The following is a 113,759-nucleotide window of genomic DNA, read 5'->3' as shown; positions in this document are numbered from 1 at the left end:
ACCGGCACCACCACCAGCTGCGCCACCCGCAGCGCAGGCCGCAGGTCGCTGTCCGCCTTGGGCGGGGTGTCAACAATGACGAAATCGAAATCGGCTGTCATCTTGCGCACTTCGTAGGAGATGCCCCAGGCCGAGGACGTCGCGAATTCCATGCCTTCGGTTTTTTCGGGATAGTTCTCCACGCGGGTCATGAACCACCGGCCAAGGCTGCCCTGCGGATCGAGATCGACAAAGGCCACGCGCTTGCCCAGCGCCTGCAGCCCGACGCCGAGATTGACCGCCGTGGTAGTCTTGCCGGAGCCGCCCTTTTGCTGTGCGACTGTGATAACCTGGCCTGCCATGACACACCCTCCCGTTGAACACAGGCACTTTGCACTTGCAGCATGGGAGAATCCAGCCTGAAAGCATGGGCTGCGATCCGGCATGGCCGCTTTCAGAGCAATTTGTGTCAAAGGCCGCGCACTTCGCGCAGCTTAACCCGCTCTTAACCGAGATGAACACATGATCGCGCGATCCCCGAGGTAATCCGCCCATGCGTCTGCTCCTGCTTGCCCTGCTCTGGACCCTGTGCACCGGCACCGTTCAGGCCGGGGCTTGGCCACGCGAGAAGGGACACGGATTCCTCAGCAGCGCCGTGCGCCTGTCCTGGCCACAGAACATCGACCACTGGACTTCGCTGAGCCCGACACAGCAGTATTACACCGCCTATCTCGAATACGGTCTGACCGACCGTGTAACGCTTGGTTTCGATTTCGGGCGGTCCGTCTCCGGCAGCGGCAAGACCGTCGGTTTCCTGCAATGGCCTCTGCGCAACAAGGACAAGGGCCCCAAGATCGCCTTCGCCCTCGGCCTCGGCCGCATCGGGGAACAGACGGTGCTCCGCCCCGGCGTGTCCCTGGGCTGGGGGCTGAAGAAAGGCTGGCTGACCATGGACGCGTTGGCGGAATTTCAGACCAACACCGGTTTGGCCGATTACAAGATGGACATCACCTGGGGGCGCAATCTTGCCAAGGACCGCAAGCTGATCGTGCAAATCCAGACCGGCCAGCCCGCCGACGATCCCGGCTTTGTCCGGCTGGCACCCTCCTTCGTCACCCCATTGGGCAAACGCGGGGTCATGATCGAAACCGGCGCGACCTATGGCCTGACCGGGGACACATCCATGGGACTGAAATTCGGCATCTGGAAGAATTTCTGAAATTGCGTCAGGATCACGGCCATGACCTCTCCGATCCGCCCCACCAATGAAGAAGCCCGCGGCCTTGCGCGCGATCTTATCCATTCCGCTCGGTTCGGCGCGCTCGCCGTGCTCGATCCTGAAACCGCCGCCCCGCTGATCAGCCGCATCGCCGTGGTACCGGGGCCGGACGGGCTGCCGCTGGCGCTTGTCTCTGATCTCGCGGGGCACACGCAAGCGCTCAAGGCCAATCCGATTTGCTCGCTGATGGTCGGCGAGCCGCAGGACCGGGGCGATCCGCTCACCCATCCGCGACTGAGCATTGAGGGTCGCGCGATGTTCATCCGCCACGGCGACCCACGGCACGCAGAGCTCGCCGCGCATTACCTGCAGCTGCAGCCCAAGGCCAAACTCTACATCGGCTTTGCCGATTTCGCCTTGATGCGGATCGTGCCGACCAGCGCGTTCCTGAACGGCGGATTTGGCAAGGCCTTCCGGCTCACACCGGAAGATCTCGGCACGACGTAAACCGGGCCCACCACGAAAGGGCAGGCCCGACATGACCGGCGGGCAGCCGGCCTCAGTCCCGCGACGGGATCACTTATCCATGCGCACCCGCAGCGTCACGTCGCCGAGCATCGGCTCGGGCCAGGTCACATGCACCTTGTCGAGATTGCCGCCCTGCTGCGCCACCGCATAAGGATTGTGGTACTTTGAGACACCGTTTGCATCGCGCGGACGCGACCGAACAACAAGGCTCTCGACTTCCAACGCCCGACCACCAAAGGGGAGACGGTTGTCCGTATCGACTTGCCAAACCTGTGCGTGACTGTTCTGGCTGTGCGTGACCAACAGCGGGTTCTCGGCACCGGATGTCACGTTGTGATAGGTGTTGCCGGTGAAATAGACGTTCTTCATGTTCGCCAGGTTGAGGTTGGCAAAGGACGTGTCGACACGCTCGACCCGGTCGATCCCGGCATTCACACAGCGGAACGTGTTGCCCGACACGTTCATACCATTGATGTAGTGGCCGGTGCCGTACGGTTTGACGACGATAGACGTGAACCATGACGCAACTTCTGAGGACAGCATCACGTTGTTGGTGATCGACAGCCCCGCAAAGCCAAAGCCCCCGGAAAAGTCCGGCTCCGGCTCGCGTTCGTTGGTCCACTCGATAAAGCAGTTGTCGATGTAGTTGCCGGTGATCTGGCAGTTGCAGGCACGCAGCGCGATGATGATGCCCGCGGTGCGAACGCCGCTTGGGTTGCTGTCCCCCTGGAAGAAATGGTTGCCGGAGATGATCGTATGCGCACCGCTGATCACAGCGAAATGGCGGAACTGCGAGGCCCGGCAATTGCGGATCTTTACGTCATTGGCGTTGGTGTTGATCGCCACGGATTGACGGCTCTGCGCCCATGTGCCGCCCTCGTGCGAGATGAACTGGCAATGATCGATCAGCAAACCCTGACAACCGTCTCCAGGCGAGGTAATGCCCCGATCAAGCGGGCGGTTGAACACGCAGTTGCGGATCACGTTGATCGTGCCCAGCGGCGCCAGCATCACACCGGACGCACGCTCGCTGCACTGGAACTCCACGCCTTCGATCTCGAACACGTTCAAGCGGTCAAACCCGCTGAAATCGAGGATATATTTGAACCGCGTGAAGGTATAGTTCTGCGTGCCCACCGCATCGGAGAGCGGCTGTGACAGCTGCACCTCCTGCGCGCTCACATCGACAGAGCGGACATAGATCTCTCGGCCAACCCCTGCCCCCTGCACAAGGCTGCCAGGCTTGATATTGGCGATATTGGCGACATTGGTCAGCTTCCAGCCGTTGTTGGCCGAATAGGTCGCCGTGCTCGTCACCGTCTCCGAATTCCAGGCGCTGTTTTCTTCGGCGCGCAGCTGGCCATTCCGCAGAACCCGGCGCTGCGCATAGGTCGTACGGTTCGGAACGGCGGCCTGCACATCAATCGGACCGTTGATCGAAATCCGGCGACCGCCAAGGTCGAGGCTCTCGTGGTCGGAGTTGTTCATCAGCGACTGAATCGCCTTCTTCAGAGCCATCTCTTCATCCCCGCCAAAAGCGTCGATATAGGTTGGCAGCTCGAAATCCTTGGTCAACGACAGGATCGCGTCGGTCGGCATGCTCAACTTGCCTTCGAATTCGATCCGGTTGGTGATCTCGACGGAGGAATTGAGCCGGAACGTGCCTGCCGGGACAAAGATCTTGCGCCCGTTTGCATCGGCATCGGCGGCCACAAAGGCGGCAGTGTCATCGGTGCTGCCGTTGCCGATTGCACCATAATCGCGCACGTCCACGACATTGATCATGTCGCGCAGGAAGGCTTCGGTGAGATCCTCGATGACGATATCGTCGATGCGGAACACACCGCCGCTGGCGCCGGTCAGATCAATCCCGAAATGGCCATAGGTGGCCGTCGGCCCCCAGGCCATGTCCACGCCGCCGCGTACGCCGGTCCCGACGATGGCAGTGGCCTCGACAACCTCACCATAGGTGGTCAGCGCCGTGCTCGGGCCGGTGGTGGTAACACCACCGACCTGATTTCCATTGTCATCGCCCGGCCAGCCCGCGATGCGCACATTGGCAAGCGATCCGGCCATGGCCTTGATCCGCACGGTGATCTTCAGATAGCAGCCGGGGTAAATCGGCGTCTGCCCCATATAGCGCAGCTTTTGTGTGCTGTCGGTTTTCTGAATTTCGAGACATCCGGCAAAATCCGCATCCGCAGGCACAAAGGCGGCGGTCGGCAGATTGTTGTAGGTTGCCGAGCCGGGGGTGCCATCCCCCCGGGAAAACAGCCCCAGGTTTCCAGCTGCAAAGGCCGGGGGCATAAAGACCACACCGTCGGTAATCGCTTTGTTCATCGGGTTCCCTTTCCACGCGAGAGGCAGTGTCGCCTCGGTCGGGAAGAGAAATACTTGCGCCAACGTTAACGCCCTTTTGCACCACCGTACGGTGCCCGCCGCGACAGCCCCATCGGTCGCAGTGGTTGGGCCATGTCGCATTTTCACAACGGGAAAAAGCCGACGCCGCTCCCTGTCGTTCGAGGCGCACCGCCAAGAGCCGAACGCCTCCTTCTTCGATCCGCCCGAGCAGACCTGTCACAGAACTCCGGTGAATCCGAAACGGCTCAGGCACTGACGTCCGGCGCAGGCAGGATCTGAACCCCGTCTATGCGCCAGCCATCCTCGTACTCGCCCATTCGATAGTCGAGCACATGGGTTCGCCCATCGCTGTCCTGCACGATTACCTTCTGCCACAGGGCGCCGCTGATCTCGCGCAGTTCGCCAAATCGCAAATCCTGCGGACGATGCACCATCGGATATCCGTTTTGCACCATCGCCCCAAAATTTTCGGGTGTGCGGAACATGCTCTGAATCCCAGGGCCGGCAAATTCGAAGGCCGCACCGAAGTCATCGAGAAGAAAAGCGTCGATCTGACTTTGGATCGTGCCTTCGATGGCGGCATCCGGCGCCAACCCCTCCTGCGCCAGTCCCGGACCCGTCAAGAGCATCGCAAGAACCGAACCATATATCAGACGTCGCATTCACCTTCCTCCCGATCGCAGCCGATCTTTGGAAAGTAGAACGTCTCGTATTCGGGTCAAAAGCGCCAGATTTGATTGGCACTCTGTAAAGGCTCTGGGTGTACAAACAGGCAGCCGCGCCCAATGGAATGCTGCTCAGGACAAAAAGAAGGAACGAACAATGCCCAGGGCCTATCCGACCTATCCTTATATCGAACCTCTCTCCGCCGACATGACAGAGGAGGAAATTGTTCAATTAATCAATGATATGATGTCTCAGAATCCCGGCCTGTCCTTGCGCGACGGCGGTCCGTTGGACAAACTCTGCCGCGCCCTGAACGTCGACGTCGAATATTCGGAGATGCCGAACGAGATTCTCCTGGACGTGCCGCTGGACCGGCGTCCGGTGATCTGGCTGCCGAAAATGGGACGCACGCGGCAGGACCGCATGACGCTTGCGACCGGTCTTGGTCACTGGCTGCTGCATATTCCCAAGACCCGTGAAATGCATCCCAATGTCGGCATTCAGGCATTGTATCACCCAACCGACAAGGTTGCCCTGCGCGAAGCGCGCATCTTCGCCTTTGATCTGTTGATGCCGCAGGAAACCTTCACCACCCTCTGGTATGAAGGCAAGGCCCAGCTCGTCTCCGAAACGCTGAACGTGCCAACGCAGGCGGTCTACGACCGTGCCCAATGGCTTGACCTGACCAAGGCCAGCGCACCGGCGCCGCAGTCCAGAAAAGAGGATCACGATCCTTTTGTAGCCCCGGCACCGAGCAAGCCAAAGGAAGCGGCGCCGCCCATGCCCTCCGTCGGAGGATACGCGCGACGCATCGGCTCCTGATCGCGGTCAGCCGAGTTTGCCAGCCAGCCCCGCTTCGATCAGGGACACGGTCTCGCTGACACCATAAAGCGCTATGAAACCGCCAAAGCGCGGCCCTTGGCTCTGACCAAGCAGGACCTCGTAGAGCGCCTTGAACCAGTCGCGCAGCGGCTCGAACCCGTGTTCCTTGCCGACGGCAAACACGAGGCTCTGCAATGATTCGTCGTCCGCTTCGCCGTCATAGGCCTTCAGACGCGCCGCGAGATCGTCCATGGCCGCCCGTTCCATATCACTGGGCGCGCGGAAGGTCTTGTTCGGCTTGACGAAATCCTCGTAGTACTTGACGGCATAGCCCGCCGCCGCATCCAGATCCGGATGGGTGTCCGGCGTCGCGTCCGGTGCATACCGACGAATAAAGCCCCACATGGCATCCTTGTCCCCGGCCCCGGCCGCACTTGCCAGGTTGAGCAGCATGGAGAACGGCACCACCATCCGGCTCTCCGGCACATCGCCATTGTGGATGTGATACACCGGATTGTTCAGCTGTGCTTTCACGTCCTGGCCATGATAGGCACGCAGCTGCTGATGATACTCGTCCATCGCCTTGGGAATCACGTCAAAATACAGCCGCTTCGCCGTCTTCGGTTTTTGGTACATGAAGTATGACAGCGACTCCGTCGACGCATAGGTCAACCATTCGTCGATCGAAATCCCGTTGCCGGACGACTTCGAAATCTTCTGGCCTGTGTCGTCGAGGAACAGCTCATAGGTGAAATGCTCCGGCGGCCGCATACCCAGAACCCGGCAAATGCCGTCATAGATCGGCGTATTGGTCGAGTGATCCTTGCCATACATTTCGAAATCGACGCCCAGCGCGGCCCAGCGTGCGCCAAAATCCGGCTTCCACTGCAGCTTCACGTTGCCGCCGGTCACCGGCAGCGTCCACTCTCGCCCGTCTTCGTCGTCAAAGGTGATCTCGCCTTTCGCCGCATCGACGTGTTTCATCGGAACGTACAGAACCCGCCCGGTCTCCGGATGGATCGGCAGGAAGATCGAATAGGTCTGCCGCCGCTCTTCACGCAGACTTTTCAACATGATTGCCATGACGTCATCATATTTCTCAGCCGCGCGCAGCAGCACCTCGTCGAACTGCCCCGAGCGATAGAACTCCGTCGCGGAATAGAACTCATACTCGAACCCGAAGGTGTCGAGGAAACGGCGCAACATGGCGTTGTTGTGATGGCCAAAGCTCTCATGCGTGCCGAATGGATCGGGTACGGAGGTCAGCGGCATCTGCAAATGCGCATGCAGCATCTCCTGCTCGGGCACATTGCCCGGCACCTTGCGCATGCCGTCCAGATCGTCGGAAAAACAGATCAGCCGCGTCGGGATGTCGGACATCGCCTCGAAGGCGCGCCGGATCATCGTCGTGCGCAGAACCTCGCCGAAAGTGCCGATATGCGGCAGGCCCGACGGGCCATAGCCGGTCTCGAAAAGCACGTAACCCTTTTCAGGCGGCGCCTTTTCATAGCGTTTCAGAATCCGGCGCGCCTCTTCAAAGGGCCAGGCTTTCGAGCTCATCGCCGCTTCGCGAATCTCGGACATCTGAAACACTCCATTTGGGATATCAGCGCGCTTCCTATTGCCCCGGAGCCTTGGCGTCAATAAATTGCGCTGCAACGCCGCACTCGCCCGAAAGGCACCCCATGAACGACATCTCGCATCCTCTGAGCCCGCAGGACGCCCTCGTTACCTTGATGATCGCCGTCTCCGCGTCGGATGAAAACGTGCGGACAGCCGAGCTCGTCAAGATCGAGAGCGCGGTGGACAATCTGCCGATCTTTGCCGACTACGACGCGGACCGCATCCGCGACATGTCCAGCATCGTCTTTGACCTCTTCGAGCAAGAAGACGGGCTCGACGCGCTCTTTGGCCTGATCCGCGACAACCTGCCCAAGCATCTCTTCGAGACCGCCTATGCATTGGCCTGCGACGTCGCCGCTGCCGATGGCACCCTGCGCGAGGCCGAACTGCGGCTGCTCGAAGAGATCCGTTACGAGCTCGACCTCGACCGCCTGCATGCCGCCGCCATCGAGCGCGGGGCAAGGGCGCGTCACCTGGCCGGCTAACCCGCGCAGCCTCCCCTCTCTCTACTCTGTGTCAAATCTGCGGGAAAAAGCCCCCTGCGGTCGGGTTTCCCTGACTGCCCGGTAACTGTCTGTATTGTAGAGTATTTGCAGACATTTAACGTCAGAAGAAGCCAAGTGAGAAATTCGGGGGTCAAAATGAAACAACGCATTCTTGCCGTGGTCGGCATCATTATGCTGAGCCTGCTGCCGGTGCTCGGAGCGGCGGCACCGCTCATCGCCAAGGTCGATGTCTCCGCTCAGACGATGACCGTTCTTTACAACGGAGAGGTGGCCTACCGCTGGCCGGTCTCCACCGCGCGCAAAGGCAAGTGGACGCCGCGCGGCACATGGTCCGCGAAGTGGCTGTCGAAACACCACAAATCCAGCCTTTACAACAACGCGCCCATGCCCTTCGCGATTTTCTTCAACGGCAATTATGCGATCCACGGCACCAATCAGGTCAGCCGCCTCGGCAGCCCGGCCTCCGCTGGTTGCGTCCGGCTGCATCCGGATCACGCGGCACGTTTGTTCGAACTGACACAGCGCGTCGGCAAACAGAACATGCGCGTCGTCATTCAGAACTGACTTACCCGGCGCGGCGGTCGGCACGCCGTCCCCGCGCCGTCATGCACCGTAAAGCACGCTCCAGCGTTCGATCAACGCCTGCTGCAGGGCCTTCGCCCGCGCGTTCCACGACGCGCCGCCCGGCGGTCGCTCCCGTTCATTCCTGTCGAGCTTGGCCCGTTCGGTCTGGTTTGCTGCAAAAATCGCAAAGACAAGCTCGGTCCCATCCGGCAAATCAACATAGCCTGCAAGACCGCTGACGAAATTCAACGTCCCTGTCTTGGCATGCACCTTGATCGGGTGATCCTTGACCAACCGGCGCTGTTCATCCCGGAAATAAAACGGTTTGAGCAAGGCCTTCAGCCCGCTGGTCTGGCGCAAACGGCGCAGCGCTTCCATCATGTCCGGCGCGCTGATCCGGCTGTCCTCCCCCAGCCCCGAATGGTCCACGAACGCCATGCTGTCCAGGCCAAATCTCTCGCGCCCCCAGGCATTCATGACATCGGCGGAGCTTTTGAGATCCTGCGGAAAAGTCCCGGTTTTCTTGACCGTTGCGGACAGGCCCACGCTTTCGGCCGTGAGGTTTGTCGACCAAGTCAGCATATCCCGAAGGATCACACGCAGCGGTTCGCTCTCATGCCGCGCGAGTGTCTCGCCCTCAGGCAGCGCTTCAATGACAATCGGCGCGTTGAGAACGATGCCATGCGCACGGGCGAAGGTCTGGAAAACCTCGCCGGCGTAGATTTCCGGCTTTCGCACAGGCAACCAGCGCGCGCCGCCATCGCCCAGCGCGCCCTTGGCCACGCTCCATTCATCGCGCCCGCCCCGGTCGTTGTAGGTGTAGACCGGCAGGCTCCGCGCCTCCACCGCCATATGCGCAAACTGCACAGCCGGACGATGGGATTCGCTCCGCCCGTCCATAGTCACCGTGTAGCCCCCGCCCGACCGGCGCCACTCGAAATGCACACGGTTGTAATTCAAGTTCAGACCGGAAACCGCCGGACTGTAGCCCACATGCTCGGGCTGGTCCGGGTCGATATGCGCGACGTGTGGCAACGCCCCGCCCCAGACCTTGAAGCCCCCTTTGACCGCACGGATGCCCGCGCCCTTGAGTTCTGCAGCCAGAGCCGCCAGCGAATCGGTGTCAAGAGTGGGATCACCCCCGCCCGCCAGGATCAGATCGCCCTGCACCACGCCGTCGGTAACACCACCTGTCGCGATCACCCGCGTGATGAAATGGTGGCCCGGTCCGAGAACGTCCAGTGCATAGGCAGCAGTCAGCGCTTTGGCCACGCTGGCGGGCGGTTGGCGCAACGACGGTTTGTGCTCCTCAAGGATGCCGCCTGTCTTCACGTCGGCTACGCAAAACGCCACGTCACCGCCGAGTTTCGCGAGCGCGATCAACTCATCGGCAGACGCTTGGATTTGCTTGCGGAATTCTGTACCTCGCGCGATTGGGCGAAGCGAGCTGTTCGGGGCGTTGGCGACGGCTGACCCGGCCGCCATGCTGGCCACCGATGCCAAAGAAATCCTCAGAAATCTGCGTCTCGAAAAATCTTTCGTCATGCCCTGATCTAAGCTGAACCCGGCCACCTGAGCAAGCGTTCAGCCTGAAAGTGCCGTTCACATTTTCCTGCGTTTCGGCCAATGGCCCACACCGATTCGCAAAGCCCTGTCAGCGCTGCCATCCGCCGCTGGCCCGGATCGCAGATGAACTATGGGGCTTCATCGGAATGTTAATGAAACACCAGCACGGCGCCGCGGAACTGCCCAGCAAGCGCGACGAGTGTGCAGGTAGCCGCGCGCTTTGATAAACTTCTGCTGCCACGGAGTTGCAGGCGGGCAGTCGCGCGGTCGGGCGCGCGAGGACGCCAACCGGAACACGGTCCATCAACGTTTTCCAGTCTTGCCACAGATGCAGGCTGGCGAGGTTGTCCGCGCCCATCAGCCAAACAAAGCGTACGCCCGGCCAATGCCCCTGCATCAGCGCCAGCGTGCGCGCCGTATACCGGGATCCAACCCGCCTTTCGAAATCGCTGACAAGGATTCTCGGATGATCGACCAGCGCCCGCGCCACGGCAATGCGCCGGTCTATCGGTGCTGGGGCGTCGCGCTTGAGGGGGTTGCCTGGACTGACAAGCCAGACCACGCGATCGAGCCCGAACCGCTTGAGTGCCTCACGCGACAGGTGCAGATGACCGACATGCGGCGGATCAAACGATCCGCCCAGGACACCAACGCGCATTCCGGGTCGCAGGACCATACCGTCTTTCCAGCGCATCACGTCCCTCTCCCGTCACGCGCGCCACACCGTTGTGACACTTGACCCGGGCATAGTCCGTAAAAAAGCGCGCATCAAGAAAAGGCGCCCGACAACGGGGCGCCTTTGAGGGGACGGTCGACTCTGGGTCCGGCCAATCGGGCCATCCCGCAGGGCAAATCAGAATTCGTCCCAGATATCGACAGAACTGTTAGACTTGAGAGGCTTGGCAAGCTTGGGACGCGGCGCATCCGTGCCTGTCGCTTTGAGGACCACTGGTTCGGTCGGCAGAACCGAAACCGTATCAAGCGCATCCCATCCAAGATCACTCGTATCCGCATGAGGTGAGGCCGCTGGATGGGCGCTCTTGGTTGCGACAGTCGGCGCAGTCACTTGAGGTTGATCATCCTCGCCGATCACGAAGCGCGCGACCAGGGACCGAAGGTCGCCGGCCTTCGACTGCAACGCCCGACCCGCAGCGGCACTTTCGCCAACCATCGCGGCATTCTGCTGCGTAACCTCGTCAAGCATGGTGATGCCATTGTTGATCTCTGTCAGACCCGTCGCCTGCTCCGAAGCTCCGGCGGCAATGTCCCTCACCCGCCCGGATACCTGGATCACCTCCTGCAGAATTCGTTCGATCGATCCGCCCATATCGGACACCAGACGCACGCCATTGCTCACGCTGTCATTGGAATTCACGATCAGGTTGCGGATCTCGGCAGCGCTGTCCGAGGATCGCTGCGCCAAGGCACGCACTTCGGATGCAACAACCGCAAAACCACGACCGACCTCGCCCGCGCGCGCTGCTTCGACACCGGCATTGAGCGCCAGCAAATTGGTCTGGAAGGCGATGTCTTCCATCACCTGGATAATCTGGCTGATCTGTTTGGATGAGGTCTCGATTGCCCCCATCGCCTCGACAGCCCGGCTACGGACCTCCTCGCCATGCTCCGCCTGCTGGCGCGCGGCGGCGATGGCGGTGACGATCTCTTTCGCACCGCCAGCAGTCGAATTGACGCTCTTGGTGATTTCTTCCATAGCCGCCGCAGTTTCTTCCAGCGTTGCAGCCTGGTTTTCCGTGCGCTGCGAAAGGTTGTCCGCCCCCTCGCTCAGGATCTGCGCATCCTCGTCGATCGCTTCGGCGTTCAAACGCAATTCCCCGATAACAAGCGCGAGGGAGTCGACCGTGTTATTGAAATTCACCCGCAGCCGGTCATAGTTCGCGCCGAGATCTTCGGCGATCTGACACTGCAACTGGCCTTTGGCAAGCGCGCTGAGACCGCCACTGATCACATCCATGACGTGCGACTGATGTTTGGCCTCGCGCTCGCGCTCCGCCGTCGCCGCGTCCGCGCTGGCAAGCCCGACCTTGAAATGATCAAGCGCCCTTGCGATATCGCCGATTTCGTCGCCGGTTTCAGCTTCGGCCACCGGGCTGTCATAGTCACGTGCGGCGATACGTTTGACGCTATCGGACAGACCGGTGATGCGCCGGGTCAAGAGCCGGGCAATCCCGAAAGCCAGAAGAACAACGACAAGGGCAACAACAACGATCTGGACCACCGTTGTGATGAACAACGAATTCTCGACGGCAAGGAGTTCATCGACGTCCTGTTCGAAGACCACGTGCCACGTCTCATTTCCGGTCGTGAGGTTTGCGCTCCAGATCCCGACTGGCTGTCCATCAAGGCCAAGCCCGCGATAATCACGCAATACGACATCATCCTTGACGGCCGCAAGGTAATCGCGCTCCGGCAACATGTCGAGCGTGCGATGACCGTCTTCGAACCGCGAATCCGACAGGGCCATGCCCTGATCGTCGATGATGTAGATCTGCCCGGTCTCGCCCAGAATATCGCCCTGCGCGAGAAGCTCGCTCAACCAAAGCGTATTCATCTGCAAAGCCACGACGCCCATGACTACCCCATCCGAGCTGTAGATCGGGGCGGCCACGAAGCGTGCGGCCAGGCCGCCGCTCGGCGCGTAGGCCGAGAAACTCGAAAACACACTTTCGCCTTCCGGCAGCTTCATGGCGTCGCGAAACGCCTGAGCCAACCCGCTGTCGGCGTAAGGGCCGGTCAACAGGTTCGTGGCAAAATCAACTTCCTTGAAGACCGAGTAGACCAGATCGCCATCCGGCTTGATCAGGAACAGATCGTGGTAGCCGCGTTGATTCTGAAAGTTCCGCAACGATCCGTGGAAACGGCTGTGCAATCCGCTCCAGGCTGAACCATCATCCGCCTTTGACAAATCGTCTTTCTTCCCTGTCGGGTTCGGATTGTCTTCGATGTAGACGCGTTGCAGGTACGTTTTCGGATCTTCTCCCGCCGCCAGCAGGAACTCCCACGCCCGAACAAATCCGGTCAAGGCGTCGCGCACCGACGGATCGGAGGCCAACCCTTTCGCGTCAAGGCTGGCGCTGCCCTGCCACTGCTCGGCCCCGCGAACCGCGTTTTCCGTCACCGCACGGAACGACGTGTCGCGCCGTTCGCTCAGAGCATTGCTTGACTGGACATAGCTGAAGATTGACGCCGCCACGGTAAGCAGGATCGTGGGCACAGCCAGAATAATGGGCAATTTCCATGCAAGTTTCATGCGTTGCCATGGGTTGCGTGCCGTCGGGTTGGCTAACTGCTGATTCATCAAAGGCTCTCCGCTACGGATCTCAAAGGTACGGCGCACAGCCGGTACACTTCGCAAACTCATGAACCGCAGTTCTTTAGATCGAATTAAGGTGCCAGCGCTTTTCCGACCCGCCGGGCCTCACGACCTTCCGGAGTTATCTCTATAAATCAGATGCTTGAAGCAGACCCCCTCGTCTCGCCCCATCCAAAATCTAAATCTTTAGCTACTGGAGGAGCTGAAAGGTGCCCCCGATTGCACCGAGACGCACAACAGGATACTTCCCTCATCCAAACCTCACGAATGCAAGCGGAGCGGATCATGGCCTCTTACCAGTATGTCTATCACATGGACGGCGTCTCCAAGACCTATCCCGGCGGCAAAAAGTGCTTTGAAAACATCCGCCTGAGCTTCCTGCCAGGGGTCAAGATCGGCGTCGTCGGTGTCAACGGCGCGGGCAAGTCCACGCTGATGCGGATCATGGCGGGAATCGACAAGGACTTCTCCGGCGAGGCCTGGGCCGCCGAAGGCGCCCGCGTCGGCTATCTGCCGCAGGAGCCGCAACTCGACGAGTCGCTCTCCGTGCGCGACAACGTCATGCTCGGCGTCGCCGAGAAGAAAGCCAAGCTCGACAAATACAATGAGCTGGCGATGAACTACTCCGATGAAACCGCCGATGAAATGGCGCAGCTTCAAGACGAGATCGACAGCCAGAACCTCTGGGATCTCGACAGCCAGATCGACGTCGCCATGGAAGCGCTCCGCTGCCCGCCGGACGACGCCAATGTCGCCACGCTTTCGGGTGGGGAAAAGCGCCGCGTCGCCCTGTGCAAACTGCTGCTCGAAGCGCCCGAGATGCTGCTGCTGGACGAGCCGACCAACCACCTCGACGCCGAAACCATCGCCTGGCTGCAAAACCACCTGATCGAATACAAGGGCACGATCCTGATCATCACCCACGATCGCTACTTCCTTGACGACATTACCGGCTGGATCCTGGAAATCGACCGGGGCCGCGGCATTCCGTATGAGGGCAACTATTCGGCATGGCTGGAGCAGAAGGCCAAGCGGCTGGAGCAGGAAGCCCGCGAGGACAAGGCCAAGCAAAAGACCCTCGAACGCGAACTCGAATGGATGCGGCAGGGCGCCAAGGCGCGTCAGGCCAAGTCCAAGGCCCGGATCAGCGCCTACAACGACCTCGCCAACCAGTCCGAGCGCGAGAAGCTCGCCCGGGCCCAGATCATCATCCCCAATGGCCAACGCCTCGGCCAGAAGGTGATCGAGATCGAGCACCTGAAAAAGGCGATGGGCGACAAGCTCCTGATCGAAGACCTCAGCTTCTCCTTGCCGCCGGGCGGCATCGTCGGCGTCATCGGACCCAACGGCGCGGGCAAATCCACCCTGTTCAAGATGCTGACAGACAACGAAAAACCGGACGAAGGCACCATCGAATACGGCGATACCGTGCAGCTGGCCTACGTCGATCAGTCCCGCGATGATCTCGAAGCCAATGCCACCGTCTGGGAAGCCATCTCCGGCGGCGCCGAGTTGATCAAGCTGGGCGATGCGGAGATGAACAGCCGCGCCTACTGCTCCGCCTTCAACTTCAAGGGCGGCGACCAGCAGAAGAAAGTCGGCTCCCTCTCAGGCGGCGAACGCAACCGCGTGCACATGGCGCGCCTCCTGAAGGAGGGCGGCAACGTCCTTCTGCTCGATGAGCCGACCAACGATCTTGACGTGGAGACCCTCCGCGCGCTCGAAGATGCCCTCGTCGATTTCGCGGGCTGCGCTGTGGTCATCTCGCACGATCGTTTCTTTCTCGACCGGATCTGCACGCACATTCTCGCCTTCGAAGGCGATGCGCATGTGGAGTGGTTCGAAGGCGGATTTACCGAGTACGAAGAGGACAAGAAACGCCGCCTCGGCGCCGATGCGCTGGAGCCCAAGCGCATGAAGCACAAGAAGTTCACGCGCTGATCTTTTGATAACCGGGCCGGGGGGCGACCCTCCCGGCCCCAATCGCCCCCGGCGCCGTCAAGGGCTCATGGTCCGAATGTCCTGACCGTCTCCTCACCGGAACAACTCCGGCGGGCCTCGACATGCCCTGCACGCGCGAGAATACCGTCGGACAAGCTCACCTCGCTGACGCCCGTCAACGCCCCGAAGATGTGGTAAGAATACCGCACCATCCCCATGCAGATGCCTCCCGTTTCCAACGCCCCTTCGAACGGGAACGGTCTGGGGGCGATCGTCAGCTTGGCCAGGAAACCGGTCCTGAAGGGCGCATCCTCCACAGCGCAGCGGGTTGCCTTGTCTTCATAGCATCGCATTTTCGTGCAGACCTGCATAACCTCCGCAGGCCCACCCAAAATCGTTCGGGACAAGACAATCTGGTCGGAACACGCCTTGGTATCTTTTGCCACCGGACGGACCCAGCGCTCCGTCTGCTTCGGATCATCGGGCGGGAGCCTGGAAAGCACGGCCATGATGCCCGTGGCGCGGTCACCTTTCGGCGAAATCGCGATACGCGACACCAGATCTTCGACCACCACCTCCGCCACAAGCCAATCGGCTTCAACGATCTCGATGGATTGCCCGGACACCGCCTCTGCATATCGTTGCATGAGGACTTCCTCATCCGCGTCCCGGAGTGCCGTCTCCAGGCCAATCAGATCCCGCACTGAAACGGCGCGCACCACGCCATCGACCGGAACGAACACCGCCTGTCCCAGCGACCAGAGAAAATCGTCCGTACCGTATTCGAACTCCCCGGCCTGCCCCAGGGGCTTCACTTCTGCGCCGATTTCCAGATCCGACAGCGTTATCCGCAATTGCTCGATCGTCTCTTCCGCAGAGCGCGCATCATTGATTTCAATGGATTGCGCGGGAAGTCGGCTTCCAAAGGCGATGACCGCAAGCGCGCCCAGAATCACAAGCACCCAAAAGATCGTCTTTCCGGTCCAAAATCCACGCGGCTCTTCGGATGACATGCACACTCTCCCTCAGCTTGCTCGAGCTCATCCTAAAACTCGGCTTGGAATTGTGGCGAGTCTTTTCTCTTGCGTCTCTCTTGCGTCGTTCTTTCGGCCTGCCGCGGCGTCAGGGGCCGAATGCTCTGTCCGTCGGTCGTGGCGCGGGACAGCGTCAAAGCCGCGCATGCCTAAGGGCAGCGGCACGCAAACCTCGACCGAAGAACGCCCTGCCCGCCGAAACAGCGAAGACCCGCACAAAAGCCGTCTCATTTTCTGGCCAGGGACGCGCTGTGATTGAAAAGTTGCTCCAAGAGGTATTGAAACGAATCGCGTTCGCTGGCATATGAACACCTGCTACGTTACCACGATCGCCTACCCTGTCTCCCTACCCGGCGACAGAGCTCGATTCTGCTCTGACCTACGCCGGGCCGCTGCACCTCCGCGAGCGGCAATAAACTAGGAGACACGGATATGGCCACTGGCACCGTGAAATGGTTCAACACCACTAAAGGCTACGGCTTCATCGCACCCGACAATGGCGGCAAGGACATTTTTGTTCATATCTCCGCAGTTGAGCGTTCGGGTCTGACCGGCCTCGCCGACAACCAGAAAGTTCAGTATGAGCTGCAGTCCGGCCGTGACGGCCGCGAAAGCGCTTCGGATCTCGAACTGCTCTGATCGACGCAGGGCATCAATCGCCCGCAACGATCCAAAGCATCTGGAAGCGCCCCCAACGGGGCGCTTTTTTTTTGCCTTGCCTGCAAGGTCAGAGGATAAGCGCGACCGGCAGCCACATGCCGATCCCGAAGACCGTGTGCGCGATCAGCCCCATGATCCGCCCCTTCCAAGGCGTATCGGTCTTCGACAAGGCGTTGCCCAGCCCCATGCCCGGTTGCAGCAGGAACCATCCCGCCGCAATGGTCACCAGGGCAAACAGCCAAAGCGGCAGGAAGTTCGGATGCGCCAGCCACCCGCCTCCCGCCAGCAGGACGAACAGCACACCATAGACCACGCCCACCCCGTAGTGAAAGACCCAGCCGATGGCCGTCTCACCGCGCACCGGCTCCGCCGCGCCGATATCGTCGTGAAAGACCGTCCCCCGCGGCAGATGCGCAACCCAGCGGCCCACGTTGCCCCAGTTCGGCATCCCCTGCCCAAGAAGCCGGTTCAGCAGCAGGGCCCAAAGGTCCATTGCCACCGTTCCGACAAGCCCCATGACCAGTCCAATCCAAATCAAGCCCATGTCGCGTCCCCTGTGTTCCCTGCGCACCCTGCCCCGAACAACGGTGGGACACAACGCCGCCACAGGGGCGAAATTTACCAATTCTGCCGTAACGTCAGCGACAACCGGTCAACAGAGCGCGCCGCGGATCGGAGTTTTGTACCATTTGGCGCGAGAATCGTACCATTTCCCGCTCAGAGGGCCGAACCGCGCGTTTCGCATTCTCGGAATTTTGTACCATTTCAGGCCGATTTCGTACCGAATTCCCCTGTGATCTGCCTGCAGAACCGGGGTTAACGGACCGGGCGCCACGATCATTCCGCTTGCACAAATCTGCGCTGCGGCGTTTTCTGCGCGCAAGGAGGAGCTCATGCTACGCACTATACCCGCCATTCTGTCACCCGACCTGCTTCACACGCTCCGCGCTATGGGGCACGGCGACGAAATCGTCATCGGTGATGCAAATTTCCCTGCAACATCAATGTGCTCGCGCGTTCACCGTCTCGACGGAATCAGCGCGACAGACGTGCTTGAGGCAGTTTTGACGCTCATGCCACTCGACAGTTTCGTGCCCGACCCGGCCCTGACCATGCAAGTCGTAGGAGAGCCGGACGCCGTCCCGGAGATTGTTGCGCAATTTCAGCGCATTATCGACAAAACGGCAGACACCCCGGCGCAGATTTCAACGCTTGAGCGCTTCGATTTCTACGATCGGGCCAAGGGCTGCTTCGCCGCGATCCAGTCCGGAGAGGGCCGCCTCTATGGCAATATCATCCTGAAAAAGGGTGTGATTCCGCCAGGTTAACTCGCCCACTCGCCCTGGCGGAAGACCGGCACCCGGCTTCCGTCAGGCTTGATCCCGTCGATATCCGTCTGCGCACCGCCGATCATCCAGTCCACATGGATCAAGGACGCGTTGCCGCCCCGCGCCTTCACCTCGTCTCCGCTCAAGCTCGCGCCATCCAGAAAACACTTGGAATAACATTGGCCTAGCGCAATATGGCAGGCGGCATTCTCATCATAGAGCGTGTTGTAGAACAGCAATCCGGACTGAGAAATCGGCGAGGAGTGCGGCACCAAAGCCACCTCGCCCAGCCGCCGCGCGCCCTCGTCCGTGTCCAGCAGCTTGAGCAGCACCTGCTCGCCCTTCGCCGCCCGCGCCTCCGTGATCTTGCCGCCCTCAAAGCGCACTTCGATCTCATCAATCAAACTTCCCTGATGTGACAAGGGTTTAGTTGAGCGAACATAGCCGTCGACCTTCGCTGCATGCGGCGTGGTAAAGACCTCTTCGGTGGGCATGTTCGGGTTGCAGACCACACCATTCTGCGCCTGCGACGCGCCGCCCATCCACTCATGCCCTTCTGCCAGACCGACGGTCAGATCGGTGCCCGGACCGGTGAAGTGCAATGCCTCAAAACGCTGCGTATTCAACCACTTGGTGCGCTCGGAGAGGGCCGCGTTATGGGCCTTCCACTCCGCCACGGGATCGTCACCCTGCACCCGCGACGCGGCAAAGATCGCATCCGCCAGCTTCGCCACGGCCTCCTCCTCGGACAGCTCGGGAAAGACCCGCCTGGCCCAGGACGCCGTGGGATAGCTCAGGATGCTCCAATTCATCTTGAAGTTAGCAATGTGTTCGAGCGCCGGACGGTAGGCAATCGAATTGGCCTTCCCCGCCCGCGCCACCTTCTCCGGATCTTCCTCCGCAAGCAGCATCGGATCATCGCCCACGATCGCCATCCGCGCCGCGCCATTGGCAAAACCGGCCGCCATACCATCCAGAAGCCAATTCGGCGCCCTGTCGAAGCTGTCATCGTGGGCGTTGCGATACCGCGCCAGCGTGATCTCTTCATCCGAGAACATCGGCGTGACCACCCCCGCACCAGCGCGGTAGGCGGCCGCCGTGATCCGCCGGACCAGAGGCAGGGCCGTGATCGGCGCAGTTAGGATAAGATCCTGACCTTTCTGCAGATTCAAGCCTACGGAAACGGCCACCTCGGCGAGGCGATCAAGGGCGCGGGGGTCGATGAGATCTTGTGTCATGGATCCATGCTGGCACCAGATTTCACAAATGAAAAGGCCGAAAACGGCGGGACAGATCGACAGCCTCCAGAAAGGAAATTAAGCTGTCGCAATGACATGCACGAAAACGATGGCGGCGGCAGCAAACCCATGGATCCGAAGGGCAAAGCGGCGATGACGCGGGCGCGACCCGAGGCGCCCCGCGCGCCGCATTTCATTGTCACGATCTATGGCGACGTGGTCGAGCCGCGTGGCGGCACCGTCTGGATGGGCACCTTGATCGAAGCCTGCGCGGAACATGGCATCAGCGAAAGCCTTGTCCGGACGGCCGTGTCGCGGCTTGTCGGCGCTGGTCAACTGGACGGGGTGCGGATCGGACGAAAGAGCTATTATCGACTTTCGGACGCGGCGCAGACGGGGTTCGCGGCGGCCTCTCGCATCCTCTTCGACCCGCCGCCGCCTCCGGATCGGTGGCTGATTGCCATGCCGGGGAGCGCCTTGGGATCGGACCTTCGGTTTCCCTGGGTTCGGATCGGATCTGGCGTTGCTCTCGCGCCGGAATGGCAGGATCTCATGGCACCGGATGGGGCCGTGTTCGAAGCGCGATCCTTGTGTGGGGACATCGCGGCGCTGGCGTCGCAGCATTGGGCACTCAACGACGTGGCCGCGGCCTATCACCTTGTTTTGGAACGCTTTGGCAACACTCCCGACCCGGATAGCATGTCTGGGCGCGAGGCACTGTCCCTGCGTTTGCGACTCGTGGACGACTACCGCCGCGCCGCCCTGTCAGACCCAAGGCTGCCGCGCAGCGCCCTGCCCGCCGACTGGCCTGCGGAGGCGGCGCGCGCGCTCTTTGTCCGCATCTACTGCGCGCTGTCGCCCGTCGCCGATCACTGTGTCTCGTCGCTCTTTCGCGATCAGAACGGCCCCCTCCCCGAGACGACGCCGGCAACGGTGCACCGGCTCGGGCGGCTCCAAATCGAGTGCGGCGCGACCTGACCGGACGATTAAACATCACACGGAAAGTCAATTTTTGTTTTACATGTGATGTTTGCTGCGTTAGAAATTCCCCGACCGCCCGGTCAGGAAACAGATTCGGGCGCCGGGAGGAGATTACGAATGACTGACGCGTTTATCTGTGATGGTCTGCGCACGCCAATTGGCCGCTACGGTGGCGCCCTGTCCGCGGTCCGTGCCGACGACCTCGCTGCGATCCCCCTGGCCGCGCTGAAGGATCGGAACCCGGGTGTCGATTGGGACGCTGTGGATGACGTCATCCTTGGCTGTGCCAATCAGGCAGGAGAGGACAATCGCAACGTCGCACGCATGGCCACGCTCCTCGCCGGGCTTCCGGTCAGTATTCCGGGCACCACGGTCAACCGCCTTTGCGGTTCTGGCATGGATGCCATCGGGCTTGCCGCCCGCACCATCCGTGCCGGTGATGGCGATCTGCTGTTGGCGGGAGGCGTCGAAAGCATGTCACGCGCGCCATTCGTGATGGCAAAGGCGACCGCCGCCTTCTCCCGCAACGCGGAAATCTACGATACGACCATCGGCTGGCGTTTCAAGAACCCAAAGATGGACAAGGCGTTCGGCACGCATTCGATGCCGGAAACGGCGGACAATGTGGCCGAGGACTACGGCATTTCCCGCGCCGATCAGGACGCTTTCGCCCTCGAATCCCAGCGCCGCTGGGACGCGGCACACAAGGCCGGGCACTTTGCCGAGGAAATCACCCCGGTGACGATCCCGCAGCGCAAGGGCGATGCGATTATCGTCGACACCGATGAACACCCCCGCCCCGACACCACACCGGAGCAGATCGCAAAGCTGCGCGGCGTCAACGGCCCGGACCTCACCGTGACGGCCGCAAATGCCTCGGGTGTGAATGATGGCGCCTGCGATGTGATCGTTGCCTCCGAAGCCTCTGCTATCGCCAATAAACTCATCCCCCAGGCCCGCGTGGTGGCTATGGCCGCCGCCGGGGTCGAACCGCGCGTCATGGGCATCGGCCCGGTTCCCGCCACGCGCAAGGTGCTCGCCCGCGCCGGACTCACACTCGGCCAGATGGATGTGATAGAGTTGAACGAAGCCTTCGCCGCGCAGGGCCTCGCCGTACTCCGCGGGCTTGGCCTGCCCGATGATGCGCCCCATGTAAACGCCTGTGGTGGAGCCATCGCCCTTGGCCATCCGCTTGGCATGTCGGGCGCGCGACTTGTGCTCACTGCGACGCGGCAACTGCACCGCACCGGCGGCCGCTATGCGCTTTGCACCATGTGCGTCGGTGTCGGTCAGGGGATCGCGATGATCCTCGAACGCGTCTGACGCCCCCAATACTTCAGGAAAGGACCGACCATGTACGCCCAGATGATCCAGTCCGAGAAATCCAACGAAACGCCCGAAGAGCTTGCCGCCTTTCAGGCCCGCATTGATCGCGGCGAGCGGATCGAGCCCAAGGAATGGATGCCCGAAGGCTATCGCAAGACGCTGATCCGTCAGATCGGCCAGCATGCGCATTCCGAGATCGTCGGCCAGCTGCCCGAGGGCAATTGGGTCACCCGCGCGCCCACGCTGGAGCGCAAGGCGATCCTTCTCGCCAAGGTGCAGGACGAGGCGGGCCATGGTCTCTACCTCTATTCCGCCTGTGAAACGCTCGGCATCTCGCGTGATGAGCTGTTCGAAAAGCTCCATTCGGGCGCGATGAAATACTCCTCCATCTTCAACTATCCCACGCTGACATGGGCCGATATGGGTGCGGTTGGCTGGCTGGTGGATGGCGCGGCGATCATGAACCAGGTGCCGCTTCAGCGGACATCCTATGGCCCCTATGCCCGCGCCATGGTGCGCATCTGCAAGGAAGAGAGCTTCCATCAGCGGCAGGGCTATTCGATCATGATGAAGATGGCGCAGGGCACCGACGCGCAGCGGGAGATGGCGCAGGATGCGCTCAACCGCTTCTGGTATCCGTCGCTGATGATGTTCGGCCCTTCGGACACGGAGTCCGTGCATTCCGAACAGAACATGGCCTGGAAGATCAAGATCAACTCGAACGACGAACTGCGCCAGCGCTTTGTCAATGAAACTGTGCCACAGGCGCATTACCTCGGCCTGACCATCCCGGACGAGCACCTGACATGGAACGAAGAAAAAGACGGTTGGGACTTCTCCGAACCGGACTGGTCCGAGTTCTTTGAGGTTCTCAAGGGCAATGGCCCCTGCAACGAAGAACGCCTCGGTGCCCGCCGCAAGGCCTGGGACGACGGCGCATGGTTCCGGGACGGTCTGAGCGCCTATGCCGAGAAATCCGCGGCCCGCCGCGCCACGACCGCCACAGCCGCGGAATAGGGGAGAGAGTCCAATGACCAAGAAAGAATGGCCGCTCTGGGAGATTTTCATCCGGGGTCAGCACGGGCTGAACCACCGTCACGTTGGTTCTCTGCACGCCCCCGATGCGGAAATGGCGATCAACCACGCCCGGGACGTCTACACCCGCCGCAAGGAGGGCGTGTCGATCTGGGTCGTGCCCTCGGCACAGATCACCGCCTCTGCTCCATCGGAGAAAGGCCCGCTGTTCGATCCGGCGGAGTCAAAAGTCTACCGCCACCCGACCTTCTTCGACATTCCAGATGAAGTGGGGCACATGTGATGTCCGCCGTTATGGAAGCGCCCGAAGCCGATGAAGCGCTGAGACCTGCTTTCTTTGACTGGCTGTGCCGTATGGGTGACAACACGCTGGTGCTTGGCCACCGCACCTCTGAATGGTGCGGCCACGGTCCGGTTCTGGAAGAGGACATCGCGCTTGCCAATACCGCGCTGGACCTGATCGGCCACACGCAGATGTGGCTGGGGCTCGCTGCGGATATCGAAGGCAAAGGTCGCTCCGCCGACGATCTCGCGTATCTGCGCGACGCGATGCACTTTCGCAATGTGAAGCTGGTGGAGCTTCCGAAGGGCGACATCGGCCAGACGATCATGCGTGAATTCCTGTTCGACGCCTTTCATTTCGAACTTTTGACCGCGCTGAAAGCCAGCAAAAGCTCCCGCGTCGCCGAGATCGCCGCAAAGGCGCTCAAGGAAGTCTCCTACCATCTCGATCGCGCCTCCGATCTGGTGGTCCGCCTTGGCGATGGCACCGAGGAAAGCCACGCCCGGATGCAGGCCGCGCTGGACTATCTGTGGCCCTACACCGGCGAAATGTTCACCGCCGATGCGACAGACGAAGCCATGGCTGCGGCAGGCGTCGCGCCCGCACTGGCGGATATGCGTAGCGCCTGGGAAGCGACGGTGTCGGAGGTGCTCGATGAGGCAACGCTTGTCCGTCCGGAGCGCCGCTTTGACGTGCATACCGGCGGCAAGCAAGGTCGGCACACTGAGCACCTTGGCTATATCCTGTCGGAGATGCAGTTTCTCCAGCGGGCCTATCCGGGGGCCACATGGTAACCGCGGCCCTGCCCTCGACGGATCAGGTCTGGGACTGGCTGGCCGAGGTGCCGGACCCTGAAATTCCCGTGGTTTCGGTGACGGAACTGGGCATCATTCGGGAGGTCGCCTGGCAGGGCGACACCCTCCATGTCGCCGTCACGCCGACCTATTCCGGCTGTCCCGCGACGGCGGTGATCGACTTGATGGTCGAGGAAAAGCTGCGCGAAAAGGGCATACTGCATGTCGCCCTTGAACGCCGCATCTCTCCGCCCTGGACCACCGACTGGATCACCCAGAACGCGCGCGACAAGCTCAAGGCCTACGGTATCGCCCCCCCTGTCGACGGCACCGCCAGCGATGGGCGCATGGGCCGGGCTGCCCGCCTCTCGGGCTCGAACCTGAGCATTGAATGCCCCCGCTGCGGATCGTCGGAGACCGAAAAGGTCAGCCAGTACGGCTCGACCCCGTGCAAGGCCGCCTACGTCTGCCGCGACTGTCTTGAGCCCTTCGATTATTTCAAATGTCACTGATGAGCCTCAGCATCAGGCAACAGGAGGTCTGACATGCCCCGCTTTCACACCCTTGACGTCACCGATGTCCAACGCGAGACCCGCGATGCCGTCGTGGTCACGCTTAGACCGCACGATCCGGCCGAATTCGGCTTCACCCAAGGGCAGTACCTTACCTTCCGCCGCGCCTTTGACGGCGAGGAGCTGCGCCGCTCCTACTCGATCTGCGCCGGGCTGGACGAGGGCCTGCTCAAGGTTGGCATCAAACGGGTCGAGGGCGGAGCATTTTCGACCTGGGCCAATGAAAGTCTGAAGCCCGGCGACACCGTCGAAGCCATGCCGCCGCAGGGCCGGTTTTTCACGGTGCTCGAACCGGACACGGCCAAGAACTATCTCGGGTTTGCCGGCGGCTCCGGCATTACGCCGCTTCTATCGATCATCAAGACCACGCTGGCGCGCGAGCCGCTGTCCACCTTCACGCTGGTGTACGCCAACCGGCAGGTCACTTCGATCATGTTCCGCGAGGAGCTTGAGGACATCAAGAACACCTATCTCGGGCGGTTTTCGGTCCTGCATATCCTCGAAACCGAAGGCGATATCGACCTTTTCACCGGACGGGTCGATGCCGAGAAAATGGAGATGCTGTTCCGGCTTTGGATCGACGCCGAGAGCATAGACACGGCCTTTATCTGTGGCCCTGAGCCGATGATGCTGACCATCGCCGACAGCCTGCGCGCTCATGGTCTGGACGACGATCAGATCAAGTTCGAGCTGTTCGCTTCGTCTCAACCGGGCAGAGCGAAGAAGAAAACCGTCTCCAAGGGCGTGGCGGCGCAGGGCGGCGAATGCGCTGTGTCCATCACCCTCGACGGGGTGACTCGCAATTTCACCATGCCAAAGGACGGCACGGTCATCGTCGATGCCGCGCTCGATAACGACATGGACGCGCCCTATTCGTGCAAGGCGGGGGTCTGTTCGACCTGTCGGGCGAAAGTGCTCGAAGGCGAGGTTGAAATGGAGATCAACCACGCCCTAGAAGACTACGAAGTCCGCGCCGGCTACGTGCTGTCGTGTCAGTGCATCCCACTCTCGGACAAGGTGGTGCTGACCTACGACGAATGATCGCGGCCGAGGACGGGGCAGATCACACTGCCCCGGTCACCCGCCAGATGATGTCGCCGACATCATCGGCCATCAGCAGCGATTTGCCATCCGGCCCGATTGTCACGCCAACCGGTCGTCCGTAGGCCAGCTTTTCGTCCTCGGACAGGAAGCCGGACAGAATGTCCCGCGCCGGACCGCTCGGCTTGCCGTTCTCGAAGGGTACGAAAATCAGCTTGTAGCCGCTGAGGATCGAGCGGTTCCAGGATCCGTGCTGCCCGATCACCATGCCATCGCCGAAGCCTGGCAAGGTGCCCGCCGGCATCCAGCAAAGCCCAAGCGATGCCGTGTGCCCACCGAGCGCAAAATCCGGCGTGATCGCCTTGGCGACCATTTGCGGGTCCTGCGGCACACGGTCATCCACGGTCTTGCCCCAGTAACAGTAAGGCCAGCCGTAAAAGCCACCCTCCTCGACCGACGTCAGATAATCCGGCGGCGTCTCATCCCCGAGGCCGTCGCGTTCGTTCACCGCGGTCCAGAGCTTGCAGGTCACCGGCTCCCACGCCATGCCAACCGCATTGCGCAACCCGGAGGCAAAGATCCGTGCCTCGCCGCTCGCCACGTCCAACTCCCAGATCGCCGCGCGGCCCTCTTCGACCTCCATCCCCTGATCGGCAATATTCGAAAGCGATCCGACACCGGCATAGATCTTGCTCTCGTCGGGCGAGACGAGCAGGCTGCGGGTCCAATGGCCGTGTGGTTTGAAATCCACCAGTTTCTCGCCCTCGCCGCTTAGCGCCGTCGCGCCGGGCGCGTAGTCAAAGACGCGGATCCCATCCGTGTTGCCCAGGTAAAAGCGATTTCCGATCAGCGCCATGCCGAATGGCTGGTTTTGGTTCTCGACAAAGACCTCACGAATTTCGGCCGTCCCGTCGCCGTCGGCGTCCCGCCACAAGGTCACGCGGTTCGCGCTCTTGCCGATGGCCTTGACGCGGCGCATCGTGGCCTGCGCGGCGTGATCCATCAGGGTCTTTGGCGGCCCGGGCTGCTCCTTGGATTCCGCCACAAGCACATCCCCGTTGGGAAGCACCTCGATCCAGCGGGGATGATCAAGGCCGGAGGCAAAGGCATTGACTGTCAGACCCGGCGCACAGATCGGCAACCGGCCGTTTTTCCAGCCTTCTGCCGCTGGCATTTTCAGCGTCATGATCCCCTGTTTGCGCGCTTCGGGGATCTCCGGCTTGTCGCCGAACGCCTGATGCTTCGGCGAACCCATGCGCCGCATGTAGGCGACGGAGCCCCCCACGAGAGCGGTGGCTTTTGCGAGAATATTCATGTCAGTTTTTCCTGTGTTTTCGCTTCATCCTACCGGAGATGAGACCGCCACGACACCCTCCATCTTGCAGGGCGCATGAGGGCCACGCCGCCGCAGGACCGCGATTGGCTCCCGGCCGCGCACGACGCGGGACAGGCACCTGATCCGACAAGCCGCCGTTCGGCGAGGCGGGCGGCTTTCAGGCGCGCCTGCCCCGGCTCCCGTGAGCTTTGCGGCTATACAGAGTGACCCAGATGGCGGCCCCAACGACAAGACACGCCCCGCAGAGAAATGCGACCGTCGGGCGCTCATCAAACACGAAAAACCCGACCGAGACGGAGAACACCAGGCTCAGGTAGCTTAGAACCGAAAGAAACCCTGCGGTCCCGTGGTACTGCGCGCGAAGGTAGCAAACCTGCGCCGTCTGCGCAAAAAGCCCCACCAGCAGCAGCGGCACCAGATGTCCCGGCTGGACCGGCGTCCAAAAGGCCAGCGCGACTGGGGCCGAAAAGATGGTCAGACCTGCTGTGTAGAATGTCATCATCACGATCACTGGCGCCGCACGCAGTCGACGGGTCGCAATCACGGTTCCGGCCCCGGAAAACACCACCACCGCCATTGCGGCAAGACCGAGGTTCCAGGGCACCGCGCCGGGCTGAACCGCGATCAAAACGCCGCAAAGTGCCAGACCGGCGGCGATCCACTGTCGGCCCGTGATCGTCTCGCGCAGCAACAAACCGGCCAGAACCATCGTCATCAAGGGCCGGGTGAACCCAAGGGCCGAAACCGTGGCAAAGGGAATGCGCGATATGGCAAAAAAGCTGGCCGACAGGGTGATCACGGCCATCAGGACCCGCAGGAGATGCAACCCCAGAGTCTCTACCTGCCGGAACAGGGCCCGCTCCCGTACAATCAACGGCGCGATCAGCACGAGACCGGTCAGGGCGCGCAAGAAGACGATCTGCGAGGCGGGGTAATCCGCCCCGAGCCACTTCACGATCGAGAGCGCCCAGATGTTGAGCGACATATCCGCCAGCAGCCAGCCGCCGCCGCGCAGATTGTCACGCGGGGCGTCTTCGCTCATCGGCGCGGAGCGATCAGGTTCGCCATCAACCGGAATGCTCCGGGCACAAGGTGCTCCATCTGGTGGTGCAGGATCAAAGATGTGTGCACGTGCCGCCCTTTTCCAATATCCGCAACCAGAAGCGCGCCGCGATGCGGGGACTCCTCAGGATCGGACATTTCCAGAAGCGGTGTGTACGCCGGATCCCAGGACCTGGCAAAGTACAGCCCGCGCTCCTTGACCCACCCCTGCCAATCCTCCGGCCCGATCCTGTTCGGCACGCTCAGGATGTCGTGCTCACCAAGATGGCGCACCGCAGCGGTCTCATCGGTCACACGCCAGCGCAGGGACGGCTGGCCGATTTCGAGCCGCCGGGGCGGTATGGTGTCAGGGTCCCAATTGTCCCACGGCCGATGGTAGAGCGTCACAAGCGTGCCGCCGTCTTCGGTCCAGCGGTGCAATCGCGGCATGACAGCGGCAAGACCGGGCCGGAACCGCATGGCGAATATGCCGATGATGATCGTGTCGAACCGGGCCAGCACCGCGTCGCTGGACAGATCGTCGGGGCCAACGGTTTCGACCGTCGCGCCAATGGCCCGCAGCCAATGATCCACACGATCATTGCCCGCACCGACATAGCCCACCCGAACTTCCGGCACCGCTGCGTGCAGCGCGCGCAGGCTGATGTCAGCCGCACGGTGGGTGGCGGTTTTTTGCACATGAGCGTGGTCGATCTGGCGCACCACAGCAGCGGCGCAGCCTCCAACCTGCACCGGGATATGGTACAGCCCGGCTGTCGCATCCTGTGGCAGCGTAATCCGGCGGAGCTCGCCTTCGGATGTGACCGTCCAGCCCTCCGGAGCATCAAGCTGCGCCTCCGCGCCGCCCGGGCGTACGTCCCGGATCGTCACCTCTGCTGTCCGCTCCGCGCCTGCCAGGTTGATCAACGCCTTGTCCGGCGACACCGCCACCGCGTGCGATGGCAGAATGACCGGCACTTGCTCGAACGGAACCCGCGTCACGATCTCAGTATCCAGCGTCCGGATGGTCAGCTGGACCGCTGGCGCGCCCGGCGCGGCGGGGTCGTAGAACGCAGGATAGGGGTCGCTGGGCACGGCGTCCTCAGCGACGGTCAAGACGCCATCGGCCTCACGCAAACCCTCCGGCAAGACAAGCGATACAGAGACCTCCGCACGACCAGGATCCAGCTCGACCGTCAGGGGCGCGCTCGATCCGGCATGCAGGAAACTCTGCGCAACCCGGGCATGCACCTCGACGCCCACAGCGATCCGCAAGACATGGGAAAGCTGGCACTCCTTGGCCTCCAAACGGTGGGCGATCTCGTCCCGCGCGTCCGCAGGACAGCCCGCCACGGCGGCGCGCACCGCCTTGAGCGCGGCAAGTGCGCCTTCGGCAACCTTTGAGTAGTCAGGAAACGCCGCAATGGCGGCGTCGATCCCGGCCTGTGCAGCGATCAGATGGTCTGCAATCGGTCCGGCCGCATCCAGCGCCGCGAGATCCCCCAGCGTGGCTGGCAATCCAGCCGTCAGGGCGACATCCGGGCCGCGAACATGGGTTTCGGCAAGATGCAGCTTCCAGTCGGCGCGCGAGCCGGGCGGCACCCAACGGCCCATGCCCTGCGTGCGGTGAAAGGCCCGGGATTGCTGACCGATGCGGCTCCAGCTCCAGCCACTGACCGGATCACCGCCAGACCCGTCGATGGTCAGTGTCGCGGGCGGGGGCGGCTCGGCATCATCATAGGCCTGACCTGCGCCCGAGGTCGCGGGGAGGTAGAGTTTTCGCACCTGCCACGGCGGCAGATTGCAGGGAAACCGCGGATCGGCTGCCGCCGCCATCACCTCATGCGCCGCCTGCGTCATGGCGCGGTGGTGTCCGTGCTGGCCCGGGACATCAAGAAAGGTCGGACACAGGATGTCCGGCCGCTCGCTCCGAACGATCTCGACAAAGCGGGCGAGGGTCCGTTCGCGCCCCCACTTCCCAAGCGTTTCCACACCGCTCTTCGAAAACCCGAAGTCCGTGATCGGGTCGTCCGGCGTTTCGGAATGCCAATACATCCGCATACCAAGGACATCGCAGGCCCGTTCCATCTCGCGGGTTCGCAGCGCGCCAAGATCGGCTCCCGCTTCGGTGCCGATGTCGTTCTGGCCGCCCTCGCCCCGCGTCGAACAGGCGTAGGAGAGGTTAATGCCATCCCGAAAGGTCAGAGCGGCCAGCATTCCGGACATTTCGTCATCCGGATGAGCGCCGGATTGCATGAACCGGACAACCGAGACCAGAGGGCGCAGAGCCCACCAAAGCGCCATGATCCTCGGGCGTGCGCGGTCTTCGACAATCCGGGATTGATCTGGGGTGGTCATGGCCTCTCCTGGGTCGGGTCTGCAAATCGTGGGACGAAGGCCTGATCAATCACCAGCGCCGCCGCGCCAAGCGTTGCCGTCAGACGCCCCGAGGCGCCCTTCATCAGGCGGGGATGCTGCCTGTCAGCGCGGCTCGACACGGAGCGTTCCGCCAAGGGCAGGGTTTCGGTCAGATGTTCGAGGATCGGTTGCGGCATCGCCCCGCCAAGGATCACGGTTTCGGGGTCAAACAGGTTTTCGAGCGTGGTGATCGCCGCCGCAAGCGGCTCGGTTGCGGTGTCCAGCCAGGCCATCAAGACCGGATGGCGCGCCGCGTACAGATCGGCAAGATCCTCCGTGCTCGACGCCGTCACGCCCCGCTCTTCCAGCGCGCGCTGGACGGAGAAGCGACTCACGACATTTTCCAACGGAACCGAGCGCCCCCCGCTCGGGACGGGAATGTGGCCGATTTCCCCCGCGTTGCCGAATGCACCGGTCAGCAGACGGCCATTGGCAATCACGCCAAGACCTAGGCCCCGGCCAAAGTAGATATAGGCAAAGGACTCCAAATTCTGGGCGACGCCGTTGAAGCGCTCGGCCATGGCCGAAGCGTTGGCGTCGTTCTCGACCAGCACCGGAATAGCCAGATGGTCGGCAAACCAGCTTCGCGGCGCGATCCCGTCCCAACCGGGCAGATCCGACACACTGCCGCTCAGCCCTGTGGATCCGAACGGTCCCGGCATCACGATCCCGGCGCCCAGCAGTCGCTGCGGCTCTATCGACGCGCGGACCATGATGTCCTTCCGCAAGGAGAGGAGTGCCCGCGTGACCGTATCGCGGTCCGTGGCCGGAAGCGATCGACGCTCGGAGGCCATTGTCTCGCCGCAGAGGTTGAGAACGGCCGCAAAGATCGCGTCCGGCCGGATTTCCACGCCGAGCGCAAAGGCCCCGCCCGGGTTCAGCGCATATTGCACCGGCGGATGCCCTCGGCCGGACGCGACACGTCCCTTTTCGACAATAAGTCCGTCATCGAGAAGATCCGACGTGATGTTCGAGACCGCCTGGATCGACAAACCTGCGGCACGGGCGATCTCCGCCCTGCCCATTTTTCCGGCGTTGCGCACCTGACCAAGGACCATCCGCCTGTTGTGGCTGCGCGAACGCCCTGCATTGGCGCCAAGAACGATATCTGAGAGCATGATCATGTCTTCGCTTACCGCAACAAACTTGAATACTCAATACAGTTGAGTTAACCATTGAGGACGCGGCCACGACCGCGGCAAGGACCGGCTGCAGTCGGCATCGTCAACAGGGAGAAAGACATTGACTTTCAGAGGATTGAAATCGTTCGCATTTGCTGGCGCGGCGAGCCTTGCCGCGCTTGCTGCAACCTCCGCGCAAGCCGTGGAGATCGAGTACTGGCAATATTTCTACGACGCCCGCGTGACCGCCATGGAGCAGTTGATCGAGGCGTTCGAAGCGGCAAACCCGGACATCACGGTGACGATGACGACCTTCCCCTATGCCGATTACCGCACCAAGGTCGCCGCATCGATCCCGGCCGGGGAAGGCCCCGACGTGGTTCAGCTTTTCTACGGCTGGCTCAATGATTACGTGGAGGCCGACCTGATCCAGCCGCTTCCGGCGGACACCTTCCCGGCGGCGCAGATCGACGCCGACTTCTTCCCGATGGTTCAGGCCATGAAAGACGGCGACAACTACTGGGCCCTGCCGACCGCCGTTCGCTCGCTGGCGCTGTTCTACAACGAACGACTGCTGGATGAGGCGGGCGTCGAACCGCCCGCCACGCTCGAAGAGCTGATGACTGTCGCCGCCGCGACCACAAAGGTCGACGGCGCAGGCAACCTGACACAAGTCGGTCTGACGGCGGGCATGACGGCCCAGGACCACCATTGGTGGCGTGAAGGGCTGGTGCGGCAAATGGGCGGCGAGCCTTACCTCGATGACTACAAGACGGTGAATTACGACTCCGAGGCCGGGCTCGATGCGCTCAATTTCTACACCAACCTCTTCATGGGCGAAAACCCGGTCACCGCGATCGGCTTCATGGATGAGCCGCAGGCCGCGTTCAAGGCCGGCCGCGCGGCGTTGCATATCGACGGCTCGTTCCGGATCGGCTCGCTGGCCGGCATTCGCGGCCTCAAGTGGGGCGTGACCGAACTTCCCGCAACGGCAGACGGGACGCGATCGAATTATTCGTCCTATTGGGTCAATGCGATCACCACGAAGGCTGAAGGCGAGAAATACGACGCCGCCGTGAAGTTCATGGAGTACATCACCTCCGATGAGGCGATGCAGGTCTGGCTCGATGTGGTCGGGGAGTTGCCCGCGAAACCATCGGTTGGCATGACCGATGAGAATGCAAACGACCCGGTCTTCGGCCCGTTCATCCGTGGTCTAGAATACGCCCATACCACCAAGTTCGCAGATGAATCCGGTCAGCGTCAGCTGATGGTGGAAATGATCGAGCGTATCCAGCTCGAAGACATGGACCCCGCCGAAAGCCTCGCCATCGCGGCCAAAGCCGAGCAGGCATTGCTCGACGAATACTACGCCAAGTGACCAATGCCGCTCCGGCCTTTCAGAGGCCGGGGCCAATCCTGCGCGCGAGGACAGCATGATCCGTTGGAGCAGTCTTACGATCCGGCAAAAACACATCGCCTGGGCCTGGGCGTTTCTTGCCCTGCCCGTGGTGTTTTATTCGGTGATCCGGTTCTACCCGACCGGGAATGCGATCCTGATCAGCTTCCAGGACTGGAACCTGCTGGGCACGCGCGAATGGGCGGGGTTCGACAATTACGTCAAGCTCTTCAATGATCCGGTGTTCTGGAAGGTGTTCAAGAACACATTTGTCTACCTGTTGCTGGGCACCCCGATCAGCCTCGTTCTGTCCTTCGTGATCGCCTACCACCTCGACAAGTTGCGCTTCATGCACGGCTTTCTGCGGATGCTCTATTTCCTGCCGTTCATGACAAGCGCCGTGGCGATGGCTTGGGTCTGGCGCTGGTTCTATCAACCGGTGCCGATCGGGCTGTTCAACAACATGCTGGCCAGTTTCGGCATTCCGCAGATCAATTTCCTCAATTCGACAACCAACGCGCTGCCGGCGGTCCTTGCCCCGGCGGTCTGGGCCGGGCTTGGGTTTCAGGTCATCATCTTCATGGCCGGTCTGCGGGCCATCCCCAAGAGCTATTATGAGGCGGCAAAGATCGACGGCGTCGGCTGGTGGACCGTGCTTTGGGAAATCACCATCCCGCTGCTCAAACCCACCATCGTCTTTATCGTCGTATTTTCGTCGATCGGCTTTCTGCGAATCTTTGACCATGTCTTCAACATGACGACGAACAATCCGGGCGGGCCGCTCAACTCGACGAAACCGCTTGTCCTGATGATCTACGAGAGCGCGTTTTCGAAGTTCGACATGGGCTATGCGGCGGCTCAGACCGTGGTTCTGTTCCTTGTCCTTCTGGTTGTCAGCCTCCTGCAGCTTCGCATCCTGAGGGACAAATAATGGCGATCACGGAAGAGATCCGACCGACAACCGATGCCCTTCTCAAATCAGAGGCACCAAAACGTCCGCGCAACCTGGGGCAATTTCTGCGTTGGCTGCTGCTGTTTCTCGGCGGGATCGCGATGGTCATGCCCATCGTCTACATGCTGTCGACTTCACTGAAATGGCCACATGAGGTCTACAACCTCAAGCTCATCCCCGACGAGCCGACGCTTGAAAACTACACCTATGTTCTTGAGGATGGCCGGTTCTACTGGTGGTTCCTCAATTCGATCATCATCGCCGTGATCACCACGGTCTGCAACGTCATCTTTGACAGCCTTGTCGGCTATACGCTGTGCAAGTTCCGCTTTCCCGGCCGCTACATCGTCTTTATCGCCATCCTGTCGACCCTGATGATCCCCACCGAAATGCTGGTGATCCCGTGGTATCTGATGAGCCAGCAGTTCGGCTGGCTCGACACCTATTGGGGCATCATGTTCCCCGGCCTGATGACGGCCTTCGGCACCTTCTTGATGAAGCAATTCTTCGAGACCGTCCCGGACGATTTCATCGAAGCGGCCCGGATCGACGGGCTGAACGAGTTGCAGATATGGTGGATCGTGGCGATGCCCTTGGTCAAACCGGCGCTCGCGGCGCTGGCGATCTTTGTGTTCCTGGGCAACTGGACCGCCTTTATCTGGCCGCTGATCGTCACAAGTTCGGTCGAGATGTACACGCTCCCGGTGGGCCTCTCCTCCTTCGGCGACGAGGCGGACGTGGCCTGGGAGCTGATCATGACCGGAGCGGCGATTTCCACCATCCCGACGCTGATCGTCTTCCTGGTTTTCCAGCGATTCATCATCCGGGGCGTTGTCATGGCGGGGCTGAAGGGATGAACGATCATTCGACAAAGAAAGCAGGTGACGCCGTGGCGACCCCAGAAGGCAAACGCGCAGCCCCCCACCTCCGAGACACCACCACCTTCCCGGACCCGGTCTACCGCGACACGGTGCTGGCCCCGCTGTTCGAGGGGGTAAAGGCGCATTACGCCACGCACATGGCGGCGATCAATCGCGCGCATCTGGTGATGCTGTCTGAAACCGGCATCCTCTCCGGCACCGACGCCGCGAAAATCGCCGGGGCGCTTGCCGCCATCGAGGCCGAAACCGACATCGACGCGCTGACCTATACCGGTGAATTCGAGGACTACTTCTTCGTGGTCGAGGCCGCCCTGCGCGACAGGCTTGGCGATCTCGGCGGCGCGCTGCACACTGCCCGCTCGCGCAACGACATGGATCACACGCTGTTCAAACTGGCCCTGCGGCAAAGAAGCGACACGATGCAATCGCAGATGCTGGATCTCGCGGATGCGCTGATCGCCAAGGCGCGGGCAGAGGCCGAAACGCCGATCGTCGCCTATACTCACGGCCAACCCGCCCAACCAACGACCTTCGGCCATTATCTCGCGGCGATGATCGAGGTGCTGCTGCGCGATGCCGCGCGGCTCGACGCGGCGGCCGACGCGCTGGAGCACTGCCCCATGGGGGCGGCGGCGATCACCACGTCGGGCTTCCCGATTGATCGGGAGCGGGTTGCGGATCTGCTCGGGTTCGAGGGGCCGCTGGTCAACTCCTATGGCTGCATTGCCTCGGTCGATTACGTCACCGGGCTCTACAGCGCGATCAAGCTTGTTTTCCTGCATCTGGGCCGCGTCGTTCAGGACATGGCCTTCTGGTCCAGCTTCGAGGTCGGTCAGCTTTATGTGCCCAACGCACTGGTTCAGATCAGCTCGATCATGCCGCAAAAACGCAACCCGGTGCCCATCGAACACATGCGCCATCTGGCATCGGTCACGGCGGGGCGCTGCGACATGGTCGTCAACACCATGCACAACACGCCGTTCACCGACATGAACGACAGCGAGGGCGAGGTGCAGCAGGCGGGCTATGCCGCGTTCGAAAGCGGTGGCCGGGTGCTGCACCTGCTCACGGCCTTTCTGCCTGCCTGCGGGATCAATGCCGCCAACGTGCAGCGCAACGCCGATGCCGCCTGCGTAACGATCACGGAGCTGGCCGACACACTGGTCCGCAGCGAGGCCCTGACCTTCCGGCAGGCGCATGAAATCGCGGCCAGAACGGCGCGGGCGGTGATTGCCGAACAGCGCCCGCTCGGCGACGGCCATGACGCTTTCGCCGCCGCCTTCGAGGCCGAAACCGGGCGTGCGACACGCCTGAGCGATGCGGACTTCCGGCAGGCCTGCTCGGTCGAGGCGTTCATCGCCGTGCGCAATCGCACCGGCGGTCCCGCACCGGAGGCTCTGGCGCGGGCGCTGGACACCGCGCAGGCTGCCACCGACGATCTCAGGGCCGCGCAGGACAGGCGCCGGTCGCGACACACCCGGGCCGCAAGCGATCTGCACGCCGCCTTTGCCAACTTGATGGAGCGCTGACCCGTGGCTGACTTAATTCTTCGCGATCTGGTGAAGGCCTACGACAAGACCGAAGTGCTTCACAGCATCAACCTCGCGGTTGAAGACGGCGAATTCGTCGTTTTTGTCGGGCCGTCCGGCTGTGGAAAATCCACGACATTGCGGATGATCGCCGGGCTTGAGGAGGTCACCTCCGGGGTGATCGAAATCGGCGGGACCGTGGTCAACAACCTCGAACCCAAGGATCGCGATATCGCGATGGTGTTTCAGAATTACGCGATCTATCCGCATATGAGCGTGCGAAAGAACATCGGTTTTGGCCTGAGAAGCTCGAAGGCATCCAAACCCGAAAAGGAAAAACGGATCGAGGAGGTGGCCACGCTTCTCGGCATGACCGATCTGCTGGACCGCAAGCCCAGCCAGCTTTCCGGTGGCCAGCGGCAGCGCGTCGCCATCGGGCGGGCCATGGTGCGCGATCCTGCGGTTTTCCTGTTCGACGAGCCGCTGTCGAACCTCGACGCCCAACTGCGCACCCAGATGCGTCTGGAGATCAAGAAGCTGCACCAGCGTGTCGGCTCCACGATCGTTTTCGTCACCCACGATCAGGTCGAAGCCATGACCATGGCCGACCGCATAGTCATCATGAAGGACGGTCACATCCAGCAGGTCGGCACCCCCGCCGATGTGTATCACAAACCGGCCAACACCTTTGTCGCAACATTTATCGGCGCCCCGGCGATGAACATGATCGCGGGCAAGGTCACCGGCGATGGGGCGGTTTCGCTCGCAACCGGCGGAACGCTGCACCTTGCCAAACCACTCCCCGAGGGACGGGAGATCATCATCGGCATCCGCCCCGAGGATTTCGTGGCCGGAGACCCCCGGCGCGTCCTTGAGGGACCGGTCACCGTGCGCGAGCCGCTGGGCCATGAGACGCTGATCTATGTCGGCACCTCCGAAGGCGACGTGATCGCCAAGGCCGACGGTCGCAATCCGCCCCAGATCGGCGAGGCTGTCTCTCTCGGTGCCCATCCAGACAATATCCACGTCTTCGACGCCAGGACCGGCGAGACGCTCAGATGACCGATGCAAAGGCCATTCTCTGCGTCGGGCGGCTCTATTGCGATCTTATCTTCACCGGATTGCCACGGCTGCCGACGATGGGCACCGAGGTCTACGCCGCAGGGACAGGCCTGCACGCTGGCGGGGGTGCGTACATCACCGCAGCGCATCTTTCGGCGCTCGGGAACAGGGCTGCGCTTTGCGCCACACTGCCGGTGCCGCCGTTCCGCGATATCGTGGTGAGGGACCTTGAGAATGCTGGCGTGGATGCGCACCTGTGTACCGACAGTGACCCGACCGAAGATCCGCAAATCACCGTCGCCCTTGCAGGCAGGTCCGACCGGGCCTTCGTGACACGCCGGGTCGGGCCGGCCTTCCCGCCCCTGTCGGTGCAACACATCCACGATCTTGGGGCGCGCCATATTCACATCGGGGAACTTGCGACACTGACCGGGCGCCCGGAGCTGATTGATCTGGCACGGCGCGCCGGGGTCACGCTGTCGCTCGATTGCGGGTGGGACGAGGATCTCGATATCACCCGGATCGGCGATCTGATCTCCGATGTTGACGTATTCCTGCCGAACGAGGCCGAAATGGAGATGCTGACGCGTGCCGGTGTGCACAGGTCCGTCGCGCCTCTTACCGTGATCAAGCAAGGCAAAAGCGGCGCGCTGGCGATCCGCGGCACAGAACGCATCCATGAGGGGGCCAAGGTCGTCGAGGCCATCGACACCACCGGCGCGGGCGACGCGTTCAACGCCGGTTTCCTGAGCAGCTGGCTCTCTGGCCATGATCTCCGGAACTGCCTGCGATCCGGACACCGCCGGGGTCATCTGGCCGTCTCGCAGCGGGGGGGCTTCCGTGCACCGCCTCAGCCGCCCGGCCCGGGCGCACAGGATGCGGACAAGGCCGATGCCGGACAAGAGCGCCAGATCGGCACCGCTCGCGCCCCCTCTTCCAACCATTGACACCCGAACACGGACAGACGGCACGCTGGCCGCCGTCCGCAGGAGCATGAACCATGGAAGTGATCATCCGGCCCGACCGCCTGAGCGCCGTGGACCTGACCGTCCGTCTGATCGAAAAGCGCCTGCGGGACAAGCCAGACCTGGTGCTTGGCCTCGCCACGGGTCGCACGATGGAGGCGGTCTATGCCGGACTTGTTGCCTCCGGGGTTTCCTTTGCCCGATGCCGCACCTTCAATCTTGATGAGTACATCGGGCTACCCGCGACAAATCCCAACTCCTACGCGCACTACATGCATACGCATCTGTTCAGCAAGGTCGACATCGACCCCGCCAACACGCACCTCCCCTACGGGATGGCCCCGGACCTCAAGCTGGCCGCCCGCGAGTACGAGGACCGCATCGCCGCGGCGGGCGGCATTGACCTGCAACTGCTCGGCATCGGGCAGGCCGGGCATATCGGCTTCAATGAGCCGCTCTCTGCCCTGATGTCGCGCACCCGCGATAAATCCCTGACCCCGGCAACCCGTCAGCAGAACGCCGGGATGTTCGGCGGTGATGCGCAGGCCGTACCAAGCAGAGCGCTGACCATGGGCGTCGGGACCATTCTGGAGGCGCGGGAGTTGCTGCTTCTGGCCTGCGGCGCGGCCAAGGCAGGGGTGATCGCCTCCGCCGTCGAAGGGCCGCTGACTTCGCGCGTCAGCGCCTCTGCCATCCAGCTTCATCCGAGCTGCAAAGTGGTGCTCGACGATGACGCGGCCGCTGAGCTGACGGGCCGCGAGTACTACGACTTCGTCTTTTCGAACGAGCCCGAATGGGCCGAATTCCGCGAAGAAACCGACCGGTAGCGGCGGCGGGGCCCACGGCGCTCTCATCCCTTGGCCGTGGGGCATTTATCTCGTGCCGGGATCGTGCTTTGAATACGCGATGGACAAGCTCTCGGTCATGAATGCCTTCTGCCGTATCGTCGAGCGCGGTAGTTTTTCCCGCGCGGCGGAGGACCTGGGCGTCTCCCCAGCGCTGCTGAGCCGCGAGGTGAAACTGCTTGAGGACAGCCTCGGCGCGAGTCTGCTGACGCGCACGACCCGCACCATGTCCCTGACCGACAACGGTCGCCTGTTCTATGACGAAGCGCTCGGGATCCTTGGCGCAGTCAGTCAGGTCGAGGATCGCATACGCGCGGGCGCGGGCGCTGTCAGCGGACATCTCAAGGTCAACGCGTCGCACTCCTTCGGCCAGATGGTGATCGCCCCGCTGCTGCCGGATTTTCTCGCTCAATATCCGGATGTGCGGCTGACGCTGTCGCTCGACGATCGGGTTGTGGATATGATCGAAGGGGGCTTCGATGTCTCGATCCGCATCCGCTCAACCATGCCGGATTCCGCGCTGATCGCCCGCAAGATCGGCACGATGCGTCAACGCATCTTCGCCGCGCCGGAGTACCTGGCCCGAAACGGCACGCCCAAGACCCCATACGACCTCGAGCATCACCCGGTCGTCGGGTTCCTGCTGGCCGATCATCTGAACTCCTGGAGGCTGAACAGTCCCGGCGGGATCGTTATTGTGCCGCTCGATCCTTTTGTCCGCGTCGGCAACAGCCTTGTTGTCCGCGATCTGCTCCTTGCCGGTTTGGGGGTCGGGACCCCGGATTTCATCTCGGACGCAGAAGAGGCGAAGGGGACGCTTGTCCGGGTGCTTCCGGACCACGAATTGCCCGCCCCGGAGATTTTTGCAATCACCGGCTCAAGGCTTGGTCTCGACGCCCGCGTGTCGGCCTTCCTCGACCATCTGTCTGTGGCGCTGCGGCGCTGACATTCTTCAACCTACGTAAAGAGTGATCTTACGTTTTGCCGGTTATTCCGGCCCCCTCCAAGAGCGATCTTCTGGCCACAAAACCAACGCCAAGGAGATCCACATGACCCGTATTCTCGTTCTCTATTATTCCAGCTATGGACATGTCCGCACGCTGGCGCAGGCAGAGGCCGAAGGCGCGCGCGGCGTGCCGGGCACAGCCGTCGATATTCGCCGTATTCCCGAAACCGTCCCCGACGCCGTCCGCAGAACCGCCGGATACTTGCCCGATGACACGCCCGAGGCCGCGCCCGCCGATCTGGCGCACTACGACGGCATTCTGCTCGGCACGCCCACGCGTTTCGGGATGATGGCCGGGCAGGTAAAGCAATTTCTCGATCAGGCGGGCGGCCTCTGGGCGCAGAACGCGCTTGTCGGCAAGGTCGCAGGCGTGTTCGCCTCCACCGGCTCCCAGCATGGCGGGCATGAGGCGACGCTGCTGTCGACCCAGATCCCGCTGCAGCATTTCGGCATGGTGATCGCCGGGATGCCCTATACCTTCGCGGGCCAGACATCGCGCGATGGCATCATCGGCGGCGCGCCTTATGGCGCGGGGACGATTGCCGGGGCCGACGGGGCGCTGGTCCCGACCGAAACGGACCTTGCTGGCGCGCGCTATCAGGGGGCGTATGTGGCCCGCATCGCCGCGCAGCTTGGATCCGCTGAGCTGCACCGGGAGGTCGCGTGATGGCTGCGCTGACCCTTGATTTCTTTCATGACGCGGTCTGCGCGTGGTGTTTCAACCTCTCCCCCCGCCTGCGCACCCTTGCACGGGAGCACGACCTCGACATCCGCCATCACACCTTTGTTCTTCAGGCCAGCCCGGCGGAGATGGCGGCGCGTTGGGGCTCAGCCGCGAAGGCGCGGGAGACAATCCTGGCACATTGGAGCCAGTGCCGTGCCGCAAGCGACCGCCCCACGTTCATCAACATCGACGGCATGCGCCGGGCTGCCTTCGACTATCCGCACGGGATGCTCGCCGCGCTGGCGTGCAAGGCGGCAGAGACGGTCGGCGGCCAGGCCGGACATTGGGACATGTTCGACCGGCTGCAACACGCACATATCACCAAGGCCCGGAACATCGCGGATCGCGCGGTCATTCTCGCCCTGGCGGCATCGCTCGGTTACGACCAGACGGCGTTCAACACGCTGCTCGATGATACGCGGATTGCCCGCGCTGTTGACGCGGATCGGCAGCGCGCAAGACAGCTAAACATACGCAGCGTTCCGACGCTGCGCGTACGCGAAACGGGCGTACAGCTGCTCCATGGCTCCATGGAGGATCTGCGGGCGCAAATAATGCACGCCGCCCGTCTCGCCGACGCGCACAAAGGGGCGGCCTGATGCGAAGTCTCTTCTTTTTTCCGAACGCGCACCACACAGCGGGCCAAAACCGCCGCAGCCTGCCCCGAAGCTGGCCGCATTGCCAAAGCGCTCCATCGGTGAGCGCCCCGTTGGAGATCCCGTCATGACCCGCACCACCGATATCCTGCTCACGGCGATCGCCCCGGCCATCTGGGGGAGCACCTATTTCGTCACGACGGAATTCCTGCCCGAAGGCTACCCCATCACACTCGCCGTCTTGCGGGCCTTGCCTGCCGGGCTGCTGTTGCTGGCGGTGACGCGGTGCCTGCCGCCACGCGCATGGATTGGCCGGGTTCTGCTGCTTGGCGGGCTGAACTTCGCAGTGTTCTGGACCCTGCTTTTTGTCGCGGCCTATCACTTGCCCGGCGGTGTCGCGGCCACAGTCACCTCTGTTCAGGCGCTGATGGTCATCGGCATGGCGCGCGGCTGGCTCGGGACACCGGTTCGCGCCAAAGCAGTGGCCGCCGCGATCGCCGGGATCTTTGGCGTCGGCCTTTTGCTGCTTGGTCCGGGCGCGGCGTTCGATCCGGTCGGGTTCGCGGCGGCACTTGCCGCCGCCGCTGCCATGGCCGCAGGCACTGTTCTCAGCCGCAAATGGCAACCTCCGGTGCCCGCGCTGACCTTCACGGCCTGGCAGCTTTCGGCGGGTGGGTTGATCCTGCTGCCTCTGTCGCTCATGGTTGAGCCGCCCCTGCCAGCGCTCGATCTGGTCAACATCGGCGGGCTTGTCTGGCTTGGCCTTGTCGGGGCAGCGATGACCTACTGGATCTGGTTCCGCGGTGTGGCCCGGATCGAGCCCGGCGCAATCTCCATGCTTGGCATGATGAGTCCGGTCACCGCGGTCTGCCTCGGCTGGATCTGGCTTGGCCAGTCTTTGAGCGCCCTGCAACTCCTCGGCGCGGCAATCGTGCTCGGTTCGGTCTGGCTCGGCCAGAGGGCCAGCCGTCCCCGGCCTCTTCCGCGCCCGGCGGTCCGCACCCGGCAGCGGCTCGTCCCGTAAAGGACGAGCCCGGGGCTGCCGCGACTTACTTGGTCAGCAACTGCGGCAGCCACGTTGCCAGCGCCGGGATGTAGGACACGGCCAGGAGAACGAGAATGTTGGTCAACAGGAACGGCAGGATCGCAATGATCACCGGCATCAGCGGCAAGCGTGCAATGCCGGCACAGACAAAAAGGCAAACGCCCACCGGGGGCGTGGTCAGCCCGATCATCAGGTTCAGCACTGCGAACGTGGCGAAATGCAGCGGGTCAATCCCGACCGCCTGAGCCAGAGACAACAGCGGTACGAAGAGGATGATCAGCGCCGCGATTGTCTCCATGAACATGCCGACAAACAGCAGCAGAATGTTGATCAGCAAGATGACGACAAACTTGTTGTCGGTGATCGAAAGCACCCCGTCTGCGATTGCCTGTGGAATTCTCTCGGAAACGAGAATCCAGCCGAACACGTTGGCAAACCCGACAAGCGCCAGAATCCCCGCCGCCGAAATCGCACTGTCGACGATGATGCCCGGCACATTCCAGAGCGGCAGCTCGCGGTAGATGAAAGCGCCGACCAGGAAGGCATAGAGGCTGGCCACGACGGCTGTTTCGGTCGGAGTGGCCAGACCGGACAGCAGGCCGTAGATGATCAGGAAAGTCATGGCCAACGCCCAGAACGCGCCACCAAACGCGCGAACGATCTCGCCAAGACCTTGCCATTCCTGCCGGGGGAAGTTGCGCCGCGCCGAGATGATATAGGCGGTAACCATCATCGAGACGCCCATGAGAATTCCGGGCACCGCGCCAGCCAGAAACATCTGGCCGACAGAGATGCCCGACAGGGCGCCGACGATGATCATTGGCACCGACGGCGGAATGATCGGCCCCACGGTGGAGGAGGCGGCGGTCACCGCAGCGGAGAAATCCGCCGGATACCCAGCCTTTTTCATACCCGGGATCATGACCCCGCCGATGGAGGCGGCATCGGCCACGGCGGTCCCGGTGATCCCGCCGAACAGCATGGAGGCAGCGATGTTCGTCAGGCCAAGCCCGCCCCGGATCCAGCCCACCAGTGCATTGGCAAAGCGGATGATACGCGTGGTGATGCCGCCCTGATTCATCAGGTTGCCCGCGAGGATGAACCCCGGGATCGAGAGCAGCACGAAGACGTCCATGCCTGCGTACATTTTCTGCGGCATGACCACAGGCGGCAAACCCACCGCAAGGATATAGGCCAGCGACGAGAGGCCAAGCGTCACCGCCACAGGGATGCCAAGCACCAGACCGCCAACGAAGACGGCAAAGAGGAGTGTCACGTCCATCGGGTCAGTCCTCTTCAGGCTTTACAGGTTTTCCGTCTTCGGCTCCGCTGAGCATCCCCAGAACGCGCAACCCTGCGAAGAGCGCGAGCAGAGCCAGCATCACGAAGACGGTGACATGCACGATATCCATCCGCACGCCGAGCGCGGGCGATGTCTGCATCTTGCCAATACTCACATAGCGCCAGGCATGGGGCAGAAGAAAAAGCCCCAGACCGGCGGTCGCGGCGGCGGCGAACAGGCGCAAAAGCCAGGGCATGCGCCCGGGCAGGGATTCGCAGATCACATCGACATTGACCAGATCACCGGTCCGGAAAGCCAGCCCTGCACCAAAGGCGACAGTGAACAACAGCGCGTAGCGCGTCAGCTCCTCCGTCCACACAGGTGCCGTGTCGGTCAGCCGCCCGACAACCTGCAGCAGTACAGCGCCGATCAGAACGGCGAAGGACAGTCCGGTGCCGAGCCGCGCCACAAAGACGATGGCGTCAATCAGTTTGTCCGCGCGCGACATGCGCGTCCCTCCTTGCGTCAGAAATCAATGGACCGGCGCCACGGGAGTGAGGCAGCGCCGGTCACGTCAAGCCTGTTGCCGGGTTACTGCGCGAACAGCCCCTCGACGATCGGTTTGATCTCGTCGTTCACATTGGCCAGCACCGCATCCTTCGCAGCGGCCTGAAACGCCGGACCGTCGACATCGACAAAGGTCATGCCCTTTTCCTCAAGGAACGCGCGATCCGCGGCGAGGCTGTCGTTGAACAATTCACGCTCGTAAGCCTGCGCCCGGGCGGCCGCTTCCATGACCGCGTCCTTGTCGGCGTCGGACAGTGTGTTCCAGGTCATCTCGGAGATGGTGAGATAGATCCACGAGCGCACGTGTTCGGTCAGGTTCACGTGGCTTTGCACCTCGTAGAACGATGCCGACCGGATCAGCGCCAGTGGGTTTTCCTGCGCGTCGATGGTGCCGTTCTGTAGCGAGGTAAAGACCTCGGAGAAGGCCATTGGACCGGGGTTGGCGCCGAGCGACTTCCAGACGTCAACAAATAGCGGCACGTTGGGCACACGCATCTTCAGACCGTCCAGTTCAGACGGCGACGTGATCGGACGATTGGACGTCAGATTGCGCGCCCCGCGGGCGAAATACGCGATTGGGCGGATCTGTGCCTGTTCGATGATCTGTGCCTTTATCTGATCGCCAATCTCGCCAGAGGCCACTTCGTCCATGTGCTCGATGGATTTGTAGGCATAGGGAACAGCCAGCAGGGCGGCCATCGGCGCCCAGTTCTGCAGGCTTTCGCCGGTGATCGTCATGTCCACGGTGCCAAGCTGCATGCCGTTGATCAGGTCGATCTCTTTGCCGAGGCTTTCGTTCGGAAAGACCTCGACGGCGATGCGGCCATCGGTCAGCGCCGAAAGCTCTTCCCCAAACTTGACGGCGGCCATGTGCCAGGAGTTTTCCTCGTTGGCGAGATGGCCAAGCTTCAGCGTCATGTCCTGTGCAAAGGCCGGAACCGCCGTAAGCGCCGCGAGCGCCACGGCAAAGGCCGGGGTTTTCCAATTGATTGTCATGTGTCCACTCCTCCTTGGATGGGTACGTTTACCGGCGCGGGAAGAGCCCCCTCCGGCATGTCGAAGAAATCGGGATTGGCGTCACAGATCTGTGGCAGATCGTGCAGAACCTCCCGCAGGTGCAGCCGGATCGCAGTATCCGCCTGTTCGTGGTCGCCCGCTTCGATCCGGTCGACCACGGCGCTGTGCTGATCAATCAGCTTGCCCATGGGAAAATGGCCGAGCGAGAGAAACCGCACCCGATCCATCTGGGATTTCAAACCCTCGATCAGCTTCCACGCCCCGGCCTTGCCTGCTGCCTCCGCAAGCGTCCGGTGGAAGCGATCGTCACAGCGCATGAACGCCGTCTTCTCGGATGGAGACAGCGCCCGCTGCGCATCGAGTTGCTTGCGCAACTCCGTGACAAGCGCGGCATTCGGCGCATGCGTCAGGATGGCGACGATATCTGCCTCTATGGCCTCACGCAGAAAACGCGCATCGAGCACGGCGGAATAGGCGATCTTGCTGACGATTGTGCCACGCTGCGGCAGCACCGCCAGAAGACCCTGCACCGCAAGACGAATGAACGCCTCGCGCACCGGCTGGCGGCTGACGTCGCAGGCCCGCGCGATCTCGGCTTCGGAAATGCGGTTTCCCGGCTTCAGGTCGCCATGGATGATACGATCCTGAAGATACCGGGTGATCTGGGGCGTGATCGGTTGCGCGGCATCCAGCGCAAAACGCGAGCCATTGGCTTCAAGCATGATTCGACCTCCTCCCGGTTCTTCGGTAACACACTACCATACTACCATTCAAATACTATCGATGCTAAGAAGGCCGCAGGGAACAAGGAGGATTCGCCCCATGAGACAGACTTGGCGCTGGTTCGGTCCAAAGGATCGTGTCTCCATCGACGATGTCGCGCAGGCTGGCGCCGAAGGCATCGTGACCGCTCTGCACCACGTGCCGACCGGGCATGTCTGGACGGCGGATGAGATCGCACAGAGGCAGGCCGAAGTTGGCGTACTGCGCAGCGGGGCGCCGTCCGGACTGCGCTGGGACGTGGTCGAAAGCCTGCCCGTCTCCGAGGACATCAAGAAGCAGAAAGGCGACTGGCGCGCGCATATCGACACCTATCGCACCTCGCTTGAAAACCTTGCGGCGGCGGGGATCGAGGTGGTTTGCTACAATTTCATGCCAGTGCTCGACTGGACCCGCACGGACCTCGCGTGGGAGCGCCCGAACGGCGCCACCTGCATGCGCTTCGATCTGCCGGATTTCGTGGCATTCGACTTGCACATTCTTGAACGCGCAGGTGCGGAGGCGGACTACGACGAAGCCCTGCGCGAAGAGGCGGCCCGGCGGTTCGCAGGCATGGACACGGTGCGGCGCAAACAATTGGCAAAAAACGTGGTTTTTGGCCTGCCCGGTGCCGCCGAGAGCTTTTCTCTCGACGATGTGCGCCAGCACCTTGCCGAATATGACAGCATCAGCAAAGAGCGCCTCCGCAGCCATCTGATCGACTTCCTGTCCGAGGTCGTGCCAACCGCCGAGCGGCTCGGTCTTCGGATGTGTTGCCACCCGGATGATCCGCCCTTCCCGCTGCTTGGCCTGCCCCGTATCATGTCGACCGAAGCCGACTACCGCGCTGTGCTGGATGCGGTCGACAGCCCTGCAAATGGCGTGACCTTGTGTACCGGCTCACTCGGCGCGCGGCCCGACAATGATCCGGTTGCGATTTTCCGGGCTTTGGCCGACCGGGTGCATTTCCTGCACCTGCGGAACGTGACAATCGAAGGCGATGCCTTGCGCAACAGCTTCTTCGAAGACGAACATCTCGGAGGGCGCACTGACATGATCGCCATGGTCGAGGCCATCGTCGCAGAAGAAGCCCGCCGCCGCACCGAAGGCCGCGCGGACTGGTCCATTCCCTTCCGTCCAGACCACGGGCAGGACATCCTGGACGATCTCGGACGACAGGCACAGCCCGGCTACCCCTCCATCGGACGTCTCAAGGGTCTGGCTGAACTGCGTGGCCTGTATCGAGCCTTCGAGCGGGTGTCCGGCGCATGACCCGCCTGACCTCTCTGGATCAGATCCCCTCTGAAATGCGCCCGGGCTACGATCCCGCGGAGCATGGCATCGGCATTGTTCACCTTGGCCTTGGCGCTTTTCACAAGGCCCATCAGGCGGCGCTCACCGATTTGGCGTTGGCAGCCGGGGGCGGAGACTGGCGTATTCTTGGCGTATCGCTGCGCTCGCCTGCTGCCACTGCGGCCCTGCACCCGCAAAACGGGCTGTTCACGCTGATCGAAAAGGGCGCAGAGGGCACCAGAGCCCGCGTGGTCGGTGCCATTGCGGATGCGATCTGCTCCGTCGGCAACCCCGGTCCGGCACTATTGGCCATGAGCGACCCGGCCACCCGGATCGTGTCCTTGACAGTGACCGAGAAGGCCTATGGCCTCGATCGGGCGGCGCGTGGCTGCGACCCCGCGCACCCCGCCGTCGCCGCCGATCTCGACCATCCGCACAGACCGCAGGGCGTTTTGGGACTGCTGACCGAGGCGCTGCGTCGTCGCCGGGATGCGGGGATACCGCCCTTCACGGTGCTCTGCTGTGACAACTTGCCGGAGAATGGCGCACTGCTGCGCGGCGCCGTCACCGACTTCGCCCGCCACCTCGATCCCGCGCTCGCCGAATGGATCGCAGGGGAAGTCGCCTTTCCTTCCACAATGGTTGATCGCATCACCCCGGCCGCGACCGACGACACGTTGGCCGAAGCCGCCCGCTTGACAGGGTGCGAAGACCAGGCAGCCGTCGAAACCGAAGCCTTCTGCCAATGGGTGATCGAAGATCATTTTCCGCAGGGTCGCCCCGGTTGGGAGGCCGCTGGCGTGATCTTTGCCGAGGACGTGGCCCCCTACGAGCTGATGAAACTCCGGATGCTCAACGGCACGCACTCCATGCTGGCCTATGCCGGGTTCCACGCGCAGCTGCGCTATGTGCGTGACGTCATGGAAAATCCCGCGCTCGCGCTCCTGATCGGGCACCATCTTCGCGCTGCGGCTGCAACCCTGCCGCCGATCCCGGGGATAGACACCGAGACCTATGCGGACACCTTGCTCCAACGCTTCCGCAATCCGTCGATCGCGCATGAAACCTTCCAGATCGCGATGGATGGATCCGAGAAGATCCCGCAGCGCATCTTTGCCGCAGTTGCCGATGCCCGGAAAGCCTCTGTCGATATTCGGCCCTTCGCGTTAGCGACAGCGGCCTGGTCCCGCCATGTCAGCGGCGCGACCCACGATTGCGCGCCCTATGCCTTGCGCGACCCCAGGGCAGAGGGTCTTCGCAATACGGCAACCGGACGGGATGCTTCGAGCGTTGTTGCGGCGATTGCCGGACTGGGCATTATGCCGGATACGGTTGCGGGGGATGGCGATTTTTGGGCGATGGTGGAAAGCATCCTGTCCGACATGCTGATCACCCCGATGACCGAGATCATCGAGCGAGAAGCGCAGCGCCCCTCGCCATTTTCCAGACGCTGAGACACGGCATCGGGGCGATGTTGTCCCCGATGCGCGGTCGGTACAGGCATGGAAGAAACCGCGTGATCAGGCGAAAATACTCTCCGCATATTCAGCAAGATAGATGGCAAGCCACGGCGTATAATGCTCCGGCGTCCTCTGCACACGGTCAAAAAGATCGGCCATATCGACCCAATCGGTTTGCATGACCTCATCGGGGTTGGGTGCGGTCGCGATCCGGCGGGCCACGCGCGACACGAACACATCCACGCGCTCGTGTTCGATCAGCCCATTGCCGACTGCGGCGCGATAGGTCAGACGATCCTTGTGCTCAAGGGTCAGCCCAGTCACCCCCAGCTCCTCGCGCAAACGCCGGGTGGCGCAGTCCCTCGGGTCTTCGCCCCAATCCGGATGCGTGCAGCAGGTGTTCGCCCAAAGTCCGGGCGTGTGGTATTTTCCCATGGCGCGCCGCTGGATCAGGACGTCAGTGCCACACAGCACAAAGACCGAGACCGCCTTGTGCAACAGCCCGCGCCGATGCACGTCCAGTTTCTCGACAGCAACAAGCTCCCCGTCGACCCAAGCCGGGATCAAGGCACTCATGTCCGGGCCGCAGGCACCAGCCGGGTCAGGTGGGCCAGGTTCTTGAGACCGATCTTCAGGTGCGCCATCGGGCGGGCGCGGACGAGCCGCTTGTTCATATAGGCCTCGAACGTCAGCCGCTGGACGTCCACATCATGACACAGGGAGACGAACCTCTCACGCCGCTCATCCGAACGGTAATAGGCCTTCTGCATGGAGCCGAGCACACGAAAGACAGTCTTGTGCTCCCGCATGAAAAGCTGCCGGGCCAGCCGCAAATCACGCACCCGCCCCGAGGCGAGACAGGACGCGGCGGCGGTGGCGGCGGCACGCCCCCCCACCATGGCGTAATAGATACCCTCGCCCGAACTCGGCGCGACAACGCCTGCGGCATCCCCGGCAAGAACCACATCAAGGCCATTGTCCCAGCGATCCAGGGGTTTTAGCGGGATCGGCGCGCCTTCGCGGCGCAGGGTCCGGCACTCCGTCAGGCCGGACGCTGCACGCAGATCGGCGGTGGCCTGCTTCACATCGACCTCGCGCACCATGGAGCCCATGCCGACGCTTGCCGATTTTCCGTGCGGGAAGACCCAGCCATAAAAGTCCGGTGAGATGCGCCCGTCATAAATGACATCGCAGCGCAGAGGGTCATAATCGCCCTGCCCTTCGGGCGCTTCGATGATTTCATGATAGGCAATGACATAGGGAATGTCCGACCCGCCGGGCACCGCGTCACGGGCCACGTTGGACCGCGCTCCATCCGCACCGATGATCAGCTTGGCCCGCACGCTTTTTTCGGCTCCGTCAGTCTTGTCCCGGTACACCACCCAGGGTCCATCGTCGTCGCGCTCAATGCGGCGGTAAGTGCCGGTCAGCCGCGCCGCCCCGGCAGACGCCGCACGCGCCCGCAAGAATTCATCGAAGTCAGCGCGGTCGACCATGCCGACGAAACCGTTCTCGATCGGAATATCCACCTTGCGCCCTGTGGGCGATATCATGCGCGCCGTCGTCACCTTGGCGACGAGCTGCGAGTCAGGGACGTTGAAGTCCTCGATCAAGCGCGGCGGGATCGCGCCGCCGCAAGGCTTGATGCGCCCGGCACGGTCCAGCAACGCAACGCTGTGGCCGGAACGGACAAGATCTTCTGCGGCTGTGGCACCCGCAGGGCCTCCGCCTACGACGATGACATCATACATGGTCATTCTCCCGGAACCATTGGGGCGCTCGCAGGGCTGCGTCGGTCCGCGATGACCTTCTGAGCCAGCAGCGCAGCGGCAAGAAACAGGCCGGCTTCGAAGAGAAAGACCGTGCCAAAAGCGATGGAGTCATCCGTCAGAGCGACACGCATCACATCAACAGCAGCCGCGCCGATCAGGCCGCCGAAGCCCGCCGCGATCGCCTGCGCCGCGCCCCAAAGGCCCATGCGGGTCCCTTCGCGGGCCTCGCGGCCTTCGCCAGCCAAGGCCATCATCGAGCCGATGGCAGCAACCGCAAACATGCCGTTAAAGACCCCAAGCGCAACCACCGCTGGCATCAGGGCCGGTGCAACCGCAAACGCCCCCGCCATCGAAATGGCCACCAGACTGGCCGCAGAGCCGAGGCACCCGGCAATGACCCACGCCCGCAGGCTGCCGACGCGCAGACCCGTGGCGGCAATGCCCACGGTCAGCATGCCAAGGAAGACGCCGCCATTCTGGGCGCCGCTCAACTGCGTCGACTGTCCCGGGGTGAACCCGAAGATCAGCCCGGCATAGGGTTCGAGGATCAGCTCTTGCATGAAATAGGCCGTCATCGACAGAAAGACGAAGACCGTGAAATTGCGCGCTGCGGGTTCGGCCCAGACATCGCGCAGACCTTCAACAAACGTTGGAGCCTCCGAAGCCGGAACGCAGGGTTTGACGCGCCGCTCAATGCTCCAGACGGACACGACGGTCAGGACAACCGCACCAAGCGTGACGACGGCGACGATCCGCAGCAGAAGCGCAGGAGAGTATGGATCCAGAAACGCCCCGACCGTGCCCGCGGTCACGGCAATGCCGAAGATCATCATGAGCCATGTGATCGTCGCGGCAGCGGCACGGCGGCGGGGCTCCGTCGCGGTGGCCAGAAGCGCCAGCAGCGACGTTCCGGACGCCCCAACACCGAGCCCGATCAACGCATAGCTCAGGATCGACAGAACGAGGCCCGTGGCAAAACTGGTGGCGAAGAGCACGACGCCAATGGACGCGCCGAACGCGCCGAGGCCAAGGCATGCCATTCCGCCGATGATCCAGCGCGTCCGGTGACCGCCGGTATCGGACAGAAACCCCCAATTGGGCCGGGTTATCTGAATGCCGTAATGCAGCGCGACCAAAAGACCTGGCAAAACAGCAGGCAGGGCCATTTCGACGACCATCAACCGGTTCAGGGTAGAGGTGGTCAGAACGACGATGGCCCCGAGCGCCATCTGTACCAGCCCCAGCCGGACGATCGAAACCCAACTCAAACTCACAGGACATCTCCCATCAATCGCAGCGCGAAGGCAGCGATCATCATGCCGCTGACGTACATCAAAACGCCCGTACCGTTGTACCAGGGCGCGCGCCCCTTGGGATCCGACAGCAAAACGCGCATGGCCCAGATTTGCCCAAGCAACAGCGCCGAAATCGCCAAGGCAAACAACGGCGCGCCCCAGTAAGCGAGCAATGCAATCACAACCAACTGGGGCAACACCATCACGAGGCAGGCGACCCTTGCCGCCCGCTCGGGGCCGAGCGTCACCGGCAAGGAGTTCACGCCCATCTGGCGATCCCCTTCCAATGCCTTGAAATCATTTAATGTCATTATGCCATGCGCACCGAAGGCATAAAGCCCCGCAAGAAGGACCACAGGGACCGAAGGCGCCCCGGCGGACAGCACCGCCGCCCCCGTGAACCAGGGGAGCCCCTCGTAGCACAGCCCGACCAACCCCGGCCCCCAGACCCCGGATCGCTTCAGCCGGATCGGCTCCGCCGAATAGGCCCACGCGGCCAGCACTCCAAAGACGGTCGCGCCAAATCCCCAAGCGCCAAGAAACGAGCCAACCCAAAGCGACAGCGCGGTCATCATGAGGGCGATCCACAACCCCCACCGGCCCGGAATGCGGCCGGAGGGTATCGGCCGATCCGGCTCGTTGATGGCGTCAACATGCCTGTCGCACCAGTCATTCGCCGCCTGGCTCATGCCACATACGATGGGACCGGCCAACAGCATGCCCAGCATGACCTGAAACGGCGCTGACGAAAACGGCACCCCGGAGGACACCGCACCGCAGAGATAAGCCCAGATCGGCGGGAACCACGTTATGGGTTTGATCAGCGTCAGAACGGCGCGTGGACTTGGCATGCGACGCACGGCGTGTAAGTCATGTGTTACACTCATAGTGTAAACTAAACTATACAAACGGAGTCGAGGAAAGGGTTTTCTGACGTTTGGCGAAATTAGCCGGTCAGATCATTCCTGCGCGTCGCTGTTGAGCATATCGTATTTGCGCAGCTTCACGTACAGGCTCTGACGGGACAGACCGAGCATTTCAGCCGCGGCGACGCGGTTGTTCTTGGTCATCTGCAAGGCAGTCGTTATGCAAATCCGCTCGATGACGTCGGAGGTCGCGGTAACTAACTCTTTCAGAGAGGCCGTGCCCACAAGATCCATGACGTTTTGCAGCGCATGCTCGCTAACCACCGCCTGCGGAAGATCATCAACCGGGCGGGCTGTCTGACTGACATCGCGAATGATCATCCCAAAGCCCGCGTCGGCGCCCACACCCAGCAGTGAAATGGACAATTCGACCGAGGCGCGCGTTCCGACGGAGCTCTTGAACTGCGTGGAATAGCTGCGAATGCGGCCTTCGCGCAATGCCCCTTCAAGCAGGAGCTGCGCATCCACCTCGCCCCGTACCAGGTACTTGGCGAAATGCTTGCCCTTCACGTCCCGAAGCTGGGCCGCGTCGGCGAGCACGAGGAAGGATTCGTTGGCGTCCCGGATGATGCCTTTTGCATCGACCAGAACGATTGCATCCGGAGAAGATGTGAACAGCGCCGTCAACAGGCCAGCGATTTCGGTGCCGCCCGTGTCATCCTGACCGACCTGCGCGAGATGGCACAGCATGCACAACTCGCCTGCCGCCCGGAAATACTCCGGAAAGACTTCGACCTGCACCCCGTTGCGGCGCGCAACGGCCTGAATGCTCCGCCGATCTTCAGAGGCGCTGACGTTCTGCAGGGCCTCCATCAACTCACCCCGTCGCAAGCCCTGAAATGCCTGGTTAAAGGTGCTGCCGGGCAAGGTGTCGAGCTTGGCACCCAACAGCGTGGCCGCGGCACTGTTGATGTCACGAATTCGGCCGGTTTCCGGCTCGACCACGACCAGGGGCGTTGCGGACGCCTCCAACACCACGCGATAGAAGGTTTCAGCGCCGCGAATTTTCTGCAGGTCGCGCTCGCGAGCCAGCTGCTCGTTGACGAGACGCTGCTGGACCTCGGCGATCGGCTGCAGGTCGCGACCGAGCATCAAGATGGCGTTGCTGTTTTTGATCAGCATCGAAGAGTACCGGACGGGGAACTCCCAGGCGGCATTGTCACAATGGTTCAACTCGATCGGGCCAGTTAAATCGGCCGCGCCGCTCCTGATCTCGGCAACGCGTTCGGCGAATTTGGCCTTGCTTTCGATGTTGAGGAAGTTGCTGAAAGGCCGTCCGACCCAATGATCCAGACATCCAAGCGACGGACTTTCCGGGCTGACGAAAATTCCCGAAACGATCCCGGCCTGATCAATATAGACCGCAATGTCCGTAGCGGACTGGATCAAAAGACCTATCTCTGCGCTCTCAGGCAATTCTCCAGCATAGCTGAATTCAAGAGACGGATCCTGTTTCGTCACACTTCCACCTCGGGCGTTTCAAAGCTCCCGTCAAACCACTGAGTCAAACGAAAGAGGCTCACTGACACTTGCCAGGCCGCAACGTTCTATGGCTTCACGAACAGATCGGACTGCAAAGTCCGCACCGGTACGCTCTTCGACATCGTCTTTGTCCAAAACATAGCGCCCACCAATAACAATGGGCGGGCAGTGGTCCATAGCGGAGCGCAGGAAATTTATCAACTCCTCCACGCCCGCAATAGACTTTTGGGTAGCAAGCGACATCCCGAGCATCGAGAAGCAGCCCTCTTCAATCACGCGAACAAGTTCATGCGGCTTCAGGCGGATCGCCATGCGCACCCAGATTCCGTGACGCCTGAATTGGTCGGCGGCGACAAATGCGCCGAGAGTATGGTCTTCGCTCTCGGGCAGGATCATCAACATTGACTGCCCAAGCGGAACAGTCCGGTCGAGCCACTTGCCCTGGGGCGGTTGGTGCTCATTCTGGAACAAAGCCTGCAGACGGCTTGCCCCGACGGTGACCTGAACGAAACTCGCCCGATCCTGAATCCAAAGCTCCCCGATCCGCTGAGCGACAGCGGGGACGTAAATCTGCAACACCTGCTCGGTCGTCACGCCTGTGGCGATCAGGGACGATATGACGTTGCGATGGCTCGTCTCCGAGTCCGACATGATTTCGGTGCAAAGACGATCAACCCATTCCTCGCGCGAGCGGGGAACGGAAGCCTGCTTTTTCGTGGCGACGGACTGCAAGGCCGCCTCTACCAAAAATCGAATAGCGGTGTCACGCTTCCCCTGCAGTTCGAGCCTCCCTGAAACGCAATTCATGAACGCCTCCTCCCGACGTTGGTGCTCAAGATAGCCTCTCCAAGCGAGTCTCGCACCTATTTTGTCGCTTCAATCTGCGCGTGCACAGCCGAGCTGTCAATTTTTATTGACATAAAATCCGTCGGCACGCGTCTCGATACGCCCACATGCCGATGGAATCGCTCAAATAAATTATTGTAAAATTTTGAATTCCGCAGAGCGGTCCGATTTCGGGATGTAAATAAGTTATGACGCTGCGGCCGACACTGGAGTGTAAGTTTTAATTGACACTTTGCCGAGTCGGCACGTAGCATCGTTCGTGAAATGACCCTGAAGGTAGGGGAAGATGCTGTCACAGACTCACCAGAAATCCGCTCGGACGTTGCTCTACACCAAAGAGCAACGCGCCCGCCGGGATGCCAGCATCTGGACGCTGGTTCAGGGCCTTCTTGCCCCGCTGCAATTCCTTGTCTTCCTGATCTCGCTGGCGCTGGTTCTGCGCTTTTTGCTGACCGGGCTCGGATACGAAGCAGCGACCCTCTCCATCCTGATCAAGACCGGATGCCTCTATCTCATCATGATCACCGGGGCGATCTGGGAAAAAGTGGTTTTCGGCCAATACCTTTTCGCAGCATCCTTCTTTTGGGAAGACGTCTTCAGTTTTGTCGTCATCGCCCTGCACACGGCCTATGTCTGGGCGCTTTTCACCGGCAGCCTGACACCCGATGCGCTGATGGTTCTGGCGCTGGCTGCCTACGGCACCTACGTCATCAACGCAGGCCAGTTTCTGCTGAAACTGCGCGCGGCGCGGCTGCAGGCGGGAGGGCTGGCATGACCCATCTTGATCGCCCCCCGCAAGCCGCCGGATGCCGGGATGTGCCGGTGCTCAAGCAGCGCGGCCAACACGAGGTTTTTTGCGGGCTGACGGGAATCATCTGGCTGCACCGGAAAATTCAGGACGCGTTTTTTCTGGTCGTGGGCAGCCGGACCTGTGCGCATCTGCTCCAAAGCGCCGCCGGTGTCATGATTTTCGCCGAGCCGAGGTTCGGCACGGCGATTCTCGAAGAAACCGATCTGGCGGGTCTCGCCGACGCGCAGGCCGAGCTTGAGCGAGAGGTTGATCGCCTTCTGTCGCGCCGCAGTGACATCCGCCAGCTGTTCCTTGTGGGCAGCTGCCCCTCGGAAGTGATCAAGCTGGATCTTGCCCGTGCCGCCGAACGCCTCTCGGCCAAACACGCGCCCAAGGTTCGGGTGTTGAACTATTCCGGCTCCGGGATCGAAACCACATTCACCGAAGGCGAAGATGCCTGCCTTGCCGCCATGGTCCCGGCTCTGCCCGAGACCGACAAACGGCAACTTGTCCTTGTCGGCGCCCTGCCCGACGTGGTCGAGGACCAGGCGCTGGACCTTCTCGAGAAGCTGGGGATCGAAGACATCGCCGTTTTGCCCGCCCGCCACGCCGACAGCGGCCTTGGAATCGGTCCGAACACGGTCTTCGCCCTGACACAGCCGTTCCTGGGAGGCACCCATGCCGCCCTTGAACGGCGCGGGGCGCGGCACATTCCCGCGCCATTCCCGTTTGGCGAAGAGGGCACCACCGCGTGGCTTTTTGCTGTGGCGCGGGAGTTCGGCGTTGATCAGGCGCGTTTCGACGCCGTGACCACCGCGCCCCGCGCCCGCGCCAAAAAGGCCGTGGCACAGGCGGCCGAAAGGCTGTCGGGCAAGTCGATCTTCTTCTTCCCCGACAGTCAGCTTGAGATCCCGCTGGCGCGGTTCCTGACCCGGGAATGCGGGATGCAGGCCATCGAGGTTGGCGCCCCCTACATCCACAAGGCCCTTGTCGGACCCGACATGGACCTGCTGGGCCAGGGCCCGACCATTGCCGAAGGGCAGGACGTTGAACTGCAACTGGATCGCTGCCGCGCCGCCCGGCCCGATCTGACGGTATGCGGGCTTGGCCTTGCCAATCCTCTCGAAGCCGAGGGTCTGACGACCAAATGGGCGATCGAACTGGTCTTTACCCCGGTGCATTTTTACGAACAGGCGGGCGATCTGGCCGGACTGTTCTCGCGCCCTCTGCACCGCCGCGCGGCCCTTCGGGTGGAGGCTGCGGAATGAAGCTGTCGGTCTGGACATACGAAGGCCCGCCGCATGTCGGCGCCCTGCGCGTCGCCACCGCGATGAAGGGGCTGCACTATGTTTTGCACGCGCCGCAGGGGGACACCTACGCCGACCTGCTGTTCACAATGATCGAGCGGCGCAATCATCGCCCCCCTGTCACCTACACGACCTTTCAGGCGCGCGATCTTGGCTCTGACACCGCAATGCTGTTCAAGAACGCCTGCCAGGCCGCCTATGACCGGTTTCAGCCGCAAGCGATGATCGTCGGCGCATCCTGCACCGCCGAGCTGATCCAGGACGATCCCGGCGGCATGGCCGAAACCATGGGCCTGCCCTGCCCCGTCATAGCGCTGGACCTGCCCAGTTATCAGCGCAAGGAAAACTTCGGCGCGGATGAGACTCTGTTTCAGATTGTACGCACCTTGGCCAAGCCGATGGACCGCACAGCGCAGATCACCTGCAACCTGATCGGGGCAACCGCGCTTGGCTTTCGGCATCGCGACGACATCACCGAACTGACCGCGCTGTTGGGCGATATGGGGATCAGCGTGAACGTTTGCGCCCCCTTTGGGGCCACGCCGGAGGATGTCACCCGGCTGGGCGCGGCGCATTTCAACGTTCTGATGTACCCCGAAACCGGCGAGGCTGCCTGCCGCTGGATGGAGCGGGAACTCAACCTGCCCTATACCAAGGTCGTGCCCATCGGCGTCGGCGCAACCCGCGATTTCATCGCCGAGGTCGCCGCGTTGACCGGCTGTGCGCCGCATCTGGACACCGACCGCCTGCGCCTGCCGTGGTATTCAGCCAGCGTCGACAGCACCTATCTGACCGGAAAGCGCGTCTTTATCTTTGGCGACGGCACGCATGTCGCCACCGCCGCCCGGATTGCCCGCGACGAGATGGGCTTCGAGGTTGCCGGCCTTGGTTGTTACAACCGCGAACAGGCGCGCATGATCCGCACCCTCGCCAAGGAGTACGGCGTCGAGGCGCTGATCACCGACGATTATCTCGATGTCGAGGCCCGCATCGAAGAACTGGCCCCGGAAATGATCCTTGGCACCCAGATGGAGCGCCATATCGGCAAGCGTCTGGGTATTCCCTGCGCCGTCATTTCGGCTCCGGTGCATGTGCAGGACTTCCCGGCGCGCTATTCGCCGCAGATGGGGATCGAAGGCGCGAACGTGATCTTCGACACCTGGGTGCATCCGCTGGTCATGGGTCTCGAAGAGCACCTTCTGACCATGTTCCGCGACGATTTCGAATTTCACGATGCCGCCGGGGCCAGCCATCACGGTGGCAAAGCGGCCCCCGCGCCGACCGAAGCCCCGGCGCCCGCCCAGCCGCAAAGCGCCGAGATCATCTGGCTCGACGATGCGGAGCGGGAATTGAAGAAAGTCCCCTTCTTCGTGCGCGGCAAGGCGCGGCGCAACACCGAAACCTTCGCAGCCCAGAAGGGGCTGAACCAGATCGGCATCGAAACCCTCTACGAGGCAAAGGCCCATTATGCGCGATGAAGCCTTCATATCGGCCGCTGGTCCCAGCTATCGCGTAGTGATCCTGACGCTCGATTCGCATGCCGCCGGTCCCTGCACCCGCGCCGCCGAGCGCCTTTTGCTCGACTTTCCCGGTCTGAGCATCCGCGTTCATGCCGCCGCGGAATGGGGCGAAAGCCCCGAGGCGTTGGCCCGGGCCAAGGCGGATATCGCAACCGGCGACATCATCCTGACCACGCTGCTGTTCCTCGAAGAGCACATCAACGCCATCCTCCCCGACCTCAAGGCCCGCCGCGAAAGCTGTGATGCCATGGCCGGGATCATTGCCGATACGCAGATCGTCAAGCTGACCCGAATGGGCACGCTGGACATGCTCGCGCCCGACTCCCGTCTGTCAAAGCTGATGAAGAAACTGCGCGGCGGTGGCGGAACCGGCAAGACCGGCGCACAGGACGGCGCCAAGAAAATGCGGATGCTGCGGCGTTTGCCCCGCATCCTTCGGCTGATCCCTGGCAAGGCGCAGGACCTGCGCGCCTGGTTCCTGACGATGCAATACTGGCTCGGCGCTTCGGACGATAATATCGAGGCTTTGGTTCGTTTCTTAATCTCGCGCTACTGCCGTCACGAGGCATGGCGCGGCGCCACGGCCCCGGCGCCTTTGGAATACCCGGATACCGGGCTGTATCACCCAGACTTGCCGTCCCGCATCACCACCAACGCCGCTGATTTGCCCAAGCCCGTTGGGGCCAAGGCCACCGTTGGTCTCCTGATGATGCGCAGCTATGTGCTGTCAGGTGATACGGCGCATTACGATGGTGTGATCCGGGCGCTTGAGATGCGCGGCCTGCGCGTGCTGCCCGCCTTTGCCGGTGGTCTGGATGCGCGCCCTGCGATTGAAGGGTTCTTTCACGGGGCCGAGGGCGCGAAGATCGACGCGCTGCTCTCGCTGACCGGGTTTTCGCTGGTCGGCGGGCCCGCCTACAATGACAATGCTTCGGCCATCGAATGGTTGCAGACCCTCGACGTGCCCTATGTCGCGGCGCATCCGCTGGAGTTCCAGACGCTCGGCCAATGGGCGTCCTCGGCGCAGGGTCTTGGCCCGATCGAGACGACCATGTTGATCGCGCTGCCGGAGCTGGACGGCGCGACCAACCCCACGGTTTTTGCGGGCCGCCATGGCGAAGACGGGTGCCACGGGTGCGCGCATGGCTGTGCTGCTGTCTCCACCGTCAAAGCCATGGCCCCCTGCCCCGAGCGCATCGAAAAGCTGGCGCTTAGACTGGAGCGCCTTGCATCGCTGCGCCGCTCGCAGGTCCATGAGCGCAAGCTGGGCATCGTGCTCTTCGGCTTCCCGCCCAATGCGGGCGCGGCGGGCACGGCGGCCTATCTCGACGTCTTTCAATCGCTTTTCAATACGCTGCACGCGCTGGCCGCGCGCGGCTATGACCTGACCCCGCCGACCAGTGTCGAGGCCCTGCGCGCCACCGTTCTGGAAGGCAGCGCCCAGCAATATGGCCAAGAGGCCAATGTCGCCGCCCACGTCAGCGCCGACCAGATCGTCACCGGCACCCCATGGCTGAGTGAGATCGAAGCGCAATGGGGCGCGGCGCCGGGCAAGATTCAAAGCGACGGGCGCGGCGTCTTCATCCTTGGCGCGCAATTCGGTAAGGTCTTTGTCGGGCTGCAGCCGACCTTCGGCTATGAGGGCGACCCGATGCGCCTACTGTTCGAGGGCGGCTTTGCCCCGACCCATGCCTTCACGCAGTTCTACCTTTGGCTCAAGAACAGTTTTCAGGCCGATGTCTTGCTGCATTTCGGCATGCATGGCGCGCTGGAGTTCATGCCCGGAAAACAGGCCGGGCCAGGGTCTGATTGCTGGCCGGACCGGTTGATCGGCGACATGCCGAATGTCTATCTCTACGCCTCGAACAACCCCTCCGAAGCGACCTTGGCCAAGCGCCGGTCCGGTGCTGTGACCATCACCCACCTGACGCCGCCTTTGGCCTCGGCTGGCCTCTATAAGGGTTTGGCTGAGATCAAGGACAGCCTTGGACGCTGGCGCAAGAGCGCCCCGGACGCCGCCGAGCGCGCGGAACTGGCCCTCTTGATCGCCGAACAGGCTGACGCGGTGGACATGAACGGGGCAGACCCCGAAGCGCTGTGGCTGCGGCTTCTGGAAACCGAAGATGCGCTGATCCCCGAAGGCCTGCATGTGGTTGGGCGCCCTCTGTCCGAAGATGCCCGGCAGGCCTATCTGTCGCTGCTGCCCGATGGCACGGATCGCGCCCGGATCGACGCGCTGCTGCAACGCGAGAGTGAATTGCCCGCGCTTATGAACGCGCTTGACGGGCGGTTTACCCCGCCGGTGGCCGGCGGCGATCTGATCCGCTCGCCCAGCGTGCTGCCGACGGGGCGCAATATCCACGCCTTTGATCCCTTTGCGATGCCAAGCGAATTTGCCTGCCGCGAAGGCGCGAAACAGGCGCAGCTTTTGCTGGACACGCATCAGAGCATCCCGCGGTCTGTGGCCGTCGTGCTTTGGGGGTCGGACAACATCAAATCGGATGGCGAACCGCTTGCGCAAGCATTGGCGCTGATGGGGGCCAAACCCCGCTTTGACAGCTTTGGCAGGCTCTGCGGTGCGGATCTGATCCCGCTAGCCGCGCTTGGCCGCCCGCGCATCGATGTGATCATGACGCTCTCGGGCATTTTCCGCGATCTGCTGCCGCTACAAACCCGGCTGCTGGCCGAAGCGGCACTCAAGGCTGCCGAGGCGGACGAACCGCTTGAGCAGAACTTCATCCGCGCCCACGCGCTTGCCTGCATTCAGGACACCGGCTGCACCATGGCGGATGCTGCGCTGCGGGTCTTTTCCAATGCAGAAGGAGCCTATGGCTCGAACGTCAACCATCTGGTGGACAGCTCGGCCTTTGGCGAAGAAGACGAGCTGGCCGATGCATATGAGGCGCGCAAAAGCTTTGGCTATGGCACCGATGGCAAGGCGCAGAAAACCCCGGCCTTGCTGCAACGCGCGCTCAAGACCGTCGATCTGGCTTATCAGAACCTTGAATCCGTCGAGCTGGGCGTGACGACGGTGGACCACTATTTCGACACGCTGGGCGGGATCTCCCGCGCGGTCAAACGTGCGCGCGGCGGTCAGGATGCAGCGGTCTATATCTCCGACACCACGCGCGGCACCGGTAAGGTGCGCACCCTGTCCGATCAGGTCGCGCTGGAAACCCGCTCGCGCGCGCTGAACCCGAAGTTCCACGAGGCCTTGCTCAAGCATGGCGCCGAGGGCGTGCGTCAGATCGAAAGCGCGCTGACCAACACCATGGGGTGGTCCGCCACCACCGGTCAGGTCGAGCCGTGGGTCTATCAGCGCATGTCCGAGACCTTTGTTCTGGACGAGGCCATGCGCCAGCGGCTTGCCGAGCTGAACCCGGCGGCCTCCTCACGGATGGCAAACCGGCTGCTCGAAGCGCACGACCGCGCCTATTGGCAGACCAGCGAAGAAACTCTGGCGGCGCTGCGTGATGCGGCGGACGCCCTCGAAGACAGACTGGAAGGGGTGGCAGCGGAATGATGGGTCGCTGCGCATATCGCCTCTTCGGGCCGGGGTTTCGCCCTGACGTCCGGAATAGTCTCTTCCCACCGACACCAAGAGTTCCGGCGAAAGCCGATTGGAGGACCACATGAGCCCGCGCGACGACATCCCCGATCTTCGGGGGCAGGACGGCGAAGGATCGGTTCAGGTCCATCAGGACCCCACCGCCAAGATCGAAGGGGCCAAGGTCTTTTCCGTATACGGCAAGGGCGGGATTGGGAAATCGACCACCAGCTCCAACCTGTCAGCCGCATTTGCCAAGATGGGCAAACGGGTTTTGCAGATCGGCTGCGATCCCAAGCATGACAGCACCTTTACCCTCACCGGACGCCTGCAACCCACGGTGATCGACATCCTCAAGGAGGTGGATTTCCACCCCGAGGAGCTGCGCCCCGAAGACTTCGTGACCACGGGCTGGGGCGGTGTGAAATGCGTCGAGGCTGGTGGTCCGCCCGCCGGCACCGGTTGCGGCGGTTATGTCGTGGGGCAGACCGTCAAACTGCTCAAGCAGCACCACATGCTGGAAGACACCGACGTGGTGATCTTTGACGTGCTTGGCGATGTGGTCTGCGGCGGTTTTGCGGCGCCCTTGCAGCATGCGGACCGCGCGGTGATCGTCACGGCCAACGACTTTGACAGCATCTATGCGATGAACCGCATCATTGCCGCCGTGCAGGCCAAATCAGTCAATTACAAGGTGCGCCTTGCGGGCTGTATCGCCAACCGCTCGCGCGAGACGAACGAGGTGGATCGCTACTGCGAGCGCGTTGGTTTCAACCGCATCGCGCATATGCCCGACATCGACGCCATCCGCCGCTCGCGGCTCAAGAAAAAAACGCTGTTCGAAATGGACGACGAAGAGGACATCGTCGCCTGTCGCGCCGAATACATCCGTTTGGCCGAAACGCTGTGGCGTGGCACCGACCCGTTGGCGCCCGCCCCGATGGAAGATCGCGACATCTTTGAAATGCTGGGGTTCGATTGATGAGCTACGAGCAGACACGCAGCCGGGTTGAAACCTATTTCGACAAGACGGCGACCCACACCTGGGAACGTCTGACCAGCGACGCCCCGGTCAGCCGGATTCGTGCCACTGTCCGGCGCGGACGGGATGAGATGCGCACACATATGCTCTCGCGCCTGCCCAAGGACCTGTGCGGCGCCCGCATTCTGGATGCCGGATGCGGCGCAGGTCAGATGACCGAGGCCTTGGCCGCGCGCGGAGCGCAGATTGTTGCGGTGGACATCTCTCCGTCCCTGATCGACATCGCGCAAAAACGGTTGCCTTTGGATTTGCACGGGCGCGTTCAGTTTCTGTCCGCCGATATGCTGTCACGCGACCTGGGCCAGTTCGACCATGTGATCGCCATGGACAGCCTGATCTACTATGCGCAAAGCGATCTGATCCGGGCGCTTGACGGTCTGGGACGCCGCACCTCCGGCAAGGTGGTCTTTACCGTCGCGCCGCGCACACCGCTCCTGATGGCGATGTGGCGCATGGGCCAGTTTTTCCCCCGGTCCGACCGGTCCCCGACCATGGTTCCACACGCCCCGGATGCGCTCGGTCATGCCCATTCCAAGGCCGATGCCCCCGGTCGTCTGATCCCCCTGAACCGCATCAACGTCGGGTTTTACATTTCTCAGGCGATGGAGCTTGCCGCATGATCCTGCGCCCCGCCCACCTCAAGCTTTTGACAACGCGGCTGTTGCCGTTTGCCGATGCGGCCAGCGAAGGCTTGCCCATGGGACAGCTTTTCCGGCTGTCGTTGTTTCAGGTTTCGGTGGGCATGGCCTCTGTCATGCTGCTTGGCACGCTGAACCGCGTGATGATCGTCGAGCTGTCCGTTGCCGCGACCATCGTCGCGGTGATGATCGCGCTGCCGGTGCTGATCGCGCCGTTCCGCACCCTGCTGGGTTTCCGCTCGGACACGCACCGCAGCGCAATTGGCTGGAAGCGCATCCCCTATCTCTGGTTCGGCTCGCTTTGGCAGATGGGCGGGCTGGCGGTCATGCCCTTCGCGCTCTTGGTTCTGTCGGGTGACACCGTTCACCATGTCCCCTTTGCCGGGGAAGTGCTGGCCGCGCTGGCCTTCCTGATGACCGGCCTCGGGCTGCATATGACGCAGACCGCCGGGTTGGCATTGGCGACCGATCGTGCAACCGATGAAACGCGCCCGCGCGTCGTCGCCCTGCTCTACGTGATGTTTCTGGTGGGCATGGGCCTGTCGTCGCTCGTCATCGGCTGGCTGTTGCGGGATTTCACGCCGCTGACGCTCGTGCGCGTGGTCCAGGGTGCCGCGGTTGTCGGCATCGTTCTGAACATGATCGCGCTTTGGAAGCAGGAAAAGGTCCGCCCGATGAGCGCCGAAGAACGCGCCGCGCCGCGCCCACGCTTCCGCGACGCCTGGAACGATCTGATCGCGGGTGGTCAGGCCGGGCGGCTTCTGGCCGTGGTTTTCATCGGCACAATCGGTTTCAACATGCAGGACGTGCTTCTGGAGCCTTACGGCGGTGAAATCCTCGGGTTGTCCGTGTCATCCACCACGCTTCTGACAGCGGTCTGGGCGGTCGGCGCGCTGGCGGGCTTTACCCTGGCCGGGCGCATGCTGGCCAAGGGCAGCAATGCCATGCGGCTGGCGGCGATGGGGCTTTTGTCCGGTATTGTTGCCTTTTCCGTCGTGGTGTTTTCCGCACCCATGGGATCGCCGCTGATGTTCTTTGCCGGGGCCACCCTGATCGGGTTTGGCGGCGGACTGTTTGCGGTGTCGACCCTGACGGCCGCGATGACCATGCCGGTCAAGGGGCTTGCCGGTCACGGCCTCGCGCTTGGCGCATGGGGCGCGGCGCAGGCGACCGGGGCGGGCCTGGCCATCGCCCTCGGTGGCGGCTTGCGCGACTGGATCGGGTCAATGGCCCTCTCTGGACAGCTTGGCGAAGCGCTGAACTCGCCTGCGACCGGCTATTCCTTTGTCTATCACATCGAGATCGGGCTGCTGTTTCTCACCCTCGCGGCGCTTGGCCCGCTGGTGCGTTTCGTCCGCCCCGCCACCACCCAACGAGAGGCGGCCCGTATCGGCCTGGCCGACTTCCCGACATGACTTTGCCGCGCTTTTTGAAAGGAAAGTGACATGACTGAACCGTTTTTCGGAAATTTCGATCTGGCGAGCCTGAGCCTTTGGCTGTTCTGGGTCTTCTTTGCGCTGCTGATTTTCTACATCCAGCGCGAGAACATGCGCGAGGGCTATCCGCTTGAGGATGACGATGGGAAGCCATCTGCCAATCAGGGCATGTTCCCCGTCCCCTCGGACAAGACCTTCAAACTGCCGCATGGCCGCGGCGACGTCACTGTGCCCTCCGGACAGAAGGCGGAACGCGCAAACCTGCCGCTTGAAAAGACCGCTGCCGGCAATGGCTTTCCGTTCGAGCCGACGGGCGATCCGATGGCGGATGGCGTTGGCCCGGCCTCCTGGGCACCGCGCCGCGATGTGCCGGAGCTTGATGGCCATGGCCATCCCAAGATCGTCCCGATGAGCGCCAAGGACGGCTTCCACGTCGCCTCGGGCCGTGATCCGCGCGGATTGCCGGTCAAGGCAGGCGATGGCGAGATCGTCGGCACGATCAGCGACATGTGGATCGACGAGCCAGAGCAACTGGTGCGGTATCTTGAGGTTACTCTGAAAGACGGCGGCGGCAAACGCCTGATCCCGATGACCGTCGCGCGGATCTGGAAAAGCCACGTCAAGGTTCGCCTGATTTTTGGCAAGCATTTCCCCGGCGTGCCGAAACATGCCTCGCCGCGTCAGGTTACCCTGCTCGAAGAAGACAAGATCATGGGATATTACGGGGGCGGTACGCTCTATGCCAGCGAGGCGCGGCAAGCGCCGGTGCTGGGCTGATCCCGATTTGACCCGGACCAAGGAGCGCCACGATGAGCCACGATGACTTCGCCTTCGAACCCGTCCAGGGCCTGCCCGAGCGCCCGCCAGAGGGCGAGAAAATCCTCTGGCAGGGGCGCCCGGATTGGTGGGCGCTGACGATGGACTCGCTGAACCTCAAGTGGGTGGCGCTCTACTTCCTGGCGCTGGCGCTGTGGCGGTTCGGCACGCTCATCGATCAGGTCAGTCTTGCCTCGGCCTTTGCGGCGTCCTTTCCGTTTGTCGTACTCGGCGGGATTGCCGCGGCGCTGCTGATGCTGGTCGGTTTCATTCAGGCGCGGGCAACGGTCTACACGATCACCAATCGCCGCGTGGCCATGCGCATCGGCGCGGCCCTGACCGTGACGTTGAACCTGCCCTTCTCGCAGATTTCCCGCGCCGATCTGGCGCTGCGCCGCAACGGCACCGGGACGATCGCGCTGGACTTGCTGGGCGACACACGCCTGTCTTATCTGGTGTGCTGGCCGCATGTGCGCCCGTGGAAGATGCAGCGCACGCAACCCGCCCTGCGCTGCATCCCCAACGCCGAAAAGATCGCGCATTTGCTGGCCGAGGCCGCCGAGGCGCAGATCAGCACCCCCAAGGTCGCGCGGCAGCCCCTGCCCGCCACAGCCGCCGTTGCGGCGGAATAAAGGAAGACCCGGTTCATGACCCAGATCGACACCCACGCCCAGCCCTATGACCGAGACCTCGTGCCCCGGCGCATGGTGCGCGCCATGTTGGTTCTGGTGCTGACTGTACTGGCGGTGGTCACACTCGCACGGCTGACCGGGCAACCGCTTGTCGCCACCCTGCCCGAGGGCGCGGTGGTCATCGAACGCGAAATGGTACTGTCCGGCGACATGTCCGGCGCTGCCCAGGTGCATGCGCCTGACGGCACCCTGATCGCAGACCTCACGCCCGAACAGGGCGGTTTCATTTCCGGTGTCTACCGGGTCCTGCTGCACGAAAGAAAGAAGACCGGCGTCGCGCCTGACGCCCCGGTCGTGCTTTTGCAAAAGGACACAGGACGCATGGAAATTCACGACCCCAGCACAGGCTGGCGCGCCGATTTAATGGGATTCGGTGCGGATAACGCCAAGGCCTTCGCGCGGCTTTTGGCACAATAGGAGAGGAGCCAATAAATGGGATGGCTTACCAAGGAAATCGAACGCGCCCCGTGCACCGTCGAGGTGTCACATTGCTTTGAGAGCCTGCACGCGCATGTGCGGTTCAACAACGGTGCCACGGTCTATCCGGGCGACGAGGTCAAGGTTCACGGACCACAGATCATGGCGCCCTATGGCGAAGTGGTCCGCGAAGACCGCGAGGCGACCATCGTGCGCGCCTCTTCTCTCGAACGACTCTGGACCCGGATGACCGGGGACTTCGAAGTCATGGAGCTGTGCGAGTTCTCCTTTTCGGAAGAGGTGACGCTATGAACATGCAAACCGCAAAACACACCGCCGATGCCACAAGCGTGGAAGAAAGCCTCGCCATTCAGGAAGCGCAGGCCGCGTTTGACAGCAAGGCAGCCACCGACGTCGCCATGCAGAACACCCTGCTGACACCGCGCTTCTATACCACGGATTTCGACGAGCTGGACGCGATCGACGTCTCATCGGTCCGCGAGGACTGGGACAAGCTGATCGCGCAAATGGTCAGCGACCCCAACAAGGGCCACTTCAAGAAGAACGAAGACTGGGATCACGTTGATTGGGAGGGGATGGACCCGGCCCTGCGCAAGGAATTCATCGACTTTCTGATCTCCTCCTGCACAGCGGAGTTTTCCGGCTGCGTTCTGTACAAGGAAATGAAACGGCGCGGCGCGAACAAGGACATCACCCAGCTGTTCCAGCTGATGGCGCGGGATGAGGCGCGGCACGCCGGTTTCATCAACGATGCCCTGCGCGAGGCGGGCGTTGCGGTGAACCTCGGGTTTCTGACGCAGTCCAAGAAGTACACGTATTTCCGGCCCAAGTTCATCTATTACGCCACCTACCTGTCAGAAAAGATCGGCTATGCGCGCTATATCACGATCTTCCGCCACCTGCAGGCGCACCCCGAACATCGCTTCCACCCGATCTTCAAGTGGTTCGAGGAATGGTGCAACGACGAGTTCAGCCATGGAGAGGCCTTCGCTCTGCTGATGAAGACGGACCCCAAGCTGACCTCTGGCAAAAATGTACTGTGGATCAAGTTCTTCCTCACGGCGGTCTATGCCACGATGCATGTGCGTGATCATCAGCGCCCGGTGTTCCACAAGGCGCTTGGCGTCGATCCCGATTGGTACGGCCATGAGGTTTTCGTCAAGACAAGCGCGCTGACCAAGCAGATCTTCCCGATCACGCTGGACATCGACCACCCGCGTTGGGCGGCCGGTCTCAAACGCCTGCAAAAGGCCAATGCCGATCTCGATCAAGCGCGGCATGCCAAGGGACTTGGCGCCTTGGCCAAGCGGCTGTCGGCACAGGCGCGGGCGGGGATGGCCTTTGTCTCGCTCTATACGATCCCGGCGAAAAAGCACCGCGTGCCGGCCAGCACCCGGCTTGAGCCCGCCTACTGATGGGCCTTGGTTCGGCATATCGCAGGGTGCAAGGGGGCCAGCCATGAGCAGCCCCTGGATCGCCGCGCTTGCTGCGCTGTTCCTGTGGTGGTTTTCCACCGGGGCGATCCTGATCGTTGTGCGATATGCCGAACGCGCGGGCGCCCGTGCCCGTCTGGGCGCCACCCTGGCCGCTCTGCCCGTTCTGGTGCTTGGCATTTGGGCCTTTGACAACACGCTGACTGCCACGTCTTCCGCCAGCGCCTATTACGCCTTTCTGGCGGCGCTTGCGATATGGGGTTGGATCGAGCTGTCTTTCCTGACCGGAACCATCACCGGCCCCAATCTCTATCCCTGCCCTGATGAGCTGCCCGAGTGGGAACGTTTCATCCGGGCCTGGGGCACCGTCGCCTATCACGAAATGGTCCTGACCGGCTTTCTCATCGTGCTGTGGCTCTTTGGCGAAGGGTCGGAAAACACTTTCGGGCTCTGGACCTACACGATCCTCTATTTCGCGCGCATCTCGGCCAAGCTGAACCTCTACTTCGGGGTGCCGCGCATCAACACCGAGTTCATCCCCAAGGCGCTCGCGCATCTGGCAAGCCATTTCCGCATTCAGCGGCTCAACTGGGTTTTTCCGATCTCGGTCACGGCGCTGACCTTTGCCACCGCCTGCTGGCTGGAACGGCTCTATTCCGCCGAGACCCTGCAAGACACGACAGGCTTTGCCCTGCTGACCGCAATCACCGCGTTGGCGCTTCTGGAACACTGGTTGATGGTGCTTCCCCTGCCCGACGCCAAGCTCTGGCGCTGGATGTTGCCCGCGCCCAAAGAAACGACCAAGACACGACACCCGGAGGAAAATCATGGAATTTGATACCATGTTCAATGCGCAGCTCAATGCGCTCAAGGAAGAAGGCAACTATCGGATCTTCGCCGAACTTGAACGCCGCTGCGGGAATTTTCCCATCGCCAAGAGCTATGATCACGATGCCCCCGACGAGGTCACGGTCTGGTGTTCGAACGACTATCTCGGCATGGGTCAGCACGAAGCGGTGCGCCAGGCCATGAAGGACGCGGTCGACCAATGCGGCGCCGGGGCTGGCGGGACGCGGAATATCTCGGGGACCAATCACCACCACGTCAGGCTGGAAGCCGAACTGGCCGATCTGCATGGCAAGGAAGCCGCCCTGCTGTTCACCTCCGGCTATGTCTCGAACTGGGCGGCGCTTTCAACACTGGGCAGCCGCCTGCCCGATGCGGTGATCCTCTCCGATGCGCTCAATCACGCCTCGATGATCGAAGGCATCCGCCATTCCCGTGCCAAGAAGGTGATCTGGAAACACAACGATCCCGAAGACCTGGATCGCAAACTTGCCGCCCTGCCGGCCAATGCGCCCAAGATCGTCGCCTTTGAATCGGTCTATTCCATGGACGGCGACATCAGCCCGATGGCCGAGATCGTCGAAGTCGCCGAAAAGCACGGCGCGATGACCTATCTGGACGAAGTTCATGCCGTTGGCCTTTACGGTCCGCGCGGCGGTGGCATCAGCGAACGCGAAGGGCTGGCCGATCGCATCACCCTGATCGAAGGCACGCTGGGCAAGGCCTATGGCTGCATGGGCGGCTATATTTCCGGATCCAGGGCGCTTTGTGATTTCATCCGCTCCTTTGCCAGCGGCTTTATCTTTACCACCGCTCTGCCCCCCGCCGTCGCGGCGGCAGCCCAGGTTTCGATTGCACATCTCAAGACCTCGCAGACCGAACGCGAGATGCAACGCAGGCAGGTTGCCCGGTTGCGCGACATGCTCGACAAGCGCGGCATTCCGCACCTGGACAACCCCAGCCACATCATCCCTGTGATGATCAAGGATCCGGTCAAATGCCGGATGCTGGCGGACATCTTGATGAACGATTACGGCATCTATGTTCAGCCGATCAACTATCCTACGGTCCCCAAAGGCACCGAACGCCTGCGCTTTACCCCCTCGCCCCTGCACACTGACGCGGACATCAACCGGCTGGTCGAGGCGCTGACGGTTCTTTGGCGACAGTGCGCTCTGGCCCATGCTGTTGCCTGACGGGAATCACCACAACTTTTTCCGCCCGAGGTTGACTTGCCCGAATTCAGCAACAGGTCGAAATGCGGACCGAGTGTGTTCAAACAAAAAGGGAGAGATCTCATGAATAAAAATGTAGTTGCGATGGTTGCGTTGATTAGTTCCAGTACCGCCGCTTTTGCGGAAAGCCACGCAAGCGGCGATCCCGCCGAGGGAGAAAAGGTTTTTCGCCAGTGCAGATCCTGTCACATGATTCAGGACGCCGATGGCAATGACATCCAGAAGGGCGGGCAGGTCGGTCCGAACCTTTATGGCGTAGCGGGCCGCACAGCCGGCAGCGTCGACGACTTCCGCTACTCTGATGCCATGGTTGCCGCCGGTGAGGCCGGTCTGGCCTGGGACGAAGAGCACTTTGTGCCCTACGTCCAGGACGCAACCGGCTTCCTGAGGGAGTATCTGGACGACAGCTCAGCCCGCGGAAAGATGACATACCGCGTGCGCAAGGAAGAGGACGCCATCAACGTCTGGGCCTATTTGGTCTCGGTCGGCAGCGAGTAACACACTTCATTCCTGATAAAAAAGCCCGCGCCCGGCATTCCGGACGCGGGCTTCTTCATTTACCGTCAAGCCATTCCGGCCCTCAGGAATCTCCGGCCCACAGCACAATGCCGATGGGCCGAACCGTCCTAGCCCGCGACGCTCAGAGGAACCACCTTGCCCCTGGCCCCTATCGCGGCTTTCGCCGTTTGCGCGATATCCAGAGCCGTCATGCCCGCATCGGCATACATCTCCGACGGAGAGCCATGATCGATGAAGCGATCCGGCAGGCAGACATTGCGGATCGCCAGCCCCCGGTCAAAAGCGCCCATCCGCGCCAGGGCATGCATGACAATCGAGCCAAAGCCGCCTTCGACGCCCTGTTCGACGGTCAACAACACACGGTGCCCCAAGGCCAGTTGCAAGACCAGATCACTGTCCAGCGGCTTGGCAAACCGCGCATCCGCCAGCGTCACCGTAAGTCCCGCCTCGCGCAGGATGTCTGCCGCCGCGCGACATTCCTGCAGGTGCGCACCATAAGACAGGATCGCCACATCTTCTCCCTCTTCGAGGATCCGGCCCTTGCCGATCTCAAGCGGGCGGCCCCGTTCGGGCAAGTCGACACCGGTGCCCGCACCGCGTGGATAGCGGAAGGCGATCGGGCCATGGTCATAGGCTGCGGCGGTGGCAACCATATGGGTCAGCTCGGCCTCGTCAGAGGCGGCCATCACGGTAAAGCCCGGCAGGTTGCTCAAATAGGCGATGTCATAGGCCCCGGCATGGGTCGGACCATCGGCGCCGACCAGCCCGGCGCGATCAATCGCAAAGCGCACCGGCAGGCGTTGCAGTGCCACGTCATGTACGACCTGATCGTAACCCCTTTGCAGGAAAGTTGAGTAGATCGCACAGAACGGCCGCAGCCCGCTGGCTGCCATCCCGGCGGCAAAGGTTACGGCATGCTGCTCAGCAATCCCGACATCAAAGACGCGCCCCGGAAACCGCTCGGCCATCAGGTTGACCCCGGTGCCGGACGGCATGGCGGCAGTCACCGCCACAACGCGTTCATCGCGGGCAGCTTCGGCCAACAGGGCCTTGCCGAAAACACTGGTATAGCTCGGCGCACCCGGTTTGGATTTCGCCTGTGCCCCGGTCGCCGGGTCGAATTTCGATACGCCATGCCCACGATCCGCGCTGGCCTCGGCAGGGGCATAGCCCTTGCCCTTCACGGTACAGCAATGGATCAGCACCGGCCCCGTGGCGCGGGACCGGGCGGCGCGCAGCACTGGCAGCAGTTGGTCCATGTCGTGGCCGTTGATTGGCCCGACATAGTCAAAGCCCAATTCCTCGAACAGCGTGCCGCTGGCGGTCAGCCCAGTCACCAACTGGCGCGCCCGCTTGGCCCCCACGCGCATCGGTTCAGGCATCGCGGCCTCGAACCCTTCGGCAAGTGCCTTCATCCGCGCCATCGGCTCGGCGGTGTACATCCGGCTCAGGTAGGAGGACATGGCGCCCACGGGCGGCGCAATGCTCATTTCATTGTCATTGAGGATCACGAAGAGCCGCCGCCCTTCGGCCCCGGCATTGTTCAGCGCCTCATAGGCCATGCCGGCGCTGATCGACCCATCGCCAATCACCGCAATGGCGTCCCCCGTGGGCCGCCCCATATCACGCGCCACCGCAAACCCCAGCGCCGCGCTGATCGAGGTCGAGCTATGCGCCGCGCCAAAGGGGTCATGGTCGCTTTCGCTGCGCTTGGTAAATCCGGACAGCCCGTCCTTCTGGCGCAGGGTGTGCATCCGGTCGCGGCGTCCGGTCAGGATCTTGTGAGGATAGCACTGATGACCCACGTCCCAGACGAGTTTGTCCATCGGCGTGTTGAACACTGCGTGGATCGCCACGGCCAGTTCGACCACACCCAACGACGACCCAAGATGGCCCCCGGTTCGGGACACGGCGGCGATCACTTCGGCACGGACTTCATCGGCCAGTTTCGCCAGCTTCTCATCCGGCATCTGGCGCAGGTCCGATGGTCCGGCGATCCGGTCGAGTAACGGTGTGTTTGAAATCTCATGTGTCATCGCGCGCTCTCCTCCCGCGGGGTGGATATGGCGTCGCCCGCGCAGTGCGGGGCGCGAACGGCGCGATTTGGGGCAGGCGGCGTGTCCGAGACGCCGCCTGCCAGGGGGTTATTGACCGTAGTCCGGCGTTCCCGACGTCGTGGCCAGTTCCGGCCAGTCGTTGATGACGTTGGCGCCTTGCAAGGGCTGCTGATAGCCCTTGTGGCAGGTCTTGCAGGCCGCTTTGGGCGCATCGCCCATGACATGGCCAAGCCGGGCCTCGGGATAGGTATCCTTGAGCGGAACCAGGTAGTCATTGTTCAGCTCAAGCACCATCTGGATGCCCAGCGATTCCGTCGACCACTGCGGGGTGACCTGACTGCCGTCATAAAAGGCCCGCGTGTTGTGGCAGAAGGTACAATTCACCCCAAGCGAGTTTGACACATAGTTCATCAGCGCAAAGGTCCGCTCGGCGTTTTGAATACCCGGGTAGTCGTCCTTGCCCGGAATGCCCGGAACGCGGCTGTCCAGATCGTGCACGCCGATAATCTCGCCCTCCAGCAGGTAGGCTTCGAGCGCATCCGTCGGCAGCGAGGTGTATTGCGTCAGCGGCGTCACCCGGTTCTGCGTGGCCGCCCAACCCGATGCGGATTTATTGACCTCGCCCATCAGGAACCAGATGTCGCTCGGCACATTCTCGCCGCGATGGCAGGTGAAACAGGTCACGCCCACCGTCTTGTTCGCGTTCACGTGGCCGTCCCAGTTTTCGTTGATGTTCTGGGTCATCTGGATCATCCGGCGGGCGACGACCTTGGTATACAGGGTGTCCTCGCCATAAGTCTCCAGATCGCCATCGCCGTGGCAATAAGCGCATCCGGCTTCGGGCGCGACCCAGCGGGTCATGGCCGCCATCAGCCGGTTGAAGTTGGCATCCGTCAGCTCTCCGAGTACCTGCACGTTCTGGTAGAGATCCTTGGCGAGGTCTTCGCCCGCTTCGGGGACATAGGGGCCGTCCTCGATCATCAGAGCGATGGTCGGATCGGGCGTGGCCAGATCCGATTTGAACTCGGGCACCGACATGCCGGTGCCGCGCGGTCCTGTTTGCAGACTGTCCGTGGCAAAGGGTTGCCCCAACACCACCAGAGCCACCACCGCGATCACCGCCGTTCCGATGGTCCCGACGACCACGGCAGGCCATTCGACGTTCACCGGATTGTCGCGATTCCATTTGTCAAACCACTTGGGAAACATGGGTCTCACTCCTTTCCGATGAAGGCTTCGTAAGACCCGAAGGCCTCATAGCCGTAGCTGCCGTCATACATCGGCGCGAAGTTGTGCTCCTGTGCCCAGATGAACCAGTTGTCGACGACCGTCCCGGTCAGCAGGATGCCGATCCCGCCGGTGATCGGGCAGAGCACGGCGAACCACCAGGCCCAGCGGTGAATCCCTTCCATCGTGGCGTTGAAGCCCATGGTCCAGCGCCAGAACAGCGCCGCCCGTTCCGAGGCGGTGCCCCGGTCGACGATCTGCTCCAGCTCGCGGTCGCCACCAAAGCGGCTGACCGCCAGAATGGTTGCGCCGTGCATGGCAAACAGCAGGACAGAGCCGTAGAGGAAGACGATCGAGAGACAGTGGAACGGATTGTAGTAGAGGTTCCCGTAGCGGATCGAAAAGGCCGTGGTCCAGTCAAGGTGCGGGAAGATACCGTAGGGCACCGCCTCGCTCCATGATCCCATCAGGATCGGACGGAACAGACCCAGCACGAGGAACAACCAGATGGCACTGGCAAAGGCCCAGGCCACATGCTTGCCCATCTTGTGCTGCTCGGCGAGCAGATAGCTGCGCAGCCACCATGTGCAGACACTGACCAGCAACATGAAGCTGGCGATGATGTACCAACCCCCGTCATCGAGCGGCGGGATCTGCAGTCCGTAGCCGGGGCTGGGCGGCTCAAGCGCGAGCCAGAACCCCTGCCGCAGGAATTCGGGGATCGAGTAATTGACCTGCGCCAGCATATTCAAACCGACGATGTTCAGAAACAGGATGCCCGTGGCCAGGCTGACCATGCCGGTCCAGCCCAGGAAGATCGGGCCGATCTGCGCATTGCCGATCAGACCCATCAGGCGGCTGAAGAACGGTTTGATCATCCGCTCTTGGGCCATGTTGTTTTCGTTGTCCATGCCCCATTCGGCGGGACCTTCGACCTGCACTTGCGTGAAAATATTCTGATATTCAATCATTGTTACATCCCCACCTGAGACGGCCAGATCGGCAATTCAAGCCACCAGTTCCACCACTCGGGCCAGCCCTTGGTCCAGACCGGGCCGCTGATAATGATGCAGACAGCGCTGAAGAAAACCGCGTTGATCGCCAGCAGGAACCCGACGCGGTGGATGCCCAGTGTGCCGATGGAATAGCCGACGAAGTCGCGAAAGAAGGTGTCCTCGTGATCGGGCGTCTTCATCTCTTCGCCCTTCTCGGGGTTTGCCGCCGAGAGGATCAGACCACCGTGCAATGCGAGCGCCAGCGTGGTCGTGAAGAACAGCGTCACAGCCAGCATATGCGCAGGGTTGTAGTGGAAGTGCAGGTAGGCGTAGCCGGTGTTGCTCACCCAATCGAGGTGGCTGAAGATACCGTAGGGAAATCCATGGCCCCAAGCCCCCATCAGCACCGGCCGAAATACCACGAGGGTGACATAGGCCAGGATCGCAAAGGCGAAGGCAAAAGGCACATGATAGCCCATCCCCAGTTTGCGGCAGATTTCGACCTCTCGCAGCGCCCAGCTGCAGAATGCGCCGATCGCGCAGATCGTGATGACTTGCCACAGGCCGCCTTCCATCAGCGGAGCAGCCCCCAACCCATAAGACAGGTCAGGTGGAGCAATATTGATAAGCCATGGGTTGAACGTGCCCTGATGGGCCGCCCCCCAAAAAATCAGAATGGTTCCGAGCAAGGCAAAAAAAGCTGTCGTGACCCCGAAAAAGCCCACGTAGAATGGACCGACCCAGAAATCGAACAGTTCGCCGCCGATCAGCGTCCCTCCGCGGACGCGATACTTTCTTTCAAAGCTAAGCAACGCCATCGTTGTTCTCCGCGTTTGGCGGCTCGTCCCGTTCAGACTTCAAGCCGTCGTCGTCGTGTTTGGTGAAACGGTTTGCCGCGGGCAGGCCGGCCTGCCCGCAGCGATGTTTAATCGGGCCTTGGCCCTCTTGGTCACTCAGAAGCCGCTGCGCGCGACGCTGCGGCATTTTCGAACCAGTTGACGCCATTCGACAGAACCACCAGGTGGATCATGACGGCCAACAGGAACAGGAAAACGCCCTGCGCGACGAATACGCGGCGAGGATCAAAGATCAGCCAAATCTTGTAGAATTTTGACACGTCCATATCCCTTCCTTAAAACCAAGGAGCCCAGATATAGGTTGCCAGGTGGGCAACCACTGCGACGATCGTGAAGAGGTATAAACCACTCATGTAGACCGAATGCAGCTCTTGGGCCTGTTCGTCTGTGAGACCTGTGAAGGACAGGTCGGTATTATCAGCCATTAACTTTCCTCCGGAACGCTACGCTGACGCCGCGATCCCCGCGGCCGGGTCCTGTGGGGCCTTCACGGTCCCTCAGGTCTCTGTCCGCCCAGCGTTGGGCAGGCAGCTCGTGTCTCGGGTCCTGTGCCGGGTGGCTCAGGCCGAGAATATCAAAGGGGTGATCCGGTCGGCTTCTTTGCGGGCCCGTGTCAGGGGACCGGGCAGCGGGCCGGATCTGCCAAGGATCGCATCGCGCAGCCAGCTGAGGCAGGCGAAGGGCAAGGCGGTCAGGAAAATGAAAATGAAGTAGACCGTGTATTCGGTGTCCCGGCTGCGCCGCGCGGCATGGCGGCTGGGCGTGTGGGATGTGACATCAGTCATGATCAATCCTCCTCTCGAGAAAAGCTTGTATTGGGCGACAGCCCTTGAACGGTTTCCAGAACGACGCGCTCGGCTCCGGCGCGCAGGGCGGCCTCTTCGGCGGCATCACGCAGGGATTTTGCGGCGGAAATGCGGGTCAGGATCGGGTGGCTGGCGACCAAGCGGTCGAGCGCAGCTTGCGCGTCCGCATCCCAGGGCACGTTGCGGCGCAGGGGCGTGGGTGTCGCATCGACGGCGTCCATGTCGCTGGCCAAGGGCAGAATGTGGAACAGCGCATCGAAGAGGCCGTTGCACACTTCCTGCAGCAGGTAGGTCGCCCCAGCGTACCCCATCATCGGCGTTCCGGTTGCGCGCCGGATAGCGGCGCCCGGAAAGCTGGCCGGGATGAACGCCGGGCTGGGGCCATGCCCGCCCTTGAGTTCCGCCAGGTACATCTTTTCATTGATCGAGCCGAGCACCACCAGCGGGCGGTCCTGCGCAATCCGGGTGCGCACCTCGACGTTATTCGTCTTTTTGCCGGCGCAGCGCGCAACCGCAAAGGCGCACGGCAGGCCCAAATCGCCCTCAAGGTAATTCCGGATGCCGCGGGCGTAGGTCTCGTTCGCGACGATGGCAAAGCTGGCCGTCGCAAAGAAATCCTGCGTGACCGAGCGCCACAGGTCCCAGACCGGTTTGATCGTCGAATGCTTCTCCTGCGCGATGAAGGGTTCGGGATCGAGATCCAGCATTTCGCCCAGCTTGCGCAGGAACAAGGTCGTGCTTTCCACCCCGATGGGCGCTTGCAGATACGGCTTGCCAAGCACCTCGGCCAGACCCCGGCCAAATTCGCGGTACATCACGATGTTCGCATCGGCGTTCACCAGATCGCGCATTTCGGCCAGGTGTGCGCCCAGCGGCAGCACCATGTTGACCTCTGCGCCCATGCCTTCGACCAGACGCCGGATCTCGGCCAGATCGGAAGGCATGTTGAAGGTGCCGTACATCGGGCCAAGGATATTGACGCGCGGCCTGGCGCCCTCTTCGCGAGCCTTTTCCTTTGGCATCCGGCCCTTGGTCATGCCGAACTCGGTAAAGAGCCAGGTCATGGCGCGGTCGGCCGCTTCCCATTGATCTTCGTCGATCGTGCGCGGCAGGAAGCGCTGAATGTTCGTGCCCATGGGCGTGACGCCGCCGCCGATCATCTCGGCGATCGAGCCGGTCACCACGACCGCAGGAAGCGCCGGGTCCAGCGTGCCCCAGGCGCGCTTCATCGCACCCTCGGTGCCCTCGCGGCCCAGCTCCTCTTCGCCAAGGCCGGTCACGACGATGGGCAACTCATGCGGCGGCAGGGCATCGGTGTAATGCAGGACCGAGGTCACCGGCAGGTTCTCGCAACCCACCGGGCCGTCGATCACCACCTGCAGGCCTTTTACGGCGCAAAACGCGTAGACCGCACCCCAGTAGCCGCCCGCGCGGTCGTGGTCCTGGATCAGCATGACGCAAACCCCCCGCTCAAAGGGTGGTTGGCTGTATGGCGCATCAGGCAAGAGAAACGCGCAGTCATATCATTTGCTCCGCCTTGGCGGCGCGCGCCTTTTTCTCGATCTTCTTTTGGTTCATCGCCCGGAAGTCAGGGCGCAGGTTCGGTGCCCCTTCCCAGATCCCGGCGGTGTCGCCCGCGCCGACGCCCTCGAAGAAGTCGCGCATCTTGTCCATGCGGCCTTTGTTGGCCATTGCCGCATTCACGACCTCGGCCAGCGACCCCGCGCCCGCCGGCCCCATCAGGGGCCGCGCCGAAATCAGGTTGGTGAAGTACAGCGCCGGGATGCCCAGAGCCTTTGCCTTCTGCACGACCGGCGTGGTGCCAATGGCAAGGTCAGGCTTGATCCCTTCCATGGCGGCACAATCGTCTTCGAGCGAGGCACGGAATTTCACTTTGACGCCGCGCGCCCTCAGCCACTCAGCATCCTCCGCCGACCATGGCGATTTGGCGCAGGCGGTGCCGACATAAGGGATCGTCGCGCCGCTTTCGATCAGCAGCCGGGCGACGAGCAATTCGCTGCCTTCATATCCCGACAGGGTGATCACCCCCTTGACCGGAGCCGCCGCAAGCGCGCCCTTGATCGCGGGCAGGAAAGCGTTTTGCGAGGCCGCCACAGCGTCGGAGGACAACCCGAAGGCATCGCCAATCGCCGCAAGCCAGGCTGCTGTGCCGTCATGACCAACCGGCGCGCTGCCGACGATCTTGCGCCCGGCGGTCTCAAATTCCCGTACGGCGGCTGTATAAAACGGATGAATCGCTGCCACCGCGCCGCAATCCAGCGCGGCGTAAAGTTCGCGCCATTCGCGGCATGGCACCACCGGCCCGGCGGCAAGCCCCATCGGGGCCAGCATCGCGCCGATCATCACCGGATCCGCTGGGAACATTTCGCCCAGCAAGGTCACTGTGGGAAGGTCGGAAACCCCGCCAACGGGCGCCGGAACCGGGCCTGCCTTGACCTCCTTGCGGGCATAATTCAGCATCGCCCCGGCAAGAACGTCCTTGGCCTCGGCGTGGGTGGGGATGCCAAATCCCGGCACGTCGATCCCAACGATCCGTACGCCGTTGATCTCATCAGGCAGCAACCGAAGCGGCACGCCAGAGGCGGTCGGCACGCAAAGATTGGTCACCACCACTGCGTCATACAAATCAGGATCGGCCAGTTCGTGGACCGCATCGCGAATGTCTTCGAACAGCTTGCCGGTCACCAGCGATTCCGAGTTGAACGGCACATAGCCTACGGACCGCCGCGCCCCGTAAAAATGGCTGACAAAGGTCAGACCATAGACGCAACAGGCCGATCCGCTGAGAACCGTGGCTACGCGCTTCATCCGCAGGCCAACGCGCAGGCTGCCAAAGGCTGGACACATGCTTTGCGGTTTGTCGTGCGGCCCTGTCGGGTAATCACGGGCATATTGGTCAAGAATGTCGCTTGATCCGGCGGCGCGGGCGGCCTTTTCCAGCTCACTGCCGGAATGGCAGCCAAGCTCCGGCGGCCCGGACAAGTCAGGACCGGCCTCGCGCGCTTTGCCAAGGGTCACGTCGGCCTGGGCCGCGTCGTCATAGGTGATTTCGTCGGTCATTTTGCCTCCGACTGGCTGGCACGCTCGGGCGTGCTGCGCTGGATATCCGACAGGAGGCGCTTGATCTGCTCGGGCCGTGCCCGGCGCAACCAGTCGCGTACCTCGGCCAGGACAGGGTTGGCGGATCGTTTGGGCGTGGGATCAGGCCTCGTCATAGACCACCTCCAGCGACTCCTGCGGCTTGGCATACTTGCCACGCATATCCGCGTCGGTGGCCGGCTCCAGCACAACGTCACCGCCGGTGTCCTTGCTGTCGAATAGCGCCAGCAAACCGTCCTGATCCAACGGCGAGGGCCGCACGGGCGGCGCCAGAGACACCGCTTCGGCCAGTTCGGCAAACAGGCTGCCCCATTGGCTTTGGGCCGTGCCGACGATCTGGTAATTCGCGGATTTCTTGCGCAGGTCATCATCCTGCGGGATCGCCGCCAGAACCGGGATATCCACGGACTTGGCAAAGGCCTGCGCCTCGCCGGAATGATCGTCCTTGTTGATCACAAGGCCCGCGACCCCGACATTGCCGCCGAGCTTGCGGAAATACTCCACCGCCGAGCAGACATTGTTGGCGACGTACAGCGACTGCAGGTCATTGGACGCGACGAGGATCACCTTCTGCGCCATGTCCCGCGCGATCGGCAGGCCAAATCCACCGCAGACCACATCGCCCAGAAAGTCGAGCAGGACATAGTCGAAATCCCAGTCGTGAAAGCCGAGTTTCTCCAGCAGCTCGAAGCCGTGGATGATCCCCCGCCCGCCACAGCCGCGACCGACCTCGGGCCCGCCAAGCTCCATCGCAAAGACGCCGCCGCGTTTGAAACAGACATCGCCAATGGCGACCTGCTCTCCGGCGAGGTTCTTCTTGGTCGAGGTTTCGATGATCGTCGGGCAGGCCTTGCCGCCGAACAGCAGGCTCGTGGTGTCCGATTTCGGATCGCATCCGATCAGCAGCACGCGCTTGCCCTGCTCGGCCATCATGTGGCTGAGATTGGCCAGCGTAAAGGATTTTCCGATGCCGCCCTTGCCGTATATCGCGATGATCTGCGTCTTACTCTTCGGCTCATCGGTGACAAGATCGGCCAGATCCTCGTGCGCCTCGTCACGCAGTCTTTGGTCGAAGTCCTTCAGATTGGGTACGTCGTCCTTCACGCTGCGTCCTTCCAGTTGAGTATCATTTTCAGGCAATCGGCGTCGTCAAAGGCCGTGCGGTAGGCCGCAGGCGCTTGATCGGCCGGAGCCCGGTGGGTGATGAGGCCGCCCAGAGACAGCGCGCCGGTCTCGACCAGGGCGCGCACGGCGCTCAGGTCATCGCGGGCCCATTCGGCGGCCACACGCAGCCGCGCCTCTTTCATGAAAGCGGGCGGAAAGGCAAAGCTGAGCCCTTCGGGATAAAATCCGGCCAGAACCACTTCGCCGCCCTTGGCGATCCGACCGATCAGATCATTCAGGATCGAAGCGTTTCCGGAGGCGTCATAGATCGCGCGATAATCGCGGCGCGGGTCATCCTCGGGCGCAATGACATCATAGCCTATGGCGCCGCTGCGGCGGCTGTCCTGCGTTTCCCAGACGGTCGGGGCCGGAGCGCCCGCCGCAATTGTCAGACGCGCCAGCAAGCGACCCAGAGTTCCGTGGCCGACGATCAGGTCGGGCACGCGCTTGTCCAGTCCGGCCATGGCATGGCGGGCAGTTGCGGCAAGGGCCAGCAATGCGCCTTCGGCGCCGAGGCCGCTGTCGATTTTGGTCACCCGGGAGGCCGGCGTCACCAGGTGCGACGCCGCCCCGCCAAACAAGCCAAAGGCCCCGTCAAAGCAATCGGCCCCGGGAACGAAGACGCGATCGCCGGATCTGAACCCGGTGCCCGGCGCGGCCTCGACCACTTCGCCGGTGGATTCGTAGCCCGGTACCAGAGGATAACCCATGCCCGGAAACGGCGGCATGGCGCCGGACCAAAACAGTTTTTCCGTGCCGGTGGAAATTCCGGAATTGGAAATTTCGACGATCAGATCATCTTTGCCCGGCGCCTTCAGCGCCAAGGTTTCCAAATGAAGATCCTCAGGACCATTCAGGAGGACAGCGAGAGTATCCATGAACGCCTCCCATTCTGCGATTGCGCTGGCGGGTATCGCCGCGTCTTATCGCCACGTTAATGTAAGCCTACACGTACACAAAAATCTGTCAATATTAGTTTACACCAACTGATCCGCGTCAGGCCCGCTTGGCCGTGATCACGCGCGTGATGTAAGGGCGGGCGGGCTGTGGGCTGTGAAGATCGGAGAAGCCGGCTTCGCAGCACAGCTCTGCGATTCGCTCGGCCGAGCGCGTACACCCGGTTCCCATCGCCATCGTGTAGAAGGCGAAGTAGACATCCGTGGCACGATCAGGTCGCGCGCCACCGGACATCGGTTCGGAGATGATCAGCCGCCCGCCCGGCGGCAGTGCCGCGTGGACCTTGCGAAGAAGATCGCGCACCGTGTTGTCATCATGGTCATAGAGCACCCGCACCAGCGAGATGGCATCGGCCCCTTCGGGCAACGCCCTGTCACGAAAGCTCCCAGCCTCAAATGCGGTGCGGCCTTCCAATCCGGCTTCGGTCAGGGTGGCTGTTGCCATGGTCTGAACACCGGGCAGATCGAACACCACCCCCTTCAGACTGGAATATTTGCGCAGAACCGCCCCGAGAAACACACCGGACCCGCCGCCCACATCCATCAAGCGGCGCACGCCGGAAAATGTTACGGTCCGCAGGGTGTCCTCTGCCACCAGAACCTGCGAGCGCGCCATCAGATCAGAATAACGCTCTGACACATCGGCCGGAATCTCGCCGCTTTGGCCAAAGACATAGGGCCAGAACCGCGCCATGTTGGTTTCGCGCGCCCCGCGCAAGAGCGCAACCGGATCAGCCATGTCCTGATAGAAGGCGCGGTTATGCCGGATCATGTCTTCCAGCCCCGGAACACCCAAAATCGCGGCGCCCTTGCGGGCCAGGGTGAACCGCCCGTCGCGGCGCAGGCGCAGCAAATCCAACGCGGCTCCGGCCTGCAACAAGGCTTGCAGGCGCGCCACCTCGGTCCCAAGCTCCGGCGCCAGATCCTCGGCGCTCAGGGGCGCATCCAGCAACCGCCGAAGCAGACCAAGTTCGACGAGGGCCCCCAAGACCTGAGCCGCCACAAACCCCTGAAGAATATCGAAGATCGCCGCTCCGTCGCGGCGGGCCATTCCCCGCCCGAAGGGCAGTCGGCTGGCCCAGCGCTGAACCCTCGGTCGCGCGATCAAACGCGGCAGCCATGGCCCCCTGCCGCGCCGCAATTGCGGATCGCTGGCCACTGCCACGGACTTAGACCCGGTACTTTGCGGGCACGGCGGGCATGATCTTTTCGGCCTGATGACTGACCATCCGCGCAAGGGCCGCCTCTCCGGGGCAGGATGGGATGGACGCGATCGCCCCGGCCAGAATATGCGACAGCCGATCCAAGGCACCCTTGATGCCCAATTGGGTCACCGCGTTGGGCCTCCCATGCAGATCGTCCTGCCCCACGGGTTTACCCAGAGATTTCTCGTCGAGCAGCGCATCGCGCAAGTCATCGGCAACCTGGAAGGCCTCGCCGATCAGCGCGCCGAGATCGTGCCACTCCTCCGGGGCATGCCCGGCAGAGATCGCCCCCATCTCGGTCGCGGCTATGAACAGCGCAGCCGTCTTGGACCGGTGGTACGCGCCCAGGTCGATCTTCGGCTCACTTTCCCAGCCCTGCCCGGCACAGATCCCGCCGGGCATGCCCGTGCGTTTGGCCAGCGACAGCAGCAATTGCGCCGCCCTGTCCGGATTGTCAGGCACCGTCCGGGACAGGACTTCAAAGGCAAGCACAATGAGGCTGTCGCCGGTCAAGACCGCCAATGGCTCGGAAAAGGCGCGGTGCACCGAAGGTTTGCCGCGCCGTACATCCGCGTCGTCAAAGCAAGGCAAATCGTCATGCACAAGGCTGGCGCAATGGATCAATTCAAGCGCTGCCGCCGCCGCGTTCGCCAGTTTCGGTTGGTCATCCCCGCAGGACATGGCCACAGAGAGCAGGATCGTCGGCCGAATTCGCGCGCCCCCAGGCGAGGTGGCGTAATGCAGGGCCGCGCCCAATTGCAGCGGTGCCTGACCATCCTGTGACAGGTCCAGCGCGCGCGCCATGGCCGTTTCGATGCGTTGCGACAATGGCATTGCGGTCTCCCTCGCAGCTGTATGTAAATTGATAATTACATACGTTGTGTAAATTAGAATGGACACTTTGGCGCAGCGAGTCAATAATTGCAGCATGACATCTGCACCCAAAGGTCCGGCCACCGGGCAAAGCGCCCTGGTCATCGGCGCCGGAATCGGAGGACTCGCCGCCGCCGCGCGGCTGGCTCATGCCGGCTTTGCCGTCACCGTTCTGGAACGGCATGGGACGCCGGGAGGCAAGATGCGCTGCATTCCCTCCACGGCGGGACCGGTGGACGCAGGTCCGACGGTTCTTACCCTGCGCCCGGTGATTGAAGCGCTGTTTGCGGCCTTGGGCGAACGGGTTGAGGCTCACCTGACCTTGCTGCGCCAACCATTGATCGCGCGACACTTCTGGCTCGATGGCAGCCAACTGGACCTCTACGACAGCCCAGCCGCCAATATGCACACCATCCGCGCCTTCGCCGGCGCAAAAGCGGCCCAGCAATTCAGGGTGTTCTCGGACCGCGCCAAGGCGTTGTTCTTCGCCTTCAATGGGCCAATGATGCAAGCCGCGGCGCCGTCGCGGCTGAGCGTAACGCTGCAATGCCTGCGCCGCCCGCAGGTGCTCAGGCAGATGGCGCCTTTGGCCTCGCTTGCCGATCTGCTGGATCGCAGCTTTGACGACCCGCGCCTTGCGCAACTGTTTGGACGCTATGCCACCTATGTCGGCGGCTCTCCCTATCAGGTCCCTGCCCTGCTGGCGCTGATCTGGCAGGCAGAGGCGGCGGGCGTCTGGAAAATTCAGGGTGGCATGTTTCAACTGGCCCTGACGCTCGAGACCCTGGCAAAGGCGCGCGGAGCAGTATTTCTGTACGACAGCCATGTGGCAAGGATCGACAGCGCGTCAGGTCGGGCCATTGGCGTGACGCTGGCCGACGGAACACCGCTGCGCGCCGATGTTCTGGTGTTTAACGGTGATCCGCGCGCGCTGGCGGTTGGCGCGCTCGGAGCTGAATGCAGCACGCTGGCGCCACAGACAAAGACCCGGCCACGCAGCCTTTCGGCGCAAGTCTGGGCCTTTGCGGCGCAGCCATCCGGCCCGGATCTGGCTCATCACAACGTGTTTTTCCGCGACGCGCCCAAACCCGAATTCGACGCCTTGGCACAGGGCAAATTGGCCCCCGACCCCACGCTTTACATTTGCGCCATGGATCGCGGCGGTCCGGCGCCGCCACCGCGCGTCGAGCGCTTTGAAATCATCGCCAATGCCCCACCGTTGCCCGCCCATGATCCGGAGTTTTCGCAATGTCACGACCGTACATTCCAGACGCTGGCGCAGTTCGGCCTGACCTTCGCGCCCAGCCCGAACCCAAAGGCGCTAACAACGCCAACCGGGTTCGAAGCACTGTTCCCGGCGTCGCAAGGATCCCTTTACGGGCAGAGCCCGCACGGTCTTATGGCGGGCTTTCAACGCCCCAAGGCACAGACCGCGATAAAGAGGCTGTATCTGGCGGGGGGCGGGGCGCATCCAGGGGCGGGCGTGCCGATGGCGATCCTCTCCGCACGGCACGCGGTCGAGATGATCTTGAAGGACCGAACTTCAACCTTCGCGTCCCGCCAAACGGCTATGCCTGGTGGTATGTCGACGGAATCAGCGCCTGCGGAACCCGCGCCGTCAGCGTCATCGCCTTCATAGGGTCGGTATTTTCCCCTTGGTACGCGTGGTCCGGGCGCAAACGTCCCGAAAATCATGTCTGCATCAATGTCGCCACCTATGGTCCCGGCGGCCGTTTCACCATGACGGATCGCGGTGAAAGCGCCCTGAGACAAGCCCCGCACAGCCTGACCGTGGGCCCCTCCGCGCTGCATTGGCGCGCGGGCAAACTGATCATCGACATCAACGAAATCAGCAGTCCGCCCTTTGTTTCGCGCGTTCGGGGGCGCATGACCCTGACACCGTCCGCTGTCACCGGGGTTGAATTGCCGCTGACACCGGAAGGCACCCATATCTGGCGTCCCTTTGCGCCGATCTGCACCATCAACGTGGATCTGGACGCCGAAGGCTGGCGCTGGCAGGGGCACGGGTATTTCGATGCCAATTTTGGCACCCGCGCACTGGAGCAGGACTTTGACTATTGGACGTGGGGCCGCTTTCCGACGCGGCAGGGCAGTACTTGTTTATACGATGCCGCGCGGCGGGACGGCTCCACCCTGAGTGCGGCTCTGCATTTTGACTCGGGCGGCACCGCGAAAAGCGTCCCGGCCCCGCCCAGGGCCGCCCTGCCGCGTTCGCTTTGGCAGGTGCGGCGTGAAACGCGGGCCGATCACGGCCATACGCCCCGGCAAGTGCAAAACATGCTGGACGCTCCGTTCTACAGCCGCAGCGCCGTGCAAACCCATCTGAACGGAGAGGACACCACGGGCGTGCACGAGGCACTCGACCTGCGCCGGTTCCGGTCGCCGCTGTTGAAACCGATGCTGGCGGTGCGGGTGCCACGGCGGGCAAACTGGACATTTGATTAGGTCAGACGCGGTACGTCTTACGCATCCGCGTCGCGGGTCATCTCCGGGTTCAGGCGCATGACGGAGAAATTAAGCGCCCAGGCAACGCTCACCCATGTCAGGTAGGGCACAAACAATATTCCCGCCAGCCAATCAACTTGCCACAAGGCGAAACAACTGGCCGCGACCGCACACCAAAGCGCCGTCAGCACAACGAGTCCGAGACGCAGCCTGCGAAGGCCAAAAAACACCGGCGTCCACAGTCCGTTCAAAGCGATCTGCAACGCCCAGAGCGCCATGGCGTAGGCATTGTCCGGCGCCACGGCTGCGCGCGCCCCGGCAAAGGCCATGCACAAATAGAGCGTGGTCCAGGCCACCGGAAACAGCCAGTTCGGCGGCGTCCAGCTTGGTTTGTTCAGGCGATCATACCACGCCCCCGGCGGGAACAATCCCCCCGTTGCGCCGACTGAAAAGCAGGCGGCCAGAAATATCGCGAACAAGATCCAGAACATGTGCGCTACCTAAGCCCCTGCATCGGCGACATCAATGCCGCGCGGCGCTCTTCTTCGCGGGCTTTGAGCGTGATCAGGGTGGCGTGCAGTGCGTCGCTCCAATCATGGCTCTTTTTCTGGCGGGCGGTGGCCTCGATCAAGAACAGCGTTTCCGGCACGGGCCGCGCGTGAATGACCGCCGATTTCGGCATTACGGCCGTGGCCCCGGCCCGAACCACCGAAAGCGCAAGCCAGGCCAGCTTTTGCCCCTGCCCCGTCCGGGCGCGATGATCGATGGGATTATACCCGGTCCGCGCCACTTCACGCCCGATCCCGGCATAAATGAACCGCGCGGCGAATATGCCGGGGCGCGCATCAACCGGCAGCGCCGCGATCCCCGCCTCCGAGCGGTTGTAGAGTGCCTGTGCCTCGCGCAGCAGACGGCGAACGACGACCCGCAAATCGGGCGACATGGTCGGCTTGCGCAAGAAGGCCCCGGGGTCGATACCGACCTCGGTCAGCCAGTCCAGTGGCAGATAAAGCCGCCCTTCGCGGGCGTCCTCCCCCACGTCCCGGGCTATATTGGTGAGCTGCATGGCCACGCCCAGATCGCAGGCGCGCGCCAGGGCATCCTTGTCCCGCACCCGCATGAGGACGCACATCATCGCGCCAACGGCAGAGGCGACCCGGGCGCTGTAGGCGCGCAGGCCGGACAGATCATCGTAACGGCGCTCCATCGCATCCCAGGCCAGCCCTTCCAGCAGGGCTTCGGGCAAGGCGCGCGGCATGTCGAAATCGTCGATGATCGCGGCAAAGGCCCGATCCGCAGGTGCATTCGCAGGGCGTCCTGCATAGGCCCGGTCCAGGCGGTCATGCAGGCGCAGGACCGCATCGGCCTTGGCCGCCTGCAGGTCCACCTCATCATCGGCAAGGCGGCAAAAGGCATAGAGCGCCAGAGCCGGATCGCGCACCCGCGCCGGGAGTAGCTTTGAGGCGGCGTGAAACGACCGCGATCCATGCCGGATCGCCTCAACGCAATGGTCCAAATCCTTTGGCGCGATCATGCCTGTCCTACCGTTTCAGCATCAGGGATAAGTTGGTCCAGGACTTCCGCGCTGCCGATCACGCCTGGAAGCCCCGCACCCGGATGCGTGCCCGCCCCGACAAGATACAGCCCCTTCGCCTCTTCGCTGACGTTGTGCGGGCGGAAGAAGGCGCTTTGCAGGATGCGCGGCTCGATAGAGAACCCGGCGCCGTGAGGGCTGAGGTATCTGTCCCGGAAGGTCTCCGGGGTGAATACCAGCTGCTCGGTCAGGGTCTTGCCCAGCCCGGGCAAAACATCGCGCTCCAACACATCCTGCACCTTTTGGCGATAGGTCTCTGCCATCGCGTTCCAGTCCACCGGGGCATCATGGCCCAGATGCGGCACCGGGCTGAGGGCATAGAAAGTGTCATCGCCATCGGGCGCGGCGCTTGGGTCCGTCACCGTGGGGCGGTGGATGTAGAGGCTCATGTCGTCCGAAAGCTTTCCATTCAGAAAAATATCCTCCAGCAACCCCTTGTAGCGCGGCCCGTTCAGAATCGTGTGATGGCCGACATCCGGCCACATGCCGCGCGTTCCCTTGGTGCCGAAGTACCAGACGAACAGCCCCATGGACCACCGCGTGCGTTTGAGCCGGGGCGCGGTCCAGCGGCGTCTTTTGTGCTTGCGCAACAGGTGGTCGTAGGTGTGACCCGCGTCGGCATTCGACACGGTTACATCCGCCTCGATCATCTCGCCACTGGTCAGGGTTACGCCCCGGGCGCGGCCGTTCTGGATACGAATCTCATCCACCTGCGCCTTTTGCCGGATCAGCCCGCCCTGAGCGGCGATGACCCCTGCCATCGCCTTGGCAATCGCTTCGACACCGCCCATGGCGTAGTGCACACCGAAGGCCTTTTCGAGATGGCTCACCAGCGCATAGATCGACGTGACGTGGAACGGATCGCCGCCGATGAACAGCGGGTGAAAGGACAGCGCCATGCGCAGCCGTTCATCCTTGACGCACCCCGCCGCATGGTCATGGATCGAGCGGTCCGCCCGTAGGCGGGCGAAGGTCGGCAGCACCTTGATCAGGTCGGCCAAGCGATGCATCGGCCGCCGCCCAAGATCCTCAAAGCCGACGCGATAGCGCGTCTCGCTGTCCTTTAGAAACTTCTCGTAGCCCTTGATATCGTTCGGCGCGAGACGCATGACCTCGGCGCGCATTGCCTCGTGGTCCTGCCGCACGGTGAAATGGCTGCCGTCTGGCCAGCGAATTTCGTAATAGGGGTCCAGAGGCCGCAAATCGACATCATCCTCGAAGCGCAGCCCGCAGGCGGCCCAGAGATCCTGAAAGACCTGCGGGACAGTGACGATCGTCGGCCCCAGATCAAAGCGGTGACCGCCCTGACGAATGGCCGAACCCCGTCCGCCGGGGCCATCGAGCCGGTCCAGAACCGTCACGCGATAGCCCTTGGCGCCAAGCCGCATCGCCGAGGCCAAACCGCCCAGCCCGGCGCCGATTACCACGGCATGCGGCTGCGGCACTTGAAATGCGCGGGCCTTCTGATCAGGATCTACAACTGTCAACATTTCAAAACCGTACACCTGTAAGGTTTAATTGACAATCGCGCATTCTCCCCTTTTCCAAACAGCCCGAACATGTCAGGCTTCCTGGACAGCCTCGCACCGAGGGGGAGAGAGTCCATCCAAGTTGTCAGCCTCAGTTTCTACCAATTCCCGCGCGGCGCCGCGCGGCTGTGGGCCTTTGCGATGATGGGTCTTGCCAGGCCCGCCATGAGGCGCACGCCCGGCATCGGATTCTGGAAACTCTGTGGCTCGGGCACTGGCGAAGGGTTTACCCCGATCCCGAACACCGGCGTCTATGCAATCATCGCCACATGGTCCGATCTCGAAACCGCGCAGCGGCAAACGGCCTCCGCGCCGATCTTTCGCCGCTACAAAGCCCGCGCCACGGAAAGCTGGACCTTGTTCCTCAGTCCCACGTCCGCGCGGGGGGCATGGGCGGGTCAAACGCCGTTCGCCGTCGATCCCGAACGCAGCAAAGGACCGATTGCCGCCCTCACCCGCGCGACCTTGCGACCCTCCCGGTTGCTGCGCTTCTGGAGGCGGGTGCCGGACATCAGCGCCATGATCGGGCAGGACACCAACGCGCTTTTCAAAATCGGCATTGGCGAGGTGCCCCTGCTACACCAGATCACCTTTTCGATTTGGCCGGATGCCGCCTCCATGGCGCAATTCGCCCGCGTCGACGGTCCCCACGCCCGCGCCATCCGCGCCGTGCGCGAAGGCCATTGGTTTCGCGAAGAGCTCTATGCCCGTTTCCGCGTTCTTGGCGACAGCGGGACATGGCAGGGCCAAACCCCACTCAGACGCCTTGGAACAAAGACATGACCAGCCCCTTCCCATTCTCGGCCATTGTCGGCCAGCAACAGATGAAACGCGCGATGGTCCTGACGGCCATTGACCCCGGGCTTGGCGGCGTTCTGGTCTTTGGCGACAGGGGCACCGGCAAATCGACCGCCGTGCGCGCCCTTGCAGCACTTTTGCCGCCGATCACCGTTGTTGCGGGCTGCCCGGTAAATTCGGAAACGCCCGAGGCCTGCCCGGAGTGGGCCAATGTCACCGACCGAGCCCTGATCCAGCGGCCAACCCCCGTGATCGACCTGCCCCTTGGCGTGACCGAAGACCGCGTGACCGGAGCGCTGGATATCGAACGCGCGCTGACGCGGGGTGAAAAATCGTTTGAACCGGGCCTGCTTGCCCGCGCCAATCGCGGCTACCTTTACATCGATGAGGTGAACCTGCTGGAGGATCACATCGTGGACCTGTTGCTGGACGTGGCCCAATCCGGGATCAATACGGTTGAGCGGGAGGGTTTGTCGATCCGGCACGCCGCGCGCTTTGTGCTGGTGGGTTCAGGCAACCCCGAAGAAGGCGAACTGCGCCCGCAGCTTCTGGATCGGTTTGGCCTGTCGGTCGAGGTTCGCTCGCCTGACACCATCGAAGATCGGGTCGAGGTGATCCGTCGGCGCGATGCCTATGAACGTGACACGGCAGCCTTCATGACCAAATGGCAGGCCGAGGATGCCAAGCTGCGGGGCACCATCCTCGCGGCCCGTGCCGCCCTGCCAGACATCGACACTCCGGACGAGATTTTGCACGATTGCGCCCGGCTCAGCATTGCGCTTGGCGCCGACGGATTGCGTGGCGAGCTGACTTTGCTGCGCGCCGCCCGCGCACTTGCGGCCGAACAGGGAGGCAAACGGATCACCCGCGACCATCTGCGCGACGTTGCGCCCCTGGCGCTCAGCCATCGCCTGCGGCGCGATCCTCTGGACGAAGCGGGCTCCTTTGCGCGCGTCGCCCGCGTGATCGCTGAAACCCTGCCATGACCTCGGAGGCCCCGTCGGACTGGACCCGCGCCCTGCGCGCCTTGTCGGCCTTGATGGTCGATCCGGCCCGGCTCGGCGGCATGGTTCTGCGCGCCCGCCCCGGCCCCGTGCGACAAGGCTTTGAAACCGCTCTGGAGCGCCTGCCTCTGCCGCAGCACCGTATTCACCCCGGCGTGGATGACACGCAGCTGTTCGGGGGGCTGAACGTCGCCTCATCCTTGTCCGCCGGACATTTGATCCGTGACGCCGGACTGTCGGAGCGGCCCTGCGCCCTCATCCTGCCGATGGCCGAGCGCACACCACCGAGCCTCTCCGCGCGCCTCGCGCAGCTTCTGGACACGGGCTCCGGCCATATGCTGATCTTGCTGGACGAGGGGGCCGACGACGGCGAAGCCGCCCCTCTGGGGTTGGCGGATCGGCTCGCCTTTTTCGCTGACCTTTCCTTGATCCGCGCCGCAGATGCGACCCTGCGCCTGCCCGCGCCCGCCGATCTCGACAGGGCGCGGCAGAGTTTGCCCTCGGTGGCATGTGCTGCGGAGCACTGTGACCAACTGGTGGTTCTGGCGGCACGTTTCGGAATCGACAGCCAGCGCGCTCCGCTTCTGGCCCTGCGCTGCGCCCGCGCGCTCGCCGCGCTTGACGGTCACACCGCGACAACCGACGCCCATTTGCGCGAGGCGGCCGAACTGGTCTTTGCCTCCCGCGCGACACAAATGCCAGAGACAGAAGATCCCCCGCCGCCACCTGACGCGCCGGAGCCGGACCCCTCGGATGGCGCCAAGACCGACACCGATCCGGCCGAGGACAAGCTGCCGGATGAGATATTGGTAGAGGCGCTCGCGGCCTGCCTGCCCGCCGATCTTTTGCTGCGCCTGAAAAGCGGGCGCAGCCGAAGTACAGGCGCGCAAGGCAGCGGCGCAGGTGCGAAAAAGACCGGAAACCGCCGGGGCCGCCCCCTGCCCTCGCGTCCGGGCCGGCTCAATGATCGCGCACGGATCGATGTGGTCGCCACGCTGCGCGCCGCCGCCCCCTGGCAACCCATGCGCCGCAAATCCCGGCCCGACGGTCCGCAGCTGATCATTCATCCCTCCGATATCCGCCTGCGCCGGTTCGATGATCATTCGGACCGCCTGCTTATCTTCGCCGTGGATGCATCGGGGTCGGCGGCGATGGCGCGCATGGCCGAGGCAAAAGGCGCAATCGAGCTGTTGCTTGGGCAGGCCTACGCCAAGCGCGATCAGGTCGCGTTGGTCGCCTTTCGCGGCAGCGGCGCCGAGGTTCTTCTGCCGCCGACGCGGTCACTGGTTCAGGCCAAGCGGCGGCTCTCCGCGCTGCCCGGCGGCGGCGGAACCCCGCTCGCCACCGGTTTGAAGGCCGCCTTTGAGCTTGCCGTGACAAGCGGACGTTCGGGGCTTAGCCCCAGTCTTGCGGTGCTGACCGACGGGCGCGGCAATATCGCCCTCGACGGCACCCCCGGTCGCGGTCAGGCGAAGAGCGACGCGCAGGCCATGGCGCGGCTCTTGCGTGGCCTTGCGATGCCGACAGTCGTTATCGACACCTCCATCCGCCCCGGAGCGGACAGTGCGGACCTCGCGTCCCACCTGGGCGGCCACTACCTGCCCCTGCCGCGCGCCGATGCCCAGCGCATTTCTGCGGTGGCAGATGCCGCCCTGACGCGCTAGCTGTGCCATGGATTGGACCCGCGATCTCCCGTCCTGGCCACACGCGGCGCTGTCTCGTCGTGTACTCTGTCGCCCGCATCAATGGCATGTTCAGGAAACCGGCTCCGGCCCAACCGTGCTGCTGCTGCACGGCGCCGGTGCCTCAACGCACTCGTGGCGGGATCTTATCCCGAGTCTTGCGGACCATTTCCATGTTGTGGCGCTCGATCTGCCGGGACAGGGATTCAGCCGCCTTGGTGCCCGCAATCGCTGCGGCCTGGAGAAGATGAGCGCCGACATCGGCACGCTGTGCGCCGATCAGGGCTGGGCACCCGCCCTGATCATCGGCCATTCCGCCGGGGCGGCGATTGCCCTCAATCTCTCCTTGATCCTGCCCGATGCGCCGAAAGTCATCGGCATCAACGCCGCTCTCGGCCGTTTCGACGGCATCGCCGGCTGGCTCTTTCCCGTGCTTGCGAAAGTGCTGGCTTTGACGCCCCTGACCGCCCTTGCCTTCAGCTCGGGCAGCGATCCAATGGCGCGGGCCCGCCGCTTGATCGAAAGCACCGGATCACAGCTTGATGAGCACGGCCTCGGGTTTTACGCCCGCCTGATCTCGAACCGCGACCATGTCGATGGCGCGCTCAAGATGATGGCGCAATGGAGCGTGGACGCGTTGCTTGACCGGCTGACTGACATCCCCGCGCCCTGCCTGTTGTTGACCGGAGAAAAGGACAGCGCCGTGCAGCCCGCCGTCTCGGCCGGAGCCTCACGCCGGTTGCGCACGGCCGAGGTCGTGACGCTTTCAGACCTTGGGCATCTGGCTCATGAGGAGGACCCGGATCGCGTGCTGCGCTGCATCCTCGACTGGACAGGGGGTCGGCGCGGCCTTTGAGAGGATCAGAAAAATTCTTTCGCCGCGACTAGACGACCGGTCTAGTCGATACTAGATAGATCTCATGACCGCACAAGTTAAAGACACCCGTACCCATATTCTGGAAGTTGGACGAAGCCTGACCGCACGGCAGGGCTATTCCGGCGTGGGGTTGAACGAGCTGCTCAAGGCTGCGGACGTCCCCAAAGGGTCGTTCTATCATTACTTCAAATCGAAAGAAGCCTACGGCTGTGCGCTGCTCGAAGACTTTGTCGAGCAATATCGCGAGACCCTGGCCAGCACGCTTGGGAGTTCGGAACGGACAGGACGCGACAAGTTCTTGGGGTATTTTGAAGGCTGGCTTGTAAAACAAACCAGCCCGTCCCTGAAGGAACGCTGTCTGGTCGTGAAATTGTCCGCAGAAGTCGCCGACTTGTCCCCGGACATGAGCCGGATTTTGCAAGACGGTGTGAGCACCATTATTGCGAGCCTGACGGAGACCCTCGAAGAGGGCCTCGCTGACGGTTCGATCGCGCCCCTGGACGATCCGCACGGCCTCGCTCAATCGATTTACCACCAATGGCTGGGGGCCAGCCTGATTGCCGGTCTCTCGCACGATGCCGCCCCGCTGAAAGCGGCCATGAAAGCCACCAGAACGGCGATACCCGCCCCGTAACCTCCTAAGACATAAAGGCGAACGCCTGATCCATCGTCACGGGTGATTTTTAGACGACCGGTCTATTTTCACCGTTGACGCAAAAAGACAATAACCGCAACAGCGCGGCGCATACCGCATGCCGCCCCAAAGAAGAGAAAGACCATGACACAGACCAACCGACAACTCGTACTCGCCGAACGGCCCAAAGGCGAGCCGACAAAAGACACATTGGCCCTGACCGAAACGTCCATTCCAAGCGCCGGTGCGGGGCAAATGCTGCTTCGCACGACCTTCCTGTCACTTGATCCCTACATGCGCGGCCGGATGAGCGATGCGCCGTCCTACGCAGCCCCCGTTGAGATCGGCGATGTGATGGTCGGCGGCACGGTCGCAAAGGTCGTCACGTCCGATATCGAGGGCTTTGCTGTTGGCGATTACGTGCTCAGCTTCAATGGGTGGCAGGACTACGCGGTCTCGGACGGCGCGGGTGTGACGAACCTCGGCAAATCTCCGGAGCATCCGTCCTGGGCACTCGGCGTTCTCGGCATGCCCGGCTTCACGGCGTGGGCTGGCCTGACACGGATCGGCGCACCGAAGCCCGGCGAGACCATCGTGGTGGCCGCCGCAACCGGCCCGGTTGGCGCGACCGTTGGCCAGATCGGCAAGCTGCTCGGCTGCCGTGTGGTCGGTGTCGCCGGCGGAGCGGACAAATGCGACTATGCAATGCGTGAGTTGGGCTTTGACGCCTGCATCGATCACAGGGCGGACGACTTCGCCGAGCAACTGGCCGCGGCGAGCCCGGACGGGATTGATGTCTATTTCGAAAACGTGGGCGGCAAGGTGCTTGATGCGGTGATCCCGCTGCTGAACGCCAACGCACGGATGCCCGTCTGCGGTCTTGTCTCGCAGTACAACGCAACGGAATTGCCCGGCGGCCCCGACCGCATGAACTGGCTGATGGGTCAGATCCTGCGCAAGCGGGTCAAGGTTCAGGGATTCATCATTTTTGACGATTTCGGACATCTCTACCCCGAGTTCGCCAAGGAAATGTCGGACTGGATCGACGCAGGCAAAATCAAATACCGCGAAGAAATCATCGACGGTTTGGAAAACGCCCCGGACGCCTTCATCGGGCTTCTGAAAGGCGAGAATTTCGGCAAGCGGGTCATCCGCGTTGCCCAAGACTGAAAGGCACAGCTGTGAAAATCCTGATGGTACTGACATCGCACGATCAACTGGGCGATACCGGCAACAAGACCGGCTTCTGGCTCGAAGAATTCGCGGCCCCCTACTACGTTTTCAAATACGCGGGCGCGGATATCACGCTGGCCTCTCCCAAGGGCGGGCAGCCCCCGATCGACCCGTCCAGTGACAACGAAGACACACAAACCGACGACACCCGCCGTTTCAAGGACGATGCGGACGCGCAGCGGCACCTCGCCACGACGCTCCAACTGGCCGATGTGACGGAAAGCGGCTTTGACGCGATCTTTTATCCCGGCGGGCACGGCCCGCTTTGGGATCTGGCAGAGGACGCCGACAGCAAGCGTTTGATCGAGGCCTTCGCCGCGGCCGACCGGCCTGTTGGCGCCGTCTGCCATGCGCCTGCCGTGTTCCGCCATACCCTGGGTGCCGATGGCGCATCGCTGATGTCGGGACGCCGTGTCACGGGGTTCACGAACTCGGAAGAAGACGCGGTTGGCCTGACAAACGTCGTGCCGTTCCTTGTCGAGGACATGTTGAAAGCCAATGGCGGTCAGTTCGAGCGCGGCGACGACTGGGCCGATTTTGTCCTGCGTGACGGCAAGCTGGTCACCGGCCAGAACCCGGCCTCCTCTGCCAGCGCGGCGAAAGAGGTCCTGGCCTTGCTTGGCTGATCAACCTTGGTTGGGGCGCTCGGCCAACAACAGCCGGGCGGCCCCAATCGCATCGCGCGCGAGGAGGCACGCTTCGCGAAGACGGACTTCGGTCGACGCACGTCCGACCATGACATTCACTCGGGGGACGACGATGACCCTCGCGACGAATTTGTCGGTGAGGGCTTGATACACGTTCATAGGGCTGCCCAATTGGTCGACATGCCCGGAGCGCGACGATCTTTTGGGCGAACTGTTCGCGCCGGACGACACCTGGTTTGCAAAGCGCAACGACAAGCCTGCGTTCGGCGCCTGATAGCTCGGTGCGCGCCGACATCGACGCGCCGATTGCGCACAAAGGCTTGGGGCTGGTGCCAGATTTCGACCGCTGGAAGGTTGGCGACAATCTCGACATTGCCAGCCGGGACAGCGATCCGCTCGGTTTCCTCGAAGAGCGGAGACAAGGCGGATGACACGCACGAGCGGGCCGATGCCCGGCAGGGGGGCCGGAATTTTCAGGCGTCACCACGATCTGTACCGCGAAGATCTGAAGGGCGTTTTTGACGGTCGCGAACGCATCAAGGCCGATGGTTCCGCCATCATCGCAAATGGTAATCTGATGTTCACTGTGGCTTGAGCAACCCCGTGGAGCGTCGCGGGCCACAACCTCCCGCCGCTTTCGGTCTTGAGGATTTCGCTCTCTATTGGGTTTGGGAGCGCAGCCCCGTCATAGCCACATGACAGGGCGGCCGGGGCAGAAGCGCTTCGATCCGGGACTTGCGAGGGCGCGCTACGCCGCCCCCTTCCATTCAACGGGGGTCACGTAAACGATGCTGTCATCGACGCTGACCATCACATCGCCGTCCTGAATATTCACCTGCAGCTTCATCGCGCGGTTTGCCAGTTTTGCCAGTGCATCGGTGTCGGCCTCGGAAATGCTGACCACGTGTAGATTGTCAAAACGGGTGGTGCTGTTCTTGACCTTTTCCCACCACATTTCGGCGGTTCTGCCGCCGTAGGGGTAGACAATCACCTTTTCCGCCTTGTTGCAGGATTGACGGATAACCTTCTCGCTCGGAAGCCCGAGGGCAACCCAGACATCGAGATCCCCGCTCAGGCTTTTCTGCCAAATGTCTGGCTCGTCATCGGTCGAAATGCCCTTGGTCATTTCCAAGTGTTCATGCGCATTGAGCGCAAACGCCAGGATGCGCACCATCAGCCGTTGATCCGTCTCCGAAGGATGCTTGGCCACGGTCAGCTTGTGGGTCTCGTAATAGTGACGATCCATGTCCGAGACCGATAGTTCGACTTTATAAATGGTGGCATTTTGCGCCATGATCTGCCCCAAATCTTCAAGGATTTGGATGCCTACTCCGTCTGGTTCGCATTGGAAAGCAGATACACAGGCCGCAACGATGTGACCCGACCGTCAAACCCCGCGACCCGCAAAGAGCGCGGCGTTCGACAGCCCCAAAGCAAGATCAGCCGATCGCGCAAAGACCGCCGATGGCTGGGCGCCCGTTACCGCAGCTCGCTCACCGCGATTTGCGCCGCCATGCAAAAAGGCCAAGGTCAAGGATAACCTTGAGCGTTGCCGCCAGTATCAGCGCACAGAGCACGGCCTTTGAGACCGTCTCCATCGTACCTTCGATCTGCACCGCGTGGATCACGGTGCCTGCGGCGATCACCACGGCAAGGACCACATGACCAAACCGCCACGTCCTAAATAACAGCCGCCCGCGGAACGCGGCCAGCAGCGCGGTGGCAAAGAGTGCCCACATGGCAATCACTCCCCAGGCCGAGAATGGCGAGGGGGAGGCGAACAACAAGGCGTCGATCACGTCCGGTGGGCTGGTGATCCAAAGTCCCCCGACATGGGCCACCACCGCCACGACAAGAAAGCCACCCATCACGCGGTGGACCCGCCGCGCACCGCGCAAGGACAGACCCGGCATCACCCCACCCGCAAGCAGCGGTTGGACAAGCAAACCTGCCATGGCAATAATTCCGGCAAATCCGGCGGCAACGTAGACAGGATCACGCCAAGCCAGCAGGGGGCTGGCCGCCGCTGCCGCGATGGGCACGGCAATTGCCACAGCAAGCACGCCCCAAAGTCCTATCGTGCGCACCCGGCCCATGCTCTCCCCGCCTTGATCAGACCGGCCGAAGGACGAAATGTGCCTCTAGGCTCGTATCTTTGCTGCGCGACATGACCGGGCGCAGAAACACAGTATCAAAGTCATCGCTGTCATAGGCAAGATGCCCGTGCGGTTGGCCGAAGGCCGGGACGATCTGCGGCATCTCAAGGCGGAACACGCCATTTACGTCAGTCAGCGTGGCGCCATGGCTGTGCGGATCACGCTCGTGGCCTTCCGTGGTATGGGCCCAGACCTGAATGCGTTGCCCGGCCAGTGGCGCGCCATCGCCCGCTCGGCGCACGGTGCCCGTCATCCAGAATCCTCCGCCCCCGATCCTCTCTACGATCGGCGCGCCCGGTCGGTAGTTGTTGGACCCGCCCCGCATTGAGGGCGTCGGCGCAAGCCCCTGCGCGCGCGCAGGCACCATCAGGCCGGATACTCCGGCGAATACAGCCCCCGCGCCCGTGGCAAGGACGGCCCTGCGCGTGAAAAAGTTCGAATTCATCTGAATGCCTCCTGTCGGATGTGAGCCCCCCATCAATCCGGAGAAACCAAACGAGACGGGCTCTTCGCGATACCCCGATATCATTGAACGATAGCCCGCATATTCACCAAACAACCCCAAAGTTTACGTGAACTGACGTGACCGCCCCTGCGCCGATGGCATTCGAAACCCATTTGGCAAAAGCCATGGAACACGGCCGTGCCTGCGGTCTGCGAAAACTCACGCCCGAAAGCTCTGCGGTCGGCGTTGCCGTGCGCGACAGGCCGCTCGTCGGGAGGGACGCTTGGATGGGGTTCAGGGTCCGAGGCCAAATATACACCTGGATTTAATCTTTATTAACCATAGTGAATTAAACCTTGCCGATAGCGTAGTTGGTAGGGCGCATCCGAAATGAAGGCCGTAACGAGAGAAAAATCTTTCATTTCAGAACTCGCGGCGATTCCCGCAATGTTCGTGACCTGCGACACGGATGGATCGATTCTCGCCTTCAGCCACCGCTTCGTGGCAGATATAGGCGCGCAGGATATGAACCTGTGTGGCCAGAAGCTCGACACATTCCTCACAGAAGAATCCGCCGCCGTCTGGGCCACGGAAGTGATTTCCCGTTTACCCCTGCGCGGCAGGCTGGAAAACCTTCGCTTGAACTTCAAACGTTCCGACGGGACGGGCTTTCTGGCGCTCGCATCGATCGATCAACTCGACACCGGGCTCGTTGAGGCTGTGTTCAAGAACGTCGACTTCCTGATCGACCTCGAAGACCGGTTGCGGCAAAAACGCGAGCGCCTCGGCGCGTTGCTGGAAGGCACCGGTGCCGCGCTCTGGGCCTTCAATGCTCAGACGAAGGAACTGATTGTAAACGATCGCTGGGCACAGATTGCCGGATACGAGACCGAAGAACTTGCTCCGATCACAGTGGAAACATGGAGAGCCTTGTGCCACCCCGCTGATCTGGAACGCGAACGTTCCACGATCGAAGCCCATCTTTCTGGCGCGTTGGAAAGCTATGAAGGGCGCGTCCGGCTGAGACATCGCAATGGCGGGTTGGTTTGGGTGCGGATCACGGGAAAGGTGACCTCGCGCGACACCGATGGTCAGGCAGAGTGGCTGCACGGCATCTTCGTCGACATCACGGAGGACATCGCCGGAAGGACCATGTTGCGCCGGGCGGAGGAAACGCTCGACAAGGCCTCGCGCCTGGCTGGCTTCGGCGGCTGGGAAGTGGATATGCGTGACGGGGCCATTTACTGGAGCCCGGAGACCTGCCGGTTGCACAACGTCGCTGCGGACTTCGTGCCGCAGTCGCTCGATGAAGCCTATGCCTTCTATCCCGAAGCGGCAAGGGAGACCTTGAGAGCTGCAGTGGACCAGGCCATTGAAAACGGAACGGGTTGGGACCTCGAACTTCCTTTTGTGCCACGCGGGCGCTCACAAATCTGGATCCGAACGATTGCGGAGGTGGTCACGGAGAACGGCACCCCCGTTCGGCTGAGCGGGGCGGTGCAGGACATCACGGACCGCAAACTGCAAAGGGATGCGCTCGCACGGACGACGGAGCGGCTGTCGCTGGCAGTGCGGTTCGGGGGTATCGGGGTCTGGGAAGCCGATATCGTAACCGGCGACCTCCGTTTCGACGCGCGCATGACCGAGCACTTTTCTTCGAATGGCACCGCGCCCGCGACCCTCCGCGATTGGCTGGCCATCCTCGAAGATGAATCGGGCACGATCCTGCACGCGGCGATCAACCGTACCCTGCGCCACGGAGAACCGCTCGACGTGCCGGTTCTCACGCGCCATCAAGGCCAGACAAAGGCTTTTCGCGTCACCGCTCAGATCCATGAACAGCCGGGCGAGGACGCCGCGCGGCTCATCGGCGCCTGCTGGGATCAGACGCCAATGCATACCATGACCAGTCGTCTCGAACGGGAACGCAGCTGGCTGCAGACCAGCCTGAGAAGCATAGGGGACGGCGTGATCACGGCCGATCCCGCAGGCCGGGTGCTGTGGATGAACCCCGTCGCAGAACAATTGACTGGCATCAAGCTCGACAAAGCCCGCGGCCGCGTCTCCGATACCGTGTTCCGCGTCATCAACGAGGTGACCGGGAAATCCTGCGACGACCCGATCGCAGCCTGTCTGTCCACGCGGGCAAACGTGAACCTCGAAGCCAACGCCACTCTGGTCAACCCGCAGGGAAAATTGATCGCCGTTGATGATAGCGTGGCCCCGATCCTGTCTGACGGAGGTGACCTGCTGGGAGCGATCATGGTGTTCCGGGACGTGTCCGAGCAGCGCGAAACCAAGCGTCGGATGGAAGAACAGGCAACGCTGGACCACACAACCGGCCTGCCAAACCGTCGCTGGTTTACCGCTTCGCTCTCAAGCCTTCTGTCCCAATCTCCGGGGACGCGGGAAGACAATTTCCTGATCTTTTGCGATCTCGACGTGTTCAAGCAGATCAATGACATCCATGGCCATGCCATGGGAGATATCATCCTGCGCGACACCGCTCGCATCCTGCAGACCAGTTTCGCCGACGCCCGCGTTGTGGCGAGGCTTGGCGGGGATGAATTCGCGCTTATTGCAACCGCCGACGACGAGAACGCGCTGCGGCGGCGCCTTGAGGCGGTCTGCACGGACGTCGCGCATCTTGCGGAGCATCACGCGCTGGCACCCTCCGCGCGTCTATTGGGCATGAGCATTGGGGTCGTTTCCCTGACCCGCTCTTTCGGCAACCGCGGCGAGGCCATGCGCGCGGCAGATGCGGCCTGCTACCGTGCGAAACAATTGGGCCGCGGACAGGTGGTTTTTGCCGGGGAACTGAGTGAAGCGGAACTGATCGTGCGCTCTGCGGATGACGATGTCTATGCACTTCTCGAAACCGCTATCGCAGAGGACAAGGTCGACGTGCATTTTCAGCAGGTCCGAAGCCTGACCGGGACCGACTTTCCCATGGTGGAACTCCTGGCGCGCCTTACTTCCCACGACGGTCGCCCCATCGGCGCCGGTGACTTCATCCCCGTCGCCGAGCGCTCCGGTCTCATTTCCGGCCTCGACCTGTGGATGTTGCGCAAAGCGGTCACGCTGGTGGCGGACTGTCCCTTCGGGCGCGCGACAACTATGTGTGTCAACGTCTCTGGCGCCTCGGTCGGTGACGAGGCGTTTTGCCGCGCGGCGCTGGACATCCTGTCGGAGGCGGGCCCGAAGGTGGCGGCGCATCTCTGCCTCGAAATTACGGAGACCGTGGCGTTGCACAACACCGAGCGCGTGGCGCTCTTTGCCCGCCATGTCCGCGAGAAAGGGGCAAAGATCGCACTCGACGATTTCGGCGCCGGCATGTCCTCGATCCGCCACCTGCACGTGCTGACCGTCGATTACCTGAAGCTCGACGGTGCCTTCGTGCGAGACATCTGCACCAGCCGGGTTACGCGACTGGCGCTCTCATGCTTCGTGGATCTGGCCCACGAGATCGGTGCGAAGACTATCGCGGAGTCCGTCGAAACCGATGAGGTTCTGAACGACATCCGCGCGCTCGGTGTGGACTACGTTCAGGGATACCTTCTCCACCGACCAGAACCGTTGCCAACGGCTTCCTGATTTTCAGTTTGTTGATTTCCGCTGAGAAGTGACCCGGTATTTTCACCGAGATTTGACCAACCCTAATTATGTCTCAGCGGTCACGTTGTGGTCAATGCAGGCGTCTCCTTTCGCTATTTCTTTGCGGCTTCTGAACTGGCCTTGAAGCGGTAACCGTCGTTGCCGGTTTCCCGAATGTGGCAGCGGTGAGTGAGCCGGTCCAGCAGGGCGGTTGTCATCTCTGCGTCGCCGAAGACCTGGCCCCATCGAAGAAGCTGAGATTTTTGGTGATGATCCGAACGCTCGTAGGCCTCCGTCACTCGAGGGGTCTTTCACAGACGCAACTCTCCAATTTGCTCATGCGCAATCGCTCCTACATTGCAAAAGTTGACCTATGTGAACGCCGTCTCGATATCATCGAAACCTGGGAATGGATTAGAGCACTCGGAGAGGATCCGGCCGTGTTTCTGAATGAACAGCTCAAGGATTCGGCGGATAAGACACTGAAGCTGCCAACACATGATGATGACAGTTAAGTTTAGCAGACTGCTGAAAAACTCCAGTCAGATCAGTTTCGACGCGTAAGAGCGTCAACTCTCGGGCTCTCTCGTCGAGTTGACGAAAATGGATCGCGTTGGGGACCGACGAACAAGACGAGAAGTGCGCTTCTGAAACCTTTTCAGCAGCTTGTTAGTCATCTTAGGGTCGCCCTGCCGCTCTAAACTGCCATTCGTACGCTCCGCGTCTAAGGCTGCCGGACACGCAGCGAGCGGCCCGTTCCGGTCATCCATGGCCATCGGCAGCGCCGCACTGCGCTTCCCCGAACCGGTCAATCATGCAGGCTGCGGCATTTTGAACGGTCCGTGGTCATCCGTGCGCAAAATCTGACGTTCTATGTCTCCCCGAGCGGGCGTTGCTCCTGCTGTCCGCGACGCGCCGTGCCGCGCTGAGATCAGGTCGTCACGCGCCGGCCAGAAGCCCGGCATAGACGCCGCCTTTCGCTGCCAGCGCGGCGTGGGTGCCGGTCTCAACCACCCGCCCGTTCTGCATCACGACGATAAGGTCGGCCTCGCGGATGGTCGAGAGCCGGTGTGCGATGGTGATGGTCGTGCGACCCTTCGACAGCCTGTCCAGCGCCTGCGACATCGCGCGTTCCGTTCGCGTGTCGAGCGCGCTCGTTGCCTCGTCCAGCAGCAGGATCGGAGGGTCGCGCAGGATCGTGCGGGCCAGCGCCAGACGCTGCCTCTCGCCGCCAGAGAAACGGGAGCCGCCTTCGCCGACCAGTGTCTCGTAGCCTGCGGGCAATGCCGCAATATGGTCGTGGATCTGCGACACCTTCGCGGCCGCTATGAGCTCGGCCATGGTCGCCTCGGGGTGGGCGAAGCGCAGGTTTTCGGCCACAGAGGCGTTCAGCAGGTAGGGCTCCTGCGAGACCACCCCAAGCATCCTCGAGAGCGTGTCGAAGCTGAGGTCGCGCAGGTCCACACCGTCGAAGCGGATCGCGCCGCCATCGACATCGTAGAGCCGCGCCAGCAGGTATCCGAGCGTCGTCTTGCCCGACCCTGTCGGGCCGACGATGGCGACATGGCTGCCCGCGGGGATGGTCAGGCGCACCTCCTGCACCGCGGGGCCGTGCCCCTTTGCATAGGCGAACTGGACGTGGTCGAGTTCGACCTCGCCGCGCATGTCGGCCCGTGGGATGGTGACGGCATCGGTGCGCTCGGTGATCTCCACCGGCTTGTCCATGTATTCGAAGACACGGGCAAAGAGCGCGCGGGTCTTTCGCGTGTCGCGGCCGACCTCGAGCAACTGCTCTAAGGGCCAGAGGAGTTGTTCCTGCAGGGCGATCATCGCCACGAGCGTGCCGATGCTGGCCGGATTGCCCGTCTGCATCAAGAGCCCACCCGCCACCAGCGTCAGGGCGGGCAGTGTCGCAAGGGCAAAGCCGATCAGCGACCACTGCCATTCGCCTGCAGTATGCGAGCGGACCTCAAGCTGTGCCAGGTCGCGCGAGATGCGGGCGAAATGCTGGGTCAGGAAACTGCCGCGCCCCATGGTTCGGGCAAGGATGATGCCGGGAGCGGACAGTGTCTGCTCGACCGCGGCGGACATGTCGGCGGCGCGGGCCTGCTGCTGGAAGGTCAGCGCCTCGCGCAGACGGGCGACGCGCGCGCTGATCAGCACGGTCCCCGGCACGATGAGCAGCACGAAGAGGGCCAGCCGCCAGTCCAGCACCACGATCGCCACAGCCGTCATCACCACCGCGCTGAGCGAACGGCCCAGTTCGTTCGCGGTCTCGGTCATCAGCGATTGCAGCCCGGCGATGTCGCCCGCGATGCGGGACTGCACCTCGCCGGTGCGTGTGCCGGTGAAGAACCGCAACGAAAGCGTCTGCAGATGGGCATAAAGGCGGACCCGCAGGTCGTGCAGGATGGCCTGCCCGATGCGGGTGCTCAGCACGACCTGGAGCGCGCCGATCCCGGCGGAGGCCAGCGCGGCCGCGATCATGCCGCCCGCCAGCCAGAGCAGCAGCGAAAGATCCTGCAGCGGCAGGGCCACATCGATGATCGCGCGCAGAAGGAAGGGCCCGGCCAGCCCGATGGCCGACGACAGGATCATCAACGCAACAACGCCCCCGATCCGCGCCCTGTAGGGAGCAAAGAGTTGAAGGACCCGCCGCAGCGAGACATGCCGTGCGGCCAGGTCGCCGTAGGTTTCGGGATCGTCAGTCATCGATCATTCCAGTCTCGTCGGTCTTTGCGGGCAGCCGGACTTCAACGGTGAGGCCGGTCGGGTGGTTCGGCAGCAGCCTTGCCTCGCCGCCATGGGCGCGGGCGATGGCGCGCAGGATGGACAAGCCAAGCCCCGAACCGCCGTGGCTGCGCCCGCGCGAGCCGTCGGCCCGCCAGAACCGGCCGAAGGCGCGGGCCCGATCCTCGGGGGGCAGGCCTGGCCCGTTGTCGGAACAGCGAAAGATCACATGGTTTCCTTCAATCCGGGTCTCGATGTGAACACGGGCCTGCGGCGCGTAGCGGCGGCAGTTCTCCAGCACCGCAACGAAGGCCTGGCGCAGGCGTGTCCTGTCCGCCGTGACGCGCGCCGGGGCCAGTGCGCGGGTCACGTTGATGCCCGCCCCGGCCAGTTCCGCCTCCATGCCGTTCAGGGCCGCCGCGACCTCCTCCGCAAGGTCGAGGCTGGCATGGGACAGCTCCAGCCGACCGGCGTTGCCGAGCGCGAGCGTGCGCAGCTCCTCGACGATGGACGAGAGGTGATCGACATGGGCGATCAGCCGGTCGAAGGTCTCCTGCGTCGGATCGAAGACGCCATCGGACAACCCCTGAAGCCGCCCGCGCAGGATGGTCAGCGGTGTGCGCAATTCATGCGCGATGGCCGAATTGGAATAGGCCAGTTCGGCCTCGGCCCGCTCCAGTCGTTCGGCCATGGCGTTGAAATCCGCCAGCAGGTCCGCCGCTTCGCGGAAACTGTCGTCTGGCACGTCGGCACGGGCAGAGAAATCCCCCTGCGCAATCCGCCGCGCCGCCATACCGACCGATTTCAGCGGCGCGATGACCCGTCCGGCCAGACGCCAACCGATCAACGCGGCGGTGACGAGGCCGAAGGTCAGAACGGTCAGCACCATGACGGTATCCGCCGTGCGCCAGCCCGTCGCGTCCGGCGCTTCGGTGGGGTAGATCCAATCGTAGATGAACAGGAAATAGGCCATCAATCCCAGCGACACGACCAGCGCCGCGACGAGCGTCAGCGCGATGATGGTGCGCGAGATGCGCGCGTTGAGGTTAGCCGCCATGGGGCACATCCAGACGGTAGCCGATCCCGCGCACGCCGGTCAGCAGACTGTCCGCGCCCGCAGCCCCCAGCTTGCGGCGCAGGTTGCTGACGTGGCTGTCGACGGTGCGGTCGAGGGCCGACCCTTCGGGCAGGCAGGCATCGACAAGGTCGGTCCGGCTGAAGGCCCGGCCCGGAAACCGCGCCATATGGGCGAGGATGCGGAACTCCGTGGGCGTCAGGTCGAGCACGACAGGCCCGGCGCTGCCGTCGAGCGTGGCGCGGTAGGCATCGGGATCGACCGTCAAGGGGCCAACCCGCAGCAGGCTGTCCCGCCTCTGTCCCATCGTACGGCGCAAGACGGCGCGGGCGCGGGCCACAACCTCATGCGGGTTGAACGGTTTGACCACATAGTCGTCGGCCCCGATCCGCAACGCCTGCAGCTTGTCCAGATCCTCGGCCAGCGCCGTGACCATGATGACCGGTGTCTCGCCCCGCCGCCGTATCGCGGCAAGCACCTCGAAGCCGTCCTGTCCCGGCAGCTTGATGTCCAGCACCACCAGGTCGGGCCGCAGGCGCTGGTGATGCGCAAGGCCCGTGGTGCCGTCGCGGGCGCAGATCACGCGAAACCCTTCGCGCGCAAAATAGCTTTCGAGGATCTCGGCGATCTCGGGTTCGTCCTCGACGATCAGTATCAGGGCATCGGTCATGCGGGGGCCTTCTTCAACGCGGGTTGGGCTGTCGGACGGGTCAGGCGGCTGACGCCAACATAGAGCAAGGGGACGAAGAAAACGCCCAGCACCGTGGCGGAGATCATGCCGCCGAAGACGCCGGTGCCGATGGCATTCTGGATCTCGGATGCCGCGCCCCGGGCGATCACCAGCGGCACGACCCCGAGGATGAAGGCCAGCGAGGTCATGACGATCGGGCGCAGACGCAGGCGCGCGGCCTGCAGGATGGCGCGATGCAGTCCCATGCCGTCCTCGCGCAGATGGCGGGCGTATTCGACCATGAGGATCGCGTTTTTGGCAGACAGTCCGATGATCGTAACGAGGCCGACCTTGAAGAACACGTCGTTGTCCGTGCCGCGCAGCAGCACGGCGGTCACGGCGCCGAGGACACCCAAAGGCACCACCAACATCACCGCCACGGGCACCGACCAGCTTTCGTAGAGGGCTGCCAGAACGAGGAACACGATCAGCATGGAGGCCGCCATCAGCATCGGCGCCTGGCTGGCCGATTGCTTTTCCTGCAGCGACTGTCCGGTCCATTCCACGGCGAACCCCTGCGGCAGTGCGAAGGCCAGACGCTCCATCTCGGCCATGGCCGCGCCGCTCGACACGCCGCTTGCCGCCTCGCCAGAGATGCGCGCGGCCGGGTAGCCGTTGTAACGGTCGAGTTGCGAGGGCGTGTTTTCCCAGACCGGGGTGATGACCTCCGACAGTGGCACCATACCGCCTTGGGCATTGCGCACCTCGAGCCGCAGCACGTCCTCCACATGCATGCGCGCGGCGGCTTCGGCCTGCACGATGACCTGCTGCATCCGCCCCCGATAGGGGAAATCGTTCACATAGGTCGATCCGACAGCGGTCCCGATGGCGTCGGTGATCGCGTCGAACGCCAACCCCAGCGCCTGCGCCTTCTCGCGGTCGATCCGGAGCGCGATGGCCATGCCGGCGGGCAGGCCCTCGCTCATCACTGAAGACAACAGCGGGCTGGCCTCCGCCGCGGCGATCAGCTGATCTTCGGCCGCCTTCAGCGCGGCAGGGCCGGCATTGGCGCGATCCTCCAGCCGCAGCGAAAAACCCGATGTCGTGCCCAGCGACTCGATTGCCGGGGGTTTCATGATCATGGCTGTTCCTTCGGGTATTTCCGCCATTGCGGCCTCCGCCGCGGCGATCTCCTCGTCCACGCTGGTCGTGCGCTTATCCCAGTCCTTCATGCTGGTGAAGGCCTGGGCAGCATTCGGCCCCGAACCCGAGAATCCGAACCCGAGGATCACCGTGTTCTCGACGATGTCGGGGCGGGTCGCGGTGTGCGCCTCGTAGGCGGCGATCACGTCGCGCGTGCGCTCCGCCGTCGCGCCGGCGGGCAGTTCGAACATGGCCATGAAGTTGCCCTGATCCTCGTCGGGGACGAAGGAGGTCGGGATCCGTGTGAAAACGAGCCCCATGACCGCGACAAGCACGAGGTAGAGCACGATCATCCGCCCGCCGCGCCGCAGGGTCCAGCCTACCCAGCCGGTGTAGGCCCCTGTCACCGCGTCGAAACCGCGGTTGAACACGCCAAAGAAACCACCGGCCCTGCCATGGCCCGCGACGGGACGCAGCACCGTGGCGCAGAGCGCGGGCGTCAGCGTCAGCGCAAGGACGGATGAAATCAGGATCGACACCGCCATCGACAGCGCGAACTGCCTGTAGATCGCGCCGACCGATCCACTGGCCAGACCCAGTGGAATGAAAACGGCGGCCAACACAAGCGTCGTGCCGATAACGGCGCCGGTGATCTCGCGCATCGCCTGTTGTGTAGCCTCCTTCGGCGGCAGAGCCTGCCGCATCATGATCCGCTCGACGGATTCGACCACGACGATGGCGTCGTCCACGATGATGCCGATGGCCAGCACCATGCCGAACATCGTCAGGACGTTGATCGAGAACCCCGCCATCCACATCACGGCAAAGGTGCCCAGCAGCGCGATCGGCGCGACGATGGCCGGGATCAGCGTGTACCGGACGTTTTGCAGGAACAGCAGCATTACCGCAAAGACCAGCGCCATCGCCTCGACCAGGGTCTGGATCACCTTTGAGATCGACACTTTCACGAAGGGCGCGGTGTTGTAAGAAATCGAGATCTCCATGTCCTCGGGCATGGCGGGGCGCAACGCCTCCAGCCGCGCCTCGATGGCGGCGGCGGTCCGGACGGCATTGCCACCAGGCGTCATCTGGATCGCAGCGGAGGCTGCCGCCTTTCCATTGCTGCTGACGCTGAAGGCCGTGGTCTGCGCCGCCAGTTCCAGCCGCGCGACATCACCCAGAATCAGACGCGCACCGTCGGTCGTGGCCCGCAGCGGGATCGTGGCAAAGGCCTCGGGCGACGTCAGCTGTCCCTGGATGGTGAGCGGCGTCGAGATCCGCGTGCCCGGCACAGTCGGGCCATCGCCGATGCGCCCGGGCGCGGCCTGCGCATTCTCGCGCGCGATGGCGTCGGTCACGTCGCTCATCGTCAGCCCATAGGCCGAAAGCTTTGCCGCATCGACCCAGACCCGCAGCGCCCGATCCGATCCGAACTGCTGCACCCGCCCGACACCGGGCACGCGTTTCAACTCCTCGCCAAGGTTTCGGGTCAGGTATTCGCCAAGGCTCAGTTCATCGGTCGCGCCGGTCCGCGACTTGAGCGTGATGACCATCAGAAAACCCGATTCCGCCGCCTCGACACCGATGCCTGCGCGGCGCACCGGTTCGGGCAACAGGGCCTCCGCGTTCTTCAGCCGGTTCTGTACCTCTACCTGCGCCAGCTCAGTGTTCGTCCCGGGCTTGAAGGTGACGGTAATGTTTGCGCCGCCCGTCGAGTCCACGCTGGACTCGTAATACAGCACGTTCTTGACGCTGGAGAGTTCCTTTTCGATGGGCCGCACCACGCTGTTGCTGACGGTGGTCGCATCGGCCCCGGCGTAGGTCGTGAAGATGCTGACGCTGGGCGGCGCAATGTCGGGAAACCGGGCGACCGGCAGTTGCGGGATCGCGACGATCCCGGCAAGCGCGATGAAGATCGCGATGACCCAGGCAAAGACCGGGCGCAGGATAAAAAACTGGGCCATTTTTGTTCGCTTTTCAGGAGGATGTGTCAGGTTGAGAGGGGGCGCCGGGGCGCGTCGTGGCCGGAACTGTCACTCCGTCCGGGACGCGCTCCTGCCCCCGCACCGCAACGTTCTCGCCCGGCTTCAGTCCGGACGCGACGATGACGCGATTGCCGACGCGTTCGCCCAGCCGCACATCGCGACGCGCAGCCAGACCGTCGGGCGAGACGACAACAATTTGCGCGCCGCCGTCACCGGTGCGCAGGACGGCATCCTCCGGCACCAGGAGAGCGCACGGGATGACGCCATGCGGCAGAGTTGCACGCACGAACATCCCCGGAAGCAGGGCCAGGTCGGGGTTTGCGGCCTCGATTCGAACGCCGACATACCCGGTGCCCTGATCGACGATGACGTCAGAGGATTTCAGCGCGCCGGTCAGGGGACGCGCGCCGTCCCGGTCCCTCAGCACCGTGACCGCCCCCAGCCCTTCTTCCGCGGCGATCATCACCGCGTCGAGGTCTTCCACCGGCAGCCGAAGGTCGATTGTCACCGTATCGAGATCCTGCACCACCGCGAGGGGCTTGTCGCCTCTGACCGTGACCAGCCCGCCGATCTCGGCGAGCCCGGCCGCGACGTAGCCGTCGATGGGCGCGCGCAGCGTCGCAAAATCGAGGTCGAGACGCTTGCGCTCCACCACGGCGCGGGCTTCGGCAACGCCCGCCTTTGCGATTTGCAGGTCATTGTGGGCAGTGTCGTTGCTCTGTCGGCTGACGGTGTTCCGCGTCAGCAGGGAATCCGAACGCTCGACCGCGCGCTTTGCCTGGGCCTCGGCGATTTCGGCGCGCAAAAGGGCCGCCTCTGCCACGTCGAGGTCGGCCTGCAGCGGCGCAGGGTCGATGCGGAACAGAACGTCCCCAGCCGCAACCTTGGCGCTTTCCGCGACGTGCCGCTCGAGGATCAGCTCCCCGACTTGCGGACGAATTTCAACCCGTCGATGGGCAGAGACGCGGCCTGCATAGTCGGACGACAGCACGATCCGTTCGGATTCGACCGGGCGCACCGTCAAGTGGACCGTCGTTTCCCCCGCGGGTTCTTCCGCCACGGCCGAATGGGGGAGGTTGTCGAACTGGAAGATGGCCAGCGCTCCGCCCATCAGGCCGATGCAGGCGGCGATCAGAATCTTGCGGCGTGTCATGTTGCGTCCCGTTGCAGTCATACCGCCGCCAAATAGCATCGGGCGATGGAGGAACCTCCGAGATTGCGTGGAGATTGCGTGGAGGCCAGACCTTGCGGTCAGTGCAGCCTCCCGAGACGCGACCACTGTTCGGGCAATGTGCGGCCTGAATGATCCTGTGAACACCTGTGCGGCTTGCGGCATTTGCAACCGGGACATGACGCGCGGCGGTGTGGTCGGGCGTGGCTCGGAATTTCTCTGGTCCGTCCTCTCCTCATGATGACCCGTTCTGCCAAAGTCAGGTTGGCGAGGGCTTCAGTCGAGGTGGCTTCGAATATACCCTCAACTAACGCAAAACGCCCCAGATACTCTCAAGACGCCCCGCGGGGATTTTGGACGGTTCGCGCGCCAAGGTCCGCTTCACGGAATGTTCCATGCCGATTTCGCACCCGCAGCAAAATTCCGCTTCCCGCCGACTCCGTGGAAAAACTCCCGTTCGCTGGCGCAGAATATCGACGGCTGAACGTGGCGCGACGCGAAAGCGGAACTTCCCTTCTTGCATTGTGTTGTGAATATACTTCTCAAGCACATGCCCAATCGGCAGAAGTGCCAAATCCGTTGCCAGTGTCCCACGGGTACTGACGTCAGACAGGCTGGATCAGCTTACGCAAACTGGCTTGCTGCACCCAAGGGAAGTTTTCGCGAAAGTCATGATAAGTTGGCTCTCACGTTTTTTCCATTTGAAGGCGGCTGAAATGGCCGTTTTTTGACCAATGCGTTTTGGCCCGGCCCTGTAATATTTAGATGAATATGGAAAATCAGACTGCTACGACAGGACAGGCGCGAAGCCCCCAATATTCGTTAACGAGGCCTTCGGCGCGCAGGTTGGCAACGAGGCGATCGCTCAGGAACACAACAGTCCTGAAAACCCTTTGCTCGACCCACAAATCCGCCCCTTGCAGGGCCTTTTCACTCAAGCTCATCCGATTGTCCCCCTCCAACACGACCGGCGGATCCCAAACGTCGAAATCCGGGCCATATGGCTGCCGCGCATTCGGAGAGTGCTCTGGAAGAAAGGTGTTTTTCAGCTGGCACACATAGAGCACGCAGAACCCTTCATGAGCGGGCGTCTTGCGGTCATTTTGAAACAGGGTGACCGACTTGATGAGGTTGTCGCCCATATCATGACGGTCGAAAACCGCCTTTACTTGCGGCGAGATGAAGCCAAAGGCATTTGCATAGAACAGGTGCGCATGATTCGGTCGCACCAACGGCTTGGATTTCGTTGGCTCGTAGAACCAGTCGGGGATCTCTGCGGCATTAATAGGCTCGGACCGCGCCATTTTGTCGCCGAGCGCGTAGAGCTGGGGATCGAGCAGCGGAAGTTTGATGTCTTCTTGCTTTGGATCGTTCCAGGCCTTCCTCAGCATCGATTCATTGGAGGCCTGGCAAAGCCAGATTCGGTCCCGGGCGTCGTATGTCTCTGTCATCGTATGTCTCCGGTTTCATTTTTCAGGCTGGCTAGGGTCAGGATTCAAAACCAATAGATGACGGTTGCGGCCAGAGCGATGGCTGAGAGGAAGACCCTGGGACAACGATCATAGCGTGTCGCCACACGCCGCCAGTCCTTGAGCCTGCCGAACATGATCTCGATGCGGTTGCGTCGTTTGTATCGGCGCTTGTCGTATTTGACCGGCGTCTTGCGTTGCTTTCTGCCAGGGATGCAGGCCCGTATCTCTTTGTCTTTTGACGCGTCCCTGAACCAGTCGGCGTCATAGCCACGATCCCCGAGCAACCAGTCGACCTTTGGCAGGCTGCTGAGCAGC

106 protein-coding genes and 1 pseudogene (1 of these 107 running past the window's edge) are annotated in these 113,759 nt (G+C 62.7%); 55 read left to right on the top strand and 52 right to left on the bottom strand.

What is annotated here, in order from left to right:
• Positions 1-341, bottom strand: partial view of a ParA family partition ATPase gene (parA, locus tag ACN2XU_RS10055; protein WP_419410303.1) — the 5' portion only. The gene continues 301 nt to the left of window position 1, outside the view; only the first 341 of its 642 coding nucleotides appear in the window; it begins with the start codon at positions 339-341; its stop codon lies off the left edge, out of view.
• Between the two features lie 191 nt (positions 342-532).
• Between parA and ACN2XU_RS10050 the strand changes: the two genes are divergently transcribed.
• Together ACN2XU_RS10050 and ACN2XU_RS10045 are read left to right on the top strand one after the other, a co-directional pair.
• Positions 533-1,198, top strand: coding sequence for a hypothetical protein (locus ACN2XU_RS10050; protein WP_419410302.1), 666 nt, complete (start codon positions 533-535; stop codon positions 1,196-1,198).
• Between the two features lie 21 nt (positions 1,199-1,219).
• Complete coding sequence (locus ACN2XU_RS10045; protein ID WP_419410301.1) at positions 1,220-1,705, top strand: HugZ family pyridoxamine 5'-phosphate oxidase; 486 nt, start codon at positions 1,220-1,222, stop codon at positions 1,703-1,705.
• A 69-nt stretch (positions 1,706-1,774) separates the two neighbouring features.
• Here ACN2XU_RS10045 and ACN2XU_RS10040 read toward each other — a convergent pair whose 3' ends face one another.
• The gene (locus tag ACN2XU_RS10040; RefSeq protein ID WP_419410300.1) at positions 1,775-4,066 is read right to left on the bottom strand and encodes a glycosyl hydrolase family 28-related protein; all 2,292 of its coding nucleotides are present in this window, start codon (positions 4,064-4,066) and stop codon (positions 1,775-1,777) included.
• A gap of 266 nt (positions 4,067-4,332) precedes the next feature.
• Entirely contained in the window at positions 4,333-4,749 is a 417-nt protein-coding gene (locus tag ACN2XU_RS10035) for a DUF4864 domain-containing protein (protein WP_419410299.1), read from the bottom strand.
• Between the two features lie 28 nt (positions 4,750-4,777).
• Between ACN2XU_RS10035 and ACN2XU_RS10030 the strand changes: the two genes are divergently transcribed.
• The gene (locus tag ACN2XU_RS10030; protein WP_419410298.1) at positions 4,778-5,575 is read left to right on the top strand and encodes an ImmA/IrrE family metallo-endopeptidase; all 798 of its coding nucleotides are present in this window, start codon (positions 4,778-4,780) and stop codon (positions 5,573-5,575) included.
• Between the two features lie 6 nt (positions 5,576-5,581).
• Here ACN2XU_RS10030 and ACN2XU_RS10025 read toward each other — a convergent pair whose 3' ends face one another.
• Positions 5,582-7,159, bottom strand: a complete 1,578-nt coding sequence (locus ACN2XU_RS10025; protein WP_419410297.1) for a lysine--tRNA ligase — start codon at positions 7,157-7,159, stop codon at positions 5,582-5,584.
• Positions 7,160-7,260: 101 nt separating this feature from the next.
• On the opposite strand from ACN2XU_RS10025, the gene ACN2XU_RS10020 reads away from it, so the two are divergent.
• Positions 7,261-7,683 (top strand): tellurite resistance TerB family protein, encoded by a 423-nt coding sequence (locus ACN2XU_RS10020; RefSeq protein WP_419410296.1) that lies wholly within the window; start codon positions 7,261-7,263, stop codon positions 7,681-7,683.
• Positions 7,684-7,839: 156 nt separating this feature from the next.
• On the top strand, positions 7,840-8,268 hold the full coding sequence (locus ACN2XU_RS10015; protein ID WP_419410295.1) for a L,D-transpeptidase: 429 nt from the start codon (positions 7,840-7,842) through the stop codon (positions 8,266-8,268).
• A 39-nt stretch (positions 8,269-8,307) separates the two neighbouring features.
• On the opposite strand, the gene dacB is transcribed toward ACN2XU_RS10015, so the two are convergent.
• From dacB to ACN2XU_RS10000, 3 genes are all read right to left on the bottom strand, one after another.
• The gene (gene dacB / locus ACN2XU_RS10010; protein WP_419410294.1) at positions 8,308-9,813 is read right to left on the bottom strand and encodes a D-alanyl-D-alanine carboxypeptidase/D-alanyl-D-alanine endopeptidase; all 1,506 of its coding nucleotides are present in this window, start codon (positions 9,811-9,813) and stop codon (positions 8,308-8,310) included.
• A gap of 109 nt (positions 9,814-9,922) precedes the next feature.
• Positions 9,923-10,528, bottom strand: a complete 606-nt coding sequence (locus tag ACN2XU_RS10005) for a nicotinate-nucleotide adenylyltransferase (protein WP_419410293.1) — start codon at positions 10,526-10,528, stop codon at positions 9,923-9,925.
• Between the two features lie 159 nt (positions 10,529-10,687).
• Entirely contained in the window at positions 10,688-13,153 is a 2,466-nt protein-coding gene (locus ACN2XU_RS10000; RefSeq protein ID WP_419410292.1) for a methyl-accepting chemotaxis protein, read from the bottom strand.
• 300 nt (positions 13,154-13,453) lie between these two features.
• Between ACN2XU_RS10000 and ettA the strand changes: the two genes are divergently transcribed.
• Positions 13,454-15,109: an energy-dependent translational throttle protein EttA gene (ettA, locus tag ACN2XU_RS09995; RefSeq protein ID WP_419410291.1), complete on the top strand. Its 1,656-nt coding sequence runs from the start codon at positions 13,454-13,456 to the stop codon at positions 15,107-15,109.
• A gap of 65 nt (positions 15,110-15,174) precedes the next feature.
• On the opposite strand, the gene ACN2XU_RS09990 is transcribed toward ettA, so the two are convergent.
• On the bottom strand, positions 15,175-16,122 hold the full coding sequence (locus ACN2XU_RS09990; protein WP_419410290.1) for a hypothetical protein: 948 nt from the start codon (positions 16,120-16,122) through the stop codon (positions 15,175-15,177).
• 453 nt (positions 16,123-16,575) lie between these two features.
• Between ACN2XU_RS09990 and ACN2XU_RS09985 the strand changes: the two genes are divergently transcribed.
• Positions 16,576-16,782: a cold-shock protein gene (locus tag ACN2XU_RS09985; RefSeq protein WP_419410289.1), complete on the top strand. Its 207-nt coding sequence runs from the start codon at positions 16,576-16,578 to the stop codon at positions 16,780-16,782.
• An 88-nt stretch (positions 16,783-16,870) separates the two neighbouring features.
• Here the strand turns inward: ACN2XU_RS09985 and ACN2XU_RS09980 are convergent, their stop codons facing one another.
• Positions 16,871-17,347 carry a DUF2938 domain-containing protein gene (locus tag ACN2XU_RS09980; RefSeq protein WP_419410288.1) on the bottom strand — a complete coding sequence of 159 codons (477 nt, stop codon included), beginning with the start codon at positions 17,345-17,347 and terminating at the stop codon, positions 16,871-16,873.
• A 349-nt stretch (positions 17,348-17,696) separates the two neighbouring features.
• On the opposite strand from ACN2XU_RS09980, the gene ACN2XU_RS09975 reads away from it, so the two are divergent.
• Positions 17,697-18,131, top strand: coding sequence for an RbsD/FucU family protein (locus tag ACN2XU_RS09975; protein ID WP_419410287.1), 435 nt, complete (start codon positions 17,697-17,699; stop codon positions 18,129-18,131).
• On the opposite strand, the gene ACN2XU_RS09970 is transcribed toward ACN2XU_RS09975, so the two are convergent.
• Entirely contained in the window at positions 18,128-19,369 is a 1,242-nt protein-coding gene (locus tag ACN2XU_RS09970) for an aminopeptidase (RefSeq protein ID WP_419410286.1), read from the bottom strand. The two genes, ACN2XU_RS09975 and ACN2XU_RS09970, sit on opposite strands and share 4 nt — an antisense overlap.
• 96 nt (positions 19,370-19,465) lie before the next feature.
• Here ACN2XU_RS09970 and ACN2XU_RS09965 point away from each other — a divergent pair, with 96 nt between their 5' ends.
• The 7 genes from ACN2XU_RS09965 (at position 19,466) to ACN2XU_RS09935 (ending at position 25,401) form a co-directional block, all read left to right on the top strand.
• Positions 19,466-20,347 carry a PaaX family transcriptional regulator C-terminal domain-containing protein gene (locus tag ACN2XU_RS09965; RefSeq protein ID WP_419410285.1) on the top strand — a complete coding sequence of 294 codons (882 nt, stop codon included), beginning with the start codon at positions 19,466-19,468 and terminating at the stop codon, positions 20,345-20,347.
• 120 nt (positions 20,348-20,467) lie between these two features.
• Entirely contained in the window at positions 20,468-21,673 is a 1,206-nt protein-coding gene (gene pcaF, locus ACN2XU_RS09960; protein ID WP_419410284.1) for a 3-oxoadipyl-CoA thiolase, read from the top strand.
• A gap of 30 nt (positions 21,674-21,703) precedes the next feature.
• Positions 21,704-22,693 carry a 1,2-phenylacetyl-CoA epoxidase subunit PaaA gene (gene paaA, locus ACN2XU_RS09955; protein ID WP_419410283.1) on the top strand — a complete coding sequence of 330 codons (990 nt, stop codon included), beginning with the start codon at positions 21,704-21,706 and terminating at the stop codon, positions 22,691-22,693.
• 13 nt (positions 22,694-22,706) lie between these two features.
• Positions 22,707-22,994 (top strand): 1,2-phenylacetyl-CoA epoxidase subunit PaaB, encoded by a 288-nt coding sequence (gene paaB / locus ACN2XU_RS09950; RefSeq protein ID WP_419410282.1) that lies wholly within the window; start codon positions 22,707-22,709, stop codon positions 22,992-22,994.
• Positions 22,994-23,788: a 1,2-phenylacetyl-CoA epoxidase subunit PaaC gene (paaC, locus tag ACN2XU_RS09945; RefSeq protein WP_419410281.1), complete on the top strand. Its 795-nt coding sequence runs from the start codon at positions 22,994-22,996 to the stop codon at positions 23,786-23,788. The genes paaB and paaC overlap by 1 nt, the downstream gene beginning before the upstream one ends.
• On the top strand, positions 23,782-24,300 hold the full coding sequence (paaD, locus tag ACN2XU_RS09940; RefSeq protein ID WP_419410280.1) for a 1,2-phenylacetyl-CoA epoxidase subunit PaaD: 519 nt from the start codon (positions 23,782-23,784) through the stop codon (positions 24,298-24,300). Before paaC ends, paaD begins: the two co-directional genes overlap by 7 nt.
• Positions 24,301-24,333: 33 nt before the next feature.
• On the top strand, positions 24,334-25,401 hold the full coding sequence (locus ACN2XU_RS09935; protein WP_419410279.1) for a 2Fe-2S iron-sulfur cluster-binding protein: 1,068 nt from the start codon (positions 24,334-24,336) through the stop codon (positions 25,399-25,401).
• A gap of 22 nt (positions 25,402-25,423) precedes the next feature.
• Here the strand turns inward: ACN2XU_RS09935 and ACN2XU_RS09930 are convergent, their stop codons facing one another.
• The 4 genes from ACN2XU_RS09930 to ACN2XU_RS09915 form a co-directional block, all read right to left on the bottom strand.
• Positions 25,424-26,716, bottom strand: a complete 1,293-nt coding sequence (locus tag ACN2XU_RS09930; protein WP_419410278.1) for a PQQ-dependent sugar dehydrogenase — start codon at positions 26,714-26,716, stop codon at positions 25,424-25,426.
• A 178-nt stretch (positions 26,717-26,894) separates the two neighbouring features.
• A complete protein-coding gene (locus ACN2XU_RS09925; protein ID WP_419410277.1) occupies positions 26,895-27,779 on the bottom strand; it encodes a DMT family transporter in 885 nt (294 codons plus the stop codon).
• Complete coding sequence (locus ACN2XU_RS09920; RefSeq protein ID WP_419410276.1) at positions 27,776-30,136, bottom strand: PIG-L family deacetylase; 2,361 nt, start codon at positions 30,134-30,136, stop codon at positions 27,776-27,778. The genes ACN2XU_RS09925 and ACN2XU_RS09920 overlap by 4 nt, the downstream gene beginning before the upstream one ends.
• On the bottom strand, positions 30,133-31,314 hold the full coding sequence (locus tag ACN2XU_RS09915) for an ROK family transcriptional regulator (protein WP_419410275.1): 1,182 nt from the start codon (positions 31,312-31,314) through the stop codon (positions 30,133-30,135). The genes ACN2XU_RS09920 and ACN2XU_RS09915 overlap by 4 nt, the downstream gene beginning before the upstream one ends.
• 124 nt (positions 31,315-31,438) lie before the next feature.
• Between ACN2XU_RS09915 and ACN2XU_RS09910 the strand changes: the two genes are divergently transcribed.
• The 11 genes from ACN2XU_RS09910 (at position 31,439) to ACN2XU_RS09860 (ending at position 42,300) form a co-directional block, all read left to right on the top strand.
• A complete protein-coding gene (locus ACN2XU_RS09910) occupies positions 31,439-32,698 on the top strand; it encodes an extracellular solute-binding protein (protein ID WP_419410274.1) in 1,260 nt (419 codons plus the stop codon).
• Between the two features lie 55 nt (positions 32,699-32,753).
• On the top strand, positions 32,754-33,647 hold the full coding sequence (locus tag ACN2XU_RS09905) for a carbohydrate ABC transporter permease (RefSeq protein ID WP_419410273.1): 894 nt from the start codon (positions 32,754-32,756) through the stop codon (positions 33,645-33,647).
• Positions 33,647-34,525: a carbohydrate ABC transporter permease gene (locus tag ACN2XU_RS09900; RefSeq protein WP_419410272.1), complete on the top strand. Its 879-nt coding sequence runs from the start codon at positions 33,647-33,649 to the stop codon at positions 34,523-34,525. Before ACN2XU_RS09905 ends, ACN2XU_RS09900 begins: the two co-directional genes overlap by 1 nt.
• 32 nt (positions 34,526-34,557) lie before the next feature.
• Positions 34,558-36,078 carry an argininosuccinate lyase gene (gene argH, locus ACN2XU_RS09895; protein ID WP_419410271.1) on the top strand — a complete coding sequence of 507 codons (1,521 nt, stop codon included), beginning with the start codon at positions 34,558-34,560 and terminating at the stop codon, positions 36,076-36,078.
• A 3-nt stretch (positions 36,079-36,081) separates the two neighbouring features.
• Positions 36,082-37,140, top strand: coding sequence for an ABC transporter ATP-binding protein (locus tag ACN2XU_RS09890; RefSeq protein ID WP_419410270.1), 1,059 nt, complete (start codon positions 36,082-36,084; stop codon positions 37,138-37,140).
• The gene (locus ACN2XU_RS09885; RefSeq protein WP_419410269.1) at positions 37,137-38,087 is read left to right on the top strand and encodes a carbohydrate kinase family protein; all 951 of its coding nucleotides are present in this window, start codon (positions 37,137-37,139) and stop codon (positions 38,085-38,087) included. Before ACN2XU_RS09890 ends, ACN2XU_RS09885 begins: the two co-directional genes overlap by 4 nt.
• 53 nt (positions 38,088-38,140) lie before the next feature.
• The gene (gene nagB / locus ACN2XU_RS09880) at positions 38,141-38,932 is read left to right on the top strand and encodes a glucosamine-6-phosphate deaminase (protein ID WP_419410268.1); all 792 of its coding nucleotides are present in this window, start codon (positions 38,141-38,143) and stop codon (positions 38,930-38,932) included.
• A 79-nt stretch (positions 38,933-39,011) separates the two neighbouring features.
• Positions 39,012-39,896, top strand: coding sequence for a LysR family transcriptional regulator (locus ACN2XU_RS09875; protein ID WP_419410267.1), 885 nt, complete (start codon positions 39,012-39,014; stop codon positions 39,894-39,896).
• 103 nt (positions 39,897-39,999) lie between these two features.
• On the top strand, positions 40,000-40,623 hold the full coding sequence (wrbA, locus tag ACN2XU_RS09870) for an NAD(P)H:quinone oxidoreductase (protein ID WP_419410266.1): 624 nt from the start codon (positions 40,000-40,002) through the stop codon (positions 40,621-40,623).
• Complete coding sequence (locus tag ACN2XU_RS09865; protein WP_419410265.1) at positions 40,623-41,279, top strand: DsbA family oxidoreductase; 657 nt, start codon at positions 40,623-40,625, stop codon at positions 41,277-41,279. The genes wrbA and ACN2XU_RS09865 overlap by 1 nt, the downstream gene beginning before the upstream one ends.
• 124 nt (positions 41,280-41,403) lie before the next feature.
• On the top strand, positions 41,404-42,300 hold the full coding sequence (locus ACN2XU_RS09860) for an EamA family transporter (protein WP_419410264.1): 897 nt from the start codon (positions 41,404-41,406) through the stop codon (positions 42,298-42,300).
• 25 nt (positions 42,301-42,325) lie between these two features.
• On the opposite strand, the gene ACN2XU_RS09855 is transcribed toward ACN2XU_RS09860, so the two are convergent.
• From ACN2XU_RS09855 to ACN2XU_RS09840, 4 genes are all read right to left on the bottom strand, one after another.
• Positions 42,326-43,603, bottom strand: coding sequence for a TRAP transporter large permease (locus tag ACN2XU_RS09855; RefSeq protein WP_419410263.1), 1,278 nt, complete (start codon positions 43,601-43,603; stop codon positions 42,326-42,328).
• A 4-nt stretch (positions 43,604-43,607) separates the two neighbouring features.
• A complete protein-coding gene (locus ACN2XU_RS09850) occupies positions 43,608-44,111 on the bottom strand; it encodes a TRAP transporter small permease (protein WP_419410262.1) in 504 nt (167 codons plus the stop codon).
• An 83-nt stretch (positions 44,112-44,194) separates the two neighbouring features.
• Positions 44,195-45,166: a TRAP transporter substrate-binding protein gene (locus tag ACN2XU_RS09845; protein ID WP_419410261.1), complete on the bottom strand. Its 972-nt coding sequence runs from the start codon at positions 45,164-45,166 to the stop codon at positions 44,195-44,197.
• Positions 45,163-45,909, bottom strand: coding sequence for a GntR family transcriptional regulator (locus tag ACN2XU_RS09840; RefSeq protein WP_419410260.1), 747 nt, complete (start codon positions 45,907-45,909; stop codon positions 45,163-45,165). The genes ACN2XU_RS09845 and ACN2XU_RS09840 overlap by 4 nt, the downstream gene beginning before the upstream one ends.
• A gap of 100 nt (positions 45,910-46,009) precedes the next feature.
• On the opposite strand from ACN2XU_RS09840, the gene uxuA reads away from it, so the two are divergent.
• On the top strand, positions 46,010-47,218 hold the full coding sequence (gene uxuA, locus ACN2XU_RS09835) for a mannonate dehydratase (protein WP_419410259.1): 1,209 nt from the start codon (positions 46,010-46,012) through the stop codon (positions 47,216-47,218).
• Positions 47,215-48,693, top strand: coding sequence for a mannitol dehydrogenase family protein (locus ACN2XU_RS09830; protein ID WP_419410258.1), 1,479 nt, complete (start codon positions 47,215-47,217; stop codon positions 48,691-48,693). The genes uxuA and ACN2XU_RS09830 overlap by 4 nt, the downstream gene beginning before the upstream one ends.
• A 66-nt stretch (positions 48,694-48,759) precedes the next feature.
• On the opposite strand, the gene idi is transcribed toward ACN2XU_RS09830, so the two are convergent.
• From idi to ACN2XU_RS09800, 6 genes are all read right to left on the bottom strand, one after another.
• On the bottom strand, positions 48,760-49,275 hold the full coding sequence (idi, locus tag ACN2XU_RS09825) for an isopentenyl-diphosphate Delta-isomerase (protein ID WP_419410257.1): 516 nt from the start codon (positions 49,273-49,275) through the stop codon (positions 48,760-48,762).
• Positions 49,272-50,450: a geranylgeranyl diphosphate reductase gene (locus tag ACN2XU_RS09820; RefSeq protein WP_419410256.1), complete on the bottom strand. Its 1,179-nt coding sequence runs from the start codon at positions 50,448-50,450 to the stop codon at positions 49,272-49,274. The genes idi and ACN2XU_RS09820 overlap by 4 nt, the downstream gene beginning before the upstream one ends.
• 2 nt (positions 50,451-50,452) lie before the next feature.
• On the bottom strand, positions 50,453-51,745 hold the full coding sequence (locus ACN2XU_RS09815) for a BCD family MFS transporter (protein ID WP_419410255.1): 1,293 nt from the start codon (positions 51,743-51,745) through the stop codon (positions 50,453-50,455).
• Entirely contained in the window at positions 51,742-52,653 is a 912-nt protein-coding gene (gene chlG, locus ACN2XU_RS09810) for a chlorophyll synthase ChlG (RefSeq protein WP_419410254.1), read from the bottom strand. The genes ACN2XU_RS09815 and chlG overlap by 4 nt, the downstream gene beginning before the upstream one ends.
• A 72-nt stretch (positions 52,654-52,725) precedes the next feature.
• Entirely contained in the window at positions 52,726-54,153 is a 1,428-nt protein-coding gene (ppsR, locus tag ACN2XU_RS09805; RefSeq protein ID WP_419410253.1) for a transcriptional regulator PpsR, read from the bottom strand.
• A 30-nt stretch (positions 54,154-54,183) separates the two neighbouring features.
• Complete coding sequence (locus ACN2XU_RS09800; protein ID WP_419410252.1) at positions 54,184-54,981, bottom strand: cobalamin B12-binding domain-containing protein; 798 nt, start codon at positions 54,979-54,981, stop codon at positions 54,184-54,186.
• A gap of 325 nt (positions 54,982-55,306) precedes the next feature.
• On the opposite strand from ACN2XU_RS09800, the gene bchF reads away from it, so the two are divergent.
• The 15 genes from bchF to ACN2XU_RS09725 all read left to right on the top strand — a co-directional run bounded on the left by bchF (position 55,307) and on the right by ACN2XU_RS09725 (position 71,258).
• Positions 55,307-55,795 carry a 2-vinyl bacteriochlorophyllide hydratase gene (gene bchF, locus ACN2XU_RS09795; protein ID WP_419410251.1) on the top strand — a complete coding sequence of 163 codons (489 nt, stop codon included), beginning with the start codon at positions 55,307-55,309 and terminating at the stop codon, positions 55,793-55,795.
• Positions 55,792-57,078 (top strand): ferredoxin:protochlorophyllide reductase (ATP-dependent) subunit N, encoded by a 1,287-nt coding sequence (locus tag ACN2XU_RS09790; protein ID WP_419410250.1) that lies wholly within the window; start codon positions 55,792-55,794, stop codon positions 57,076-57,078. Before bchF ends, ACN2XU_RS09790 begins: the two co-directional genes overlap by 4 nt.
• Positions 57,075-58,595, top strand: coding sequence for a ferredoxin:protochlorophyllide reductase (ATP-dependent) subunit B (gene bchB, locus ACN2XU_RS09785; RefSeq protein ID WP_419410249.1), 1,521 nt, complete (start codon positions 57,075-57,077; stop codon positions 58,593-58,595). Before ACN2XU_RS09790 ends, bchB begins: the two co-directional genes overlap by 4 nt.
• Entirely contained in the window at positions 58,585-62,160 is a 3,576-nt protein-coding gene (locus ACN2XU_RS09780) for a magnesium chelatase subunit H (RefSeq protein WP_419410248.1), read from the top strand. Before bchB ends, ACN2XU_RS09780 begins: the two co-directional genes overlap by 11 nt.
• Positions 62,161-62,269: 109 nt before the next feature.
• Positions 62,270-63,166 carry a ferredoxin:protochlorophyllide reductase (ATP-dependent) iron-sulfur ATP-binding protein gene (gene bchL / locus ACN2XU_RS09775; RefSeq protein ID WP_419410247.1) on the top strand — a complete coding sequence of 299 codons (897 nt, stop codon included), beginning with the start codon at positions 62,270-62,272 and terminating at the stop codon, positions 63,164-63,166.
• Entirely contained in the window at positions 63,166-63,846 is a 681-nt protein-coding gene (gene bchM, locus ACN2XU_RS09770; RefSeq protein ID WP_419410246.1) for a magnesium protoporphyrin IX methyltransferase, read from the top strand. The genes bchL and bchM overlap by 1 nt, the downstream gene beginning before the upstream one ends.
• On the top strand, positions 63,843-65,279 hold the full coding sequence (locus tag ACN2XU_RS09765) for a PucC family protein (protein WP_419410245.1): 1,437 nt from the start codon (positions 63,843-63,845) through the stop codon (positions 65,277-65,279). The genes bchM and ACN2XU_RS09765 overlap by 4 nt, the downstream gene beginning before the upstream one ends.
• 30 nt (positions 65,280-65,309) lie before the next feature.
• A complete protein-coding gene (gene puhA / locus ACN2XU_RS09760) occupies positions 65,310-66,077 on the top strand; it encodes a photosynthetic reaction center subunit H (RefSeq protein ID WP_419410244.1) in 768 nt (255 codons plus the stop codon).
• 32 nt (positions 66,078-66,109) lie between these two features.
• On the top strand, positions 66,110-66,748 hold the full coding sequence (gene puhB, locus ACN2XU_RS09755) for a photosynthetic complex putative assembly protein PuhB (RefSeq protein WP_419410243.1): 639 nt from the start codon (positions 66,110-66,112) through the stop codon (positions 66,746-66,748).
• 15 nt (positions 66,749-66,763) lie between these two features.
• Positions 66,764-67,225, top strand: coding sequence for a photosynthetic complex assembly protein PuhC (puhC, locus tag ACN2XU_RS09750; protein ID WP_419410242.1), 462 nt, complete (start codon positions 66,764-66,766; stop codon positions 67,223-67,225).
• Positions 67,226-67,240: 15 nt separating this feature from the next.
• On the top strand, positions 67,241-67,537 hold the full coding sequence (locus tag ACN2XU_RS09745) for an O2-dependent cyclase accessory protein (protein ID WP_419410241.1): 297 nt from the start codon (positions 67,241-67,243) through the stop codon (positions 67,535-67,537).
• Positions 67,534-68,661, top strand: coding sequence for a magnesium-protoporphyrin IX monomethyl ester (oxidative) cyclase (gene acsF, locus ACN2XU_RS09740; protein ID WP_419410240.1), 1,128 nt, complete (start codon positions 67,534-67,536; stop codon positions 68,659-68,661). The genes ACN2XU_RS09745 and acsF overlap by 4 nt, the downstream gene beginning before the upstream one ends.
• 43 nt (positions 68,662-68,704) lie before the next feature.
• Complete coding sequence (gene puhE, locus ACN2XU_RS09735; protein ID WP_419410239.1) at positions 68,705-69,517, top strand: putative photosynthetic complex assembly protein PuhE; 813 nt, start codon at positions 68,705-68,707, stop codon at positions 69,515-69,517.
• Positions 69,507-70,721 (top strand): 5-aminolevulinate synthase, encoded by a 1,215-nt coding sequence (gene hemA / locus ACN2XU_RS09730; RefSeq protein WP_419410238.1) that lies wholly within the window; start codon positions 69,507-69,509, stop codon positions 70,719-70,721. Before puhE ends, hemA begins: the two co-directional genes overlap by 11 nt.
• Before the next feature lie 102 nt (positions 70,722-70,823).
• Positions 70,824-71,258 carry a c-type cytochrome gene (locus ACN2XU_RS09725; RefSeq protein ID WP_419410237.1) on the top strand — a complete coding sequence of 145 codons (435 nt, stop codon included), beginning with the start codon at positions 70,824-70,826 and terminating at the stop codon, positions 71,256-71,258.
• Between the two features lie 128 nt (positions 71,259-71,386).
• Here the strand turns inward: ACN2XU_RS09725 and dxs are convergent, their stop codons facing one another.
• From dxs to ACN2XU_RS09655, 14 genes are all read right to left on the bottom strand, one after another.
• Positions 71,387-73,315 (bottom strand): 1-deoxy-D-xylulose-5-phosphate synthase, encoded by a 1,929-nt coding sequence (gene dxs / locus ACN2XU_RS09720; RefSeq protein WP_419410236.1) that lies wholly within the window; start codon positions 73,313-73,315, stop codon positions 71,387-71,389.
• Positions 73,316-73,423: 108 nt separating this feature from the next.
• On the bottom strand, positions 73,424-74,545 hold the full coding sequence (gene pufC, locus ACN2XU_RS09715; protein WP_419410235.1) for a photosynthetic reaction center cytochrome PufC: 1,122 nt from the start codon (positions 74,543-74,545) through the stop codon (positions 73,424-73,426).
• A 5-nt stretch (positions 74,546-74,550) separates the two neighbouring features.
• Positions 74,551-75,534, bottom strand: coding sequence for a photosynthetic reaction center subunit M (pufM, locus tag ACN2XU_RS09710; RefSeq protein ID WP_419410234.1), 984 nt, complete (start codon positions 75,532-75,534; stop codon positions 74,551-74,553).
• A gap of 2 nt (positions 75,535-75,536) precedes the next feature.
• Positions 75,537-76,376 (bottom strand): photosynthetic reaction center subunit L, encoded by an 840-nt coding sequence (gene pufL / locus ACN2XU_RS09705; protein ID WP_419410233.1) that lies wholly within the window; start codon positions 76,374-76,376, stop codon positions 75,537-75,539.
• A gap of 131 nt (positions 76,377-76,507) precedes the next feature.
• Positions 76,508-76,675 (bottom strand): light-harvesting antenna LH1, alpha subunit, encoded by a 168-nt coding sequence (gene pufA / locus ACN2XU_RS09700; RefSeq protein WP_152493186.1) that lies wholly within the window; start codon positions 76,673-76,675, stop codon positions 76,508-76,510.
• Between the two features lie 15 nt (positions 76,676-76,690).
• Complete coding sequence (gene pufB, locus ACN2XU_RS09695; RefSeq protein ID WP_183969609.1) at positions 76,691-76,840, bottom strand: light-harvesting antenna LH1, beta subunit; 150 nt, start codon at positions 76,838-76,840, stop codon at positions 76,691-76,693.
• 135 nt (positions 76,841-76,975) lie between these two features.
• Positions 76,976-77,200 (bottom strand): cytochrome PufQ, encoded by a 225-nt coding sequence (gene pufQ, locus ACN2XU_RS09690; RefSeq protein ID WP_419410232.1) that lies wholly within the window; start codon positions 77,198-77,200, stop codon positions 76,976-76,978.
• Positions 77,201-77,202: 2 nt separating this feature from the next.
• The gene (gene bchZ / locus ACN2XU_RS09685) at positions 77,203-78,675 is read right to left on the bottom strand and encodes a chlorophyllide a reductase subunit Z (RefSeq protein ID WP_419410231.1); all 1,473 of its coding nucleotides are present in this window, start codon (positions 78,673-78,675) and stop codon (positions 77,203-77,205) included.
• A gap of 64 nt (positions 78,676-78,739) precedes the next feature.
• On the bottom strand, positions 78,740-80,302 hold the full coding sequence (gene bchY / locus ACN2XU_RS09680; RefSeq protein WP_419410230.1) for a chlorophyllide a reductase subunit Y: 1,563 nt from the start codon (positions 80,300-80,302) through the stop codon (positions 78,740-78,742).
• On the bottom strand, positions 80,299-80,457 hold the full coding sequence (locus ACN2XU_RS09675; protein ID WP_419410229.1) for a hypothetical protein: 159 nt from the start codon (positions 80,455-80,457) through the stop codon (positions 80,299-80,301). The genes bchY and ACN2XU_RS09675 overlap by 4 nt, the downstream gene beginning before the upstream one ends.
• Positions 80,444-81,445, bottom strand: a complete 1,002-nt coding sequence (locus tag ACN2XU_RS09670) for a chlorophyllide a reductase iron protein subunit X (RefSeq protein ID WP_419410228.1) — start codon at positions 81,443-81,445, stop codon at positions 80,444-80,446. Before ACN2XU_RS09670 ends, ACN2XU_RS09675 begins: the two co-directional genes overlap by 14 nt.
• Positions 81,442-82,383 (bottom strand): chlorophyll synthesis pathway protein BchC, encoded by a 942-nt coding sequence (gene bchC / locus ACN2XU_RS09665; RefSeq protein WP_419410227.1) that lies wholly within the window; start codon positions 82,381-82,383, stop codon positions 81,442-81,444. Before bchC ends, ACN2XU_RS09670 begins: the two co-directional genes overlap by 4 nt.
• 118 nt (positions 82,384-82,501) lie before the next feature.
• A complete protein-coding gene (locus ACN2XU_RS09660) occupies positions 82,502-83,512 on the bottom strand; it encodes a methyltransferase (RefSeq protein WP_419410226.1) in 1,011 nt (336 codons plus the stop codon).
• A gap of 118 nt (positions 83,513-83,630) precedes the next feature.
• Positions 83,631-84,500, bottom strand: a complete 870-nt coding sequence (locus tag ACN2XU_RS09655) for a polyprenyl synthetase family protein (protein WP_419410225.1) — start codon at positions 84,498-84,500, stop codon at positions 83,631-83,633.
• 94 nt (positions 84,501-84,594) lie between these two features.
• Between ACN2XU_RS09655 and crtD the strand changes: the two genes are divergently transcribed.
• Both crtD and crtC read left to right on the top strand, forming a co-directional pair.
• Positions 84,595-86,178 carry a 1-hydroxycarotenoid 3,4-desaturase CrtD gene (gene crtD, locus ACN2XU_RS09650; RefSeq protein ID WP_419410224.1) on the top strand — a complete coding sequence of 528 codons (1,584 nt, stop codon included), beginning with the start codon at positions 84,595-84,597 and terminating at the stop codon, positions 86,176-86,178.
• Positions 86,133-87,005 carry a carotenoid 1,2-hydratase gene (gene crtC, locus ACN2XU_RS09645; protein WP_419410393.1) on the top strand — a complete coding sequence of 291 codons (873 nt, stop codon included), beginning with the start codon at positions 86,133-86,135 and terminating at the stop codon, positions 87,003-87,005. The genes crtD and crtC overlap by 46 nt, the downstream gene beginning before the upstream one ends.
• Before the next feature lie 17 nt (positions 87,006-87,022).
• On the opposite strand, the gene tspO is transcribed toward crtC, so the two are convergent.
• From tspO to ACN2XU_RS09630, 3 genes are read right to left on the bottom strand one after another with little or no spacing between them, the layout of a single operon-like run.
• Positions 87,023-87,496, bottom strand: coding sequence for a tryptophan-rich sensory protein TspO (tspO, locus tag ACN2XU_RS09640; protein WP_419410223.1), 474 nt, complete (start codon positions 87,494-87,496; stop codon positions 87,023-87,025).
• A gap of 5 nt (positions 87,497-87,501) precedes the next feature.
• Positions 87,502-88,539, bottom strand: coding sequence for a 15-cis-phytoene synthase (gene crtB / locus ACN2XU_RS09635; RefSeq protein WP_419410222.1), 1,038 nt, complete (start codon positions 88,537-88,539; stop codon positions 87,502-87,504).
• Positions 88,536-90,089, bottom strand: a complete 1,554-nt coding sequence (locus tag ACN2XU_RS09630; protein WP_419410221.1) for a phytoene desaturase — start codon at positions 90,087-90,089, stop codon at positions 88,536-88,538. Before ACN2XU_RS09630 ends, crtB begins: the two co-directional genes overlap by 4 nt.
• A 69-nt stretch (positions 90,090-90,158) precedes the next feature.
• On the opposite strand from ACN2XU_RS09630, the gene crtA reads away from it, so the two are divergent.
• The 9 genes from crtA (at position 90,159) to ACN2XU_RS09585 (ending at position 97,598) form a co-directional block, all read left to right on the top strand.
• Positions 90,159-90,911, top strand: coding sequence for a spheroidene monooxygenase (gene crtA / locus ACN2XU_RS09625; RefSeq protein WP_419410220.1), 753 nt, complete (start codon positions 90,159-90,161; stop codon positions 90,909-90,911).
• The gene (gene bchI, locus ACN2XU_RS09620; protein ID WP_419410219.1) at positions 90,908-91,912 is read left to right on the top strand and encodes a magnesium chelatase ATPase subunit I; all 1,005 of its coding nucleotides are present in this window, start codon (positions 90,908-90,910) and stop codon (positions 91,910-91,912) included. The genes crtA and bchI overlap by 4 nt, the downstream gene beginning before the upstream one ends.
• Positions 91,909-93,594, top strand: coding sequence for a magnesium chelatase subunit D (locus ACN2XU_RS09615; RefSeq protein ID WP_419410218.1), 1,686 nt, complete (start codon positions 91,909-91,911; stop codon positions 93,592-93,594). Before bchI ends, ACN2XU_RS09615 begins: the two co-directional genes overlap by 4 nt.
• 7 nt (positions 93,595-93,601) lie before the next feature.
• A complete protein-coding gene (bchO, locus tag ACN2XU_RS09610; RefSeq protein WP_419410217.1) occupies positions 93,602-94,468 on the top strand; it encodes an alpha/beta fold hydrolase BchO in 867 nt (288 codons plus the stop codon).
• A 64-nt stretch (positions 94,469-94,532) separates the two neighbouring features.
• On the top strand, positions 94,533-95,123 hold the full coding sequence (locus ACN2XU_RS09605; RefSeq protein WP_419410216.1) for a TetR/AcrR family transcriptional regulator: 591 nt from the start codon (positions 94,533-94,535) through the stop codon (positions 95,121-95,123).
• Between the two features lie 144 nt (positions 95,124-95,267).
• Complete coding sequence (gene curA / locus ACN2XU_RS09600; protein WP_419410215.1) at positions 95,268-96,293, top strand: NADPH-dependent curcumin/dihydrocurcumin reductase; 1,026 nt, start codon at positions 95,268-95,270, stop codon at positions 96,291-96,293.
• Positions 96,294-96,304: 11 nt separating this feature from the next.
• Positions 96,305-96,982, top strand: coding sequence for a type 1 glutamine amidotransferase domain-containing protein (locus tag ACN2XU_RS09595; protein WP_419410214.1), 678 nt, complete (start codon positions 96,305-96,307; stop codon positions 96,980-96,982).
• A 302-nt stretch (positions 96,983-97,284) separates the two neighbouring features.
• Positions 97,285-97,434 (top strand): hypothetical protein, encoded by a 150-nt coding sequence (locus ACN2XU_RS09590; RefSeq protein WP_419410213.1) that lies wholly within the window; start codon positions 97,285-97,287, stop codon positions 97,432-97,434.
• Positions 97,431-97,598 (top strand): hypothetical protein, encoded by a 168-nt coding sequence (locus ACN2XU_RS09585; protein WP_419410212.1) that lies wholly within the window; start codon positions 97,431-97,433, stop codon positions 97,596-97,598. Before ACN2XU_RS09590 ends, ACN2XU_RS09585 begins: the two co-directional genes overlap by 4 nt.
• A 153-nt stretch (positions 97,599-97,751) precedes the next feature.
• Here the strand turns inward: ACN2XU_RS09585 and ACN2XU_RS09580 are convergent, their stop codons facing one another.
• The 3 genes from ACN2XU_RS09580 to ACN2XU_RS09570 form a co-directional block, all read right to left on the bottom strand.
• On the bottom strand, positions 97,752-98,297 hold the full coding sequence (locus tag ACN2XU_RS09580) for a YaeQ family protein (protein WP_419410211.1): 546 nt from the start codon (positions 98,295-98,297) through the stop codon (positions 97,752-97,754).
• 199 nt (positions 98,298-98,496) lie between these two features.
• The gene (locus ACN2XU_RS09575) at positions 98,497-99,099 is read right to left on the bottom strand and encodes a ferric reductase-like transmembrane domain-containing protein (RefSeq protein WP_419410210.1); all 603 of its coding nucleotides are present in this window, start codon (positions 99,097-99,099) and stop codon (positions 98,497-98,499) included.
• Between the two features lie 16 nt (positions 99,100-99,115).
• Positions 99,116-99,604 carry a peptidase associated/transthyretin-like domain-containing protein gene (locus ACN2XU_RS09570; RefSeq protein ID WP_419410209.1) on the bottom strand — a complete coding sequence of 163 codons (489 nt, stop codon included), beginning with the start codon at positions 99,602-99,604 and terminating at the stop codon, positions 99,116-99,118.
• Between the two features lie 447 nt (positions 99,605-100,051).
• Here ACN2XU_RS09570 and ACN2XU_RS09565 point away from each other — a divergent pair, with 447 nt between their 5' ends.
• Positions 100,052-103,198 carry a bifunctional diguanylate cyclase/phosphodiesterase gene (locus tag ACN2XU_RS09565; RefSeq protein WP_419410208.1) on the top strand — a complete coding sequence of 1,049 codons (3,147 nt, stop codon included), beginning with the start codon at positions 100,052-100,054 and terminating at the stop codon, positions 103,196-103,198.
• Between the two features lie 113 nt (positions 103,199-103,311).
• Here the strand turns inward: ACN2XU_RS09565 and ACN2XU_RS09560 are convergent.
• The 8 genes and pseudogenes from ACN2XU_RS09560 to ACN2XU_RS09525 all read right to left on the bottom strand — a co-directional run.
• Positions 103,312-103,484: pseudogene (locus ACN2XU_RS09560) on the bottom strand (ATP-binding protein); the annotation flags it as partial.
• A 653-nt stretch (positions 103,485-104,137) separates the two neighbouring features.
• On the bottom strand, positions 104,138-105,910 hold the full coding sequence (locus ACN2XU_RS09555; protein WP_419410207.1) for an ABC transporter ATP-binding protein: 1,773 nt from the start codon (positions 105,908-105,910) through the stop codon (positions 104,138-104,140).
• Positions 105,903-106,985 carry an ATP-binding protein gene (locus ACN2XU_RS09550; RefSeq protein WP_419410206.1) on the bottom strand — a complete coding sequence of 361 codons (1,083 nt, stop codon included), beginning with the start codon at positions 106,983-106,985 and terminating at the stop codon, positions 105,903-105,905. Before ACN2XU_RS09550 ends, ACN2XU_RS09555 begins: the two co-directional genes overlap by 8 nt.
• Positions 106,975-107,673: a response regulator gene (locus ACN2XU_RS09545; RefSeq protein WP_419410205.1), complete on the bottom strand. Its 699-nt coding sequence runs from the start codon at positions 107,671-107,673 to the stop codon at positions 106,975-106,977. Before ACN2XU_RS09545 ends, ACN2XU_RS09550 begins: the two co-directional genes overlap by 11 nt.
• On the bottom strand, positions 107,670-110,780 hold the full coding sequence (locus tag ACN2XU_RS09540) for a multidrug efflux RND transporter permease subunit (protein ID WP_419410204.1): 3,111 nt from the start codon (positions 110,778-110,780) through the stop codon (positions 107,670-107,672). Before ACN2XU_RS09540 ends, ACN2XU_RS09545 begins: the two co-directional genes overlap by 4 nt.
• Positions 110,781-110,793: 13 nt before the next feature.
• Complete coding sequence (locus ACN2XU_RS09535) at positions 110,794-111,954, bottom strand: efflux RND transporter periplasmic adaptor subunit (RefSeq protein WP_419410203.1); 1,161 nt, start codon at positions 111,952-111,954, stop codon at positions 110,794-110,796.
• A gap of 797 nt (positions 111,955-112,751) precedes the next feature.
• Positions 112,752-113,423, bottom strand: a complete 672-nt coding sequence (locus tag ACN2XU_RS09530; protein ID WP_419410202.1) for a hypothetical protein — start codon at positions 113,421-113,423, stop codon at positions 112,752-112,754.
• A gap of 44 nt (positions 113,424-113,467) precedes the next feature.
• On the bottom strand, positions 113,468-113,759 hold a 292-nt coding region (locus ACN2XU_RS09525; RefSeq protein ID WP_419410201.1), incomplete at its 5' end, for a transposase.

The organism is Pacificoceanicola niger (assembly GCF_048553275.1).
Classification (GTDB): domain Bacteria; phylum Pseudomonadota; class Alphaproteobacteria; order Rhodobacterales; family Rhodobacteraceae; genus Pacificoceanicola.
This window is presented reverse-complemented; position numbering and strand designations above follow the sequence as displayed.

Bases quoted from the DNA above. Each gene is read 5' to 3' on its own strand.
- ACN2XU_RS09980 (WP_419410288.1), bottom strand. From the start codon at position 17,347: ATGGGCTTGATTTGGATTGGACTGGTCATGGGGCTTGTCGGAACGGTG.
- bchM (WP_419410246.1), top strand. From the start codon at position 63,166: ATGAGCTACGAGCAGACACGCAGCCGGGTTGAAACCTATTTCGACAAG.
- crtB (WP_419410222.1), bottom strand. From the start codon at position 88,539: ATGATCGCGCCAAAGGATTTGGACCATTGCGTTGAGGCGATCCGGCAT.
- ACN2XU_RS09855 (WP_419410263.1), bottom strand. From the start codon at position 43,603: ATGGACGTGACACTCCTCTTTGCCGTCTTCGTTGGCGGTCTGGTGCTT.
- ACN2XU_RS09965 (WP_419410285.1), top strand. From the start codon at position 19,466: ATGCACGAAAACGATGGCGGCGGCAGCAAACCCATGGATCCGAAGGGC.
- ACN2XU_RS09820 (WP_419410256.1), bottom strand. From the start codon at position 50,450: ATGTATGATGTCATCGTCGTAGGCGGAGGCCCTGCGGGTGCCACAGCC.
- ACN2XU_RS09660 (WP_419410226.1), bottom strand. From the start codon at position 83,512: ATGGCCCGCCGCGACGGAGCGGCGATCTTCGATATTCTTCAGGGGTTT.
- bchC (WP_419410227.1), bottom strand. From the start codon at position 82,383: ATGGATACTCTCGCTGTCCTCCTGAATGGTCCTGAGGATCTTCATTTG.
- pufB (WP_183969609.1), bottom strand. From the start codon at position 76,840: ATGGCTGATAATACCGACCTGTCCTTCACAGGTCTCACAGACGAACAG.
- ACN2XU_RS09875 (WP_419410267.1), top strand. From the start codon at position 39,012: ATGGACAAGCTCTCGGTCATGAATGCCTTCTGCCGTATCGTCGAGCGC.
- ettA (WP_419410291.1), top strand. From the start codon at position 13,454: ATGGCCTCTTACCAGTATGTCTATCACATGGACGGCGTCTCCAAGACC.
- ACN2XU_RS09655 (WP_419410225.1), bottom strand. From the start codon at position 84,500: ATGCCATTGTCGCAACGCATCGAAACGGCCATGGCGCGCGCGCTGGAC.
- paaB (WP_419410282.1), top strand. From the start codon at position 22,707: ATGACCAAGAAAGAATGGCCGCTCTGGGAGATTTTCATCCGGGGTCAG.
- ACN2XU_RS09780 (WP_419410248.1), top strand. From the start codon at position 58,585: ATGCGCGATGAAGCCTTCATATCGGCCGCTGGTCCCAGCTATCGCGTA.
- ACN2XU_RS09535 (WP_419410203.1), bottom strand. From the start codon at position 111,954: ATGACACGCCGCAAGATTCTGATCGCCGCCTGCATCGGCCTGATGGGC.
- ACN2XU_RS09915 (WP_419410275.1), bottom strand. From the start codon at position 31,314: ATGCTCTCAGATATCGTTCTTGGCGCCAATGCAGGGCGTTCGCGCAGC.
- ACN2XU_RS09545 (WP_419410205.1), bottom strand. From the start codon at position 107,673: ATGACCGATGCCCTGATACTGATCGTCGAGGACGAACCCGAGATCGCC.
- paaC (WP_419410281.1), top strand. From the start codon at position 22,994: ATGTCCGCCGTTATGGAAGCGCCCGAAGCCGATGAAGCGCTGAGACCT.
- ACN2XU_RS09930 (WP_419410278.1), bottom strand. From the start codon at position 26,716: ATGAATATTCTCGCAAAAGCCACCGCTCTCGTGGGGGGCTCCGTCGCC.
- uxuA (WP_419410259.1), top strand. From the start codon at position 46,010: ATGAGACAGACTTGGCGCTGGTTCGGTCCAAAGGATCGTGTCTCCATC.
- ACN2XU_RS10040 (WP_419410300.1), bottom strand. From the start codon at position 4,066: ATGAACAAAGCGATTACCGACGGTGTGGTCTTTATGCCCCCGGCCTTT.
- tspO (WP_419410223.1), bottom strand. From the start codon at position 87,496: ATGTTCTGGATCTTGTTCGCGATATTTCTGGCCGCCTGCTTTTCAGTC.
- ACN2XU_RS09800 (WP_419410252.1), bottom strand. From the start codon at position 54,981: ATGAATTGCGTTTCAGGGAGGCTCGAACTGCAGGGGAAGCGTGACACC.
- ACN2XU_RS09935 (WP_419410279.1), top strand. From the start codon at position 24,334: ATGCCCCGCTTTCACACCCTTGACGTCACCGATGTCCAACGCGAGACC.
- ACN2XU_RS10045 (WP_419410301.1), top strand. From the start codon at position 1,220: ATGACCTCTCCGATCCGCCCCACCAATGAAGAAGCCCGCGGCCTTGCG.
- bchL (WP_419410247.1), top strand. From the start codon at position 62,270: ATGAGCCCGCGCGACGACATCCCCGATCTTCGGGGGCAGGACGGCGAA.
- paaD (WP_419410280.1), top strand. From the start codon at position 23,782: ATGGTAACCGCGGCCCTGCCCTCGACGGATCAGGTCTGGGACTGGCTG.
- ACN2XU_RS09565 (WP_419410208.1), top strand. From the start codon at position 100,052: ATGTTCGTGACCTGCGACACGGATGGATCGATTCTCGCCTTCAGCCAC.
- ACN2XU_RS09550 (WP_419410206.1), bottom strand. From the start codon at position 106,985: ATGGCGGCTAACCTCAACGCGCGCATCTCGCGCACCATCATCGCGCTG.
- ACN2XU_RS10000 (WP_419410292.1), bottom strand. From the start codon at position 13,153: ATGAATCAGCAGTTAGCCAACCCGACGGCACGCAACCCATGGCAACGC.
- bchI (WP_419410219.1), top strand. From the start codon at position 90,908: ATGACCAGCCCCTTCCCATTCTCGGCCATTGTCGGCCAGCAACAGATG.
- ACN2XU_RS09575 (WP_419410210.1), bottom strand. From the start codon at position 99,099: ATGGGCCGGGTGCGCACGATAGGACTTTGGGGCGTGCTTGCTGTGGCA.
- ACN2XU_RS09530 (WP_419410202.1), bottom strand. From the start codon at position 113,423: ATGACAGAGACATACGACGCCCGGGACCGAATCTGGCTTTGCCAGGCC.
- ACN2XU_RS09885 (WP_419410269.1), top strand. From the start codon at position 37,137: ATGACCGATGCAAAGGCCATTCTCTGCGTCGGGCGGCTCTATTGCGAT.
- bchF (WP_419410251.1), top strand. From the start codon at position 55,307: ATGCTGTCACAGACTCACCAGAAATCCGCTCGGACGTTGCTCTACACC.
- pufL (WP_419410233.1), bottom strand. From the start codon at position 76,376: ATGGCGTTGCTTAGCTTTGAAAGAAAGTATCGCGTCCGCGGAGGGACG.
- puhA (WP_419410244.1), top strand. From the start codon at position 65,310: ATGACTGAACCGTTTTTCGGAAATTTCGATCTGGCGAGCCTGAGCCTT.
- pufC (WP_419410235.1), bottom strand. From the start codon at position 74,545: ATGTTTCCCAAGTGGTTTGACAAATGGAATCGCGACAATCCGGTGAAC.
- dxs (WP_419410236.1), bottom strand. From the start codon at position 73,315: ATGACACATGAGATTTCAAACACACCGTTACTCGACCGGATCGCCGGA.
- puhE (WP_419410239.1), top strand. From the start codon at position 68,705: ATGAGCAGCCCCTGGATCGCCGCGCTTGCTGCGCTGTTCCTGTGGTGG.
- paaA (WP_419410283.1), top strand. From the start codon at position 21,704: ATGTACGCCCAGATGATCCAGTCCGAGAAATCCAACGAAACGCCCGAA.
- ACN2XU_RS09865 (WP_419410265.1), top strand. From the start codon at position 40,623: ATGGCTGCGCTGACCCTTGATTTCTTTCATGACGCGGTCTGCGCGTGG.
- pufM (WP_419410234.1), bottom strand. From the start codon at position 75,534: ATGATTGAATATCAGAATATTTTCACGCAAGTGCAGGTCGAAGGTCCC.
- ACN2XU_RS10015 (WP_419410295.1), top strand. From the start codon at position 7,840: ATGAAACAACGCATTCTTGCCGTGGTCGGCATCATTATGCTGAGCCTG.
- ACN2XU_RS09675 (WP_419410229.1), bottom strand. From the start codon at position 80,457: ATGACGAGGCCTGATCCCACGCCCAAACGATCCGCCAACCCTGTCCTG.
- wrbA (WP_419410266.1), top strand. From the start codon at position 40,000: ATGACCCGTATTCTCGTTCTCTATTATTCCAGCTATGGACATGTCCGC.
- crtA (WP_419410220.1), top strand. From the start codon at position 90,159: ATGTCAGGCTTCCTGGACAGCCTCGCACCGAGGGGGAGAGAGTCCATC.
- idi (WP_419410257.1), bottom strand. From the start codon at position 49,275: ATGAGTGCCTTGATCCCGGCTTGGGTCGACGGGGAGCTTGTTGCTGTC.
- ACN2XU_RS09630 (WP_419410221.1), bottom strand. From the start codon at position 90,089: ATGTTGACAGTTGTAGATCCTGATCAGAAGGCCCGCGCATTTCAAGTG.
- ACN2XU_RS09555 (WP_419410207.1), bottom strand. From the start codon at position 105,910: ATGACTGACGATCCCGAAACCTACGGCGACCTGGCCGCACGGCATGTC.
- ACN2XU_RS09840 (WP_419410260.1), bottom strand. From the start codon at position 45,909: ATGCTTGAAGCCAATGGCTCGCGTTTTGCGCTGGATGCCGCGCAACCG.
- ACN2XU_RS10050 (WP_419410302.1), top strand. From the start codon at position 533: ATGCGTCTGCTCCTGCTTGCCCTGCTCTGGACCCTGTGCACCGGCACC.
- ACN2XU_RS10020 (WP_419410296.1), top strand. From the start codon at position 7,261: ATGAACGACATCTCGCATCCTCTGAGCCCGCAGGACGCCCTCGTTACC.
- ACN2XU_RS09615 (WP_419410218.1), top strand. From the start codon at position 91,909: ATGACCTCGGAGGCCCCGTCGGACTGGACCCGCGCCCTGCGCGCCTTG.
- ACN2XU_RS09860 (WP_419410264.1), top strand. From the start codon at position 41,404: ATGACCCGCACCACCGATATCCTGCTCACGGCGATCGCCCCGGCCATC.
- ACN2XU_RS09920 (WP_419410276.1), bottom strand. From the start codon at position 30,136: ATGACCACCCCAGATCAATCCCGGATTGTCGAAGACCGCGCACGCCCG.
- ACN2XU_RS09970 (WP_419410286.1), bottom strand. From the start codon at position 19,369: ATGACACAAGATCTCATCGACCCCCGCGCCCTTGATCGCCTCGCCGAG.
- curA (WP_419410215.1), top strand. From the start codon at position 95,268: ATGACACAGACCAACCGACAACTCGTACTCGCCGAACGGCCCAAAGGC.
- bchZ (WP_419410231.1), bottom strand. From the start codon at position 78,675: ATGCTGATCCAGGACCACGACCGCGCGGGCGGCTACTGGGGTGCGGTC.
- ACN2XU_RS09850 (WP_419410262.1), bottom strand. From the start codon at position 44,111: ATGTCGCGCGCGGACAAACTGATTGACGCCATCGTCTTTGTGGCGCGG.
- ACN2XU_RS09725 (WP_419410237.1), top strand. From the start codon at position 70,824: ATGAATAAAAATGTAGTTGCGATGGTTGCGTTGATTAGTTCCAGTACC.
- nagB (WP_419410268.1), top strand. From the start codon at position 38,141: ATGGAAGTGATCATCCGGCCCGACCGCCTGAGCGCCGTGGACCTGACC.
- ACN2XU_RS09605 (WP_419410216.1), top strand. From the start codon at position 94,533: ATGACCGCACAAGTTAAAGACACCCGTACCCATATTCTGGAAGTTGGA.
- pufQ (WP_419410232.1), bottom strand. From the start codon at position 77,200: ATGACTGATGTCACATCCCACACGCCCAGCCGCCATGCCGCGCGGCGC.
- ACN2XU_RS09990 (WP_419410290.1), bottom strand. From the start codon at position 16,122: ATGTCATCCGAAGAGCCGCGTGGATTTTGGACCGGAAAGACGATCTTT.
- ACN2XU_RS09830 (WP_419410258.1), top strand. From the start codon at position 47,215: ATGACCCGCCTGACCTCTCTGGATCAGATCCCCTCTGAAATGCGCCCG.
- chlG (WP_419410254.1), bottom strand. From the start codon at position 52,653: ATGAGTGTAACACATGACTTACACGCCGTGCGTCGCATGCCAAGTCCA.
- ACN2XU_RS09975 (WP_419410287.1), top strand. From the start codon at position 17,697: ATGCTACGCACTATACCCGCCATTCTGTCACCCGACCTGCTTCACACG.
- crtD (WP_419410224.1), top strand. From the start codon at position 84,595: ATGACATCTGCACCCAAAGGTCCGGCCACCGGGCAAAGCGCCCTGGTC.
- ACN2XU_RS09900 (WP_419410272.1), top strand. From the start codon at position 33,647: ATGGCGATCACGGAAGAGATCCGACCGACAACCGATGCCCTTCTCAAA.
- pcaF (WP_419410284.1), top strand. From the start codon at position 20,468: ATGACTGACGCGTTTATCTGTGATGGTCTGCGCACGCCAATTGGCCGC.
- puhC (WP_419410242.1), top strand. From the start codon at position 66,764: ATGACCCAGATCGACACCCACGCCCAGCCCTATGACCGAGACCTCGTG.
- ACN2XU_RS10025 (WP_419410297.1), bottom strand. From the start codon at position 7,159: ATGTCCGAGATTCGCGAAGCGGCGATGAGCTCGAAAGCCTGGCCCTTT.
- ACN2XU_RS09925 (WP_419410277.1), bottom strand. From the start codon at position 27,779: ATGAGCGAAGACGCCCCGCGTGACAATCTGCGCGGCGGCGGCTGGCTG.
- bchB (WP_419410249.1), top strand. From the start codon at position 57,075: ATGAAGCTGTCGGTCTGGACATACGAAGGCCCGCCGCATGTCGGCGCC.
- puhB (WP_419410243.1), top strand. From the start codon at position 66,110: ATGAGCCACGATGACTTCGCCTTCGAACCCGTCCAGGGCCTGCCCGAG.
- ACN2XU_RS09845 (WP_419410261.1), bottom strand. From the start codon at position 45,166: ATGACAATCAATTGGAAAACCCCGGCCTTTGCCGTGGCGCTCGCGGCG.
- ACN2XU_RS09570 (WP_419410209.1), bottom strand. From the start codon at position 99,604: ATGAATTCGAACTTTTTCACGCGCAGGGCCGTCCTTGCCACGGGCGCG.
- ACN2XU_RS09765 (WP_419410245.1), top strand. From the start codon at position 63,843: ATGATCCTGCGCCCCGCCCACCTCAAGCTTTTGACAACGCGGCTGTTG.
- ACN2XU_RS09790 (WP_419410250.1), top strand. From the start codon at position 55,792: ATGACCCATCTTGATCGCCCCCCGCAAGCCGCCGGATGCCGGGATGTG.
- dacB (WP_419410294.1), bottom strand. From the start codon at position 9,813: ATGACGAAAGATTTTTCGAGACGCAGATTTCTGAGGATTTCTTTGGCA.
- ACN2XU_RS10035 (WP_419410299.1), bottom strand. From the start codon at position 4,749: ATGCGACGTCTGATATATGGTTCGGTTCTTGCGATGCTCTTGACGGGT.
- ACN2XU_RS09580 (WP_419410211.1), bottom strand. From the start codon at position 98,297: ATGGCGCAAAATGCCACCATTTATAAAGTCGAACTATCGGTCTCGGAC.
- ACN2XU_RS09905 (WP_419410273.1), top strand. From the start codon at position 32,754: ATGATCCGTTGGAGCAGTCTTACGATCCGGCAAAAACACATCGCCTGG.
- acsF (WP_419410240.1), top strand. From the start codon at position 67,534: ATGAACATGCAAACCGCAAAACACACCGCCGATGCCACAAGCGTGGAA.
- ACN2XU_RS09985 (WP_419410289.1), top strand. From the start codon at position 16,576: ATGGCCACTGGCACCGTGAAATGGTTCAACACCACTAAAGGCTACGGC.
- ACN2XU_RS09540 (WP_419410204.1), bottom strand. From the start codon at position 110,780: ATGGCCCAGTTTTTTATCCTGCGCCCGGTCTTTGCCTGGGTCATCGCG.
- hemA (WP_419410238.1), top strand. From the start codon at position 69,507: ATGGAATTTGATACCATGTTCAATGCGCAGCTCAATGCGCTCAAGGAA.
- ACN2XU_RS09585 (WP_419410212.1), top strand. From the start codon at position 97,431: ATGACACGCACGAGCGGGCCGATGCCCGGCAGGGGGGCCGGAATTTTC.
- bchY (WP_419410230.1), bottom strand. From the start codon at position 80,302: ATGACCGACGAAATCACCTATGACGACGCGGCCCAGGCCGACGTGACC.
- bchO (WP_419410217.1), top strand. From the start codon at position 93,602: ATGGATTGGACCCGCGATCTCCCGTCCTGGCCACACGCGGCGCTGTCT.
- ACN2XU_RS10005 (WP_419410293.1), bottom strand. From the start codon at position 10,528: ATGCGCTGGAAAGACGGTATGGTCCTGCGACCCGGAATGCGCGTTGGT.
- ACN2XU_RS09745 (WP_419410241.1), top strand. From the start codon at position 67,241: ATGGGATGGCTTACCAAGGAAATCGAACGCGCCCCGTGCACCGTCGAG.